Origin of the sequence: Achromobacter sp. ACM03 (assembly GCF_014851665.1) — a bacterium.
GTDB lineage: Bacteria > Pseudomonadota > Gammaproteobacteria > Burkholderiales > Burkholderiaceae_B > Achromobacter > Achromobacter aegrifaciens.
On the sequence record NZ_JACVAD010000008.1, the window covers coordinates 112,502 to 225,847 of the forward strand.

General features: G+C 64.9%; 104 protein-coding genes, 1 pseudogene and 1 riboswitch (2 of these 106 only partly in view). Of the genes and pseudogenes, 52 read left to right on the forward strand and 53 right to left on the reverse strand.

The genetic code is table 11. The annotated features are described in order from the left end of the window. Both IB257_RS27065 and IB257_RS27070 read left to right on the forward strand, forming a co-directional pair. Positions 1-53: the final stretch of a CsbD family protein gene (locus tag IB257_RS27065; RefSeq protein WP_013390838.1), read on the forward strand. It extends 133 nt beyond the left edge of the window; 53 of the gene's 186 nt are visible here — the last part of the coding sequence; the start codon falls outside the window, past its left edge; the stop codon is at positions 51-53. 56 nt (positions 54-109) lie between these two features. Next, positions 110-238, forward strand: a complete 129-nt coding sequence (locus IB257_RS27070) for an entericidin A/B family lipoprotein (RefSeq protein ID WP_013390837.1) — start codon at positions 110-112, stop codon at positions 236-238. A 76-nt stretch (positions 239-314) separates the two neighbouring features. Here the strand turns inward: IB257_RS27070 and IB257_RS27075 are convergent, their stop codons facing one another. Both IB257_RS27075 and IB257_RS27080 read right to left on the reverse strand, forming a co-directional pair. Beyond that, positions 315-1,694, reverse strand: coding sequence for a hypothetical protein (locus IB257_RS27075; RefSeq protein WP_192493098.1), 1,380 nt, complete (start codon positions 1,692-1,694; stop codon positions 315-317). 6 nt (positions 1,695-1,700) lie between these two features. Then, positions 1,701-2,840 carry a DSD1 family PLP-dependent enzyme gene (locus IB257_RS27080; protein WP_192493099.1) on the reverse strand — a complete coding sequence of 380 codons (1,140 nt, stop codon included), beginning with the start codon at positions 2,838-2,840 and terminating at the stop codon, positions 1,701-1,703. A 252-nt stretch (positions 2,841-3,092) separates the two neighbouring features. Between IB257_RS27080 and IB257_RS27085 the strand changes: the two genes are divergently transcribed. The 4 genes from IB257_RS27085 to gluQRS all read left to right on the forward strand — a co-directional run bounded on the left by IB257_RS27085 (position 3,093) and on the right by gluQRS (position 7,963). Further along, a complete protein-coding gene (locus tag IB257_RS27085; protein ID WP_054455699.1) occupies positions 3,093-4,055 on the forward strand; it encodes a TAXI family TRAP transporter solute-binding subunit in 963 nt (320 codons plus the stop codon). A 222-nt stretch (positions 4,056-4,277) separates the two neighbouring features. Further along, positions 4,278-6,302, forward strand: a complete 2,025-nt coding sequence (locus IB257_RS27090; protein WP_054455701.1) for a TRAP transporter permease — start codon at positions 4,278-4,280, stop codon at positions 6,300-6,302. Positions 6,303-6,541: 239 nt separating this feature from the next. Further along, complete coding sequence (locus IB257_RS27095) at positions 6,542-7,000, forward strand: DUF494 family protein (protein WP_042795808.1); 459 nt, start codon at positions 6,542-6,544, stop codon at positions 6,998-7,000. Positions 7,001-7,066: 66 nt separating this feature from the next. Then, complete coding sequence (gene gluQRS / locus IB257_RS27100; RefSeq protein ID WP_192493100.1) at positions 7,067-7,963, forward strand: tRNA glutamyl-Q(34) synthetase GluQRS; 897 nt, start codon at positions 7,067-7,069, stop codon at positions 7,961-7,963. On the opposite strand, the gene IB257_RS27105 is transcribed toward gluQRS, so the two are convergent. After that, complete coding sequence (locus tag IB257_RS27105; protein WP_192493101.1) at positions 7,950-10,580, reverse strand: GDYXXLXY domain-containing protein; 2,631 nt, start codon at positions 10,578-10,580, stop codon at positions 7,950-7,952. The two genes, gluQRS and IB257_RS27105, sit on opposite strands and share 14 nt — an antisense overlap. A 62-nt stretch (positions 10,581-10,642) precedes the next feature. Between IB257_RS27105 and IB257_RS27110 the strand changes: the two genes are divergently transcribed. The 5 genes from IB257_RS27110 (at position 10,643) to IB257_RS27130 (ending at position 17,001) form a co-directional block, all read left to right on the forward strand. Then, positions 10,643-13,267 carry a DNA topoisomerase III gene (locus IB257_RS27110; protein WP_054455707.1) on the forward strand — a complete coding sequence of 875 codons (2,625 nt, stop codon included), beginning with the start codon at positions 10,643-10,645 and terminating at the stop codon, positions 13,265-13,267. A 142-nt stretch (positions 13,268-13,409) separates the two neighbouring features. Further along, positions 13,410-14,468: an ABC transporter substrate-binding protein gene (locus IB257_RS27115; RefSeq protein ID WP_119449796.1), complete on the forward strand. Its 1,059-nt coding sequence runs from the start codon at positions 13,410-13,412 to the stop codon at positions 14,466-14,468. Beyond that, positions 14,468-15,238 (forward strand): ABC transporter ATP-binding protein, encoded by a 771-nt coding sequence (locus IB257_RS27120; protein ID WP_054455711.1) that lies wholly within the window; start codon positions 14,468-14,470, stop codon positions 15,236-15,238. Before IB257_RS27115 ends, IB257_RS27120 begins: the two co-directional genes overlap by 1 nt. A gap of 13 nt (positions 15,239-15,251) precedes the next feature. After that, positions 15,252-16,106, forward strand: coding sequence for an ABC transporter permease (locus tag IB257_RS27125; protein ID WP_175160137.1), 855 nt, complete (start codon positions 15,252-15,254; stop codon positions 16,104-16,106). A 115-nt stretch (positions 16,107-16,221) separates the two neighbouring features. Next, entirely contained in the window at positions 16,222-17,001 is a 780-nt protein-coding gene (locus tag IB257_RS27130) for an SDR family oxidoreductase (RefSeq protein ID WP_175181619.1), read from the forward strand. Positions 17,002-17,038: 37 nt separating this feature from the next. Here the strand turns inward: IB257_RS27130 and ilvB are convergent, their stop codons facing one another. Then, complete coding sequence (ilvB, locus tag IB257_RS27135) at positions 17,039-18,859, reverse strand: biosynthetic-type acetolactate synthase large subunit (RefSeq protein WP_119449794.1); 1,821 nt, start codon at positions 18,857-18,859, stop codon at positions 17,039-17,041. A gap of 93 nt (positions 18,860-18,952) precedes the next feature. Between ilvB and IB257_RS27140 the strand changes: the two genes are divergently transcribed. Then, entirely contained in the window at positions 18,953-19,423 is a 471-nt protein-coding gene (locus IB257_RS27140) for an Lrp/AsnC family transcriptional regulator (protein ID WP_013390823.1), read from the forward strand. A gap of 8 nt (positions 19,424-19,431) precedes the next feature. Here IB257_RS27140 and IB257_RS27145 read toward each other — a convergent pair whose 3' ends face one another. Further along, positions 19,432-20,352 (reverse strand): bestrophin family protein, encoded by a 921-nt coding sequence (locus tag IB257_RS27145; RefSeq protein WP_054455719.1) that lies wholly within the window; start codon positions 20,350-20,352, stop codon positions 19,432-19,434. A gap of 104 nt (positions 20,353-20,456) precedes the next feature. On the opposite strand from IB257_RS27145, the gene IB257_RS27150 reads away from it, so the two are divergent. Both IB257_RS27150 and ribB read left to right on the forward strand, forming a co-directional pair. Continuing rightward, the gene (locus IB257_RS27150; protein WP_054455721.1) at positions 20,457-20,978 is read left to right on the forward strand and encodes an SET domain-containing protein; all 522 of its coding nucleotides are present in this window, start codon (positions 20,457-20,459) and stop codon (positions 20,976-20,978) included. Positions 20,979-21,089: 111 nt separating this feature from the next. Next, positions 21,090-21,244, forward strand: a riboswitch (FMN riboswitch). 111 nt (positions 21,245-21,355) lie between these two features. Continuing rightward, entirely contained in the window at positions 21,356-22,075 is a 720-nt protein-coding gene (gene ribB, locus IB257_RS27155; protein WP_192493102.1) for a 3,4-dihydroxy-2-butanone-4-phosphate synthase, read from the forward strand. A gap of 38 nt (positions 22,076-22,113) precedes the next feature. On the opposite strand, the gene IB257_RS27160 is transcribed toward ribB, so the two are convergent. Further along, positions 22,114-23,313 (reverse strand): arabinose transporter, encoded by a 1,200-nt coding sequence (locus IB257_RS27160; RefSeq protein ID WP_175212923.1) that lies wholly within the window; start codon positions 23,311-23,313, stop codon positions 22,114-22,116. A 149-nt stretch (positions 23,314-23,462) separates the two neighbouring features. On the opposite strand from IB257_RS27160, the gene IB257_RS27165 reads away from it, so the two are divergent. Continuing rightward, on the forward strand, positions 23,463-24,140 hold the full coding sequence (locus tag IB257_RS27165; protein WP_125473684.1) for a TetR/AcrR family transcriptional regulator: 678 nt from the start codon (positions 23,463-23,465) through the stop codon (positions 24,138-24,140). 21 nt (positions 24,141-24,161) lie between these two features. On the opposite strand, the gene IB257_RS27170 is transcribed toward IB257_RS27165, so the two are convergent. The 7 genes from IB257_RS27170 to IB257_RS27200 all read right to left on the reverse strand — a co-directional run bounded on the left by IB257_RS27170 (position 24,162) and on the right by IB257_RS27200 (position 29,409). After that, positions 24,162-24,671, reverse strand: coding sequence for a nucleoside 2-deoxyribosyltransferase (locus tag IB257_RS27170; RefSeq protein WP_192493127.1), 510 nt, complete (start codon positions 24,669-24,671; stop codon positions 24,162-24,164). A 5-nt stretch (positions 24,672-24,676) separates the two neighbouring features. Next, positions 24,677-25,246: a flavin reductase family protein gene (locus tag IB257_RS27175; protein ID WP_054455727.1), complete on the reverse strand. Its 570-nt coding sequence runs from the start codon at positions 25,244-25,246 to the stop codon at positions 24,677-24,679. 10 nt (positions 25,247-25,256) lie between these two features. Then, positions 25,257-25,715, reverse strand: a complete 459-nt coding sequence (locus tag IB257_RS27180; RefSeq protein ID WP_082401097.1) for a nuclear transport factor 2 family protein — start codon at positions 25,713-25,715, stop codon at positions 25,257-25,259. 135 nt (positions 25,716-25,850) lie between these two features. After that, complete coding sequence (locus tag IB257_RS27185) at positions 25,851-26,462, reverse strand: NAD(P)-dependent oxidoreductase (RefSeq protein ID WP_054455731.1); 612 nt, start codon at positions 26,460-26,462, stop codon at positions 25,851-25,853. 262 nt (positions 26,463-26,724) lie between these two features. Next, positions 26,725-27,651 carry a 2-dehydropantoate 2-reductase gene (gene panE / locus IB257_RS27190; RefSeq protein ID WP_054455733.1) on the reverse strand — a complete coding sequence of 309 codons (927 nt, stop codon included), beginning with the start codon at positions 27,649-27,651 and terminating at the stop codon, positions 26,725-26,727. 51 nt (positions 27,652-27,702) lie between these two features. Then, on the reverse strand, positions 27,703-28,632 hold the full coding sequence (locus IB257_RS27195) for a DedA family protein/thiosulfate sulfurtransferase GlpE (RefSeq protein WP_054455735.1): 930 nt from the start codon (positions 28,630-28,632) through the stop codon (positions 27,703-27,705). Between the two features lie 135 nt (positions 28,633-28,767). Next, a complete protein-coding gene (locus tag IB257_RS27200) occupies positions 28,768-29,409 on the reverse strand; it encodes a hypothetical protein (RefSeq protein WP_119449791.1) in 642 nt (213 codons plus the stop codon). 725 nt (positions 29,410-30,134) lie between these two features. On the opposite strand from IB257_RS27200, the gene IB257_RS27205 reads away from it, so the two are divergent. From IB257_RS27205 to IB257_RS27225, 5 genes are read left to right on the forward strand one after another with little or no spacing between them, the layout of a single operon-like run. Further along, entirely contained in the window at positions 30,135-31,166 is a 1,032-nt protein-coding gene (locus tag IB257_RS27205) for a BMP family protein (protein ID WP_082401099.1), read from the forward strand. Next, complete coding sequence (locus tag IB257_RS27210; protein ID WP_054455736.1) at positions 31,163-32,692, forward strand: ABC transporter ATP-binding protein; 1,530 nt, start codon at positions 31,163-31,165, stop codon at positions 32,690-32,692. Before IB257_RS27205 ends, IB257_RS27210 begins: the two co-directional genes overlap by 4 nt. A gap of 49 nt (positions 32,693-32,741) precedes the next feature. Then, a complete protein-coding gene (locus tag IB257_RS27215; RefSeq protein ID WP_192493103.1) occupies positions 32,742-33,815 on the forward strand; it encodes an ABC transporter permease in 1,074 nt (357 codons plus the stop codon). Positions 33,816-33,825: 10 nt separating this feature from the next. Next, positions 33,826-34,776, forward strand: coding sequence for an ABC transporter permease (locus IB257_RS27220; RefSeq protein ID WP_054455740.1), 951 nt, complete (start codon positions 33,826-33,828; stop codon positions 34,774-34,776). A gap of 49 nt (positions 34,777-34,825) precedes the next feature. After that, positions 34,826-36,106 carry an amidohydrolase family protein gene (locus tag IB257_RS27225; protein ID WP_192493104.1) on the forward strand — a complete coding sequence of 427 codons (1,281 nt, stop codon included), beginning with the start codon at positions 34,826-34,828 and terminating at the stop codon, positions 36,104-36,106. Between the two features lie 18 nt (positions 36,107-36,124). Here the strand turns inward: IB257_RS27225 and IB257_RS27230 are convergent, their stop codons facing one another. The 4 genes from IB257_RS27230 to IB257_RS27245 form a co-directional block, all read right to left on the reverse strand. Beyond that, positions 36,125-36,973 (reverse strand): GyrI-like domain-containing protein, encoded by an 849-nt coding sequence (locus IB257_RS27230; protein WP_192493105.1) that lies wholly within the window; start codon positions 36,971-36,973, stop codon positions 36,125-36,127. Positions 36,974-37,052: 79 nt separating this feature from the next. Further along, entirely contained in the window at positions 37,053-38,126 is a 1,074-nt protein-coding gene (locus IB257_RS27235) for an extracellular solute-binding protein (protein ID WP_054455747.1), read from the reverse strand. A gap of 105 nt (positions 38,127-38,231) precedes the next feature. After that, positions 38,232-39,395, reverse strand: a complete 1,164-nt coding sequence (locus IB257_RS27240) for an alpha-hydroxy acid oxidase (RefSeq protein WP_054455749.1) — start codon at positions 39,393-39,395, stop codon at positions 38,232-38,234. Between the two features lie 205 nt (positions 39,396-39,600). Beyond that, on the reverse strand, positions 39,601-40,497 hold the full coding sequence (locus IB257_RS27245; protein ID WP_054455751.1) for a phytanoyl-CoA dioxygenase family protein: 897 nt from the start codon (positions 40,495-40,497) through the stop codon (positions 39,601-39,603). Positions 40,498-40,657: 160 nt separating this feature from the next. Here IB257_RS27245 and IB257_RS27250 point away from each other — a divergent pair, with 160 nt between their 5' ends. Then, complete coding sequence (locus IB257_RS27250) at positions 40,658-40,954, forward strand: acylphosphatase (protein ID WP_054455753.1); 297 nt, start codon at positions 40,658-40,660, stop codon at positions 40,952-40,954. Between the two features lie 83 nt (positions 40,955-41,037). Here IB257_RS27250 and IB257_RS27255 read toward each other — a convergent pair whose 3' ends face one another. From IB257_RS27255 to IB257_RS27280, 6 genes are all read right to left on the reverse strand, one after another. Then, complete coding sequence (locus IB257_RS27255; RefSeq protein ID WP_054455755.1) at positions 41,038-41,943, reverse strand: EamA family transporter; 906 nt, start codon at positions 41,941-41,943, stop codon at positions 41,038-41,040. A 42-nt stretch (positions 41,944-41,985) separates the two neighbouring features. Then, positions 41,986-43,041, reverse strand: coding sequence for a low specificity L-threonine aldolase (locus IB257_RS27260; RefSeq protein ID WP_192493106.1), 1,056 nt, complete (start codon positions 43,039-43,041; stop codon positions 41,986-41,988). 5 nt (positions 43,042-43,046) lie between these two features. Then, a complete protein-coding gene (locus IB257_RS27265) occupies positions 43,047-43,781 on the reverse strand; it encodes an amino acid ABC transporter ATP-binding protein (protein ID WP_041652034.1) in 735 nt (244 codons plus the stop codon). A 57-nt stretch (positions 43,782-43,838) separates the two neighbouring features. Further along, positions 43,839-44,528 carry an amino acid ABC transporter permease gene (locus tag IB257_RS27270; RefSeq protein ID WP_192493107.1) on the reverse strand — a complete coding sequence of 230 codons (690 nt, stop codon included), beginning with the start codon at positions 44,526-44,528 and terminating at the stop codon, positions 43,839-43,841. 9 nt (positions 44,529-44,537) lie between these two features. After that, on the reverse strand, positions 44,538-45,284 hold the full coding sequence (locus IB257_RS27275) for an amino acid ABC transporter permease (RefSeq protein WP_054455762.1): 747 nt from the start codon (positions 45,282-45,284) through the stop codon (positions 44,538-44,540). A 93-nt stretch (positions 45,285-45,377) separates the two neighbouring features. Next, positions 45,378-46,289 (reverse strand): amino acid ABC transporter substrate-binding protein, encoded by a 912-nt coding sequence (locus IB257_RS27280; RefSeq protein ID WP_054455764.1) that lies wholly within the window; start codon positions 46,287-46,289, stop codon positions 45,378-45,380. A gap of 171 nt (positions 46,290-46,460) precedes the next feature. Here IB257_RS27280 and IB257_RS27285 point away from each other — a divergent pair, with 171 nt between their 5' ends. Then, positions 46,461-47,393, forward strand: a complete 933-nt coding sequence (locus IB257_RS27285; RefSeq protein ID WP_082401101.1) for a LysR substrate-binding domain-containing protein — start codon at positions 46,461-46,463, stop codon at positions 47,391-47,393. 18 nt (positions 47,394-47,411) lie between these two features. Here the strand turns inward: IB257_RS27285 and IB257_RS27290 are convergent, their stop codons facing one another. Then, positions 47,412-48,086: a flavin reductase family protein gene (locus tag IB257_RS27290; RefSeq protein ID WP_192493108.1), complete on the reverse strand. Its 675-nt coding sequence runs from the start codon at positions 48,084-48,086 to the stop codon at positions 47,412-47,414. Positions 48,087-48,103: 17 nt separating this feature from the next. Beyond that, positions 48,104-48,586, reverse strand: a complete 483-nt coding sequence (locus tag IB257_RS27295; protein ID WP_054455770.1) for a VOC family protein — start codon at positions 48,584-48,586, stop codon at positions 48,104-48,106. A gap of 165 nt (positions 48,587-48,751) precedes the next feature. Here IB257_RS27295 and IB257_RS27300 point away from each other — a divergent pair, with 165 nt between their 5' ends. After that, positions 48,752-49,675: a LysR family transcriptional regulator gene (locus IB257_RS27300; RefSeq protein WP_192493109.1), complete on the forward strand. Its 924-nt coding sequence runs from the start codon at positions 48,752-48,754 to the stop codon at positions 49,673-49,675. Here the strand turns inward: IB257_RS27300 and IB257_RS27305 are convergent. The 6 genes from IB257_RS27305 to IB257_RS27330 form a co-directional block, all read right to left on the reverse strand. Beyond that, entirely contained in the window at positions 49,672-50,139 is a 468-nt protein-coding gene (locus tag IB257_RS27305; RefSeq protein ID WP_054455774.1) for a DoxX family protein, read from the reverse strand. The two genes, IB257_RS27300 and IB257_RS27305, sit on opposite strands and share 4 nt — an antisense overlap. An 11-nt stretch (positions 50,140-50,150) precedes the next feature. Further along, on the reverse strand, positions 50,151-52,037 hold the full coding sequence (locus tag IB257_RS27310) for an amidohydrolase (RefSeq protein WP_225589264.1): 1,887 nt from the start codon (positions 52,035-52,037) through the stop codon (positions 50,151-50,153). A gap of 127 nt (positions 52,038-52,164) precedes the next feature. Further along, entirely contained in the window at positions 52,165-52,428 is a 264-nt protein-coding gene (locus IB257_RS27315) for a XapX domain-containing protein (RefSeq protein WP_054455778.1), read from the reverse strand. 39 nt (positions 52,429-52,467) lie between these two features. Continuing rightward, positions 52,468-53,172 carry a pirin family protein gene (locus tag IB257_RS27320; RefSeq protein ID WP_192493111.1) on the reverse strand — a complete coding sequence of 235 codons (705 nt, stop codon included), beginning with the start codon at positions 53,170-53,172 and terminating at the stop codon, positions 52,468-52,470. Between the two features lie 81 nt (positions 53,173-53,253). Then, complete coding sequence (locus IB257_RS27325) at positions 53,254-54,846, reverse strand: MFS transporter (protein ID WP_054455782.1); 1,593 nt, start codon at positions 54,844-54,846, stop codon at positions 53,254-53,256. A gap of 130 nt (positions 54,847-54,976) precedes the next feature. Then, positions 54,977-55,663 carry a hydrolase gene (locus IB257_RS27330; RefSeq protein WP_088143563.1) on the reverse strand — a complete coding sequence of 229 codons (687 nt, stop codon included), beginning with the start codon at positions 55,661-55,663 and terminating at the stop codon, positions 54,977-54,979. A gap of 316 nt (positions 55,664-55,979) precedes the next feature. Between IB257_RS27330 and IB257_RS27335 the strand changes: the two genes are divergently transcribed. Next, complete coding sequence (locus IB257_RS27335; protein ID WP_119449782.1) at positions 55,980-56,903, forward strand: LysR family transcriptional regulator; 924 nt, start codon at positions 55,980-55,982, stop codon at positions 56,901-56,903. Positions 56,904-57,009: 106 nt separating this feature from the next. On the opposite strand, the gene gyrB is transcribed toward IB257_RS27335, so the two are convergent. The 3 genes from gyrB to dnaA form a co-directional block, all read right to left on the reverse strand. Further along, the gene (gyrB, locus tag IB257_RS27340; RefSeq protein WP_054455788.1) at positions 57,010-59,457 is read right to left on the reverse strand and encodes a DNA topoisomerase (ATP-hydrolyzing) subunit B; all 2,448 of its coding nucleotides are present in this window, start codon (positions 59,455-59,457) and stop codon (positions 57,010-57,012) included. A gap of 95 nt (positions 59,458-59,552) precedes the next feature. Further along, entirely contained in the window at positions 59,553-60,662 is a 1,110-nt protein-coding gene (gene dnaN / locus IB257_RS27345) for a DNA polymerase III subunit beta (RefSeq protein WP_054455945.1), read from the reverse strand. Positions 60,663-60,664: 2 nt separating this feature from the next. Beyond that, a complete protein-coding gene (gene dnaA / locus IB257_RS27350) occupies positions 60,665-62,131 on the reverse strand; it encodes a chromosomal replication initiator protein DnaA (protein ID WP_054455790.1) in 1,467 nt (488 codons plus the stop codon). 396 nt (positions 62,132-62,527) lie between these two features. On the opposite strand from dnaA, the gene rpmH reads away from it, so the two are divergent. The 5 genes from rpmH to IB257_RS27375 all read left to right on the forward strand — a co-directional run bounded on the left by rpmH (position 62,528) and on the right by IB257_RS27375 (position 66,785). After that, entirely contained in the window at positions 62,528-62,662 is a 135-nt protein-coding gene (gene rpmH / locus IB257_RS27355; protein WP_003816025.1) for a 50S ribosomal protein L34, read from the forward strand. A gap of 52 nt (positions 62,663-62,714) precedes the next feature. Further along, positions 62,715-63,086 (forward strand): ribonuclease P protein component, encoded by a 372-nt coding sequence (locus IB257_RS27360; RefSeq protein ID WP_013397083.1) that lies wholly within the window; start codon positions 62,715-62,717, stop codon positions 63,084-63,086. After that, complete coding sequence (gene yidD / locus IB257_RS27365; RefSeq protein ID WP_059376344.1) at positions 63,083-63,355, forward strand: membrane protein insertion efficiency factor YidD; 273 nt, start codon at positions 63,083-63,085, stop codon at positions 63,353-63,355. Before IB257_RS27360 ends, yidD begins: the two co-directional genes overlap by 4 nt. Before the next feature lie 48 nt (positions 63,356-63,403). Further along, positions 63,404-65,080 (forward strand): membrane protein insertase YidC, encoded by a 1,677-nt coding sequence (yidC, locus tag IB257_RS27370; RefSeq protein ID WP_119449781.1) that lies wholly within the window; start codon positions 63,404-63,406, stop codon positions 65,078-65,080. 256 nt (positions 65,081-65,336) lie between these two features. Next, positions 65,337-66,785: a catalase gene (locus IB257_RS27375; protein WP_054455792.1), complete on the forward strand. Its 1,449-nt coding sequence runs from the start codon at positions 65,337-65,339 to the stop codon at positions 66,783-66,785. A 78-nt stretch (positions 66,786-66,863) separates the two neighbouring features. On the opposite strand, the gene IB257_RS27380 is transcribed toward IB257_RS27375, so the two are convergent. From IB257_RS27380 to IB257_RS27425, 10 genes are all read right to left on the reverse strand, one after another. Further along, positions 66,864-67,742: an ABC transporter permease gene (locus tag IB257_RS27380; protein WP_192493112.1), complete on the reverse strand. Its 879-nt coding sequence runs from the start codon at positions 67,740-67,742 to the stop codon at positions 66,864-66,866. Positions 67,743-67,753: 11 nt separating this feature from the next. Then, positions 67,754-68,599 (reverse strand): ABC transporter ATP-binding protein, encoded by an 846-nt coding sequence (locus IB257_RS27385; RefSeq protein WP_175212933.1) that lies wholly within the window; start codon positions 68,597-68,599, stop codon positions 67,754-67,756. A gap of 1 nt (position 68,600) precedes the next feature. Then, a complete protein-coding gene (locus IB257_RS27390) occupies positions 68,601-69,644 on the reverse strand; it encodes an ABC transporter substrate-binding protein (RefSeq protein WP_192493113.1) in 1,044 nt (347 codons plus the stop codon). A gap of 51 nt (positions 69,645-69,695) precedes the next feature. Then, positions 69,696-70,601, reverse strand: a complete 906-nt coding sequence (locus IB257_RS27395) for a TauD/TfdA family dioxygenase (RefSeq protein WP_192493114.1) — start codon at positions 70,599-70,601, stop codon at positions 69,696-69,698. 325 nt (positions 70,602-70,926) lie between these two features. After that, positions 70,927-72,126 carry a M20 aminoacylase family protein gene (locus IB257_RS27400; protein ID WP_054455809.1) on the reverse strand — a complete coding sequence of 400 codons (1,200 nt, stop codon included), beginning with the start codon at positions 72,124-72,126 and terminating at the stop codon, positions 70,927-70,929. Between the two features lie 28 nt (positions 72,127-72,154). Beyond that, entirely contained in the window at positions 72,155-73,171 is a 1,017-nt protein-coding gene (locus tag IB257_RS27405) for an ABC transporter ATP-binding protein (RefSeq protein ID WP_175160106.1), read from the reverse strand. Then, positions 73,168-74,169, reverse strand: a complete 1,002-nt coding sequence (locus IB257_RS27410) for an ABC transporter ATP-binding protein (protein WP_119449775.1) — start codon at positions 74,167-74,169, stop codon at positions 73,168-73,170. Before IB257_RS27410 ends, IB257_RS27405 begins: the two co-directional genes overlap by 4 nt. An 11-nt stretch (positions 74,170-74,180) precedes the next feature. Continuing rightward, positions 74,181-75,101, reverse strand: a complete 921-nt coding sequence (locus IB257_RS27415) for an ABC transporter permease (RefSeq protein WP_054455815.1) — start codon at positions 75,099-75,101, stop codon at positions 74,181-74,183. After that, entirely contained in the window at positions 75,098-76,072 is a 975-nt protein-coding gene (locus IB257_RS27420) for an ABC transporter permease (protein WP_088143535.1), read from the reverse strand. The genes IB257_RS27415 and IB257_RS27420 overlap by 4 nt, the downstream gene beginning before the upstream one ends. A 7-nt stretch (positions 76,073-76,079) precedes the next feature. Beyond that, positions 76,080-77,666, reverse strand: coding sequence for an ABC transporter substrate-binding protein (locus tag IB257_RS27425; protein WP_175160097.1), 1,587 nt, complete (start codon positions 77,664-77,666; stop codon positions 76,080-76,082). 115 nt (positions 77,667-77,781) lie between these two features. On the opposite strand from IB257_RS27425, the gene mnmE reads away from it, so the two are divergent. After that, a complete protein-coding gene (gene mnmE / locus IB257_RS27430) occupies positions 77,782-79,134 on the forward strand; it encodes a tRNA uridine-5-carboxymethylaminomethyl(34) synthesis GTPase MnmE (protein ID WP_175181606.1) in 1,353 nt (450 codons plus the stop codon). 32 nt (positions 79,135-79,166) lie between these two features. Here mnmE and IB257_RS27435 read toward each other — a convergent pair whose 3' ends face one another. Then, the gene (locus IB257_RS27435; protein ID WP_054455821.1) at positions 79,167-79,523 is read right to left on the reverse strand and encodes a transcriptional regulator; all 357 of its coding nucleotides are present in this window, start codon (positions 79,521-79,523) and stop codon (positions 79,167-79,169) included. 42 nt (positions 79,524-79,565) lie between these two features. On the opposite strand from IB257_RS27435, the gene IB257_RS27440 reads away from it, so the two are divergent. After that, entirely contained in the window at positions 79,566-80,123 is a 558-nt protein-coding gene (locus IB257_RS27440; RefSeq protein WP_125470747.1) for a hypothetical protein, read from the forward strand. A 25-nt stretch (positions 80,124-80,148) separates the two neighbouring features. Here the strand turns inward: IB257_RS27440 and IB257_RS27445 are convergent, their stop codons facing one another. Continuing rightward, entirely contained in the window at positions 80,149-80,454 is a 306-nt protein-coding gene (locus IB257_RS27445) for a hypothetical protein (RefSeq protein ID WP_125470748.1), read from the reverse strand. Positions 80,455-80,676: 222 nt separating this feature from the next. Between IB257_RS27445 and IB257_RS27450 the strand changes: the two genes are divergently transcribed. Continuing rightward, positions 80,677-81,129, forward strand: coding sequence for a GNAT family N-acetyltransferase (locus IB257_RS27450; RefSeq protein WP_054455825.1), 453 nt, complete (start codon positions 80,677-80,679; stop codon positions 81,127-81,129). Between the two features lie 56 nt (positions 81,130-81,185). Here the strand turns inward: IB257_RS27450 and IB257_RS27455 are convergent, their stop codons facing one another. Beyond that, on the reverse strand, positions 81,186-82,553 hold the full coding sequence (locus IB257_RS27455) for a ClcB-like voltage-gated chloride channel protein (RefSeq protein WP_192493115.1): 1,368 nt from the start codon (positions 82,551-82,553) through the stop codon (positions 81,186-81,188). Positions 82,554-83,042: 489 nt separating this feature from the next. Here IB257_RS27455 and IB257_RS27460 point away from each other — a divergent pair, with 489 nt between their 5' ends. The 5 genes from IB257_RS27460 to IB257_RS27480 all read left to right on the forward strand — a co-directional run bounded on the left by IB257_RS27460 (position 83,043) and on the right by IB257_RS27480 (position 88,383). Beyond that, positions 83,043-83,720: a response regulator gene (locus tag IB257_RS27460; protein WP_054455828.1), complete on the forward strand. Its 678-nt coding sequence runs from the start codon at positions 83,043-83,045 to the stop codon at positions 83,718-83,720. Beyond that, positions 83,710-85,194 (forward strand): sensor histidine kinase, encoded by a 1,485-nt coding sequence (locus tag IB257_RS27465; RefSeq protein WP_119449770.1) that lies wholly within the window; start codon positions 83,710-83,712, stop codon positions 85,192-85,194. Before IB257_RS27460 ends, IB257_RS27465 begins: the two co-directional genes overlap by 11 nt. A 120-nt stretch (positions 85,195-85,314) precedes the next feature. Next, positions 85,315-86,313, forward strand: coding sequence for a tripartite tricarboxylate transporter substrate binding protein (locus IB257_RS27470; RefSeq protein ID WP_054455831.1), 999 nt, complete (start codon positions 85,315-85,317; stop codon positions 86,311-86,313). Between the two features lie 109 nt (positions 86,314-86,422). After that, positions 86,423-86,860 (forward strand): tripartite tricarboxylate transporter TctB family protein, encoded by a 438-nt coding sequence (locus IB257_RS27475; RefSeq protein WP_119449769.1) that lies wholly within the window; start codon positions 86,423-86,425, stop codon positions 86,858-86,860. Continuing rightward, positions 86,857-88,383, forward strand: a complete 1,527-nt coding sequence (locus tag IB257_RS27480; RefSeq protein WP_192493116.1) for a tripartite tricarboxylate transporter permease — start codon at positions 86,857-86,859, stop codon at positions 88,381-88,383. The genes IB257_RS27475 and IB257_RS27480 overlap by 4 nt, the downstream gene beginning before the upstream one ends. A 223-nt stretch (positions 88,384-88,606) precedes the next feature. Here the strand turns inward: IB257_RS27480 and IB257_RS27485 are convergent, their stop codons facing one another. After that, positions 88,607-89,773 (reverse strand): pyridoxal phosphate-dependent aminotransferase, encoded by a 1,167-nt coding sequence (locus IB257_RS27485; RefSeq protein WP_119449767.1) that lies wholly within the window; start codon positions 89,771-89,773, stop codon positions 88,607-88,609. Positions 89,774-89,849: 76 nt separating this feature from the next. Between IB257_RS27485 and IB257_RS27490 the strand changes: the two genes are divergently transcribed. The 8 genes from IB257_RS27490 (at position 89,850) to IB257_RS27525 (ending at position 100,099) form a co-directional block, all read left to right on the forward strand. Next, on the forward strand, positions 89,850-90,920 hold the full coding sequence (locus IB257_RS27490) for an AbrB family transcriptional regulator (protein WP_192493117.1): 1,071 nt from the start codon (positions 89,850-89,852) through the stop codon (positions 90,918-90,920). A gap of 232 nt (positions 90,921-91,152) precedes the next feature. Further along, positions 91,153-91,359, forward strand: coding sequence for a cold-shock protein (locus IB257_RS27495; RefSeq protein ID WP_006216596.1), 207 nt, complete (start codon positions 91,153-91,155; stop codon positions 91,357-91,359). Positions 91,360-93,895: 2,536 nt separating this feature from the next. Next, positions 93,896-95,815, forward strand: coding sequence for a tRNA uridine-5-carboxymethylaminomethyl(34) synthesis enzyme MnmG (gene mnmG / locus IB257_RS27500; protein ID WP_054455843.1), 1,920 nt, complete (start codon positions 93,896-93,898; stop codon positions 95,813-95,815). Next, positions 95,812-96,501, forward strand: coding sequence for a 16S rRNA (guanine(527)-N(7))-methyltransferase RsmG (gene rsmG, locus IB257_RS27505; protein ID WP_175181602.1), 690 nt, complete (start codon positions 95,812-95,814; stop codon positions 96,499-96,501). Before mnmG ends, rsmG begins: the two co-directional genes overlap by 4 nt. Then, complete coding sequence (locus tag IB257_RS27510; RefSeq protein ID WP_054455845.1) at positions 96,498-97,298, forward strand: ParA family protein; 801 nt, start codon at positions 96,498-96,500, stop codon at positions 97,296-97,298. The genes rsmG and IB257_RS27510 overlap by 4 nt, the downstream gene beginning before the upstream one ends. A 9-nt stretch (positions 97,299-97,307) precedes the next feature. Continuing rightward, the gene (locus IB257_RS27515; RefSeq protein WP_175160081.1) at positions 97,308-98,132 is read left to right on the forward strand and encodes an N-acetyltransferase; all 825 of its coding nucleotides are present in this window, start codon (positions 97,308-97,310) and stop codon (positions 98,130-98,132) included. Positions 98,133-98,175: 43 nt separating this feature from the next. Next, positions 98,176-99,102 carry a ParB/RepB/Spo0J family partition protein gene (locus tag IB257_RS27520; RefSeq protein ID WP_054455848.1) on the forward strand — a complete coding sequence of 309 codons (927 nt, stop codon included), beginning with the start codon at positions 98,176-98,178 and terminating at the stop codon, positions 99,100-99,102. Next, positions 99,095-100,099, forward strand: a complete 1,005-nt coding sequence (locus IB257_RS27525; RefSeq protein ID WP_192493118.1) for an asparaginase — start codon at positions 99,095-99,097, stop codon at positions 100,097-100,099. The genes IB257_RS27520 and IB257_RS27525 overlap by 8 nt, the downstream gene beginning before the upstream one ends. On the opposite strand, the gene IB257_RS27530 is transcribed toward IB257_RS27525, so the two are convergent. Further along, positions 100,053-100,985 (reverse strand): LysR substrate-binding domain-containing protein, encoded by a 933-nt coding sequence (locus IB257_RS27530; protein ID WP_054455850.1) that lies wholly within the window; start codon positions 100,983-100,985, stop codon positions 100,053-100,055. The genes IB257_RS27525 and IB257_RS27530 overlap by 47 nt on opposite strands. Before the next feature lie 116 nt (positions 100,986-101,101). Between IB257_RS27530 and IB257_RS27535 the strand changes: the two genes are divergently transcribed. From IB257_RS27535 to IB257_RS27550, 4 genes and pseudogenes are all read left to right on the forward strand, one after another. Next, a complete protein-coding gene (locus IB257_RS27535; RefSeq protein ID WP_054455852.1) occupies positions 101,102-101,689 on the forward strand; it encodes a cysteine dioxygenase family protein in 588 nt (195 codons plus the stop codon). Between the two features lie 2 nt (positions 101,690-101,691). Further along, a pseudogene (metC, locus tag IB257_RS27540) lies at positions 101,692-102,837 on the forward strand (cystathionine beta-lyase); the annotation flags it as partial. Positions 102,838-102,873: 36 nt separating this feature from the next. Beyond that, complete coding sequence (locus tag IB257_RS27545; RefSeq protein ID WP_370540132.1) at positions 102,874-104,472, forward strand: rhodanese-like domain-containing protein; 1,599 nt, start codon at positions 102,874-102,876, stop codon at positions 104,470-104,472. A 163-nt stretch (positions 104,473-104,635) separates the two neighbouring features. Continuing rightward, positions 104,636-105,637: a tripartite tricarboxylate transporter substrate binding protein gene (locus IB257_RS27550; RefSeq protein ID WP_192493119.1), complete on the forward strand. Its 1,002-nt coding sequence runs from the start codon at positions 104,636-104,638 to the stop codon at positions 105,635-105,637. A 19-nt stretch (positions 105,638-105,656) separates the two neighbouring features. Here the strand turns inward: IB257_RS27550 and IB257_RS27555 are convergent, their stop codons facing one another. Genes IB257_RS27555 through IB257_RS27570 form a run of 4 tightly spaced genes read right to left on the reverse strand, consistent with a single transcriptional unit; the run spans position 105,657 to position 110,214 of the window. Next, positions 105,657-106,418 carry a DeoR/GlpR family DNA-binding transcription regulator gene (locus IB257_RS27555; RefSeq protein WP_054455856.1) on the reverse strand — a complete coding sequence of 254 codons (762 nt, stop codon included), beginning with the start codon at positions 106,416-106,418 and terminating at the stop codon, positions 105,657-105,659. Between the two features lie 17 nt (positions 106,419-106,435). Then, entirely contained in the window at positions 106,436-108,118 is a 1,683-nt protein-coding gene (locus tag IB257_RS27560; RefSeq protein ID WP_119449759.1) for an ABC transporter permease subunit, read from the reverse strand. A 31-nt stretch (positions 108,119-108,149) separates the two neighbouring features. Next, positions 108,150-109,157, reverse strand: a complete 1,008-nt coding sequence (locus tag IB257_RS27565; RefSeq protein ID WP_119449758.1) for an ABC transporter ATP-binding protein — start codon at positions 109,155-109,157, stop codon at positions 108,150-108,152. A 49-nt stretch (positions 109,158-109,206) separates the two neighbouring features. Further along, positions 109,207-110,214: an ABC transporter substrate-binding protein gene (locus IB257_RS27570; RefSeq protein ID WP_119449757.1), complete on the reverse strand. Its 1,008-nt coding sequence runs from the start codon at positions 110,212-110,214 to the stop codon at positions 109,207-109,209. 194 nt (positions 110,215-110,408) lie between these two features. On the opposite strand from IB257_RS27570, the gene hisN reads away from it, so the two are divergent. The 3 genes in view from hisN to IB257_RS27585 are tightly spaced (at most 57 nt apart) and all read left to right on the forward strand, a layout consistent with a single transcriptional unit that may run on beyond the window. Further along, positions 110,409-111,215, forward strand: a complete 807-nt coding sequence (hisN, locus tag IB257_RS27575) for a histidinol-phosphatase (RefSeq protein WP_119449756.1) — start codon at positions 110,409-110,411, stop codon at positions 111,213-111,215. Between the two features lie 57 nt (positions 111,216-111,272). Next, positions 111,273-112,658, forward strand: a complete 1,386-nt coding sequence (locus IB257_RS27580) for a glutamine synthetase family protein (protein ID WP_054455860.1) — start codon at positions 111,273-111,275, stop codon at positions 112,656-112,658. Positions 112,659-112,689: 31 nt separating this feature from the next. Next, positions 112,690-113,346, forward strand: partial view of an aldehyde dehydrogenase family protein gene (locus IB257_RS27585; RefSeq protein WP_192493120.1) — the beginning only. It continues 732 nt past the right edge of the window; only the first 657 of its 1,389 coding nucleotides appear in the window; the start codon lies at positions 112,690-112,692; its stop codon lies beyond the right edge, outside the window.

Genomic DNA, 113,346 nt, shown 5'->3' on the forward strand with positions numbered 1-113,346 from the left:
GCAACGTGGGCGAAGCCAAGGATCAGGCACGAGACTTGCTGAACAAGAAATAGCGCGGCTGCCTGTCGGCATGACCCGCTACGCCCATGAACGCCGAAAGGAGAAAAAAATGACGCATCGAATCTGGCTTGCGCTGCTGCTGGCAATCACCGCCATCACGGCCGGTTGCAACACGATGGAAGGCGCCGGCAAGGACATCGAACGTGGCGGGGAGAAGATCCAGCAGAAAGCCCAGTAAGTCCTGAACCGGTAGCCTGCCTGGACGGCTGGCGCGCTGAAGGCGCGCCGGCCTTTTTGCGCTTACGCGTTGCGTCCTATGGCGCTTTTGCGTCCAGGCGGCCCAGCAGGGCGTCGAAACGGCCTAGCCGCGCGTAGCGCGTCTGACCGCCCGCCACGACCTCGCCGCCTGGCAGGCCGACCCACTGTTGTATCCCGCTATCCAGGTCCAGCGCACCATGGCGGATTCGAAGCAACTGGCCCGACGCCGGATGCCAGAGCTGGCCCAGGTCCATGCTTCGATGCGGCGCATGCCAGTGGCCCAGCAATAGCCAGCCGCCCTGCAGCGCTTGCAGCGTCATGCCGCCGGCAGGCAGATGCGCCACTTCGCGCTGATGAACAGCGCCGGCATCCAGGCCTGCATGGCAAAGCATGTCGTCCTCCAGCCACGCAATGGCACTGTCGCCCAAGGCCACGGGATGCGAGATGTCGCCCAACAATGGCACGGCATAAGACAGCGGCAAGGGATGCAGCCGCCCTTCGCGAAACTCCAGCAGTTGGCCGCGGCACAGCACGCAGGTACGGCCGTCGGGCGTAAGAATGACGGCGGACCTGTCACTGACGGGACGGCGTTGCGCGGGCGCCGTGTGCAGCAGCGTCGGCTCCGCGGCGCAGTCCCCTTCCTGGCGTCCGTAGGCGGGATAAAGAAAGACCATGCCACGGTCCACCAGCAGCAGATCATCGCCCGCAAACCCCAGGCTGAATTCCGGCGTCCGGCGTTGCACTTGCGCGGCGCGCGGCGGCAGGGGCATGCCGGGCCGGTTTGAAGAAGGCAGCTCGACCTGGCCGGAATGCAGCAGACGCGCATAAGGCGTGCTGGACAGTCCGTCCGGACCCTGTTCGATCCAGGCATGTACCCCGCTGAGGCTTACGCAGGAGGCGAGCAGCCCGCGCCGCGCCGGAAACTTGCCGTCAATCGCGCGCAATGCCGGCCATGCACGCAGGTCGGTGAGCATCGGGCCTTCCCAGTCCTCCATTGCGGCGCAGGCCCATCCCGGAGCCACCGCTACGGCATAGGGAATGTCCAGATAGTCCTCGGGGCCGCACAGCGGACCCGAAGCCGGCTTGGGCAGGGCCGCCTGGGCGCCAGCCGCGGCCCCTTCCTGGCGATGTGCAACGGCCTCCCAACCCCGCGCCTGTATGTGCGTCTTGAGATTGTCTGCCTCGGCCTGCGGCACGATCAGCAGACGAATCGCGTCATCCTCTTCGCGCTGCTCGATGAGCGCCAGCCCCAACGCCTCCAGTTCCTGGCCCAGCGCCGGCAGGAAGTCGTCGGCCCGGTCGTCGCTCATGACGGACCGAAGCAGGTCCAGGCGCGCGGATGCAAGCGCCGGGTGGCGGGTCGAATAGATTTGCCTGAGCGTGTCCAGCACGTCGGACAGGGGAATCTTCCAATCGAAGGAGACCGGCTGCTGCATCGCGATTCAGCGCGAGAAACCGCGCGCGGAGATTTCCCAGATGTCCTGCACCACGCCGTCCTTGAATACCACCAGGCCGTCGTGCAGGTTGAAGGTCGGGTCCACATGCGCGGGCACCAGGCGCAGCACGCTGCCCAGCGCGGGCGCCGTGGCGCCGGGTTCGACGCGCACCACGCTGTGCTCGTCGTTGATGGCGGTGCAGGTCAGGCCGGATTCGCCATAGACGGCGGGCGGGCCGCATTCGGCGGAGGCCGATTTGAGGCCCGCGTCCAGCACCACGCGGTCGGGCGTGGGCGTGCTCATCACGGTGGACAGCAGGAACAGGCTGTTCTGGAAATTGAGCGGTCCGCCCCATTCGTTAGCGCCGTAGTCGCCGTCCATGAAGGCATAGGAGCCGGCCTGCAGTTCTGTATAGACGCCGCTGGCGGCGTCGAACTCCGCGCTGCCGGTGCCGCCGCCGGTGATGGTGTCGCAGGCGATGCCGCTTTCGCGCAGCAGCTGCGCGTAGGACGCGGCGATGCGCGCGGCCTGGCGGGAGACGGTGGCGCGTTCTTCGCGGGTGCGGTAGTGCTGCACCGACCCGTGATAGGCCTGCAGGCCCGCGAAATTCAGGCCTGGCAGCGCGCGCGCCTGCTGCGCCAGCGCCAATACGGTGGCGTCGTCGGATACGCCGCAGCGGCCCTGACCCACGTCCACTTCCACCAGCACGTCGATCTGGGCGCCGGCCTGCACCATGGCGGCGGACAGCTGCGTCAGGTTCTGGGCGTTGTCGACGCAGACGCTGATCTTAGCCGCGCGCGCCAGCTGGCCCAGCAACGCCATCTTGGTCGCCCCGACGACTTCGTTGCTGATGTGGACGTCGCGGATGCCGGCGGCCACGAAGGGCAGGGCTTCGCTGACCTTCTGGCAGCAGATGCCGCGCGCGCCCAATGCCACCTGCCGCAGCGCGATCTGCGGGCACTTGTGGGCCTTGGCGTGCGGCCGCAGGGCGACTTCGTGGCGGTCGGCCCAGGCCTGCATGGCGCGCAGGTTGGCTTCGAAGGCGGTCAGGTCCAGCGCCAGGCTGGGGGTATCGACGCGGGCGAGGGGATCGCCCGGCTGGGCGGCGGGGGGCAGCGCAATGCCGCGTATGACTTCCTGGGACATCTTGGAAACTCCGTTATCAGCACTGCTGGGATGTAAGCGCACACCATAACCAAAGCGGGACCGCCCATAACCTTGGGCGATGCGACCCCCTGGAAAACCATAGCCCTGTAATCATTGGCTACAGGGGGCGGGCATGACAGAATTTCATCATAAAGAAAGCCCCCGAGGGGAGGCAGATTTTGCCGGGGGAATTCGCCCATCGGCAGAAATCACATTACTGATACCCGTCAGCAAGAATTCGGAGAAGCTCGCATGAAACTCAAGACCTGGATCACCGCCCTGACCATCGCGGCCGCCGCCGTCGGCGCCGCCGGCACCGCGCAAGCGCAACAATTCTTCCGCATCGGCACGGGCGGCACGGCCGGCACCTACTACCCCATCGGCGGCATCATCGCCAACGCGGTGTCCCAACCCGGCAAGCTGGTCGCCACGGCGGTCGCCTCCAACGGGTCGGTGGCCAACATCAACGGCATTCTGGGCGGTTCCTTCGAAGCGGGCTTCACGCAGTCCGACGTCGCTTTCTGGGCCTATAGCGGCACCGGCACCTTCGAAGGCAAGCCCAAGGCGCAAGACCTGCGCCTGATCGCCACGCTGTACCCGGAAAGCATCCACCTGGTGGCCCGCAAGGGCGCAGGCATCAAGAGCGTGGCCGACCTGAAGGGCAAGCGCGTGTCGATGGATGAGCCGGGTTCCGGCACCCTGGTGGACGTGCGTCTGATCCTGGGCGCCTACGGCATGACCGACAAGGACATCAAGGCCGAATACCTGAAGCCCAACCAAGCCGGCGACAAGCTTAAGGATGGCGGGCTGGATGCCTTCTTCTTCGTGGGCGGCGCCCCCGCAGGCGCCATCGCGGAACTGGCGTCCAGCGGCGCCGGCATCGAGATCGTGCCCTTGGTTGGCCCGGAGATCGACGCGTTGCGCGCCAAGCAGGAATTCTTCACGCCCGACACCATTGCCGCCAACACTTACCAGAACGTGGGTGAAGTGAAGACGATTTCGGTCAACGCGCAGATGGTCACCTCGGCCAAGCTGCCGGAGCAGGTGGTGTACGACGTCACCAAGGCGCTGTACAGCGACGCCACCCGCAAGACCCTGGACAACGGCCACGCCAAGGGCAAGCTCATCACCCGCGACAACGCGGTCAAGGGCGCCGGCATTCCGTTCCACCCGGGCGCTGAAAAGTTCTACAAGGAAATCGGGCTGCTGAAGTAGGCCCCCCCGAGCGCCTTCGGCGCTTCCCCCAGGGGCGCCGCAGTGGACCGGCGGAGCCGGATCCACGCGGCCCCGATCAGTGGCGACGAGGTCATGCGACTAGCGTGCCGCGCGGCCATGGGGCGCAGGGATGGCAGTGCATGTCCGCGGCGCGATGCGCCGCGCTTGAGTAGGGCCGCCACGAGCGGCCCTGCTTGCTGAATCACCCAGAGAATTACTGCGATGGAAATTGATCACGAAAAAACCCAGCAGCTGGCGGAGAAGTACGATTCGGAAATCCGCTTCCGGCCGCTGGACAAGACGGCGACCTGGATCGTCTCCGGCCTGCTGGTAACGCTCTCCATCTTCCACTACTACACGGCCGGCTTCGGCCTGCTGCGCGAAGCCACGCACCGCGGGGTGCATCTGGCTTTCGTGCTCAGCCTGATCTTCCTGGTGTTCGGCTTTTCCAAGTCGCACTACACGCGCGAGCCCAAGTCCACTTGGTACGCGCCCGGCGGCATTCCGCTGTACGACTGGATCATCGCGATCGCACTGGCCCTGTCGGTGCTGTACATCCCCTATATCTTCGAGGACCTGGCCTTCCGCGTGGGCAATCCGCTGCCCATAGACGTGTTCATGGGCTCGATCCTGCTGATCGGCCTGTTGGAAGCCACGCGGCGCGCCATGGGCTGGCCGCTGCCCATCATCGCGCTGGTGTTCATGGCCTACGCCATGTTCGGTCCGTATTTCCCCGGACTGCTGCAACACGCGGGCAACACCTGGCCCCAGATCGTCAACCACATGTACCTGACCAGCCAGGGCGTGTACGGCGTGGCGGTGGGCGTGGTGGCGACCTACGTGTTCCACTTCGTGCTGTTCGGCGTGCTGGCCACCCGTATCGGCCTGGGCCAGCTGTTCCTGGACGTCGCTTCCACCATTGCCGGCCGCTATGCCGGCGGGCCGGCCAAGGTGTCGGTGTTCGGCTCGGCCATGTTCGGCATGCTGTCGGGTTCCTCGGTCGCCAATGCGGTGACGGTGGGTTCGCTGACCATCCCGGCCATGATCCGCATCGGCTACCCGCGGCACTTCGCGGCCGGTGTGGAAGCCGCCAGCAGCACGGGCGGGCAGATCACGCCGCCCATCATGGGCGCGGCGGCCTTCCTGATGATCGAATTCCTGGGCATTCCGTACCAGCAGATCGCGATCGCGGGCATTTTCCCGGCCTTCCTGTATTTCTTCGGCATGTTCATGCAGGTGCACTTCGAGGCCAAGCGCGAAGGGCTGCGCGGGCTGACCGAAGCAGAAATGCCCAAGCTCAAGCAGTCGTTCAAGATGCGCTGGCCCACCCTGATCCCGCTGATCCTGCTGATCGGCGTGCTGGCCAGCGGCCGCACGCCTTACCTGGCGGCGTTCGCGGGCATTACCGGCTGCATCATTGTGGGCCTGCTGAATCCATTCCAGCGGCTACGCCTGCGCGACCTGTACGAAGCCTTCGAGACCGGCGCCAAGTACGCGCTGGCAGTGGGCGCCGCGGCGGGTACCGTGGGTATCGTGATCGGCGTGGTCACGCTGACAGGCGTGGGCTTCAAGATCTCGTACATCGTCATCTCGGCGGCCCAGGCGATCGCCGGCGGCGCGGCAACGGTCATCCCCGATGCCATCGCCAATACCCAGACGCTCACGCTGATCGCGGCGCTCATCATGACCGGCCTGGTTTGCATCCTGATGGGCTGCGGCATCCCCACCACGGCGAACTACCTGATCATGGTGGCGGTGGCCGCCCCCACGCTGGTGCAGCTGGGCGTGCAGCCCATCGCGGCGCACTTCTTCGTGTTCTATTTCGGCATCCTGGCGGACATTACACCGCCCGTGGCGCTGGCGGCCTATGCGGCGGCGGGCATGGCGGGCAGCGATCCATTCAAGACCGGCAACACCGCCTTCAGGCTGGGCATCACCAAGCTCATCGTGCCCTTCGTGTTCGTGTTCTCGCCGTCGCTGCTGATCTCGGTGCAGGGCTTCACCTGGTATGACTTCTTCGTGACGCTGTTCGGCTGCATGGTCGGCCTGGTACTGCTGTCGGCGGCGTTCTCGCGTTACATGCTGGTGGGCATGAAGAGCTGGGAGCGCTGGCTGTGCACCATCGGCGCCTTGCTGACCATCCTGCCGGGCCTGACCAGCGGCCTGATCGGGCTGGCAATCTGCATCCCGGTGTTCATGCGCCAGATCGCTCAGCTCAAGCTGGAAAACGCGCCCAAAGCGGCCTGATCAGCCACCCAAAAACAAAAAGGGGCGGACCTTATCGGTCTGCCCCTTTTTGCCTCGAATCATGAATATTGGCAGCATTTAGGGTAAAAATGTGCGCGTTTTGAGGCAAGGTGACTTCATACAACATTCCACCCTCCGGCCGGTTGCCCACCCCTATAAATCAGCGTAAAGTAAAATTCATGTTTGCTGGTCTGCCGATATGCGGGCCGACTGTGCAAACAGGCACAAAACTGCGCCATATGTTCGATATCCTGGTTTATCTGTACGAGAATTACTACACGCCGCAAGCCTGTCCTGCGGCGGACGTGCTCGCAAAGCGGCTTGCCGCCGCCGGTTTCGAGCACGAAGACATCGACGACGCCCTGGGCTGGCTGTACGGCCTGGCCGAAACCACCGAACGCTGCGTCGATCTCGCCCAGGCCCCCGCCACCGGCACCCGTATCTACACCGACAACGAATACCAGCAGCTCGGCACCGAATCCATCGGCTTCATCGCCTTCCTGGAATCGGCTGGCGTGCTGCCCGCGCCGCTGCGCGAAATCGTCATCGACCGGGGCCTGGCTTCGCCGGAAACGCCCGTGCCGCTGTCCAAGATCAAGATCATCGCCCTCATGGTTCTCTGGAGCCAGGAAGCCGAGATCGACAACCTGGTCCTGGAAGAGCTGCTGGACGAAGACGGCACGCGCTTGCTGCATTGAACGGCATCCGCGTCGCTTGATGCCGTTACTCCTTACCCGCGCGCATGGCCGCGCGGGCGTCCCATCGTGAATTACGTCGGCCGCTTCGCCCCCAGTCCCAGCGGCCCGCTGCATGCGGGCTCGCTGGTTGCCGCGCTGGCCAGCTGGCTGGACGCGCGTGCCCATGGCGGGCGCTGGCTGCTGCGCATCGAAGACGTGGACACGCCGCGCACGGTGCCCGGCGCTGCCGAGGTCATCATGGGCCAATTGAGCGCGCTGGGCCTGGATTGGGACGGCGACATCATGTGGCAGTCGCGCCGCGGCGACGCCTATCAAGCCGCCTTCGACTCGCTGGCCGCGCGCGGGCTGATCTACGGCTGCGGCTGCACGCGACGCGAAATCGCCGATTCGGCGCTGCGTGGCCAGACCGCGCCCGGGGCCGACGGCGAACGGCCGTATCCCGGCACCTGCCGCCACGGCTTGCCACCAGGCCGCGAGGCCCGCGCCTGGCGCGTGGTCATGCCGGAAGGCGTGGAACATTTCGTTGACCGTTGGCTGGGGCCGCAGGAACAGAACGTGGCGCAAGCCGTGGGCGACATCGCCCTGCGGCGGGCCGACGGCCTGTGGGCCTACCAATTGGCGGCGGTGGTGGACGACGCCGCGCAAGGCGTGACCGATGTGGTGCGTGGCGCGGACCTGCTCAGTTCCACCGCGCGCCAGCGCGTGCTGGGCCGGCTGCTTGGGCTGCCGCCCGTACGCTACCTGCACGTACCGCTGATCCTGGACGCTTCCAGCGGCCTGAAACTGTCCAAGCAGAACGGCGCCCCGCCCATCGACACCGGCGCGCCCCTGGCGGCGCTGATGGCCGCCTGGCACGCCTTGGGCTTCGACCCCGTCGATGCCGGGGACCGCGGCCATTTCCTGCGGGAAGCCACCGCGCAATGGGCGCGGCGTTTCCCGCTGCCCGCCGCTACAGCGGCTTGAGGTCCTGGTCCAGCATCCGGACGAGCAGGGCCTCGCCGTTTTCCGCCACGCGCAACTCGCCGTACTTGGCGACCTGATAGCGCTCGGCCTGGCCTTCCGGGAAGAAATAGGCGTTGGTCACGATGCGCACGCTGTTGTCGCGGATGCGGTAGCGCAGCGGCACTTCGGCATCGGTATGCGGGTGCGTGTCGGGCTGGATGCGTAGCGGCTGCCCGACGCCGCGCGCGTCGGTCTGCAACATTACATAGCCGTCCGGCTCGTAACCCATGACGGAGTCCTCGGCTTCGGGACGCTCGCCGCCCAGCCGCAGGCGCGTGACTTCCCGGCTGGCCGCGAAGTTCAGCGCCATGTAGTCGCCCTGCATGAGCGAACGGGGATCCACCGGCGCCAGTTCCAGAATGACCACCTTGCCCGACGCCAGCAGTTTTTCACGCTGCCAGATGCCGCCGTTGGTGACCGCCAGCACCAGCACCAGGCCGCCCAGGATGGCCAGCGTGCGCCAGCGCAAGGGCGCCGATACCGGCGGCAGAGCCCCGCGCTGCTTGGGCGCAATGGTGCGCATCAGGCGCGGCACCAGCCAGACCAGGGCGCGCAGCACGAACAGCAGCAGCGCGGCGCCGCCCAGCCACAAGGCTTTTTGCAGCAGCGGCACGTCCAATTGGTAGTAATAGACGCCCAGATACGCCAACAGGCTGATCACGCCGAACACCACCACGCGGGACTGGTTCAAGCCGAAGCCCAGCAGCAGCCAGGCCAGCGCGAAGCCCACGCCGGGGCTGGGCAGCCAGAACAGCGCCAGGATCAGCAGGCCGATGGGCACGCCCCAGGTGACGCCCGCCGTCAGCATGTGGCGGCGCGGCCAGAGCACCGCGAAGGCCGCCGCCACGGGCAGCAGCGCGCCGGCCGCGACCAGCACGGCCGTATGCGGATTCAGCTGCCACATGGCGGGCAACTGCTTGATGGAGATGCCGCTGGCCAGCCACACCATGCCTTGCACCGACAGCAGGAAGGCCCAGCCCAGCGGCTGCAGGGCATGGGCGCGCTTGCCGCCCAGGCGATGGCTGACGGTAAAGATGACGGCCGTGGCCCAGGCCCCGGTCACGGCAATGGGCAGCCACAGGAAAGTGGCGCGCAGGGCGTCGAACGCCATCCAGGCGTCCAGCAGGTCCTCTTGCCCCAGGTCGGGCGACAACACGCGCCAGATCAGGCCCGCGCCCGCCGCCGCGATCAGCAGGCCGCTGAGAAAACGCAGGATGACGTCGGGCCCCACCGCGTAGACCGTGGCCGCCATCAGCAGCACGAAGACGCAGGCGCTGGCGAACGAGGTCGAACTGGACAGCCCGAAGATGATCAGGATCTGCCCGGCGAAAGCCATGGCCGTGCCGCACTGGCGCCAGAACGGACCGGCGTCGCTGCGCAGCACCGCCACGCCGGCCGCGCACAGCACCAGCCCGGCCACCAGTGCGCCGCCTTCCGTGGTGATAAAGCCCGAGAAGGCAATGAACACCAGTAGCAGCAAGGTCGCCAACCAGGCGCTCAGGCCCAGCAGGCACTGCACGTACCAGGGCGGATCCGACTGAGGCGCCGGAGCGGCCGCCAGCTGCGCCACGGGCGCCCCGCTGTCCGCCGGGTCCACCGAGTTGCCGGCCGAGGCGGCGGCCGGCTCCGCGTCCGCGCTCGCCGCGACGGCCGCCTGCGGATCGCCCGCCAGGCGCCGCAGCCAGCGCGCGGCCCAGACGGCCTCGGCCATGAGCAGCGCCGCCAGCGGCAGCGCGGCCCAGACGCCGGGCTCCAGGCGCAGCAGCCATTCGCCCGCCACCCGCAGCGACACGCAAATGACACCGGCAGCCAACATGGCCAGGATGATCAGGTCGCGCCGGCCCTTCTGATAATAGAAGCCCAGGCCCAGGGTCACCGCGACCCAGGCGATGCCGTTATAGAGGCCCAGGCCGCGGCCCAGGAAGTCGCCAAGCATCTGGGTCAGCACCAGCACGCTGATCGCCAGGGCAGCCAGGACCCGCGGACCGACCAGGGTGCTGGCGCGCCAGCGGCGGGCAGCCAGCTCCCAGCCCAGCAGCAGCAGCAGGTTCAGGCCGGCCATCATCAGGCCGGGCACGCCCGGGCCGCCCAATATCAGCATCCAGGAAAACACCCGCTCGCCCAGCCACAAGGCCACGGCCACGTTCAGCACCAACGCCCACAGCAGCCAGACGGCCTGGCTGCCGGCGGCCAGCGCCCAGGGCAGCAGCAGCAGCGCCCACCAGGCGAACAGTTCCCAGGTATCGGCGCCAGTCTGGTAAGTTTGGCCTAGTAATGCGAGCAGCGCTCCCAGGAGGATGCCAGCCAGGGCGAGCAGGGCGCCCGGTATGGTGCGCCGCACCCCTGGACTGGCCCGCAGGCGCAATCCGGCCCAGGCAGCGGCCAGCGCGCAAACCGCCAGAAGGCCCTGAACGCCGGCGAAGCGCTGCACTTTTGTCATGTCCTGCCAATTGGCGGCGACCCAGCAAACCGCGGCGCTGCCCAGCAGCAAAACACCTAGCCAGAGGGTGCTGCGCGCCAGAAATTGACGCCAGGCGTGTAGTTCGGATCCCGCTTGTCTTTCAGTGCCGACTTGCATCTGGCGAATCTCCGATCTTATTATCCGCGCTACTACGGCGGGACTGCCGCCACTGGATACACATGAATAAAACGCTGATTATTGCCGAGAAGCCCTCGGTAGCCCTCGATATATCACGCGCCTTGGGAGGCTTTGCGCGCGAGGGCGACTATTTTGAAAGCGAACGTTACGTACTCGCGTCGAGCATCGGCCACTTGCTCAGCTTGGTCGCGCCCAACGATCCGGTCAAGGGAAAGTGGAGCTTTACGCACCTGCCCGTGATTCCGCCCGAATTCGAACTGGGCCCCACCGACAAGAAATCGGCCGAACGGCTCAAGCTGCTGGTCCGCCTGGCCAAGCGCAAGGACGTCGATGCCATCATCAACGCCTGTGACGCCGGGCGCGAAGGCGAACTGATCTTCCGCTACATCATTCAGTACGCGGGCGTGAAGAAGCCGATCCAGCGCCTCTGGCTGCAGTCGATGACCCAGGCCGCCATCCGCGAAGCCTTCGCCAACCTGCGCGACGACGTCCAGCTCAAGCCGCTGGAAGCGGCCGCGCGCTCGCGCGCCGAAGCCGACTGGCTGGTGGGCATCAACGGCACCCGCGCCATGACCGCCTTCAACAGCAAGGACGGCGGCTTCTTCAAGACCCCGGTCGGCCGGGTGCAGACGCCCACGCTGGCCATCGTGGCCGAACGCGAGGAGCGTATCCGCCGCTTCGTGCCGCGCGACTACTGGGAAGTGCGCGCCACCTTCGTGGCGGCCGCCGGCCTGTACGAAGGCCGCTGGATCGACCCGGAATTCAAGAAAGACGACCGCGACCCCGAAAAGCGCGAATCGCGCCTGTGGTCGCAGGCCGCCGCCCAGAGCGTGGTGGCCGCCTGCCGCGAACAGCCCGGCAACGTCACGGAAGAGTCCAAGCCGTCGACCCAGATGTCGCCGGCCCTGTATGACCTGACTTCGCTGCAGCGCGAGGCCAACGGCCGTTTCGGCTTTTCGGCCAAGACCACGCTGGCGCTGGCGCAGACCCTGTACGAACGCCACAAGGCGCTGACCTACCCGCGTACCGACTCGCGCTACCTGCCCGAGGACTACATCAACACCGTCAAGGAGACGATGCGTGCATTGGCGCAGGGCGGCTCCAACGCGGTGGGCGGCCTGGCCCGCCACGCCGGCACGGTGGTCAGCGAGAACTGGGTCAAGCCCAACCGCCGCATCTTCGACAACAAGAAGGTGTCGGATCACTTTGCCATCATCCCCACGCTGCAGATCCCGCACGACCTGAGCGAGGCCGAGGCCAAGCTGTACGACCTGGTGCTCAAGCGCTTCCTGGCGGTGTTCTTCCCCGCCGCGGAATACCGCGTCACCACCCGCATGACCGAAGTGCAGGGGCATCGCTTCCGCACCGACGGCAAGGTGCTGGTCAGCCCGGGATGGCTGGCCGTCTACGGCAAGGAAGCCCAAGGCGAAGACGCCAACCTGGTGCCCGTGGCGGACGGCGAGACCGTGCGCACCGAGGACGTGGAAGCCGTCGGCCTGACCACCAAACCGCCGGCGCGCTTTAACGAAGGCACGCTGCTGTCGGCCATGGAAGGCGCGGGCAAGCTGGTGGACGACGAGGAACTGCGCGAAGCGATGTCCGAGCGCGGCCTGGGCACGCCGGCCACGCGCGCCGCCATCATCGAAGGCCTGCTCAACGAAAGCTACCTGCGCCGCGAAGGCCGCGACCTGGTGCCCACCGCCAAGGCGCGCCAGCTGATGACGCTCTTGTCCGGCCTGGACGTGACCGAACTGACCTCGCCAGAACTCACCGGCGAATGGGAGCACAAGCTCAAGCAGATCGAGCAGGGCGGACTGGGCCGCGAGGCCTTCATGCGCGAGATCGCGCAGATGACGCAAGTCATCGTCAAGCGCGCCAAGGAATACGAGCGCGACACGGTGCCGGGCGACTACGCCACGCTGCAGACGCCGTGCCCCAAGTGCGGCGCCGTGGTGAAGGAAAACTATCGCCGCTTTGCCTGCACCGCCTGCGACTTTTCCATCGGCAAGCATCCGGGCGGCCGCACCTTCGAACTGCCCGAAGTGGAAGAGCTGCTGGCCAAGCGCGAAATCGGTCCGCTGCAAGGCTTCATCAGCAAGATGGGCCGACCGTTCGCCGCCATCCTGCGCATCAGCGACGAGTACAAGCTGGAATTCGACTTCGGCCAGAACGACGAGGACGACTCCGAGGCCGTGGACTTCTCCGGCCACACACCGGTGGGCTCCTGCCCCAAGTGCCAGTCGCGCGTGTTCGAGCACGGCATGAGCTACGTCTGCGAGAAATCCGTCGGCCCCGAAAAGAGCTGCGATTTCCGTTCGGGCAAGGTCATCCTGCAGCAGGAGATCTCGCGCGAGCAGATGGAAAAGCTGCTGACCAATGGCCGCACCGACCTGCTCGACGGCTTCGTCTCCAGCCGCACCAACCGCAAGTTCAAGGCCTTCCTCGTCCGCCAGCCGGACGGCAAGATCGGCTTCGAGTTCGAGCCGCGTCCTGAAAAGCCCGGCCGCGCACCGGCCAAGACGGCCGCCAAGACCGCGACCAAGACCGCCGCAAAGAAAGCGCCGGCCAAGAAGGCCGCGGTGAAGAAGACCGCCACCAAGACGGCCACGAAAACGGCCGCCAAGAAAGCGGTGAAGAAGGCTGCGCCGAAAAAGACCGCCGCGTAAAACGGGCGCGGCGCCTGGCGCCGCCGCCTCCCGACCATCGCGCACGACGCCCGGGCAACCGGGCGTTTTCCATTGTTGGACGCCAGTTGCTGGGGTATTGTCTACGCCAAACCGCTGCAACCAGACCTATTCCGAGGACGACATGAGCAACAGCCCCGACTTCACCACCCGCCGCCGCGTGCTGGCCGCCGCAGGCGCGTTGGCCAGCATCAGCCTGGTCAATGGCCGCGTCGCGTTCGCCCAGCCCAAGCTGGGCCGCGTCGTCTACGGCCAGGGCAGCATCGACCCGTTCTTTGCCGCGGGTTATGTGGCGCTGAAAAAGGGCTACTTCGGCGAAGGCGGGCTGGAAGTCGAATACCTGAATTCGCAAAGCGGCCCGCGCACCAACCAGCTGCTGGCCGCGGGCCAGATCGCGTTCGGCGCCACCGCCGCCACGGCCGCCCCCGCGCTCACCTTGGCCGGCAAGCCCGCCACGCTGGTGTTCGGCTTTGACCGCAAGCTCACCTACGCCAACGTCATCGTGCGCCGCGAGGACTTTGAAAGCGGCAAGATCAAATCGCTGAAGGACCTGGCCGGCAAGCGCGTGGGCGCGACCCAGCCGCAGTCCAGCACCTGGCTGATGGCGCTGTACCTGATGCAGAAGGCCGGCGTGGCCGACAAGGTTGACATCCGCCCGCTGGGCGACCTGGCCACCATGCTGGGCGCGCTCAAGACCGGCTCCGTGTCCGCCAGCATGGCCACCATGTCCATGATGGAACAGGCGCAACAGGAAGGCTGGGGCGTGCCCATCTTCGACGCCACGACCGAGAGTTCGTGGAACGAATTCATGGGCGGCGACGTGCCCGGCATCGCGGCCCTGACCCTGCAGGACACCATCCAGAAGCGCCCGGAAGTGGTGCAGGCCTTCGTGACCGCGCTGGTGCGCGCGCAGGACTTCATCAGCGCCAACAGCGCCGCCGCCGTCACCGACGCGATCTACGACGATTACCTGAACGCCTTCCCGCGCGCCGCCATCGAGAAGACGCTGGGCGTCTACAAGGAAACGGTGTTCCTGAAGGACAACATCATCACCCAGGACGCCTATGACCGCATGACGGCCATCATGGGCGACGGCCGCCAGTTCTCCAATGACGAGATCAAGACCGTGCCCTACGACCGTTGCGTGAACATGAGCTTCGTGCGCCGCGCCCGGGGCCTCTGATGATCACGCTGGACAAGGTGGGCAAGGCCTACCAGACGCGCCAGGCCACCACACACGCGGTGGGCGAGGTCAGCCTGACGATCCCGGAAGGCGAGTTCGTCTCCATCGTCGGGCCGTCCGGCTGCGGCAAGAGCACCTTGCTGAACATGATCGCGGGTTTCCTGCGCCCCACCACCGGCACGATCCACGTGGACGGGCGGATCGTGGACGGGCAGGTGCCGCCGGCCCTGGGCTACATCTTCCAGAAGGACACGCTGCTGCCCTGGTTCAGCGTGAGGAAGAACGTGGCGCTGGGCCTGAAGTTCCAGGGCGTGGCCGCCGACAAGATCGAGCGCCGCGTGGCGGAACTACTGGAAATGGGCCACCTGAGCCAGTTCGCCGACGCCTTTCCGCACCAGTTGTCGGGCGGCATGCGGCGGCGCGTGGCGCTCTTGATGAGCCTGGCGGTCGAACCGCGCATCCTGCTGCTGGACGAGCCCTTCGGCGCGCTGGACACGCACACCAAGACCCACCTGCATCGCGAATTGATCGAGATCTGGCGCAAGCTGGGCCAGACCATCGTCATGGTCACGCACGACCTGGACGAAGCCATCCTGCTGTCCGATCGCGTGGTGGTGCTGTCCGGCCCGCCCAGCCGCGTGCTGCTGGACGAGCGCATCGAGATCCCGCATCCGCGCGATGTCTTCACGCTGCGCGAAACGCCGCAGTTCGTGACCCATGTGCAAAGCCTCTGGAGTGTGCTGGGACAGCAGTTCCGCGCCGCCGCCTGAATCCCTACGCGTCATGACCACCTCTTACTCCGCCGATTCCCTGCAGGACCAGCTGCGGCTGGACCGCCGCGCCAGCATCGCGCGCCGGCTGCGCATCACCCTGTGGCAGGTGCTGATACTCGCCGTCATCCTGGGCTCCTGGGAGATACTCACGCGCATCCCCTGGTTCGCCCAGAACACACTGTTCGATCCCTTCTTCATCAGCCAGCCCTCGCGGGTGGCCGTGCGCCTGTGGGAATGGCTGCAGCCCGGCCCGCGTTCGGTCTGGCCGCACCTGTGGCTGACCTTGCAGGCCACCATGGTGGGACTGCTGGTGGGCGTGGGCAGCGGCTTCGTGGTGGGCATGACGCTCAGCCGCAGCCGCTTCCTGGCCGACGTGTTCAATCCCTTCATCGTGGCCTTCAACTCGATGCCGCGCATCGCCTTCGTGCCGCTCATCACCATGTTCTTCGGCCTGGGCCTTGCCTCCAAGGTGGTGACGTCATGGTTCGTGGTGTTCTTCCTGGTGTTCTTCAACACCTACAAGGGCGGACGCGCAGTAGAACGCGAACTGGTGGATTTCTGCCGCACGCTGGGCGGCTCGCCGCGCCAGATCCTGTGGCGCGTGCGCATCCCGACCGCGGCCGCGTGGACCTTCGCGGCCTTGCCGAATGCCATCAGCTTTGCGCTGATCGGCGTGGTGCTGGCGGAGTTCGTCGGCTCCACCACGGGCATGGGCTATCTGATGATCACCGCGCTGGCGACGCTGAACGCCACCGACATGTTCGCGGCGGTGACGCTGCTGTCCATCGTCGGCATCGCGCTGGTTTATTGTGTGACCTGGCTGGAACGCCGGCTGCTGCATTGGGCGCCGGAATTCCGAGAATAGATAAATCCCCCCCCCCCGCAGCGCTGCGCGCTTCCCCCCCAGGGGGTGCCGCTGCGGACCGGCGGAGCCGGATCCGCGCGGCCCTGATTGAGATAGAGCACTTTGGACGACTGACATGAACACGCTGCCGTATCTGCGCAATTTCGACCTGACGGGACAAGTCGCCCTGGTGACCGGCTCGGCCCGCGGGCTGGGCTTCTGTATCGCACGCGCATTGGCCGGCTGCGGCGCGCGCGTGCTGATCAACGGCCGCAACGCAGAAGCCGTCGCTGCCGCGGCGGCTGAATTGACCGCCGCCGGCCTGGATGCGCATGCGCTGCCTTTTGACATCAGCGACGACGCCGCCATGGAACGCGCTTTCCAGGACATAGACCGCGACCACCGCCGCCTGGACATCCTGGTGAACAACGTCGGCGCGCGCAACCGCAAGACGCTGCGCGACACCAGTCCCGCCGAGATCCGCGAGCTTATCGACACCGACATGGTCGCTGGCATGCTGCTGGCCAAGTTTGCCGCCGAGCGCATGGTGCGCCAGGGCAGCGGCCGCCTGATCGCCATCACCTCGGTGGTGGGCGAGCTGGCGCGCTCGGGCGATGCGGTCTATCCCGCGGCCAAGCAGGGGTTGACGGGCATGGTGCGCGCGCTGGCGGCAGAGTTCGGCGGCCACGGCATCACCAGCAACGCCATCGCGCCCGGCACCTTCGCCACCGAGACCAATGCCGCCATGGTGGCGGACCCCGATGTGGGCCCGCGCATCGCCACGCGCAATCCCATGGGACGCTGGGGCGAACCGGAGGAAATCGCGGGCGCCGCCGTATTCCTGGCGTCGCCCGCGGCGTCATATGTGAACGGGCACGTGCTGGTGGTGGACGGCGGTTTGTCGATCCAGTTCTGAAGCAGGGCGCTGGGCTGCGCATGCAGCCCAACGGCGATCAGGTCGTCTCGTCCTGATACCAGACGCCTTCGGCCAGCATCATCTTCTGATGCCCGTGCCCGGCAGGCATCATCGGGAAGCAGTTCTCCTGCGCCGCGACCGCCACGTCCAGGAAGTAGGGGCCGTCATGCGCCAGGCATTCGGCGAGCGCGGCATCCAGCTTTGCCGGATCGTCCACGCGGGCCGCGCCCCAGCCGAAGGCGCGGGCCAACGCCACGAAGTCGGGCAGCGAGGCGTTGTAGCTGTGGCTGTAGCGCCCGCCGTGGATCAGCTCCTGCCATTGCCGCACCATGCCCATGTAGCCGTTGTTGCACAACACGACCTTGACGGGCGTCTGGTGCTGCATGGCGGTGGACAGTTCCTGGATGTTCATCAGCACCGACGCGTCGCCGCTGACGCAGACCACGGTCTTGTCCGGGTGAGCAACCTGCGCGCCGATGGCGGCGGGCACGCCATAGCCCATGGTGCCGGCGCCGCCGGAGGTCAGCCAGCGGTTGGGCTTGTCGAAGCGCAGGTACTGCGCGGCCCACATCTGGTGCTGGCCCACGTCGGTGGAAACGATGGCATCGCGGTCGGACAGCGCGTCGTTCAGGCGCGCCATCAGATGCTGCGGCAGGATCGCGTCGGCCGCCGGGGTATAGCCCAGGCAGTCCTGGGCGCGCCAGGCGTCGATACGCTTGTACCAGGGCGCCAGCCGCGCCGCGTCCATGGGTTCCTCGCCGAGTTCGGCGCGCAGCGCGCGCACCAGCGGCAGGCAGTCGCCCACCAGCGCCACGTCCACGCGCACCACCTTGTTGATGGAAGCCGGGTCGATGTCGATGTGGATCTTGCGCGCATGCGGGCAGAACTCCGACAGCTTGCCTGTGATGCGGTCATCGAAGCGGGCGCCGATGCAGACCACCAGGTCGGCGTTGTGCATGGCCAGGTTGGCCTCGACCGTGCCGTGCATGCCCAGCATGCCGACGAACTGCGCGTCGGATGCGGGGAATGCGCCCAGGCCCATCAGGGTCAGGGTGCAGGGCGCGCCGGTGTGGCGCACCAGGTCGGTAAAGGCCTCGCAGGCCTCGGGGCCGGCGTTCACCAGCCCGCCGCCGCCGTAGAAGATGGGGCGCTTGGCCTGCGCGATCAAGGCGGCGGCGCGACGCACGGCCGACTGCGGCAGCTTGGGCGCCAGCTTGCCCGCCTGGCGGCGTGCGCGCAGCGCAGCCAGCTTCTGTTGCGAGGGCACGGCATCATCGTCCGCGTCGCGAGGCACGGCCAGTTGCACGTCCTTGGGGAAATCCAGCAGCACCGGGCCGGGGCGGCCCTGGCGGGTCAGCTCAAAAGCGCGGGCCGTCACCGCTGCCACGTCGTCCACCGAACGGACCTGCGTATTCCATTTGGTCACGGAGCGCGAGATGCCGATGGCGTCGCACTCCTGGAAGGCGTCCGTGCCGATGGCGGCCGTGGCAACCTGGCCGCTGATACAGAGCACCGGGATCGAATCGCACATGGCATCCAGCAGGCCGGACGTGGTGTTGGCCATGCCCGGACCGGAAGTGACGAAGACCACGCCGGTGCGGCCGGTGCTGCGAGCATAGCCTTCGGCAGCATGCACGGCGGCCTGTTCGTGGCGTACCAGCACGTGGCGCAGGCGCGGCTCGGCGTACAGGGCGTCGTACAGCGGCAGCACCGCGCCGCCGGGGTACCCGAAAATGGTATCCACGCCACACGCGATCAGCGTATCGAGCAGAATTTTCGCCCCGTTGTCAGCGGGGCGTTCAGTGGCGGCAAGCGCGGCGGCGGCGGTGGGGTGCAGGCGATCGTTCATGCTATCTATCTTATTCGTAGATCGGAAGAATATTTATCTTCTTTTCCACGGATAACCGATGAACGGAGTAAATTTATCTTTGATTTTAAGGAATCAAAGAAAATGAACCTGGACAAATTTGATCTCGCCATACTCAAGGTGCTGCAGGACAACGCGCGCGCCAGCCTGAACGACATCGGCGCGGCGGTGGGCCTGTCGTCCACGCCGTGCTGGAACCGCATCAAGCGCATGGAAAGCGCAGGCGTCATCCGCGGCTATACGGTGGACATCGATCCGGCCAGTCTGGGCTTCATGGACACAGTGATCGTCCACGTCACCCTGGAGAGCCACAGCGAGGAAACGCTGTACGAGTTCGGCCGGGCGCTGGCGCAGATACCCGAGGTCCTCGAAGCCTTCCTGGTCTCGGGCGACTACGACTATTACATCCGCATCGCCGTGCGCGACACCCGCGACTACGAACGGCTGCTGCGCGAACAGCTCTACCGCATCCCGGGCATCCGGCACAGCAAATCCTGCTTCGTGCTGCGCCGGTTGAAGGAAACCAAGCTGCCTTTGACGGGATTGGCGGAATAGGCTCCGCCCTAGCGCAGCACGAAATCCACCGGCACGGCGGGCTCGGGCAGAGGCCGCACGCCCAGGCCTTCCAGGAGGTCGATCTCGATCACCCGGGCCAGCGCCGACAGCGGCAGGTCGTTCTCGTCGGAGCCGAAGGGGTCTTCCAGTTCATCACCCACCGCGTCCAGGCCGAAGAAGGTGTAGGCCACGATGGTGACGGCGGCCGGCATCATGTATTCCAGCGTGCCCACCAGGCCGAAGGGCAGCAACAGGCAGAACAGCCAGGCCGTGCGATGCAGCAGCAGCGAATAGGCGAAGGGCGAGGGCGTGAACTTGATGCGCTCGCAAGCCGCCTGGATGGCGGCGCAGGCGGCCACGCGCTGGGTCAGGGCCTGGTACAGGATGTCGCTCAGCTCCCCGCGCCGCAGACAGGCCGCCAGGTCGCGGTTGATGGCCATGAGCAGGGCGTCAGGCACGTTGCGGCAGCCGTTGAGGGTCTCGGCCTCGTCCTGCTGCACCCAGGGGCGCGCGGCAGAAGCCATGTCTTCCTGACGCAGCCGCGCCGCCAGCGCGTAGCCGAAGCCGATGCAACGGCGCACGATGCGTTCCTGCACCGGGTTGGCGGTGCTGGCCGCCAGCAGCACCGCGCTTTCGCGCGCCAGGCTGCGCGCCTGCACGATCAGTTCGCCCCATTGCTTGCGCGCTTCCCACCAGCGGTCGTAGCAGACGTTGTTGCGAAAGCCCATGAACACGGACAGGGCCAGGCCGAACAGCGAGAACGGCACCGCCGACAGATGGGCGGGCGAGAACCATGCCTGGTGGTACATCCACACCACGAAGCAGGACAGCGCCGTGATGACGAGGATGCGGCTGAGGATCCGCGGGATGATGGACCCGCGCAAGACAAAGAACAAAGCCAGCGCGGAAGGACGCGGACGGACAATCATGGTGCTAACCGGAGGAACAAGGCGGCGCACACTATACGCCCATCAAGCTGTCAAAAACGCGCCGATATAATTCTGTTTCGTCTCACCGCCACTTCCATCGAGCAATGACCAACGAAGACACCCCGATCAAGCCCTGGTATGCCGTCCGCCGCTCCAAGCTGCACGGCAACGGCGTCTTCGCCGCGCGCAAGATTCCCGCGGGCACGCGCATCATCGAGTACGGCGGCGAACGCATCAGCGCCAAGGAAGCCGACCGCCGTCATCCGACCAATCCGGACGATCCCTTCCACACTTTCTTCTTCGCGCTGAGCTCCGGCCGCGTGATCGACGGCGGCGACCAGGGCAATGATGCGCGCTGGATCAACCATTCCTGCCAGCCCAACTGCGAAGCCCAGGAAGGCAAGCACGGCAAGCGCGTCTACATCGTCGCGCTGCAGGACATTCCGCGCGGCACCGAGCTGTCGTATGACTACGGCCTGGTGCTGGACGGCCGCATCACCAAGAAACTGAAGGAAGGCTACCGCTGCCTCTGCGGCACGCCGCCGTGCCGCGGCACCATGCTGGCGCTGCCGGCCAAGAAGAAAAAGAAAGCCGACGAGCCCGAGGCCGTCGAAGCCGGCGCCTGAGCATGGGCGGGGTCCGACCCCGCCCCGCCGAAGACCCCAGGCGCAGCAAGCGTATTCCGGCCCCAGCCCCGGACAGGCGTACAATCCGCAAGGTCGTTAACACGACATGCAGTACGTCTTCAGGGCGGGGTGTAATTCCCCACCGGCGGTATGCCATGCAATATGGCGAGCCCGCGAGCGCCCGGCGTCCTTCACGGACACCGGGGTCAGCAGATCTGGTGAGATGCCAGGGCCGACGGTCATAGTCCGGATGAGAGAAGATGTGCCGGCACAACGGTAGCACCGGGCGCACCCGCGCCCGGACTGCCGTATTGCGTTCGGCTGTCGAGTAGCCCTGAAACGTTTTTCGCCCCTTTCAACTTGCGAGAGCGTTTCAAATGTCCAACGTTACCCTTACCCCGCAGTCCCCCATCCCCAGCCTGGCTTTGCAGCCTTTTGCCGCCCGCTTGCAGCGCGCCCTGCATCATCTGCGCCTGGGCCGTCCCGTCATTCTCATGGACGATTTCGACCGCGAGAACGAAGCCGACCTGATCGTGGCCGCCGACAAGCTGACCGTGCCTGTGATGGCGCAGCTGATTCGCGACGGCAGCGGCATCGTCTGCCTGTGCCTGCCCGGCGAAACCCTGGACCGGCTTGAATTGCCCCCCATGGTCCAGCGCAACCAGAGCCGCTTTGCCACCGCCTTCACCGTTTCCATCGAAGCGCGCGAAGGAGTCAGCACCGGCGTGTCGGCCGTGGACCGCGTCACCACCATCCGCGCCGCCATTTCGCCGTCGGCGCAAAGCGATGACATCGTCAGCCCGGGCCATGTGTTCCCGCTGCGCGCCCAGCCGGGCGGCGTGCTGACCCGCCGCGGCCACACCGAAGGCTCGGTGGACCTGGCCGTGCTGGCCGGCCTGCGCCCGGCCGGCGTACTGTGCGAACTGATGAATGCCGACGGCACGATGATGCGCGGCGCCGCGCTTGAGCGCTATGCCGCGCAGCACGGATTGGTGGCGCTGACCATCGCGGAACTGGCCGACCATCTGCAACAGCTGAAGGACGGCCAGGCCGAGGCGATCGACGACGAAGTGCTGGAGATGGCCGCGACGGTCTGATCTTGAGCAGGCGGCGCCGGAACCGGCGGCCGCCTTTTTTACCTACGCGTCCTGAGCGCCATGGCGACGACCATCGCCGCCAGCGCGCACGCGCCGCCCATCGCATACACCGCGCCATAGCCTTGCTCGCCGGCCAGCCAGCCCGCCGCCGGGCTGCTCAGTCCCAAAGCCACGTCCAGGAAGGCCACATACGCCCCCATGGCAGCGCCCCGGCTGGCCGCCGGCACGCGGCGCACGGCTTCCACGCCAAAAGCGGGGAATGCCAGCGAATAGCCCGCGCCCGTCAGCAGCGCGCCGGCATAGGCCCATGCCGGCGTGGTTCCGGCCCAGATCAGCCACTGCCCCGCCGCTTCAATCAGCACGCACACCAGCGCCACGCGTGCGCCGCCCAGCTTGTCCGGCAGGCCGGCAAAGAACACCCGCGCCAGGATGAAGCCCACGCCGAACGCAGTGAACATCCACGCTGCGCCATCCCAACCACGCTGCGAAAACAGCAGGCTGACGAACGCAGTGATCACGCCAAAGCCGACGCTGGCCAGCGCCAGGCCCGCGCCGGGCAGCAGCACCAGACCCAGCACTTTGTAGAAAGGCGTACGCACGCCGCCTGCCGCACGCACCCCGCGCAAAGGCAGCACCAGCGCCAGGGCCGCCAGGGGAATCAGCGCCGTGGCCCAGGCGATACCCGCAAAGCCCGTGACGCCGTAGAGCCGCATGCCGGCGGGCGCGCCCAGCGCATAGGCGGCGTAGATCGCCACGCCGACCCAGGCCATCACGCGGCCCGCGTTCTGCGGCCCCACGCGGCCCACGCCCCAACTCAGGGCGCCGGTGACGATCAGGCTTTCGGCGCAGCCCATCAGCGCGCGTCCGGCCAAGAGCGCGGCCAGCGCCGCCTGCGGCCGCGCCGACAGGTCATCGGCCAGCAGATAGAACAGGCCCGCGATGGAGCCCAGCACAAAACCGCCCACCACCGCGCGCTTGGCGCCGCGGCGGTCGGCAAGCGAGCCCGCATAGGCGCGCGACAACAGGGCGGCGGCGAACTGCAGGCCGGCCACCACCCCGACCACCAGCGCGCCCAGCGCCAGCGTGCCGTCCACATACAGAGGCAGCACCGGCATGGGCAGGCCAATCATGAAGAACCCGACGAATACCGCCAGCGCGAGCGGCAGCACTTGCGCGAAGACAGAGCGCACGGGCCCCTGGGCCGCGGGCATGGCCCCGGCCGTCGATGAATGCGACATTGAATTTCCTTAAGTGAGAGATGCGCAAACCGGAACCAGTTTGAAAACCGCCGATGGCATAATCCCCGTGTGCGGGCGATGAACCGGATTGCCTGCTGGAAATTTTATGAGCCATTGCTCATATTCGATACTCGCCTTTCACAGTACCCATGACCGCCATCCCACAGCCCCGGAAATCGCCGCGCCAGCTCAGATCCCAGCACACCGTAGAGACGATTTTGCAAGCCACGGCTCGCGTTCTGGCCACCCACGGCTATGCGGGCACCAATACCAATCTGATCGCGGAAACGGCCGGTGTCAGCGTCGGCTCGCTGTATCAGTACTTCCCCAACAAGAACGCCCTGATCGCGGCGCTGCACAACCGCCACGACAACCAGATGCTGGACGTCATCGACTCGGTCCTGGACAGCAATCCCGCGGCCACGCTGCGCGAGCGCGTCGCGGCCATCGTCGAGGCGATGCTGCACGCCCACCTGCTGGAACCCGCGCTGCACCGCGTGCTGGAAAGGGAGTTTCCGCTGTTCGACCAGCCGCACGAACACAGCCGCGCGGACCAGGATATCCACAGGCGCATGCGCCACCTTCTGGAACTGCATCGCGCCGAAATCGCGCAGCAGGACCGGGATCTGGCGACCTATGTGGTGTTGCGCATCATGGAGTCACTGGTGCATGCCGCGGCGCTGGAACCGCCCGCGGGATTCTCGACGCAGCAGTTGGAACAGGCCGTGGTCAACGCGGTGATGGGATACCTGGGCGAACCCGCCGCGCGCCGCGCGCCGCCGAAGGCAGCGAAGGCAGCAAAGGCAGCGAAAACGGCGCGCAGCTAGCCGCGCCATGGTTCGGGACGGTCAGCGTCCCGGTTCGCGGGCCATCTGCGCCAGGCAGTCGGCGGCGCTGCCCGTGACGATGCGGGCGCTGCACGCCAGCATCAGATTCAGGTTCAGGCCGAAGTCTTCCACGGTGTAGCCCTTGGCATCGACCATGCGCGATGCGCCGTCGTCTGCCGCAGCCCCCACCGCCACCTGATCGATCAACGAGCCTGCCTGGCCGGTGTAAGCCCATACCGGCTTGCCGCAGGCGATGGCGTAGCCGACTTCAAATGCCGTGCCCGAATCGGGTTCGGCGCCGCGAAACGGATTGAGGTTCGCCATCACCATGTCCGCGCGCCGGATGAGCGCGACGTTCTCGCGATAGATCCATTGGGCCAGCGCCTGGCCGGACAAGCCCTGCGGCGCTTCATTGTCCAGCGGAAACAGGCCGTCGAAACCGTAGGTGGCGCACAGCGCCTTCAAGCGTTTGCCGTGCGCCGCCGCATCAGGCAGGAACACGTCGAAACCCGCCAGATATACGCTGCGCATCATGGTTACTCCGGATCGGAAACGTTGAAGGCTTCGCCGGTGGCGAAGAAGGAGCCGCCCGCCACGTAATGGACCGAACGGCGCTCGTCGTCGGGGAAATGCCAGCGATTGCCGGAAAACACTTCAGGCGCGGCCCACGCGGCCACGACTTCGCCGATGAAGAGGTCGTAGGCCTGCTGGTTGTGCGGTTCGGGCACGACGCGGCATTCCAGCCAGCCCAGGCAACCGCTGATGAGCGGCGCGCCGATCTTGCTGGCGGGGAAGGTCGTCAGGCCGCTGGCCTGGAATTTGTCTTCGTCGCGCCCGGAATCGGTACCCACCCGCAGCGTGGCGCGGGCCTGCGCGCGCGACGGGATGCACAGCGCGAATTCGCCCGACGCCTCGATCAGGCCGCGCGTGTAGGTGTTCTTGTCCACCACCACCAGCATCTTGGGCGGACTGAAGTCCAGGGGCATGGCCCAGGCGGCCGCCATGACGTTGCGCGCATCGCCATGGGCGCTGGTCACCAGCACCGTGGGGCCGTGGTTCAGCAGCAGATAGGCGCGGGACAGGTCTACGGGTTCGATGCTGGACATGCGGCGCTTCCTAGAACATGCCGTTCTTGTTGGCGGGGTTCTCGGGGATTTCCTGGCTCACGTCCCAGTGTTCCACGATCTTGCCGTCTTCCACGCGGAAGATGTCCATGACGGCCTGGCCCCGGTCTTCCGGTGAATCGCGCCACAGGTTGTGGATCAGCACCAGGTCGCCCTCGGCGATCACGCGCTTGATTTCAACGATGGACTGCGGATGCTGTTCGAAATAGGCGGGAAAGAAATCCACCAGCGGACCAACGCCATCCTGCATGTAGGGGTTGTGCTGGACGTAGTTCGGGCTGACGTACAGGCGCACTGCCTCGTCGACGTCGCGGTCCTGGAACATCATGCGAAAGAACGCCACCACGAGGTCCTTGTTGGACTGGGGTGCGGCCGCGCTAGCCGGCGCGGCTGCCAGACAGGTGGCGGCAACCAGCAGACATAGGGCCAACGATTTCAACTTCATACGCATACGGGGCAAACTCAGGTGTCGGAACGCCGGCTGGCGGTGCGCCAGTTTACAAACAAAAACATGGATTCCGGGCCTTTGCCCCCAATGGAAAAGGGCCTCTTGCCGAGGCCCTTCGTGATCCGCCGACGGCCGGGATCAGTAGCCGACGGTATAGCGGCGGCGCGAATGCTTGGGCGTTTCGAGTTCATCGACCAGCGCAATGGCATAGTCTTCCATCGAGATCCAGCTCTTGCCTTCGTCATCGGCAAGCAGGGTGTCATCGCCCAAACGGAACTGGCCGGTGCGCTCGCCCGGCTCGAACAGCGCCGAAGGCGACAGGAAGGTCCAGTTCAGCACTTTTTCATGGCGCAGCGTGTCCAGGAACACCACGCCGGCGCGCGCCTCGGGCTTGTAGGCATCGGGGAATTCGGGGGTGTCGATCAGCATCTTGCCGGGGGCAACCAGCAGGCTGCCCGCGCCGCCGACCACCAGCAGGCGCGGCACGCCCGCGTCCTTCACGGCGCTCAGGAGCGGCTTGGCGTCCGACGATACGAAGCGCGAAGCGCTGATCACGGCGTCGTGGCCCTTCAGCAACGAGGTCAGCGCTTCGGGATCGGTGGCGTCGCCCTGCTTGATGGTCAGGCCGAGCTGCGGATTCACGTCGGACAGGTTGCGGGCGATGCCCGTGACCTGGTGGCCGCGCTTGAGCAATTCGTCCGCCACGCGCGAACCCACGCGGCCGGTGATTCCGATCAATGCAACTTTCATGGTCTTGCTCCTTGGGTAGGGGAGCCAGAGCCGCCGCAACTTGCGGCGCTACGCTCCGGCTCAGGCAAAGCCATACTATTCGTACAAATCCGATCAAAAAACCAGTAAAACCGGATGAGTTTTTTGCAATTTATGCACCAATACCTGGCAAACCCGCCCGGAACGAACCGAAGACGCAGCCCTGCCGGCGTCTTCGCCGCCGTCAGGCCAGTGTGCTCCCGGCGGGCCCGCTTGAACAGGGGGCCGCCAGACAGGGCGGCGTTCAGGCCGCGGCGCGCTGCGCCTGATAGACCTGCAGATGCGCGTAAGCCGTGCGCAGGTAGGTCGCGTCCACGCCCAGGGTGCGGGCGCGCCGCACCATGTCGCCGACGATGTGGTCGGCCTCCACCGGCAGTCCCTGGCTCAGGTCGCGGAACATCGACGCGGTGACGGGCTGGGTACGGTCGGTAATCAGCTTGCGCGCCGAGGCGTCAGCCTCCGGCCGCACGGCGTGGCCCGACGCCGCGGCAACGGCCTGCGATTCCTGCAGCAGCCCGCTCATGATGTCGATGCCGTCGTCGGTAGAGGCAATCTGCCCGACCGAGCCGCGCATCAGGCAGGTGGCTGCGGCCAGCGTGGTCAGGAACACGTATTTTTCCCAGATGTCCTGGTAGATGTCGGTGCTCAGGCGGCTGACGTATTCGCCGCCGGCCAGGGCCTGTTCCAGCGCGACGCAGCGTTCGCTGCGGGCGGGGCCGGCGCGCTCGCCGAAGACGATGTTGGCGTACTTGCCCAGATGCACCACTTCGCCCTCGGGGCCCAGGGTGGCGTTGATCTGGCACAGTCCGCCCAGCACACGATGCGGCTCGAATTCGCGGTCCAGCACGTCGTACTGCAGCACGCCGTTCATGATGGGCAGCACGGCGGTATCGGGCCCGACCGCGGGACGGATGGCCTCGATGGCGCTGGCCAGGTCATAGGCCTTGCAGCTCAGCACCACCACGTCGTAGCTGCCTTGCAGGGTCTGTTGCGTGACCAGCTGCGGCTGCAGCGTGGCATCGCCCAGCGGGCTCTTGATGCGCAGGCCCTGTTCGCGGATCCGCGCGGCGCGCGGCTCGCGCACCAGGAAGGTCACGTCCGCGCCCGCCTGGGCCGCCCGTCCGCCAAAGTAGCCGCCGGTGCCGCCGGCGCCCAAGAACAAAATCCGCATGCCTGTCTCTCCTTGTAGGCCGCCCGCCGTCTGCGCGGGCTCATGGCGGAATTATGCGCCTTGCGGGGGGAGCGGGTGTTCGTGCTCCTGCCAGGCTTGGTAACCGCCGCGCAAGGCCCAGGTCTTGGGGTAGCCCGCGGCGCGCAGCCGCGACGCCAGCAGCGCTGCCGACACCTCGTTGGGGCAGGCGCAGTACACGACGATGTCGGATTCCAGCGCCTGGGCATCCAGCCGGGGTAAGGGCGCTTTCAGGTCCACGGCGATGGCGCCGGGGATGCGCTGCTCTTCGCGCACCGCCTCGGGGCGCACGTCGAACACCAGCGCATTGCGGCCGTCCTGGCGCCACTGCATCAGCTCGTCCACTGACAGGCGCGGAATCACGCGCAGGCTGCGCAGCAGGATCCGGCGCCGCAGGAAGCGCGCCAGGATGTACAGCGCCAGCACCGCCGCCAGCACGCCCAGCCCCATCGCACCGTAGGTGCCTAGGATTTCCAGCACATCGTTGACCACGTTGTGGAACAGGCCGCCCAGCAGCAGGGCCGAACCCGACCAGATCAGGGAGCCCACGATGTCGTAGCCCAGGAAACGGCGGTAGGGCGTACCCGTCAGGCCTGCCATCACGGTGGACAGCGCCCCCGCGCCAGGCAGGAACTTGCACACCAGCAGCGCGCGCACGCCGATGCGCAGGTACAGGCGCTGCGTCTGCCGGATGCAGGAGTCCTGCGACAGCGACATCTTGCAGATCACGCCCAACAGGCGCGAGCCGTAGCGCTGGCCGGCCACGTACCACAGGCTGTCGGCCAGCAGGCAGGCGACCGTAGCCGCCATCCAGGGCACGAGCCACCCACCCGCGCCGGCCAGAGCGCCGGCGGCAATCAGCATGGGATAGGCGGGCACCGGCAGGCCGGCCTGCTCGACCAGCACGTTGGCGAACACCAGCCACCCGCCGTACTGTTCCAGCAGCAGTTGTATATCTTGCATGGGGTCTTCCAGCTTGCCACGCCACGCGCGCGGCTCATGCCTGGGATTTTAGGCGCGCGGGCCCTGGATCGGGGTGTGGGCAGCCGCAACGGCCCGTTCCATGCATCGAATTTCGTTCAGTCTGGGCTGGACGGTTCAAATCGCCGCGCATTCAGCCCATCTCGCTGGCAAGGAGTCGTGATGGACGAGCCAGCGGTTGATGCCCGGATCGATCCAATCCAGGACCTCCTGGATATCGCCATGGATATCCTTCACCGAAGGCTCTACCCACAGCAGCGGTTCATGGTGCATGACCCGGTTGCGCAAATCCCGAATGCGGTTCAGGGACGAACTGATCGGGCCACGTCGGCGCTTGGCTTTCGGACAGGTGGGAAAGGCCAGGAGGAGGCGCCCCCATAACGTGCGCCCATGCTGGGCATTGAACAGCCGCGTCCACGATCCAAAAGTCAATTCGGCAACGATCTTGTCAGTAGTGACGCGTTCCCGGCGTCGCTGGATCTTGATCCCCGCGTCTCCCACCGCCACGTGCAGCCACTCGAACTCAGGGGAGGGCAGACCATTCCACCAGTCGGCGCTTCCCATCGACCTGCTCAGGCTTCGATGGACGGCGTTGCGAAGAACGATCTCCATTGTCTGCAAGGCGGGCATCAGCGCCTGCGCCAACCGGACATTGTGATCGTAGGCAACGGCCGCCCGCAACGCGTCTCCGCCATAGCTGTTCAGATAGCGCCCCATTCGCGGGGCGGAGAACACCGTTTCCCGCAGTTTCCATTCCATTAGTCCTATTCTCCCCTTCCAAGCAGGGCGCTCCTGCACACATCGCCGAAAGCTTGGTTGAAAGTCATGCTCAAAAACGGTACAGTCAACGCGCTGCCCTAGAAAAGCCACTCCCAGATGTGAATGCTGGTGATGCAACTAGGTCCGAACGATGGCCCCACTTCGGTGGGGCCTCCCTATTTGTGCGACCGATACGTCAAGTCGGCCCGCACCGCCGCCACTCTCTCAGACTGGCGTGTACCTGCCCGCTCTGTTTCCTTCGCCCGTGTGCAAACAGAGTTCAAGGCCCAATAATGAAGCGTCGCCAGGATTCTTGCCCCCTGCCCAGATGAAATTTCAGACTCCCTGAACTTTGACCTGGTTACGCACTCTGTCCACCCCTTGGCAGACACGCACCGCTCTGGTGCCACCAATCCCCGCCAGGGTGCCTATAATCCTGCCCGGCCATCAGGTTTCCCCGACTTGTCGCGGGAATGCCCCATGGCATACAACTTGCTTCGCCAGGGCTGGCTGCGAACCCGACCATTCGGATGGGGCGCGTCGCCTGGCGCTCCCCATCCGATGACCGATCCCACGCCCTCGTTTCCGTACGCTAGTCCCGGCACGCCTGCCGGCGGCGGCCATATGGAACGGGGCCGCGGCCGCGCGCGCGCCAGCCGCGCGCGGGCCAGCGCCCATCGCCTCCAATTCCCATCCCTTTCCCTCCCTTCGCAGGAGTCACCCGCATGAAAGCCTCTTCCACCCCGTCCGTCGCCGGCATCGCCCGCCGCGGCCTGCTCAAGCTGGCCGCAGCCGCCGCCGGCGCGCTGATGTTCTCGGGCGCCGCCCTGGCCCAGGCGCCCGCCAAGACCAAGGTCGCCGCCATCTACACGGTGCCGGTCGAACAGCAATGGGTGTCGCGCATCCACAAGGCGCTGGTCGCGGCCCGCGATCGCGGCGAGATCGAATACACGTTCTCGGAAAACGTCACCAACGCCGACTACGAGCGCGTGATGCGCCAGTACGCGGAACAAGGCAACAAGCTGGTGGTGGGCGAGGCCTTCGCCGTGGAAGCCGCCGCCCGCAAGGTGGCCAAGGACTATCCGCAGACCGCTTTCCTGATGGGCTCCTCGGGCAAGCCGCAGCAGCCCAACTTCTCGGTGTTCGACAACTACATCCAGGAACCCGCCTACCTGACCGGCATGATCGCCGGCGGCATGAGCAAGACGGGCAAGATCGGCCTGGTGGGCGGCTACCCCATTCCCGAAGTGAACCGCCTGATGCACGCCTTCATCGAAGGCGCCAAGGAAGTGAATCCACAGGCCGAGTTCACCGTGACCTTCATCGGTTCCTGGTTCGATCCCCCGAAGGCCAAGGAAGCCGCCTTCGCCATGATCGACAAGGGCGCGGACGTGCTCTACGCCGAGCGCTTCGGCGTGTCGGACGCCGCCAAGGAACGCGGCAAGCTGGCCATCGGCAACGTCATCGACACGCAACAGCAGTATCCGGAGACCGTCGTCGCCTCGGCGCTGTGGAGCATGGAACCCACCATCGAGGAAGCGCTCAAGCAGGTGCGCGCCGGCACGTTCAAGGCCGACGACTACGGCCAGTATTCTCTGATGAAGCACAAGGGTTCGTCGCTGGCGCCGCTGGGCACCTTCGAAAGCAAGATTCCCGCCGACCTGATGGCCAAGGTCCAGGCCAAGCAGAAGGCCATCCTGGACGGCAGCTTCAGCGTCAAGGTCAACGACAAAGAACCCAAGTCCTCGGCACGATGAACCACGCGCCTCTCGCCCTGCAACTGACGGGGATCACCAAACGCTTTGGCAGCCTCACGGCCAACGACGACATATCGCTCACGCTGCGCCAGGGCGAAGTGTTGGCCTTGCTGGGCGAGAACGGCGCCGGCAAATCGACCCTGGTGTCGATCCTGTTCGGCCATTACGTGGCCGACGCCGGCAACATCGAAGTCTTTGGCCAGGCCTTGCCGGCCGGCCGGCCCGACGCCGCGCTGGCGGCCGGGGTCGGCATGGTGCATCAGCACTTCACGCTGGCCGACAACCTGACCGTGCTGGACAACATCATGGTCGGCACGGAATCGCTGTGGAAGCTGGCGTCCGGCCGCGGCAAGGCGCGCCAGCGCCTGGTTGAACTCGGCCAACGCTTCGGCCTGGGTGTGGATCCGGACGCGCGCGTCGGCACGCTGTCAGTCGGCGAGAAGCAGCGAGTCGAGATCCTGAAGGCGCTGTACCGCGGCGCGCGCGTCCTGATCCTGGACGAGCCGACCGCGGTGCTCACGCCGCAGGAAGTGCAGGACCTCTTTGCCACCCTGCGCGGCTTCGTCGATGAAGGCCTGGCCGTGATCTTCATCTCGCACAAGCTCGACGAAGTCATGGCGGTGTCGGGCCGCGTGGCGGTGTTGCGCCAGGGCAAGCTGGTGGCCGAGCGCGAAACCGCCAGCACCAGCCCGGCCGAATTGGCCGAGCTGATGGTGGGCCGCAAGGTCGTCATGCCGCACGCCGAAGCCGTGGCCGCGGCCGAGCAGGCCGCGCCCGTAGTGACCTTGTCTCAAGTGACCGTGCGCGACGGTCGCGACGGGGCGACGCGCCTGGACAGCCTGGACCTGGTTGTCCACAAGCACGAAATCGTGGCGATCGCAGGCGTGGCCGGCAACGGCCAGCAGGCGCTGGTGTCGGTGCTGACCGGCCTGCGCCAGCCCACCGACGGCACCATCCGCCTGGGCCCCGAGCATGCGGCGGCGCCCACGACGCCGGCCGGCTGGACCGCGGCCCACGTCGGCCGCATCCCTGAAGACCGCCACGGCGAAGGCGTGATCGGCGACAGCCCCTTGTGGGAAAACGCCATTGTCGAAGACCTGAAGGACCCGCGCTTCGCGCGTTGGGGCCTGATCCGGGCGCGTGCCGGCAAAGCCTATGCCCAGGCCCTGGCCAAGCAGTTCGACGTGCGGGCCGCGTCGCTGGACGTGCGCACCCGCAGCCTGTCCGGGGGCAACATGCAGAAGCTGATCCTGGGCCGCACGCTGGCGCGCGAACCGCGCTTCATCGTGGCCGACCAGCCCACCTGGGGCCTGGACATCGGCGCCGTCGCCTACGTGCGCGAGCAGCTCCTGGCGGCGCGCACGCGCGGCGCGGGCGTCCTGCTGGTATCCGAGGACCTGGAAGAGATCTTCGCGCTGGCCGACCGCATCGCCGTGCTGTGCGGCGGCAAGCTGATCGCCGTGAAGCCGGTGTCCGAATGGACGCCCGCCACGGTGGGCCTGGCCATGACGGGCACGCAGGGATGAAAACCCGCTGCGTCCCGCGCGTCTCCACTACCTATCGAGCATTACTCGCATGAAACTGATCCTGGAACGCCGCCCGGAGCCCAGCCGCCTGGCGCTGGCCCTGGCGCCCTTCGCGGCCATCGCCTTCACGCTGGCGGTCTGCACCCTGCTGGTGGCCTGGGCTGGCGCCCCCGTGGGCCGCACCTATGCCTTGCTGTTCGAAGGCGCGTTCGGCTCGCGCTTTGCGCTGTCCGAAACGCTGACCCGCGCCACTCCGCTGATGCTGACCGGCCTGGCCTGTGCAGTGGCATTCCGCGCGCGCTTCTACAACATCGGCGCCGAGGGCCAGCTATATCTGGGCGCACTGGCCGCGGTGGCGGTGGGCGGCCTGCATGACGGCACCGGCTTCGGCCTGCCCGTGCCCGCGCTGTTTGCCGGCATGATGCTGGCGGCAGCCCTGGCCGGCGCCTTGCTGCTGCTGATCCCCGCCATTCTCAAGACCCGGCTGGGCGTGGATGAAGTGGTGACCACGCTGCTGGGCAACTTCATCGTGCTGCTGTTCGTGTCGATGATGCTGGACGGCCCCATGAAGGATCCCATGGCCATGGGCTGGCCGCAGTCCGTGGCGCTCAACGGCGACCTGGAGCTCGGCAAGCTGATCGAGCGCACCCGCGCCCATACCGGCCTCTTGTGGGCGGCCGGCCTGGCGCTGGGACTGTGGCTGCTGAATCGCTACACCGTGTTCGGCTTCCAGATGCGCGCGGTCGGCGCCAACGCACACGCCTCGCGCTTCCTGGGCTTGCCGGTGAACCGTGTGATGCTGGGCACCGCCATGCTGTCGGGCGCGCTGGCCGGCCTGGCCGGCGCGATCGAAGTAGCGGGCCGCACCGGCTACGTCACGCTCGATATGTCGCCGGGCTATGGCTACACCGGCGTGGTGGTCGCCATGCTGGCCGGCCTGCATCCGCTGGGCGTGATCCTGGCCAGCCTGTTCGTGGCCGGCATGCTGGTGGGCGCGGACAGCATGAGCCGCGCCATCGCGGTGCCGAACTACATCGCCGACGTCATCGTCGCCACTTCGTTGCTCGCCATGCTGGTCGCGACGCTATTTGCGCAGTACCGCCTGCGCCGCAACCGGGCCTGAGGAGCGCGCCATGGAATGGATGGATCTGATGAGCTCGTCGGCGTTCTGGGTGGCGGTGCTGCGCCTGGCGACGCCGCTGATACTGGGCACGCTGGGCGTGCTGCTGTGCGAGCGCGCGGGCGTGCTGAACCTGGGCATCGAAGGCATCATGGCCGCCGGCGCCTTCACCGGCTGGCTGGTGGTGTACCTGGGCGCGCCGCTCTACGTGGGCGTGCTTGCAGCCGCGTTTGCGGGCGCCGTGTTCGGCCTGCTGCACGCCGTGCTGACCGTGCCGCTGGGCCTGTCGCAGCACGTGTCCGGCCTGGGCGTGACGCTACTGGCCACCAGCCTGAGCTACTTCGCCTACCGCGTCACGTTTCCCAGCGTGAACACGCCGCCCACGATCACGCCGTTTGCGGAAATGAAGTTCCTGGACGGCATTCCGCTCATCGGGCCGGTGCTGGCGGGGCAGACGCCCATGACCTTGCTGGCCCTGGCCGCAGTGCCGATACTGGCCTGGGTGCTGAACCGCACGCCCGTCGGCCTGGCGATCCGCATGGTGGGCGAAAACCCGGCCGCGGCCGAAGGGCAGGGCCTGTCGGTGACGCGCCTGCGCATGGGCGCCATCGTGGCAGGCTCCGCACTGATGGGCGTGGCCGGCAGCTTCCTGACGCTGGCGGCGTTCAACGCCTTCTTCTTCAACATGGTCAACGGCCGCGGCTGGGTTTGCGTGGCGCTGGTGGTGTTCGCGTCGTGGCGGCCCGGCAAGGCACTGCTGGGCGCGCTGATCTTCGCCTTCTTCGACGCGCTGCAATTGCGCATGCAGCAAGGCGGCGCAGCGCTGCCCGGCCTGCCGGAGTTGCCGTACCAGGTCTACCTGATGCTGCCCTACGTCCTGTCCATCCTCGCCCTGGTGGTAATGGCGCGCCGCGCCGCCTACCCGCAAGCCCTGATGAAGCCCTACCGTAAAGGTGAGCGCTGAAGGCTGCGCGCAGTACCATGAACAACAGAAACCTTCCGCAAGGAATTCCATGCTCGATCTGATTCTTAGACATTGCACGCTGCCCGATGGCCGCCAGAACATCGACATCGGCATCGCCGGCGGCCGCATCGTGGCGCTGGAGCCGGCGCTGAAGGCCGAGGCCGCGCAGACCGTGGACGCGGCGGGCCAGCTGGTGGCGCCGCCTTTCGTCGACGCGCACTTCCATATGGACTCCACGCTGTCCTTCGGACTGCCGCGCGTGAATCAGTCCGGCACGCTGCTGGAAGGCATCGCGCTGTGGGGCGAGCTCAAGCCGCTGTTGACGCAGGAAGCGCTGGTCGAGCGCGCGCTGGCCTATTGCGACTGGGCCGTGGCGCGCGGCCTGCTGGCCATCCGCTCGCATGTGGACGTGTGCGATCCGCGCCTCCTGGCCACGGAAGCGTTGCTGCACGTGCGCGAGAAGGTCAAACCCTACCTGGACCTGCAACTGGTCGCCTTCCCGCAGGACGGCGTGTTGCGCGCCCCCGGCGCCCTGGACAACCTCAAGCGCGCGCTGGACATGGGCGTGGACGTGGTGGGCGGCATTCCGCACTTCGAACGCACCATGCAGGACGGCGCGGAATCGGTGCGCATCCTGTGCGAACTGGCGGCCGAACGCGGCCTGCGCGTGGACATGCACTGCGATGAAAGCGACGACCCGCTGTCGCGCCACATCGAGACGCTGGCGTACCACACGCAGCGCCTGGGCCTGCAAGGCCGCGTGACGGGTTCGCACCTGACGTCCATGCACTCCATGGACAACTACTACGTCTCCAAGCTGATTCCGCTGATGCGCGAAGCCGGCGTGTCCGCCATCGCCAACCCGCTGATCAACATCACGCTGCAAGGCCGCCACGACACCTATCCGAAGCGCCGCGGCATGACGCGCGTGCCCGAGCTGCTGGCCGCTGGCGTGCCCGTGGCTTTCGGCCATGACTGCGTGATGGACCCCTGGTACAGCCTGGGTTCGGGCGACATGCTGGAAGTGGCGCACATGGGCCTGCACGTGGCCCAGATGACGGGCCAGGACGCCATGCGCGCCTGTTTCGAAGCCGTCACCACCACGCCGGCCAGGATCCTGGGCCTGGACGAGACCGGCCTGGCCGTCGGCAAGCGCGCCGATCTGGTGCTGCTGCAGGCGCGCGACGCCGTCGAGGCGCTGCGCCTGCGCGCCACCCGCCTGATGGTGCTGCGCGCGGGGCAGGTAGTGGCGACCACGCCGCCCGCCACCGCCACCCTGAACCTGCCAGGCCGTCCGAGCCAGGTCAGCTTCCAGACGCCGGCCCGCTGAGCGCGTCGGGCGCGGCGCTCACACCGCCGCGCCTTGCTTCAGCGGCATGCAGATACGCGTCTGCAATTGCGCCGGCGGCGTGGTGCGCGGGTCGTTCAGGTACTGCTCGAACATGGGAAAGTCCGCCGGCACCTCGCCGCTGGCCGGCAGCCATTGCGAGAACATCCAGTTGTAGGCCTTGTCCATCTCGTTATAGGGCCCGGTGTACGTCAGGATGGCGCAACGGCCTTCCGGAATCTCGAAGCGCTCCAGCTCGCCGCCCAGGTCGGCGTCCGGCGCCACCGACATGCCGGCCATGGACCGCAGCTGACTCGCAGGTACCTGCTCGGGGTCGTCGAAATACACGCCGTAGCCGATGGACTCCGGCTGCGCGATGCCGCGGCTGACGGCCAGCATGAAGGCGCGCGTGAACAGCGGGCCGATTTCCTGATAGCTGCCGCGATGCGACAGGACCGCCAGCGTCGCGCCCGGAAAGGTTTCGATCTTGATGGGATACATGCCTAGCTCCTGTGGGTCGAAGGGACGGGAGCGGACAGCCCGGTAGCGCCCCGGCGATATGCCGAAGGTCGCGCCGAATGCCCGGTTGAACGCTGCGTCCGACTCATAGCCGGCGCGCTGCGCCACCTCGCGCAAGGAAGCCTCGGAATTCCCCAACGCCACCGCCGCGCGGTGCATGCGGATGCGCTGCACGGTGGCGTTCACCGTCTCTCCCATCATGGCGCGGTAGACGCGATGGAAGTGGTACGGCGACAGGCAGGCCAGCTCGGCCAGCCGGTACAGGTCCGGATCGGCGTCGGGGTGGCTCGCCAGCCAGCGCAGGACGGGTTCCAGGCGCTGGCCATAGTGGTTCAGGGTTGCAGGCTTCATGCGGTCTCCTTGGAGAGCAATGTAGCGGGCCGGCCTTTGCAGATTTTGCGCTTTTTGCCCGACCCCGGGCAGGAGGCCGTCAGCGTCCGATCTCCCGGTTCCAGCGCGCGTTGAACGCGGGCCGGGTCTCGTTGATCTGATCCCAGTTCGGTATCTTGGCGTTCGACATGTAACCCTGGAATCGCTGCAGCGCGTCCGCGTGGCCCGCTGGCGCCAGCACATTGCGATTGGACGGGAAATGCCCGCCCATCTCCAGCGCCTTCGCTTGCGCCTGCTCGGACAGCAGGTACAGCGCCAGCTTCTGCGACAGCTCCGGTTCGCTATTGCCGGCGACCACGCACTCGCCCACCATCAGGATCATCGAGCCCTCCCTGGGCTGCGCATATTCCACGTGCACGCCGCGCTTCTTCAGGCGGGTGATGGCCGTGGGTGTCCAGGGAAATAGCACCGCCTCGTCGGCCTGCACCATGTCGGCCAGGCGCGCCGAATCCGGCAGGTATGCACGCACGTTCGGGCCGACCACAGCCGGCCAGTGCGCGAAGCCCGGTCCATAGTTCCGATCGTCGCCGCCCAGGATGCGGTTGATCATCAGGAACGCGTGCAGACCGAAGGTGCTGCTCGAAGCCGACTGGACCACGACCTGGCCCCGGTACTTCGGATCGGCGAGGTCCATCCACGACGTCGGCGGCGCCCAGCCCCGCTCGGCGAACACCTTGGTGTTGTAGCCCAGGCCAGTCATGCCGATGTCGATGCCCGCGGCCATGCGGTCCTTCTTCAGGGCGGTGGGGTACAGCTCCTTCAGCACCGGATCTTCGTTGAGCTGCGTGCACAATCCCATGGAAATCGCGCGCGCCATGACGCCGTCGTCCAGGAACATGAGATGCAGCCGCGGCTTGCCCTTGTCGGCCTGGGCGCGCGCCAGCACCTCGGTCGACATGCCCGGCACCACCACGATCCTGACGTTGTGGGCGCGCTCGAAATCCGGAAATACGTACTGCGAGAACGCGCGCGCCATGTCGCCGCCGTTCATGCCCACGTACAGCGTGGTCTGCTGCGCCGCCGCCCCGGCCGACAACAGCACCGCCAGAGCCGCGCCCAGCAGCCTCCTGCCTGCGCCCAGGCGGCGCTGCCCATCTTGTTTGTTACGCGTCATAGAGTCTCCTGCATGGGCTCATGCGACCTCGTCAACCGGCGCGCCAACGAAAAAAGCCTGGCACGCTACCGTATCCAGGCTTTTTCTCATGGGCCGCCGAACCGTTCAGTTCGGGTAGGTTCCGGGCAGCAGGATGCTGCGGTCGCCGGGCTCGATCGAGCGACGGCCGCACAGCGCCATCGTCGTATCCATTTCCTTGTACAGGATCTCCAGCACGCGGGTCACGCCAGCCTGGCCATAGGCCCCCAGGCCGTAAAGGAAGGCGCGGCCGATCATGGCGCCGCGCGCGCCCAGCGCCACGGCCTTCAGGATGTCCTGGCCGGAACGCACGCCGCCGTCCATCCACACTTCGATCTTCGAACCCACGGCGTCGGCGATCGAAGGCAGGGCGGCGATGGACGACATGGCGCCGTCAAGCTGGCGCCCGCCGTGGTTGCTGACGATGAGCGCGTCGGCGCCGCTATTGGCGGCCAGCTGCGCGTCCTCGACATCCAGGATGCCCTTGATGATGAGCTTGCCGCCCCAACGCTGCTTGATCCATTCGACGTCGTCCCAGCTCAGGCGCGGGTCGAATTGTTCGGCCGTCCATGCCGACAGCGAGGACAGGTCGCTCACGCCCTTGGCGTGGCCGACGATGTTGCCGAAGGTGCGACGCTTGGTGCCCAGCATGCCCATGCACCAGCGCGGCTTGGTGGCCAGGTTGATGAGATTGCGCAGGGTGGGCTTGGGCGGAGTGGACAGGCCGTTCTTGATGTCCTTGTGGCGCTGGCCCAGGATCTGCAGGTCCAGCGTCAGCACCAGCGCCGAGCAGCCGGCGGCCTTGGCGCGGTCGATCAGGTTGGCGACGAACTCGCGGTCGCGCATCACATAGAGCTGGAACCAGAAGGGTTTCTTGGTGGCCGCGGCCACGTCTTCCAGCGAACAGATGCTCATGGTGGACAGCGTGAAGGGCACGCCGAAGTCCGCCGCCGCCTTGGCCGCCAGGATTTCGCCGTCCGCATGCTGCATGCCGGTCAGGCCCGTGGGCGAGATCGCCAGCGGCATGGTCACGTCGTGGCCCACCATGGTGGTGCGCAGCGACCGGCCTTCCATGTTCACCGCCACGCGCTGGCGCAGCTTGATCTTCTGGAAATCGCTTTCGTTGGCACGGTAGGTGCCTTCGGTCCAGGCGCCGGAATCCGCGTAGTCGTAGAACATGCGCGGCACGCGCTTCTGCGCAATGGCGCGCAGATCTTCGATGCAGGTGATCGTAGAAAGGTTAGCGGTCATGGAGTGGTCTATGGAGTGTTGGGGCGCCAGCTGCGGCTAGTTATTCTTGGACGCCGGGCCGCCAGCTGCGGGCAGCTCCAGCGATTGCGCGGGCCTCCCAGGCCTCGCAACGCCGCCCAGTATACGCGCCGAGGCCGGCAAGCGTTGCTTGCCGGCCTCGTTCGCCCCCCTTATCGCAGGGACTCTTGCGGCCCCTGCGCCCCCGTTATCGCGGCCAGACTTTGGACACGGCCCGGATCGTGGCCCAGGCCACCCAGCGTGGGCTGGTCAGCCGCGCGCCGGGCAGACGGCGCATCACGTCCACGGCCAGCCCGCCGCGCTTGTGCCACTGCTTCTTGCGGGTCTGGCTGTCGGTCCAGCGGCCCTCCAGCCACGGGAATTCGCGGCGGCCCGGCTTGTAGACCGGCGGCGTGTTGTAGATCAGGATGTAAGCCAGCCGCGGCGCCTGCGAGGTATTCGGCCCGGTGAAGTGCAGCGTGCGGGCGTCGTGCACCGTGATGCCGCCCGGGTCCAGGGGCTCCGGCACCGCCTGGTCGCGCGGAAAATCGCCGCAGCATTCCAGCGGATGCAGGGTCTTGTCGCCGCCCGGCGAACGGTGCTCCAGCACATCCCATTTGTTGGAACCCGGAATGAACTGCATGCAGCCGTTTTCCGTGGTGGCCGGCTGCAGCGCCAGCCAGATGCTGAGTTCGTTGTAGATGAAGTCCGGCGAGCGGAAAGCCTCGTCCTGGTGCCACGGCGTTTCCGGTCCGTGCGGCCCAGGCTTGAGCAGGGCGTGCTCGCCATACAGGGCGGCCTCGGGGCCCAGCAGCTGGCGCGCCAGCTCCAGGGTGCGCTCGTGGTACTCGGTCTTCAAGAGGCCCGGGGCATAATGGCGTGGATCGTGCAGGCTGGGAAACTTGGCGGGTTTGGACGGGTCGTCACGGCTCACAAAGTCATACTGCGCACCCTCGTTGTAGCCGGTCTTGTTCGCGAACAGGTCGAGCAGCGTCCTGCGGATGTAACCCACCTCGTCCTGCGGGCACATGTCCTTCAGGGCCAAGTAACCCTGTTCCCTGTAGCGCGCTGTCTCAGCTTCCGACAACAAACTGGTCTCTTCCATAATGGCTTCTCCAAGCTCTGGTAACGGGTGTTCCCGCTGGCACGTTTTGACATGAGCTCTAACGTATCGCCAGGCGTCCCCCCGGCCTATAGATCATCCGCCGTAGTCACTAACGTCTACGTACATCGCCGAGCGCGGCGCCTCATCCAAGAGAGAATCGATGCAAGACCCTAAAGCCGATACCCATATCGAGACCGTGCACGTCACGATCACCGGCACCGTGCAGGGCGTGGGCTACCGCCACGCCACGGTCCGGCGCGCCCACATGCTGGGCGCCAAGGGCTGGGTGCAGAACCTGCCGAACGGCACGGTCGAAGCCATGGTGCAAGGCACCGCCGACCAGGTCGACCACATGCTGGAATGGCTGCGGCGCGGCCCCCCGGGCGCCAGCGTGCAGGAAATCACCACCCGCCGGGAGTACACCGATAAGCGTTACATCCGTTTCGAGCAGCTGTGAGGCCGTCGCCTCTGCTCGCCGTTATGGGCTAGTCTGGTCGGCCGATACGGACGCGAAAGGGAAAAAAGCGCCTGCCGGAAGGCTCAGCGCGTGCGCAGCCAGCGCCCGCCCAGCTGGTTGAAGAGCAGGCCGGCCAGCACGCAGGCCACGCCTACCCATTGCAGCGTCTCCAGGCGTTCGCCGAAGGCCACGGAAGCGGCCCATAGCCCCACCACGGGCACCAGCAGCGAGAACGGTGCGATCTTGGCGGCGGCGTGGCGCGTGAGCAACTGCGTCCACAACGTGTAGGCCACCAAAGTGGCCAGCACCGCCAGGTACAACACCGACAGGATCTCTCCCCAGCCTATGTTCACGATCATGCCGACCACCGGCTGCCAGCCGTCGATCAGCACCGCCAGCAGCAGGAAAGGCAGCACCGGCGCGGCGCTGCTCCAGGCGATGAAGGCAAACGGGTCGTAGCCGGGCGACTTGCGGCTGGCCAGGCGCACGATGATGTTCGACACGGCCCACATGAACGCGCCGCCCAGCGTCAGCACGAAGCCCGCCATGGTCATCTGGCCCGGCCCTTCGCCGCGGCCGCCGGCGATGACCGCCAGCCCCAGCGCCGCCACGCCCAGCCCGATCCAGTGGTGGCGCTGCGCGCGCTCATGCAGGATGGGCGCGGCCAGCAGCAGCGTGAAGAAGGCCTGCGTCTGGATCACCAGCGAAGCCATGCCGGCCGGCATGCCGAACTTCAAGGCGGTGAACAGCAGTCCGAACTGGCCCAGGCCCTGGACCAATCCATACGCCGCGACCCAGCGCCACGGCAGCCTGGGCGCACGCACGAAGAGAATCAGGGGAAAGGCCGCCAGCGCGAATCTCAGGGCGCCCAGCAGCATGGGGGAGAGGCCCCGCATGCCGACTTTCATGGCGACGAAGTTGGTGCCCCAGATGACCACGACCGCCAGTGCGCAGAAATAGTCTTTTCGGGAAAGATGGGTCGTGGTCATGCGGCATTATCGCATCGCGACACCGCTGCTGAACGGAGCAGATCAGCCTGCGTTCAGCACCGTTTCGAAGGCCTGCACAGCCGCGTCGATGTCGGCGTCGCCGATGTGGCGGTGAGTCACGCAGCGCAGCCGCGTGCGGCCCCAGGGACGCACCAGCAAGCCCGCCGCCTGCAGGGCAGCCACCCACTCCGTGTTGCTCCTGCCCGTGTCGGCGGTTTCCACCTGCACGATGTTGGTCTGCGGTTCGGTGGCCGAAAGAGCCGGTCCCAGGCGGTTCACGCCCGCGCTCAGGCGGCGGGCGCGGACGTGGTCCTCCGCCAGCCGCCCGGTCATGGTCTGAACGCCTTCCAGGCCGGCCGCGGCCATGATGCCCGACTGGCGCTGCGTGCCGCCCAGCATGCGGCGCAGCACGCGCGCGCGGGCCATGAACGACTGGCTGCCGGCCAACACAGCGCCCACCGGCGCGCTCAGGCCCTTGGACAGGCACAGGGACACGGTATCGGCATGGCAGGCGATCTCGCCCGCCGCCACGCCCAGGGCCACCGCCGCGTTGTAAAGCCGCGCGCCATCCAGGTGCACCGGCACGCCTGCGGCACGCGCCAGGCCATGGACCGCCTGCATGTGATCAAGCGGCAGCACCGCGCCGGCCGCATTGTTGTGCGAGGTCTCCATCGTCACCAGCGCCGTCTTCAACCGGTGGCCGCCAGCCAGCAAAGCGTCCTCCAGGCGGTTCAGGTCCATGGCGCCATCAGAACCGGGCAGACCCAGGTAGAACGAGCCGGTGAACGTGGCCGCGCCGCGTTCGGACGTGTACATGTGGGCGGCCGACTCCAGCACCACCTGCTCATTGCGCTGCGTCTGCGCCAGCACCGCCAGCAGGTTGGCCATGGTGCAGCTGGGCACGAACAGCCCGCCTTCTTTGCCCAACTGCGCGGCCACATACGCCTCGAGCTCGCGCACGGTAGGGTCGCCATCCAGGCCGTCATCGCCGATGGGTGCGGTGCGCATGCGTTCATACATGGCCGCGGTGGGATGGGTGACCGTGTCGCTGCGCAGGTCGACGGGTGCGCGGGCGGCGGCGGAGGAGGTCTGGGTCATGGCTGTCAGTGCTGCAGGATTTTGGAAAGAAACTGGCGCGTGCGCGGCGCACGCTCCTCTACATCGCCGAAGAACTGCTCCTTGTCGCAGTCTTCCACGATCTTGCCGCCGTCCATGAAGATCACACGGTCGGCGACGCGGCGGGCGAATCCCATTTCGTGGGTCACCACCATCATCGTCATGCCTTCGGCGGCCAGGTCGGTCATCACGTCCAGCACTTCGTTGACCATCTCCGGATCCAGCGCCGAAGTCGGCTCGTCGAACAGCATCACCACCGGGTCCATCGACAGCGCGCGCGCGATCGCCACGCGCTGCTGCTGGCCGCCCGACAGCTCGCCGGGGTGCTTGTCCTTGTGCGCCGACAGGCCCACGCGCTCCAGCAGGGCCAGCGCGCGCTGGCGGGCTTCGTCCTTGCCGCGCTTGAGCACCTTGAGCTGGCCCAGGCACAGGTTCTCCGTCACCGACAGGTGCGGGAACAGCTCGAAATGCTGGAACACCATGCCGGCCACCGCGCGCAGCTTGGGCAGGTTGGTACGCGGATCGCCCACCGAAATGCCGTTGACCTGGATCTCGCCCTTCTGGAAGGGCTCCAGCGCGTTCACGGTCTTGATCAGCGTGGACTTGCCCGAACCCGACGGCCCGCACACCACCACGACTTCGCCGCGGCCCACGGTGGTCGAGCAATCGTCCAGCACCTGGAAGTCGCCATACCACTTGCTGACCTGCTTGATCGCTATCATCGGGGGCTTGGAAGAGAGTTGCATTGTTGAAACCTGTGGATAACTGGAAGCGCTGCGCTAGCGCAGCACCCGCGTGCGCTTTTCCAGCAACTTGACCAGGCGGGACGCCGTGAAGCAGATCACGAAATACACCACCGCCACGAATAGATAGAGCTCCACCAGACGACCGTCGCGCTGACCGATCTTGGCCGCCGCGCCGAGGAAGTCGGTGAGAGACAGCACATACACCAGCGAGGTGTCCTGGAACAGGATGATGATGCGGGTCAAAAGCGCGGGCAGCATGTTGCGGAACGCCTGCGGCAACACCACGTAGCGCATGCCCTGCCAGTGGTTCAGCCCCAGCGCCATGCTGGCCGACACCTGGCCGCGCGCGATGGACTGGATGCCCGCGCGCATGATTTCGCAGAAGTACGCGGCCTCGAACAAGGTGAAGGTGATCGCCGCTGAATTGAACGCTCCCACGCGCAGCGGCGTGGGCGACCCCACCACCCAGGCGGCGATGTAGGGCATCAGGAAGTAGAACCAGAAGATCACCAGCAGAAGCGGGATCGAGCGCATCACGTTCACGTAGATGCCCGCCGGCACCGACAGGATCTTGAAGCGCGACAGCCGCATCATGGCCAGCAGCGTGCCCAGCGCCAGGCCCATCACGCCCGCCAGCGCGGTCAGCGTCAGCGTGAAGGTCATGCCCGTCTTGAACAGATAGGGCAGCGCCGCCCAGATCACGTCGAAATCGAATTTGCCCATGGTGTCGTCCTAGGGCCTTTTCGCCGAACCGATCAGTCCGGGCACCGCAACATGGCGTTCGAGCAGGCGCATGCCCAGCACCACCACGCCGTTGATGATCAGGTAGATCACCGTGGCGGCGGAAAACGCCTCGAAGATGTGGAAGCTGAATTCCGCCATCGAGCGCGCCTGGCCGGTCAGCTCCAGGAGCCCTATCGTCAGCGCCACCGACGAATACTTGATGGTGCCCATGAACTCGGAGGTCAGGGGCGGCAGCACGATGCGGAACGCTTCCGGCAGGATGATGTAGCGGTACACCTGCGCCTCGGTCAGGCCCAGCGCCGTGCCCGCCTGGAACTGGCCGCGCGGCAGCGACTGTATGCCCGCGCGCAGCTGCTCGGCCACGCGCGCCGATCCATAGAACCCCAGGCACAGCACCGCGGGAACGAACTGGCCCCAGGGTTGCGGCATCTGCTTCATGGCCAGGCCCCAGGCATGCGGCAGCAATTCGGGCAACACGAAGTACCACAGGAACATCTGCACCAACAGCGGGATGTTGCGAAACACCTCCACATAGGTCGCGCCCAGCGCATTCATCAGGCGGGAGCTGGCGGTGCGCATCACGCCCAGTACTGATCCCAGCAATAGCGAGAACACCCACGCCGTCAGGGCCAGCGCCAGGGTCCAGCCCACGCCGATGAAGATCGTCTCCAGAAAGGTATGCACGCCGTCCGGCGACATATCCAGGAAGACGCTCCAGCTCCAGTTGTAATTCATGCCCCGTCCCTTGATGGCGATGCCCGCCGCGCCTGGCGGCCGGCGTCCTTGCTAGCAAGCCGCGGGACGCCAGGCGTCCCGCGCACAGCCTGCTTACTCGTACGCCTTGGGATCGCCGGAATCGGTCGGATTGGCCAGCGCGCGCTTGAGCGCATCGCTCATCGGGTACTTCAGGTTGATCTGCTTGGGCGGGATCGGCGCATTGAAGTACTTGTCGTAGATCGCGGCCACCTTGCCCGTCTTGATCAGGTCGCGCACGGCATCGTCCACCACCTTCTTGAAGGCCGGGTCGTCCTTGGGTTCCATGATGCCGTAGGGCGCCATTTCCAGGCCCTTGGTGCCGATCACGAAGGCGTCGGGATTCTTCGACGAAGCCACCGCGCCATAAGCGATGCCGTCGTCGTTGGCCGAGCCTGCGGCGCGGCCGGATTCCACCATCAGGATGGTTTCGGCGGTGTCCTTGGTCGGCGCCATGGTGATACCCAGGTTGCCCTTGGCGTTCAGCTGCGAGATCAGCCGGAAGGTCTGGCCGCCGGCCTGCGCAGCAATGGATTTGCCGCGGAAGGACTCAAGGTTGTTGGGATCCACGCCGCCGTCCTTGCGCGCCACCAGCACCACCTGCGCCACGAAGGTCGTAGGCGCGAACGACACCAGCTTGTGGCGTTCGAGGTTATTGGTGGTGTTGCCGCATTCCAGGTCGATGGTGCCGTTGGCCAGCAACGGAATGCGCGTGGCGGAAGTCGTCGGGTTGTAGCGCACTTCCAGCTTGGGCAGCTTCAGGGCGGCCTTCACGTACTGGGCGACTTCCTGGCAGATCTCCACTGTGTAACCGATCGGCTTCTGGTTGCCGTCCAGATAGGCGAATGGGACCGAGGTCTCCGGATGGCCCAGCGTGATCACGCCGGTTTCCTTGATCTTGTCCAGGCGGCTGGGGCCTTCGGCGTGGGCGGTTGCGGCGCTGCCCAGGAAGGCCGCGGCGACGGAGATCGCAGCAAGTGCTTTCATCTGATTCCCTTGGCGCCGTTCGAGCGGCGCATGTTTATGTTCACGATCGACGGCGCCAGCCAGGCTGACAGCCGCCTCGTCCCGCGATGAGCCCCGCGGCTGGCGAAAAGTATCAACTAGCGGTATGGTTTTATCCAGTTCCAATCGAGTATTCCTCTATACGGATTTGACATGGCCATTCCACGGATGGGCTTGAGACACATCGAGGCGTTCCGCGCCGTGATGATGACCGGCTCCATGACCGCCGCCGCACGGCGCGTGCACACCTCGCAGCCGCACGTTAGCCGCTTAATTGCGCAATTGGAAGCCATTACCCAGTTCGCCTTGTTCGACCGCAATGGCAGCCGCCTGACCCCGACGCAGGACGGGTCGCGCTTCTTCCAGGAAGTGGAAAAGACCTTCATCGGCCTGGCCGGCCTGGAATCGGCGGCGGCCAGCATCCGCTCGTTCAGCGCCAGCCGCCTGAGCGTGGCCGCCATGCCGCGGCTGGCAGGCGGGCTGCTGGCGCGCATCGTCGCGGCCTTCAAGACGGAATACCCGGACGTGATGGTGTCCATCCATTCCGGCAACGCCAGCACGGTGCACAACTGGATCAGTTCGGGGTTCTGCGACACGGGCCTGGCCATGCTGTCGGGAGATTCTCCCGGCATCCAGGTCGAACCGGTATTGACCATGAGCTGCGTCGCGGTGGTACCCAAGGGCCATCGCCTGACCAAGCTGAAAAAGCTCAAGCCCGCGGACTTCGCCGGCGAGCCTTTCGTGGCCTTCACCAGCGGCACGCCGCTGCGCGAGAAAATCGACGCCGTGTTCAGGACAGCCAAGGTCGAACGCCAGACCGTCGCCGAGGCGGGCCTGGGTTCGTCGATCTGCGCCCTGGTCGGCGCAGGATTGGGCGTGGCGCTCATCAACCCGCTGGCCGCGCGCGAGGAATACGCCGCCCACAACGTCGAAATCCGCCCCTTCAGCCCCGCCGTGCCGGTGACGGTGGCGCTGCTGTACCCGCCGTACCATACGCGCACACGGCTGGTCAGCGTGTTTTCACGTTATGCGCACCAGCTCATGCAGGAAGAGATGGGGGATCTGAAGGCGCGGCCGGGGCGGTGACGCCGCGCGCTGGTGCTATCAGCGCTCTGCGGCCCCTTGCTCCAGATAGCGTTGGGCCTCGCCCGACTGCTTCAGCGCCTCCCACTGCGCCAGCGTCAACTGCGGCATCTGGAAAGCCGCCTGCGGCCGGCAATACCAGCCGGGGTTATGCAGCCGCGCCAGCAGGTCCATCGCGGGGCCATCCAGATACAGATGCTCCCGGTCCGCCACCACGTCATCGCGCACGTGCATGGCCGCGACTTGCGCCACGATCAGGCTGCGGCGGTCGATGCGTATCAGTTCATGCACGCGGCACTCGAACGCCACGGGCGACTGCGCCACCCAGGGCACTTCGATGCGCCGCGACGGCGACAGCTCCAGGCCAGCCTCCCGGGACTCGTCCACGTCCGCCGGAAAATCCACCGCCGTCACGTTCATCCGGCCAGCCTGCGGGGCGGATACCAGACTCACGGTGAACTCGCCGCGTTCGGCGATGTTGCGCGCGGTGTCCTTGGGCGCGTCGCCGCGCACGCCGATGCCGACGCAGATCAGCGGCGGATCGCCCGACATCAGGTTAAAAAACGAGAACGGCGCCACGTTCGTCGTCCCTGCGGCGTCGCGCGACACGATCCAGGCGATGGGCCGCGGCACGATCGCCGCGGTCAGCAGCTTGTAGCGCGCCGGGCCCGCCAGGTCATTCAGATCGATGAACATGGCTTATCCCCAGCCCCTCAGTCCCGGCCCTGCGACGGCGCAGCGCCTTGCGCGGCCTTCGCGTCGGCAAAGGCGCGGTCGCTGCGCTTGCAACGGCAGCGGCCGATCTGGTGCAGCTCGATCAGGTTGCCCACCGGGTCGCGCAGGAACAGCTGCATGAGCTCGGGCGCGGCCACGTTGTCCAGCTTCCAATAGTCCACCGCAAGGCGCTGCAGTTCCGTCTCGGCCGCCGCGATATCGCGCACGGCCAGCGCCACGTGGTTTTCCACAGGATCACAGCCCGGACCTTGGGAATAGGGCGAGGGGCCGTCGCTGCCCAGCAGGTGGATCTGGCAGTCGTTGCCCATGTCCAGGAAGTACCCGGCGATGCCCGGAATCTCCCAGCGGCCACGGTCCGTGTCCAGTCCCAGCACGTCTCCGTAGAACGCGCCCATGGCCGCGACCTTGTCCAGCGACATGCGCACGGCGTGATGATGCAGTTCCAGAACTTCCAGCGCCATTTGTCTCTCCTCGTTTCTCATACGGCCTGCGCCCACGCGCGGCCACGGCTCGAATGTTGGTCCCGGACGAGATGCCGGGGAATGCCGTCTGGCGCAATCCAGAAGTGCAGCAGACGCAACCCTGAAACGCCCGCCCGGTTTGCCCGCCGCGCTATGCTTGGTCACATGAAACCGCTAGACCTGAATCTGCTATTGACCCTGGACGTTCTGATCCAGGAAGGCAGCGTCGTCGGCGCGGCGCGCCGGCTGAACCTGAGCACTCCCGCCATGAGCCGCAGCCTGGCGCGCATCCGCGAAGCCGTCGGCGACCCCGTGCTGGTACGCTCCGGCCGCGGCCTCGCGCCCACGCCTCGGGCGCTGGCCCTGCACGCGCAGGTGCGCCATGTGATCGAACAGGCGCAGGCCGTCTTCACGGCCTTCGGCGAGGACGTCAATCTGGCGACCCTGACGCGCGTCTTTACCTTGCGCGCCAACGATGTGTTCGTGGGCGGCTACGGCGGCCGGCTGCGCGAGCACCTGCGCCGCTACGCGCCCCGCGCCGTGCTGCGCTTCGTCTCCGAAGGCAATCACGACGCCGACGCGCTCAGCGGCGATGCCGACCTCTATATCGGTTCTTCCCAGAAGTTCGGCGCCGACATCAAGGTGCAGACCCTGTTCACCACCGCCTTCTGCGGACTGGCACGCAAGGAACACCCGATCTTCAAGGCGCCCATCACCCCGCGGCGCTTCTGCGCCTACGACCACGTCAGCGTCTCGCGCCGGGGACGTGCGCACGGACCAATAGACGACACCCTGGAAGAACTGGGACTGGCGCGCCACGTCACGCTGATCACGCCCACCTTCCACGCCGCGATCTTCGCGCTGGCCGATTCCGACCTGGTGCTTCCGTCCATGCCCCAGAACCTGATGCCCGGCGTCGAACGCCTGGGCCTGAAGCTGAGCGCCTTCGAGGTGCCGGTGCCCATGCGCCCGGTCACCGTGGTGCAGGCCTGGCCGCCGCGGCTGGACAGCGACCCCGCCCACCGCTGGCTAAGGCAGACGATCAAGCAGGTTTGCGGCACGCCGCCGGATGCGGCGGCCACCGCTTAGCAGCCGCTCAGGCTCCGGGCGCTGGCGGGCTTCGATTCCCGCAAATCCAGCCACGCCACCAGCAACAACCCGCCGGCCAACCCCAGGTGTTCAAAGAACGAGTTGGCCGCCATGAAGCGTTCCTGCCCCACCGGCATCTCCCAGAATCTCAGCGCGATCCCGGTCGCCACCAGCGTGAAGGCGGCCAGTGCCAACGCACCCAGCCATCGCAACCGGCCCGTCAGGATCATGAGCGAAGCGACCAGTTCCAACGCAATCACCAGCACCGCGAACAAGGGCTCAGGCGACAGCCCGAAATGCGCCATTTCGCGCAGCGCCCCCGGAAAATCGAAGAGCTTCACCAGCCCGCCCTGCAGGTAGGCGGCGCATAGCCCCAGATAGGCCAGGAACCGCAGCGCCGAGGCGCCGAACAGCGGGCGGGCCAAGCCGGCCAGCCGACGTTCCCATTGGAAAGCAGCGTTCATGGCCAACCTCCTCAGACAGCCCAGCAGGAGCAGCCCAGCGCGCCGAAGAAGCCCTGCAGATCGGAGCTGGGCGCATTGGATGCCCATGCGCGGGCATGGTCGTGTCCATGCAGGCCGCAAGAGCTGGCGCACGCGCAGGCCGCCATGTTGCGGTAGCCCAGCGAATTACGGCCGGCGCCGTCAGGATCGCCCCAGGCGCCATAGCCGCCGAACAGCCGGGTAGGCGACCAGTCGGGCATGGCGGGCGGCAGCGGGTTGTCGTCCAGCGGCGCGAACTCTCCCGCGCCGTAGACCACGCGCCCGCCCACCACGGTCAGGTCCGAGGTCAGGAAGGAGATCTCGTCCTCGGTGCAGCTAAAGTAGTCCTTGTCCGGCACGATGAAGTCGGCCAGCTGGCCGGGTTCGATGCGGCCGCGCTTGCCTTCCTCGTTGGAGAACCAGGCCACGTTCTCGGTCCACATGCGCAGCGCGGTCTCGCGGTCCAGGCAGTTGCGCGCAGGATAGAGGCGGGTGCCGCCCACGGTCTTGCCGGTGACCATCCAGGACAAGGACACCCAGGGGTTGTAGGACGCGACGCGGGTCGCATCGGTGCCGGCCGAGACCTTCACGCCGCGCTGCAGGATCTTGGCGACAGGCGGCGTGGCTTCGGCGGCCTTTGCGCCGTAGCGTTCGATGAAGTACTCGCCCTGGTAGGCCATGCGGTGCTGCACGGCAATGCCGCCGCCCAGCGCCGCGATGCGGTCGATCGATTTGTCGGAGATGGTCTCGGCGTGGTCGAAGAACCAGTTCAGCCCGGTCAGCGGCGTATCGCGATGCACTTTCTCGAACACGTCCAGCGCGCGCGAGATGGTCTCGTCGTAGGTGGCGTGCAAGCGCCATGGCCACTTGTTCTGCACCAGCACGCGCACGACCTCTTCCAGTTCGCCTTCCATCTCGGGCGGCATGTCCGGACGCTCGACGCGAAAGTCCTCGAAGTCGGCTGCCGAGAACACCAGCATTTCACCCGCGCCGTTGTGGCGGAAGTAGTCGCTGCCCTGCTTGTACTTCACGCTCGACGTCCAGTTAAGAAAGTCCTCCTTTTCCTGCTTGGGCTTTTGCGTGAAGAGGTTATAGGCCAAGCGCACCGTCATCTGGTTCTCGTCGGCCAGCTTCTGGATCACGGCGTAGTCGTCCGGATAGTTCTGGAAGCCGCCGCCCGCATCGATCACGCCGGTCACGCCCAGCCGGTTCAGCTCGCGCATGAAGTGGCGCGTGGAGTTGACCTGGTAGTCGAAGGGCAGCTTGGGCCCCTTGGCCAGCGTGGCGTACAGGATGGTCGCGTTGGGTTTGGCCAGCAGCAGCCCCGTGGGATTGCCCTGGCCATCGCGCATGATCTCGCCACCCGGCGGATTGGGCGTGGTCTTGGTATAGCCCACCGCGCGCAGCGCAGCGCCGTTGAGCAGCGCGCGGTCATAGAGGTGCAGGATGAACACCGGAGTGTCGGGCGCGATGGCGTTGATCTCTTCGATCGTGGGCAGGCGCTTCTCGGCGAACTGATGCTCGGTGAAGCCGCCCACCACGCGCACCCATTGCGGCGCGGGCGTGATCGCGACCTGGCGCTTCAACATGGCCATGGCGTCGGCCAGCGAGCGCACGCCGTCCCAGCGCAGCTCCATGTTGTAGTTCAGGCCGCCACGCACCACGTGGGTGTGATTGTCGAACAGGCCAGGCAAGGCCGCGCGGCGCTTCAGGTCGACGACCCGCGTGCCGGCGCCGGCCAGCGCCATGACTTCGGCATCGGAACCAACAGCCACGAAGCGGCCGTTCTTGATCGCGACGGCGCTGGCCTGTGGCTTGCTGCGGTTCAGCGTGGTGATGCGGCCATTGTGGAAAATGACGTCCGGCGTGGCGTTGGACATGTTGGGGTCTCCTTTGGAACTGGCGATGGCGGGGCGTCCCAACATACCGTTGAGCGCCAGGGCGGAAGCTACACCGATAAGGTCGCGGCGGGTAGGCATGCAATATCTCCTGGATGCGGGAACCGGCTCAGCCGTGTTCCTTGTCTTGGGCCTGATGGCGGCCGGGCAATTGCCCGAGCACGTGGCTGACGGCTTTTTCCTTGTCGCAGGCGGCGACAAAGGCGGTACCGTTCAGCAGTTGCCTGCCCACCGGAATGACCTGTTCACCGACCAAGATGCCCAGCAGGCCGATCAGCGCCACCAGCGGCGGGGCGGGCGAGCGGACCTGCAAAAGGCTGTAGACCACGCCGACCAGCAGTCCGGCGCCCAGGGAAAGCAGATAGATCTTCATGTGCGTCCTCGCGTTGTGTAGGGGTTATGAGCACGCCGCTCATGCGTGCGTATCGGCCAGGAGCACTTCGGCGTCGTCCAGGGCCATAAGGCGCACATCGGTTTCGTCCCGGATGGCAGCGCCGTCGCCTGAGCCGATCTCCACCCCGTTGACTTGCAATCTGCCCTTGAAGGCGACCAGATAGCCGCGGCGGCGGCCGCGCGCGAAGCGGTAGGTGGCGGCTTCGCCTGCTTTGAGCGCCACCGCAAGCACGCGCGCGTCGCTGCGGATGGGCAGCGCGTCTTCATCGCCGTCGATACCGCTGGCAAGCGTGATGAACTGGCCCTTGCACGCTTCGCGGGTAAAGGACTTCCGGCCCCAGCTGGGCGGCGCGCCGCGGCGGTCGGGTTCGATCCAGATCTGGAACACATGCGCGGGACCGCCTTCCATATTGAATTCGGCATGCGTCACGCCACTGCCTGCGCTCACGACCTGCACCTCGCCAGCGCTGGTGCGGCCGCGATTGCCCAGATCGTCTTCATGGGTGAGCGCGCCTTCCCGCACGCAGGTGATGATTTCCACGTCAGCATGCAGCGAAGGCGGAAAGCCCGCGCCCGGTGCGATGGTTTCGTCGTTCCAAGCGCGCAGCGCGCCCCAGTTCATGCGTGCGGGGTCCTGGTAGGCCGCGAAGGAAAAGTGGTGCTTGGCATCGAGCCAGCCGCGGCGTTCGTGGCCCAGGCTCGCAAGCGGACGGCGCTCAATCATGGTGCGCCTCCGTCGCCGGGTTATCGCCGATCATGGCGGCATGCTTCATGTGGTTCATGGACGTGTTCCCGATGCTGCCCGTCAGCGCTTCAAGGCCAGGAAGTGATGCACTTCGGGCTTGTCTGGCCCCATGTGAAAGCGCAGCGCTTCCGCTTGCAGATCGGCATCGGCATGCGACACCCGGTGATGCTGGCGCAGATGTTCGGCCCAGGATTCGACGAAGAACCATTCGACCACCCGCTGCGGGTCATTGGTGTGCTCGACCACGCCCCAGGCATAGGCGCCGTCGCGCAGTCGCTCTTGCGACAGGCGTTGCATCGCATCCAGAAAGGCAGGGCGGTCTTCCTGGCGGATGCGGTACTCCACCTGCACCAGCACCGGACCGCGATCGTGGGCCACAGGTTCAGCAAGCAGCGGCTCCGGCCAGTGATTCGACGCCTGCAGATCCGCCTCGCCGACCGGCAGGCTGGCGCGGTGAAACAACAGCGCAACCGCGACCAGCCCGGCAGCGCTGACTGCCAGTGCATAGGGCACGCCGATCTCGCGCGCCACCAGGCCCCAGCCCAGGCTGCCGGCGGCCATCGCGCCGTTGAAGACCATCAGGTACACCGCCAGCCCGCGGCCGCGCACCCAGTTGGGCAGCACGGCCTGGGCCACGCCATTGAACGTGGTGAGCGCGGTGATCCAGCCCATGCCCAGCACTACCAGCATCAGCACGGCCAGCCATTGCGGCGGCGCGAACACCAGCACGGCCATGACCGCCGCGCTGGCCACCGACGCCAGCAGCACCAGCCCGTCGGCATTCAGGCGGGCGCCCAGCCTGGGCAGCAACAGGGCGCCGATGATGGCTCCTGCGCCCACCGCGCCCAGCAACACGCCGTAAAAGCCCGAGGAGCCGCCCAGCATCTGCCGCGCCACCAGCGGCAGCAAGGCCCACACCGCGCTGGCGAACAGGAAGAAGACGGCGGCGCGCAGCAGCACGCGGTGCAGCTCCTTGCTGGCCCGCGTGTAGCGCAGGCCGGCGCGGAACGCGCCGAAGAAGTTCTCCGACAGCGCGCTATCGACGGCCGCGGGACGCTTCCACCACAGCAGTGCGGCAATGACGAACACGTAGCTCAGCACGTCCAGCCCGTAGGTGACCGCCGCGCCGAAGCTGGCGAGGATCAGGCCGCCCGCCGCCGGACCGATGGCGCGCGCGATATTGATGCCCAGCGAGTTCAGCGCCACCGCGCCCTTGAGCTCTTCGCGCGGCACGAGTTCCGGGACGATGGATTGCCAGGTCGGCCCCATCAAGGCCGCGCCGATGCCGCCGACGAAGGTCAGGGCAATCAGGTAATCGACCGTCAGCGCGCCGAAATGCGACAGGAGCAGCAGCGTGCCGCTGACAGAGGCCAGCAGCAGCTGCACGAAGATCAGGAAGCGGCGCCGGTCCAGGATGTCGGACAGCACGCCGGCGGGAATCGCCAGCAGGAAGATGGGCAGGGTCGCAGCAGTCTGGATCAGCGCCACCGCGGCCGGGCTGGCCGACAGATCGGTCACCAGCCAGGAACTGGCCACGTCCCGCATGAAGCTGCCCACGTTGCCCAGCACGGTCGCGGCCCACAGCACGGCGAATACGGACTGGCGCAAGGGCGCGAAAGTGCCGCGCGCGGCGGGATTCTTCTGGTCTGGCATGGGACTCTCCTGGATCGCGCCAGGCGGCATTCGGACCCGCAAGTCCCGCCGCCCGCCGTGTTCAAAACGCCGTGTTCAAAGACAAGGCGCCGGACCGGCCAGACGCTGTCTGGACGATCCGGCTTGCGGCTTACTTGGCGGGGTTGGGGCCGATGCGTTCGCCGTGCTGCACACGCTCTGCCAGCTTGTGCACGTGGGTGACGGCGTAGTCGATGCCCATGCCGTAGGCGCCGGAGTGTTCCTTGACGATGCCGGTGACGGCGTCATAGGTCTCCTTGCGGGCCCAGTCGCGCTGCCATTCCAGCATCACCTGCAACCAGGTCATCGGCACGGCGCCAGCCTGCACCATGCGGTCCATGGCGTACTTGTGCGCGTCCACCGAGGTGCCGCCCGAAGCATCGGCCACCATATAGATTTCGTACTCGCCTTCCAGCATGGCGCACAGCGCGAAGGTGGTGTTGCAGACTTCGGTCCACAGGCCGGCAACGATGACCTTCTTGCGGCCATTGGCGGCCAGCGCGTCACGCACGTTCTGGTCGTCCCAGGAATTCATGGAGGTGCGCTCCAGGATCTTGTGCTCCGGGAACACGGCCAGCAGTTCGGGGTAGGTATTGCCGGAGAAGCTGTCGGTTTCGACGGTGGTGATGGTGGTCGGAATGTTGAAGGCGCGTGCGGCCTTGGCCAGGCCCACCACGTTGTTCTTCAGGGTCTGGCGGTCGATGGATTGCACGCCGAAGGCCATCTGCGGCTGCTGGTCGATGAAGATGATCTGGCTGTTCTGCGGGGTCAGGACTTCGAGGTATTTGTTGGCGGACATGGCGGATCTCTCTTTAATGAAAACTATCAAATAGGGCGGCAGCAAAGAATTCGGTGTAGCTGGCAAACCATCCCGGTCTGCCCCGTTGCGACGATGACGGGGTGCCGCTGGAAGGGCCCGTGCATCTCGTCTGTCGGTGTATGCATAGTAGGGAGAGGCCGCCTTCCTGAGAACCCGCAGCATGGAATTCCATCCTTTCCATTTTTTGCATGATGACCATGGCGTGACAGTCTCTGCTGCACTGCGTTCAACACCATTCTTGTCCATGCCATAGGCAGGGGCTATCATCGGCGCGGGCATTTCCCGAGAACACAAGATGAGCAAGCTGCCGGATTTAGAGGGTTGGGCGATCTTCGCCAAGGTCGCCGATACAGGGTCGTTCGCCAAGGCGGCGGCCGAGTTCGGCTTGGCGCAGGCCACGGTTTCCAAGACCATCAGCCGTCTGGAAGCGCGCATGAAGACCACGCTGTTTCATCGCACCTCCCGCAGCATGACCTTGACCGAATCCGGCTACGCGGCGCTGGAACGCGCAGCGCGCATATTGGAGGAAGGCGAGGCCGTCGAATCCGAGGTGACGGAAAAGTCGAGCAGCCTGCGCGGCAAGATCAGGCTGTCCGCGCCCATGTCCTTTGGGGTCACGCATCTGGCGCCGATGCTGCCGCCATTCATGCAGGCCAATCCCGACGTGGCCCTGGAAATCGAATTCAGCGACAAGCAGGCCGACCTGGTCTCGGAACGCTTCGACCTGGCGTTGCGCATCTCCAACCTGGTGGATTCGACGCTGCTGGCGCGGCGGCTCTGCTCGGTGCGCATCCTGCTGGTGGGCGCGCCCAGCTACTTCAAGCGCGCGGGACGCCCCAAGCATCCAAAGGACCTGGCGCAGCACACGGCGCTGCAATACATGTATGCGCGCAACGGCGCGAGCTGGCGCTTCCGCCATGAAAAGCACGGCGAGTTTTCGCAGTCACTGCCGGTGCACCTGAACGTGAACAACGCCGAAGCCCTGACGCCGGCGCTGCAGGCGGGCATGGGTCTGGCCCTGCAGCCCGAGTTTCTAGCGTGGAAGGATTTGCAATCGGGCGCGCTGGAAACCGTGATGGACGACTGGCAGGTGGATCCCATCGCCCTGCACATCGTCACCCCGCCTGGCCGCCGCCGGCCGGCCCGGGTGCAGGCATTCATTGAATATCTGGCCGAGCGCTTGACGGCCGAGCCTTGGGCCAATGATGTGCAGGTGTAGAAGGATTGCGTTGTCCGGGCCGCGCCGGACTGGCGCATGAAAAAGGGGCTGCGCAAGGCAGCCCCTTTTCTATGGCGTCCAGGATCTCTGCCGAGATCCTGCGCGATCAGGCGTCGATATTCCCCGCCGACAACGCATGCGTCTCGATGAAGTTGCGGCGCGGTTCGACGTCGTCGCCCATCAGCGTGGTGAAGACCTCGTCGGCCGCGATAGCGTCCTCGATCTGCACGCGCAACAAACGGCGCACCTTCGGGTCCATGGTGGTTTCCCACAGCTGTTCCGGGTTCATTTCGCCCAGACCCTTGTAGCGTTGCTTGGAGATGCTGCGGTCGGCTTCGCTGCGCAGCCACTGCATGGCCTCGCGGAAATCGGACACGGTCTGTTCCTTGCGCTTGTCGCCTTCGCCGCGGGCGGCCAGCGAACGCGCGCCGACCTTGCCGGAGAAGCTCTTGGCGGCCTTGGACAGGACCGCGTAGTCCGAACCGTTGACGAAGTCCGCATCGATGATGCTCACGCGCACGTTGCCGTGGTGCATGCGCTGCACCGACAGACGATGGCGCTCGGTGGATTCGTCGAACTCCGGCACGACTTCCACGCCGTTGCCGCTGACCGGGTCGCGCATGGCGTCGGCCAGGCGGCGGGCGGAATCGGCGGTGGACTCGGCCGATTCCAGGTTGATCTCCACGCCTTCGGCCATGGCCGACAGCGCGCCCACGTCGAATACGCGCGACAGGCGCGCGATCACGGCGTCGGCCGCGACGTACTGGCGGGCCAGGTCGTTGAGTTCGTCGCCGCGGATGATGTTGCCGCCCGAGATGATCTCGGCATCCTTCAGCGCCAGTTGCAACATGAACTGCGCTTCTTCCTGGTCGTCTTTCAGATAGCGTTCTTCGCGGCCGACCTTGACCTTGTACAGCGGCGGCTGGGCGATATACACGTAGCCGCGCTGCACCAGTTCAGGCATCTGGCGGTACAGCAGCGTCAGCAGCAAGGTGCGGATGTGCGCGCCGTCCACGTCCGCGTCGGTCATGATGATGAGGCGGTGGTAGCGCAGCTTGTCGACGTTGAAGTCAGGACCGATGCTGGTGCCCAGCGCGGTGATCAGCGTAGCGATCTGCTCGCTGGCGATCAGGCGGTCGAAACGCGCCTTCTCGACGTTCAGCACCTTGCCGCGCAACGGCAGGATGGCCTGGAACTTGCGATCGCGGCCTTGCTTGGCCGAGCCGCCTGCGGAGTCACCCTCGACGATGTACAGCTCGCACAGCGCGGGGTCCTTTTCCTGGCAGTCGGCCAGCTTGCCGGGCAGGCCTGCGCCTTCCAGCACGCTCTTGCGGCGCGTCATTTCGCGCGCCTTGCGCGCGGCTTCGCGGGCGCGGGCGGCTTCGACGATCTTGGCGCACAGCGCCTTGGCGTCGTTCGGGTGTTCCAGCAGCCAGGTTTCCAGCGTGCGCGCCACGGCTTCCTCAACCGCCGGCCGCACTTCGCTGGAGACCAGCTTGTCCTTGGTCTGGCTGCTGAACTTGGGCTCGGGCACCTTCACCGACAGCACGCAGGCCAGGCCTTCGCGCATGTCGTCGCCGGACGTCTCGACCTTGGCCTTCTTGGCCAGTTCGTTGTCGGTGATGTACTTGTTGATGATGCGGGTCATCGCCGCGCGCAGGCCGGTCAGGTGCGAGCCGCCGTCGCGCTGCGGAATGTTGTTGGTGAAGCACAGCACGCTTTCGCTGTAGCTGTCGTTCCACTGCATCGCCACTTCGACGCCGACCGGCACGCCGCCCGCCGAGGACTCGGTGGTGACCGAGAACACGTTCGGGTGCAGCACGGTCTTGCTGCGATTGATGTATTCGACGAAGCCCTTCACGCCGCCGGAGAAGGCGAAGTTCTCTTCCTTGCCCTGGCGCTGGTCGATCAGGCGGATCTTCACGCCATTGTTCAAGAACGACAGTTCGCGCAGGCGCTTCGAGAGGATCTCGTAGTGGTACTCGATGTTGTTGAAGATGATCGGGTCGGCCAAAAAGCGCACTTCGGTGCCGCGCTTGTCGGTCGTACCGGTCACGGCCAGGGGCGCGACGCGCTCGCCCTGGCGGAACTCCATCTGGTGCACTTCGCCGTTGCGGCGGATGGTCAGCCGCAGCCATTCGGACAGCGCGTTCACGCAAGACACGCCCACGCCGTGCAGGCCGCCGGACACCTTGTAGGAGTTCTGGTCGAACTTGCCGCCAGCGTGCAGTTCGGTCATGACGATTTCGGCCGCGCTGCGGTGGAATTCGTCATCCTTGTGGATGTCGGTGGGGATGCCGCGGCCGTTGTCGGTGACCGAGATCGAGTTGTCGGTGTGGATCGTGACGACGATGTCGTCGCAGTAGCCGGCCAGGGCTTCGTCGATGGCGTTGTCGACGACTTCGAACACCATGTGGTGCAAGCCGGTGCCGTCGGATGTGTCGCCGATGTACATGCCGGGGCGCTTGCGCACGGCCTCCAGCCCCTTGAGCATCTTGATCGAGTCAGCGCCGTAGCCGCTGTTCTCGGGAGTGGTGTTCTGCTGATCTGACATGTCTGTATCGATAACGCTTTAAAGAACGGCCTGGCGGCCGGACCGCCCACGGGCCCTCGGGCCCGCAAGCGGCACAAACCCACGATGGGTGCGGATCAAATCCGCATGGGCATGACGACGTACTTGAACTGGTCGTCTTCGGGCAGGGTGATGAGCGCCGACGCGTTGGCATCGGGCATGACCGACCACTGGATGTTGTCCACCTTGACGTTGGACAGCACGTCGAGCAGGTAGCCGACGTTGAAGCCCACATCGAGGGCTTCATGGCCGTAGTCGATGTCGATTTCTTCCTGCGCCTCTTCCTGCTCGGCGTTGGAGGACGAGATCTTCATCTGGTTCTGCGCCAGTTGCAGGCGCACGCCCTTGAACTTGTCGGTGGTCAGGATTGCGGCGCGCTGCAGGCTGCCCTGGAGGGCTTCGCGGCCGACCAGGAAATGGCGCGTGTAGTTCGTCGGGATCACGCGCGTGAAGTCCGGGAACTTGCCTTCCACCAGCTTGGAGACAAGCTCCACGTCGCCGAAGCGGAAGCGGATCTGGCCCGGCGCCACGTCGATCGAAACCGGCTCGTCGGAGTCTTCCAGCAGGCGCTGCATTTCCAGCACGGTCTTGCGCGGCACGATCACTTCGTGGCGTTCGCTGATGCCGTCGGCTTCCGTCGAGCAGTGCGCCAGGCGGTGGCCATCGGTGGCGACCGCACGCACGCGGCCCGGTTCAAACACCAGCAGCATGCCGTTCAGGTAGTAGCGGATGTCCTGTTGCGCCATGGCGAAGTGCACCATGTTGAACAGGTGGCGCAGCGTGCGCTGCGGCATGGTCAGCGACACGTCCCACTGCTCGGGCTGAGCCACGGTGGGGAATTCGCTGGCGGCCAGCGTCTGCAGGGCGAAGCGGCTCTTGGCCGACTGCACCGACAGCTTGTTGCTGGCCAGCGCCAGGCGCACGTCGCCGGTGTCCGGCAGGGCCTTCAGGATATCCAGCAGCTTGCGCGCCGCGACCGTGGTGGATTCGTTGTCTTGACCCACGCCGAAGTCGGCATGGGTGGTGATCTGTACTTCCAGGTCGGTCGCAATGAAGGCAACCTTGTTGCCTTCCTTGCGCATCAGGATGTTCGCCAGGATGGGCAGGGTATGGCGTCTTTCGACGATGCCCGCCACAGTCGACAGCGGTTTCAGCAATGCATCGCGTGTGGTTTGTACGAGTTGCATGTTCATCCTTTTAGAGTTTGTTCCAACACGTGCAGGGTATGGTTGAGCTCCGCTTGCTTGGCGCGGGCGTCGGAAATCTTGCGTACGGCATGCAGCACGGTGGTGTGATCACGGCCACCGAACAGATCGCCGATTTCCGGCAGGCTTTTCTGGGTCAGCTCCTTCGCCAGGTACATCGCGACCTGGCGCGGCAAAGCGATATTGGCGGGCCGGCGTTTCGAGTACATGTCGGCCACTTTGATCTTGTAGAAATCCGCCACCGTCTTCTGGATGTTCTCCACGGTGATCTGGCCGTTGGACACGGACAGCAGGTCCTTCAGGGCTTCCTTGCAGACATCCACCGTCAGCACGTCGCGGCCGTGGAAGCGCGCATAGGCCAGCACCTTGCGCAGCGCGCCTTCCAGTTCGCGCACGTTGCTGCGCAGATGCTTGGCGATGAAGAACGCCACTTCCTCGGGCATGGGCACGCCTTCGGACTCCGCCTTGCGCAACAGGATCGCCACGCGCATTTCCAGTTCCGGCGGCTCGATGGCCACCGTCAGGCCGGAGTCGAAGCGCGAGATCAGGCGGCTGTCGATGCCCGACAGTTCCTTAGGATAGGTATCGCTGGTGATGATGATCTGCTTGCGCTGAGCCACCATCGCTTCGAACGCGTAGAAGAATTCTTCCTGCGTGCGGTTCTTGCCGGAGAAGAACTGGATATCGTCGATCAGCAGCAGGTCGAGCGAATGGTAATAACGCTTGAAGTCGTCGAACGCCTTGCGCTGGTAGGCCTTCACCACGTCCGACACGTATTGGTCGGCATGCACATAGCGCACGCGCACACCGGTCCCCGCCGCCACCATCGCATTGCCGATGGCGTGGATCAGGTGGGTTTTGCCCAGGCCCACGCCGCCGTACAGGAACAGCGGGTTGTAGGACGTGCCAGGGTTCTCGGCGACCTGCAACGCAGCGGCGCGCGCCAACTGGTTCGCCTTACCCGTCACGAAGTTCTCGAACGTCAGATCGGTGTTCAGGCGCGAACGCTCGTACACGATGCTTGCCGCGTCCGCGTTCACCGCTTGCGCGGCCTGCGCGGCCGCCGTGGTCGCCGGGGCTGCGGGTGCAGGCGTTACCGGGGCCATCGGTGGCGGCGCGCCGCCTGAAGGGGAAGCAGCGGACGGATACGCGGGCGCCGCGGGTGCGGCGCGTACGGGCGCGACCGGCATGCGCGGCGTGGCGCCTTGCGTCGGCAACTCGAACAGCACCTGCACCGGACGCTCGAACCACTCCGCGGCCAACGCTTCGATCTGGTGGGAAAAGTTCTTCCGTACCCAATCCAGTTTGAACCGGTTGGGAGCGGCAACGCGCAGCACCGCCTGCGTTTCGTCGTACGCAAGCGGGACCAGCGGTCGTATCCACGCGCTGATTTGTTGGGGGGGGAGTTCCTGCTCAAGACGACTGACGCAGGTCTGCCAGAATTCTTTCATGTCGCTCTTATTCAAACCTCGATTCTACCTTGCCTGGGCTGGGGTTATCCACAGGGTAGGGCATAAGCGTCCGTGCGGCGCAGTCTTAACTGTTTGACAAGACAGGGAAAACTTGCTGAAATGGTGGGCTTTTCCGAATTCTGTCTGTCAGAAGGTTCCACAGAGAGCTTAGCCGCGCTTTGTTGGCAGTGGTGTCTAACGATGCCTACCGCCCACGCAACTGCCTGGTTTTGCTTCTAATAGGTCGCCCGGGGTTTCCCGGTCAGAGCCCCGTCTACGAGCTGTTTTTTTGCACCTGTTGCAAAAATGCTCATTAGATACCCGCTTCCTGAATGCGCGACCAGGAACCCTTCCGGGCAGGTCCCTTCTGACTTTTGTTCTTTTTGTGGATCGTCCATGAAACGTACCTACCAACCTTCCGTTACCCGTCGCAAGCGCACCCATGGTTTCCGCGTGCGCATGAAAACCCGCGCTGGCCGCGCCATCCTGAATGCCCGCCGCGCCAAGGGCCGCAAGCGTCTGGCCGTCTAAGTCCTGTTTTTCCGGCTTGTCCGGAAAAACCTGACGCCTGATTTTGCAGTCCATGCCGCGCTCCACGCTTCCGCCGGAGGCGCGGCTGCATCGCCCCTCCGAGTTCGCCGCCGCCCTCAAAGGCCGGCGTCTTGCCCGAGGGGCGTTCTTCATTGTGAGCGCGGCTCCCAATGATCTGCCTCCCGGCCAGGACGCCTGTGCGCGTCTGGGCCTGGTGATCGCCAAGCGGTTCGCCGCCCACGCCAGTACGCGCAACGCCATCAAGCGGGTCATCCGCGAGGCGTTCCGCCATCGGCGCCTGGGACTGCCGGCCAAAGATTACGTCGTGCGCCTGCATAGCAAGGTTGCGCCCGCCACGCTTACCGCGCTGAAACGCGCGGCAAGAGCCGAAGTGGACGCTCACTTTGAGCGGATAGCGCGATGATCAAGGCTTTACTCATTGCCCCGATCCGGTTCTACAGGTTTTTCCTGAGCCCCTGGATCGGCAGGCAGTGCCGCTTTACCCCGACCTGCTCGGCGTATGCGATCGAAGCGATCGAGCGCCACGGCGCCTGGCGCGGCTTCTGGCTGGCAGTCCGGCGCATCGGCCGCTGCCACCCTTGGTCGCCGGGCGGATTGGACCCGGTTCCGCCCTCCAAGGGAACCAATGGCCCCTCGTGCTGTTCCCACAGCCACCGCACCGAGCATGATTGACGCTAAACTGGCGGGCTTTGCTGGCCCGTATTCACCTCAGTAGGCACCATGGATATCCGACGAACCGTCCTCTGGATGATTTTTTCCTTCTCGCTGTTGCTCCTATGGAACAACTGGCAGATCCATAACGGCAAGCCGTCGCTGTTCGGCCCCACGCCTGCCGCCACCACGAGCGAGCCGCAGGCCTCTGCCAACAACGCAACACCTTCGGTGCCCAGCACGCCCGCCCCCGCGGCTGCCGCTGCGTCCGCCGTGCCCGGCGCCGCCGCGCCTGCTGCCGCGCGCTCGGAAGAAGTCGTCATCACGACCGACGTGCTGCGCCTGACGTTCGACACCATGGGCGCCCAGCTGGTGCGCGCCGAACTGCTGAAGTACCCGGCCACCGGCCAGCCCGACAAGCCCACGGTGCTGCTGGACCGCGCCGCTGGCCTGAACTACGTGGTGCAGACCGGCGTGGTCGGCGCCCCCAACGGCCAAAGCTTCCCCACGCACCAGACGCCTTTCCGCGTCGTGTCCTCGGAACGCCAGCTGACCGGCGACAACCTGGTGGTCGCCTTCGAGGGCGAATCCGGCGGCGTGAAGGTCACCAAGACGTTCACCCTGCACCGCGGCCGCTATGACATCGACGTGCGCCACGACCTGGCCAACGTCAGCGCCGGCCCCGTGTCGCCCGCCCTGTACCTGCAGCTCGAACGCGACGGCAACGACCCCGCCGACACGTCCAGCTTCTATCACACCTTCACCGGTTTCGCCGTCTACTCGGAACAGGACAAGTTCCAGAAGATCACCTTCAGCGACATCGAAAAGAAGAAGGCCAGCTACATCAAGCAATCGGACAACGGCTGGATCGCCGTGGTCCAGCACTACTTCGCCACCGCCTGGGTGCCCCCGCAGGGCAAGCCGCGCACCAACGAACTGCTGGAAGTGCAGAAGAACCTGTACGCCGCCCGCAGCATCGAGGCAGTGGGCGAGATCGCCCCTGGCGCCGCCACGCGCGTCGATTCGCACCTGTGGGTCGGTCCGCAAGACCAGAAGGCCATGGCCGCCCTGGCCCCCGGCCTGGAACTGGTGGTCGACTATGGCTGGCTGACCATCATCGCCAAGCCGCTGTTCAAGCTGATGACCTGGCTGCATTCCATCCTGGGCAACTGGGGCTGGACGATCGTGGCGCTGACCGTGCTGATCAAGGCCGTGTTCTACCCCCTGGCCGCCGCCAGCTACCGCTCCATGGCCCGCATGAAGCAGGTGGCTCCGCGCCTGCAGGCCCTGAAGGAAAAGTACGGCGACGACAAGCAGAAACTCAATGCGGCCATGATGGAGATGTACCGCACCGAAAAGATCAACCCGCTGGGCGGCTGCTTGCCCATGCTGGTGCAGATCCCGGTGTTCATCTCGCTGTACTGGGTGCTGCTGGCCAGCGTGGAAATGCGCGGCGCGCCGTGGATCCTGTGGGTGCACGACCTGTCGATCCGCGACCCGTACTTCATTCTGCCCGCCATCATGATGGCCACCATGTTCCTGCAGATCAAACTGAACCCGACGCCCCCGGACCCCGTCCAAGCCAAGGTCATGATGATCATGCCGCTGGTGTTCGGCGGGATGATGTTCTTCTTCCCGGCCGGCCTGGTGCTCTACTGGTGCGTCAACAACACCCTGTCGATCGCCCAGCAGTGGTCCATCACCCGCGCCATGCAGCGCAAGACGGAAGCCGCAGCCAACCGCTGATATCTGCTCCCGCGCAAGAAACCGGTCCCATGCGGACCGGTTTTTTTTCGCCTGACGGCCGCCACCGATGCCGATTCCTGATTTTCTTGATAGTTATTCTTTATCAAGTTTTATAGATCAATCAACTTCACACGGTAAGGCAAGACCCCTATGATGTGTCGGAGATAGCCCCAGGCCGGCAATGCCGGGCTATCCCAGACACGGCGCGGGCCCCTCTGCGGCCCCCGCATTCCAGGCATTTCATAGGGAGTGTGCTATGACCGACAAGAAGACGCATCTGACCACCGCCGCTGGCGCGCCGGTGGCCGACAACAACAACACGCTGACTGCCGGCCCGCGCGGCCCGGCGCTGTTGGAAGACTTCTGGCTGATTGAAAAGCTCGCCCACTTCGACCGCGAACGCATCCCCGAACGCGTGGTGCACGCCAAGGGTTCGGGCGCCTATGGCACCCTCACTGTCACCCACGACATCTCGCGCTACACCCGCGCCAACCTCTTTTCCCAGGTCGGCAAGCAGACCCCGCTGTTCCTGCGTTTCTCGACCGTGGCCGGCGAGCGCGGCGCGGCTGACGCCGAACGCGACGTGCGCGGTTTCGCCATCAAGTTCTACACCGAGGAAGGCAACTGGGACCTGGTCGGCAACAACACGCCGGTCTTCTTCATCCGTGATCCGCTGAAATTCCCGGACTTCATCCACACCCAGAAGCGCGACCCCAAGACCAACCTGCGCAGCGCCACCGCCGCCTGGGACTTCTGGTCGCTCAATCCCGAATCGCTACACCAGGTCACCACCCTGATGAGCGATCGCGGCATTCCCGCCAACCTGCGCCAGCAGCACGGCTTCGGTTCGCACACGTTCAGTTTCATCAACAAGGACGGCGAGCGCTTCTATGTGAAATTCCACTTCAAGTCGCAGCAAGGCATCGCCTGTCTGAGCGACGAGGAAGCGGCGCAAGTGGTCGCCCATGACCGCGAAAGCTCGCAGCGCGACCTGTTCGAGAATATCGAAAAGGGCAACTTCCCGAAGTGGACGCTGAAGGTGCAGATCATGCCCGAGGCCGAAGCCGCGACTTACCATATCAACCCCTTCGACCTGACCAAGGTCTGGCCGCATGGCGACTATCCGCTGATCGAAGTCGGCGTGCTGGAGCTGAACAAGAACCCCGAGAACTACTTTGCCGAGGTCGAGCAGGCCGCCTTCACCCCGGCCAACGTGGTCCCCGGTATCGGATTCTCGCCGGACAAGATGCTGCAAGGCCGGCTGTTCTCCTACGGCGACACGCACCGCTATCGCCTGGGCATCAACCACCACCAGATCCCGGTGAACGCGCCGCGCTGCCCGTTTCACAGCTTCCACCGCGACGGCGCCGGCCGTGTCGACGGCAACGTCGGGGCGACGCTGAACTACGAGCCCAACAGCGCGGGCGAGTGGAAGGAAACCCCGTCGGCAGGCGAGCCGCCGCTGGCGCTGGACGGCCAGGCGGCAGCGCGCTGGAATCACCGCGTGGACGATGACTACTACTCGCAGCCGGGCGCCTTGTTCCGCCTGATGACGCCTGCACAGCAGGAGCTGCTGTTCGGCAACATCGGCCGCCACATGGCCGGCGTCCCGGAAGAAATCCAGCGCCGCCAGCTGGAACACTTCCGCAAAGCCGATCCCGCCTACGCCGCAGGCGTGGCCAAGGCGCTGGGACTGAAGCTGTAATCCGCGACGCGCCCATGCGCAAGGCGGCCCCGAGGGGCCGCCTTTTTTTGGCTGCTACGCGGCTCTGCGCCGAGACAATCAGCGCTGCGTGCCCCAGCGCCTGACCGTGAAACGCTCCACGGTGTCGAACACCAGGTTTTCCACAAGCAGGCCGATGATCACCACCGCCGCCAACCCCGCGAACACGCGGTCTGTGTATAACTCGTTGCGGTTCTGAAAGATGTACCAGCCCAGACCGCCCTTGCCGCTGGACGCGCCGAACACCAGTTCCGCGGCGATCAATGTGCGCCACGCAAAGGCCCAGCCTATCCTCAGCCCGGCCAGGATGGCGGGCAGGGCGGCAGGCACCAGAATCTGCAACACGTAGCGCAGACCGCTCAATCCATAGTTGCGGCCCGCCATGCGCAAGGTATCCGATACCCCCAGAAAACCCGCGTACATGTTCAGCGCCAGCGCCCACAACACCGAATGGATCAGAACGAACACCAGGCTGCCTTCGCCCAGGCCGAACCACAGCAGCGCCAGCGGCAGCAGCGCAATCGCCGGCAGGGGATTGAACATGGCCGTCAAGGTGGACAGCAGATCGCGACCGAAACGCGTCGACACCGCCAGCGTGGTCAGCACAAAGGCCAGCAGCACGCCCGCCGCATATCCTTGCGCCAGCACGCGCAACGATTGCCCGGCGCGTGCCAGCAGTTCGCCGCCTGCGATGCCCTGCACGAAGGCGACCGCCGTCTGCGATGCGCTGGGCAGCAGCAGATCATTGTCGGTGTAGCGCGCCGCCAGCTCCCAGATGCCCGCCAATAGCGCCAGGATCGCCAGCTTGCGCAGGCTGGCGTGCTGCCACAGGCGTTCATGCCAGGGCAGGGGCGCTTCGCCCGCTTGCGCGGGCAAGGGCGGCAGCTCGTACTCCACTTCGGGACGGATGGGCACGGCGCCTGCGTATGCGTTGTTCATGCGGAAGTCCTTCAGGCCGCGGCCCGCTCAGCGGCAAGTTCAGCGGACTGTTCCGCAGGCGCCACATCGAACAGCAGATCATGGACGCGCCTGGCTGCAGACTGGAACGCAGCCGAGCCCTGGCTATGCAGCCCGTAGGCATGGGCGTTCAGTTCCGCGCGCACGCGGCCGGGATGCGGTGACAGCAACAGCACGCGGCTGCCCAGTACCAATGCCTCTTCGATGGAATGGGTGACGAACAGCAGGGTGAAACGCACGTCTTCCCACAGCGCCAGCAATTCTTCCTGCATGCGCCGCCGCGTCAACGCGTCCAGCGCCGCGAAGGGCTCGTCCATCAAAAGCACACGCGGCTGCATCGCCAGGGCGCGCGCAATGGCCACGCGCTGCTTCATGCCGCCGGACAACGTATGCGGATAGGCATCGGCGAACGCGGACAACCCCACCTTGTCCAGGTAGTGCATGGCGCGCTCGTCGGCCTCGCGACGGTTGAGTTTGCGTGAAGCCACCAGCGGAAACGCCACGTTCTGCCGCAACGTCTTCCATGGCGGCAGCTGGTCGAATTCCTGGAACACCACGATGCGGTCTGGCCCCGGGCCGCGCACGGCATTGCCATCGATGGCAATGCGCCCTTCGGTCGGTTCGATGAAGCCCGCAATTGCCTTAAGCAGCGTGGATTTGCCGCAACCGGACGCGCCCAGCAGGATGAAACGCTCTGCTTCGTGCACGTCGAAACTGACCTGATGCGTGGCGCGCACGCGCCTTTCGCGCGTCTTGTATTCGATCGACACCTTATCCACAGCCAGCAAAGGCGTGGCCTTTTCGGTGTTATCCACAGGGGAGGCAGCGCTCAATCCCATCTCAACTGCCTTGGGCCGTGACGGGGTCGTCAAAGAAATAATCGCGCCAACTGGCCGGCGCATTCTTGATCGCGTCCACCTTGTGCATGAACTCGGCCAGCGCATAGGTATTCTGCGGTTCCAGCTTGAACTGCACGTCGGGGTTCTTGATCACTTTGATCAGGAAATCGCGGTCCAGCTTTGCGCCGGTAACGCGCAGATAAGTATCCGCGGCCTTTTCCGGGTTGGCGCTGGCGAACTGCGCCGCTTCCTTCAGCGCGGCCTGGAATGCCTTGTAGGTCTTGGGATTTTCCTTGCGGAATTTCTCGGTCGCAAACAACACCGTGGACGAACTGGGCCCGCCCAGCACGTCATAGGAATTGAGCACGATGCGCGCCTTGGGATTCTCGGCCAGCTCCTGCTCCTGGAAGGGCGGGTTGCCGAAATGCCCCGTGATTTCCGTGCCGCCCGCGATGATTGCGGCGGCCGCGTCCGGATGCGGCAGGGCGACGGAAATCTTGTCCAGCTTGTTGAACTGCGCGTCGCCCCACAGTTTGGCCGACGCCAGCTGCAACACGCGAGACTGCACCGACACGCCCACCGCCGGCACCGCGATGCGGTCCTTGTCGGTGAAGTCCGCAATCGTCTTCACGTTGGGATTGTTGCTGACCAGGTAATAGGGAAAATTGCCCAGCGAAGCCACGCCCTTCACGTTCTGCTTGCCGCGCGTGCGGTCCCAGATCGTCAACAGCGGCCCCACGCCTGCCCCCGCGATATCCACAGCCCCGGACAACAGCGCATCGTTCACGGCCGAACCGCCCGACAGCTTGGCCCACTCGACCGAGATATCCACACCATCGGCCTTGCCGTGCTTTTCGATCAGTTGCTGATCGCGCGCCACGTTCAACAGCAGATACACGATGCCGTACTGCTCGGCGATGCGGATGCGGCCCTCCGCCATGGCCGGCGTCGGCGAAGCCAGCGCCAGCACGGCAAGTATCAACGCCAGGCCCGCGCCGGTGGCGGCCTGGACCAAACGATCACGTACAGCGGAGGAAAAACCCATGGCGGACCCTGTGGATAAATGGTTTTGCGCGAAATTAAGGGGAGCGCGACGTCAGAACGGCTGGTCGCCTTCGATCGTCGTGCGGTACAGCTTGCGGCGCAGGTGATCCGGCGTACCGCCGGCCAGATGGATCAACGAGCGGTTGTCCCAGAACACCAGATCATGCGGCTGCCATTGGTGGCGGTAGATGTGTTCGGGCCGGATGCTGTGGGCAAACAGTTCGTCCAGGATCTGGCGGCTCTCGTCTTCGGGCAGACCCTCGATGCGGGTGGTGAAGCCTTCGCTCACGAACAACGCGCGGCGGCCCGTCTCCGGATGCGTGCGCACGACCGGATGCACCACTTCCTGCACCTGCGCCACTTGTTGCGCGCTGAGATTGGGACGCCACGAGCCTTCCTTCTGCAGCTGGCCGTACTTGGCCAGGTAGGAATGCACGGCGCGCTTGCCTTCGATGGCGTCTCGCAATGCGGCGGGCAGAGTGTCGTACGCCACGTGCATGTCGGCGAATAGCGTGTCGCCGCCTTGCGCGGGCAGCTCCTGCGCGTGCAGCAGCGACCCCAGGCTGGGCAATTCCTTGTACGAGATATCCGAATGCCAATACTTGCCGGCATCGCCCAGCCCTATCGGCTTGCCGTCTTCAACGATGTTGGAAACGATGAGGATCTCGGGATGCCCGGCCAGATGGAACTGATGCAGCACGTGGATCATCAGACGGCCAAAGCGGCGGCTGAAATCGATATGCTGCTGCGGCGTGATGCGCTGATCGCGGAACACCAGCAGGTGATGGTCCAGATGGGCGCGATGCACCTGCGCGAAATCGGCCGGGGTCAGCTCGCGCGACAGGTCGATACCGATGATTTCCGCGCCGGTCACGGCTGCCAGCGGGCGGATCGAAAAGGCTTGCGCAGCGGGTTCGGCATACACCTCGGACCGGCGCAGCGCGTTGCTCTGGGACATGGATCGCTCCTTGCGCGAATGCCGGCCAGGCCGGCTCAGGAACGGTCCATTATGAAAACGTGCAACCCCTACGCAAACGAATTATTCGGCCTTTGTTCACGCCTGCGCGTCATATAAGGGACGGCTAAGGTCGCATTCAGCCCTGTGGATAAGTCTTGGGATAAGCCTGGTGGCAAGCCAGGGAAAAGCGGTGGATTGTCGGGGGATATCCCGGTGGATAGGCGGTGAATAGCAGGTGGACAGCCTGTGTACAACCTTGCCCGGCCATGAAAAAAGGCGCGGTCCGTACGGAGCCCGCGCCTTTTAAATCAAAGACTTGCGTGGATCAGGACTTCGGCAGAAAAGCCTGAACCAGTTTTACCCAATATGTTGCGCCTACCGGCAGCAAGGCGTCGTTGAAGTCGTAATTCGGGTTGTGCAACTGGCACGGACCCATGCCGTGATAGGTCTCCATGCGATGGTCGCCGTCGCCGTTGCCGAGGAACAGGTAGGTCCCAGGCACCGCTTCCAGGAAGAAGGAAAAGTCCTCCGCCCCCATGAAGGGCGGCATCTCGCGCTGCACGTTTTCAGCGCCGAACGCGTCTTCGGCGACTTGGGCGGCAAAGGCGGTTTCCTTTTCCCAATTCACCAGCGGGGGATATGCGCGCACGAAATCCAGTTCGCCCGTCCCGCCGTAGACCTGCGGCAAGGTGGTCGCGATGCGGCGCATGTCCGCCTCGATCTTGTCCAGGGTCTCCACCGAATAGGTGCGCACGGTGCCGCGCAGCACGGCTTCGCCGGGAATCACGTTGTAGGCGTCGCCCGCGTGGATCTGCGTGATCGAAAGCACGGCCTGCTCCAGCGGATTCTTGCTGCGCGAGATCACCGTCTGCAGGGCATGCACCATGTCGGCCGCGACAATGATGGGGTCCACCGATGCATGCGGCTGCGCCGCGTGGCCGCCCACGCCCTTGATGACGATGTCCCAGCGGTTGCTGGAGGCCATGGTCGGGCCCGCCCGAAAACCGAACTGGTTGACCGGCATGCCGGGCATGTTGTGAATGCCGAACACCGCGTCGCAAGGGAATTTGTCGAACAGGCCATCCTGCATCATGGCGCGCGCGCCGGCGTTGCCGCCTTCCTCGGCCGGCTGGAAGATGAACACCACCGTGCCATCGAAATCGCGGTGTGTGGACAAGTATTGCGCCGCCCCCAGCAGCATGGTCGTGTGTCCGTCGTGGCCGCAGCCGTGCATGCGTCCGCTGATGGTGGACTTGTGCGCAAAGCGGTTGTGCTCGGGCATGGGCAGCGCGTCCATGTCGGCGCGCAAACCTATGGTTTTCTTGCCGTTGCCGCCACGCAAAATACCCACCACGCCGGTTTTCCCCAGCCCCGTGTGGACTTCCAGGCCCCAGCCGCGCAAACGCTCCGCGACCAGCGCGGACGTGCGCGTTTCCTGGAAAGCAAGTTCCGGATGGGCGTGGATATCCCGCCGCAGCGCGGTGAGGTCGCCGTGGGCGCGTTCGATTTCGTCTATGGTTTTCATGGCTGTGGATAAGGCGTAAGAGTTGAATTCACGTATCGTTCAGATGGCAGGCGCTGAACTGACCCGGGGCGACTTCACGCAGCAACGGCCGTTCTGCCTTGCAGCGCGGCATCGCATGCGGGCAACGCGGGTGGAAGGCGCAGCCCGTCGGCGGGTCCAGCGGCGACGGCAATTCGCCCTTGATGGGCTGGTAGGTGCGCCGCCCCGGCTGCAGCGTCGGCAGTTCCTTCAGCAAGGCCTGCGTGTACGGATGGTTGGCCCGCTGAAAGACCGTGTCGGTAGGCGCCAGCTCCACCACGCGGCCCAGATACATGATGGCCACGCGGTCCGAGATGTGGCTGACCACGCTGAGGTTGTGGCTGATGAAAAGATAGGTCAGGTCCAGGTCCGCACGCAACCGTTCGAAGAGATTAAGCACCTGGGCCTGGATCGACACGTCCAGCGCGGCGACCGCCTCGTCGCAAACTATGACCGAAGGCTTGAGCGCGAGCGCCCGCGCAATTCCTACGCGCTGCCTCTGGCCGCCAGAGAATTGATGGGGATAACGCTGTGCAAAAGCCGGATCCAGCCCCACCTGGCGCATCAGCCCGGCGACGTACTCGGCCTTGTCGCGCGCGCGGACCAGGCCGTGCGCCACGGGCGCCTCGCCGATGATCTCGCGCACGCGCATACGCGGGTTCAGCGAGGCATAGGGATCCTGGAAGATCATCTGCACGCCTAGCTCATAGGCACGCCGTTGCGGGCCCGCCATGGCCTTCACGGCGCGGCCCTTGTAGCTGACTTCGCCCGCCGTCGGCGGCAGGATGCCTGACACGATACGGCCCAGCGTGGATTTTCCACAGCCGGATTCGCCCACGATGCCTATCACTTCGCCCGGCCGCACATCCAGGTCCACACCCGCCACTGCATGCACGACCTGCGTCTTCAAACCGGCGCCCAGCAGGTTGGCGATTCGGCCGGCCAGGTCCACGGGCTGCACGAAGCGCAGCTCGACCTCGCGCAACGACAGGATAGGGACCGCGGGATCTCGTTCTGCGGCGTTCATTTGGTATCTGGCCCTCCGGCATGCCAGCAACGCACCCATTGCGCCGGGCGCACCTCCACGGGCTGCGGTTCGACCAGACAGGCGTCAGTGGCGCGCGGGCAGCGCCCACGGAACGCACAGCCTTGCGGCAGGTTGAGCAGCGACGGCGTCATGCCGGGAATCGGAACCAGCGGCCTGCCACGGGATTCGGGCGTGGGTATGGAAGCGATCAGGCCATGCGTGTAGGGATGCATGGGATGGCTGATGACCGCCTGCGTGGTGCCGGTTTCGACCACGCGCCCCGCATACATGACCGACACACGGTCCGCCAGGCCCGCGACCACGGCAAGGTCGTGCGTGATCCAGATCAGCGCGGTGCCGGTTTCGCGGCACAGCTTCTGCACTTCGAACAGGATCTGTCCTTGTATGGTCACATCCAGCGCCGTGGTGGGCTCGTCTGCGATGATCAGGCGCGGCGAATTCAAGAGCGCAATCGCGATCGCCACGCGCTGCCGCATGCCGCCTGATAATTGGTGCGGATAGGTGCGCAGGCGCTCCTCGGGCGAAGGGATGCCCACCATGGCGAGTGTCTGCAAGGCGCGCTGGCGGGCTTGCTCGCGCGATACCTTGCTGTGCGCCTGCACCGCCTCGATCATCTGCGTATCGACGCGCAGTACCGGGTTCAGGGTCATCATGGGATCCTGGAAGATCATGGCGATCTCCTGGCCCCTGAGCTCGCGCCAGCGCGCGGGTGTCGCGTTGCGCAAGTCCTCGCCGTTCAAGCGCAAGGTGCCGTCGACGATGCGGCCCGGCTCATCCAGCAGTCCCATCAGCGAAAAGCCGGTGATGCTCTTGCCCGACCCCGATTCGCCCACCAGTCCCAGGATCTCGCCTTCGGCCAGCGTCAGGTCCACACCATCCACCGCCTTCACCACGCCATTGCGCGTGTAGAAGTGCGTCTTCAGGCCATGCACCTCGAGTATGGGCGTCGCCGGGGACTTTTCCACAGGTGTCTGCATGGCGCCCGCCCTCAATTCGCGTGGCGCGGGTTGAGCACATCGCGCAGGTGGTCGCCCACCAGATTGATGGCGATGATGGCCAGCGCCAGCGCAATGCCGGGGAAGAACGAAATCCAGTACTGACCGGACAGCAGATATTCGAAGCCGTTGTAGATCAGCATGCCCAGCGACGGCTCCGTCACCGGCACGCCCACGCCCAGAAACGACAGCGTGGCCTCCAGCGCAATCGCATGCGCCAGGTCGATGGTGGCGATCACGATCAGCGGCGGCATACAGTTGGGCAGCACGTGACGAAACAGCACGCGCCCCCACGACAGCGACATGCAGCGCGCCGCTTCCACGTATTCCTTGCCGCGCTCGACCAGCGCCGCGCCGCGCGCGGCGCGCGCGAAATACGCCCACTGCACCACGATCAGCGCGATGATCACCTTATCCACACCCTTGCCCAGAATCGCCAGCAACATCAGCGCAACCAGGATGGCGGGGAACGACAACTGGATATCCACAACCCGCATCAGCAAGGCGTCGATGCGGCCGCCGAAATAGGCTGCGATCAGGCCCACCGTGGCGCCGATGCCGAAGGCCGCCAGTACCGAAACGCTGGCCACCAACAGGCTGGTGCGCATGCCGTAAAGGATGGCCGAGAACAGGTCGCGCGCCAGGCCGTCTGTGCCCAACCAGTAACGCATGCTGCCGTCGCCGCTTTCGCTGCCCGGCTTGAGCTTGGAATCCATGATGTCCAGCGTCGCCAGATCATAGGGATTCTGCGGCGCGATCCAGGGCGCAAGCAGCGCGGCGCCCACGATCACGACCAGCATGATCAAACCCAGCGTGGCCAGCTTGCTGGCGAAGAAGTCCGACAGGAATCGGCGCCAGGGCGTCTGCTCCTTGGCCTGAACCGGGGGCGCGGCGGCGGTGGCGGGTGTGTTCATCGGCGGCTATCCAAGCGTACGCGGGGGTCCAGCACCGTGTAGATGATGTCCACCACCAGATTCAGCATGACCAGGAAGAACACGATCAAGAGCAGATACGCCACCACCACCGGACGGTCCAGGTTGATGATGGAATCGATCAGCAGCTTGCCCATGCCCGGCCAGGAAAACACGGTTTCCGTCACGACGGCGAAGGCCATCACCTGGCCGAACTCCAGGCCCGCCACCGTCACCACGGGAATCAGGATGTTCTTGAGCAGATGCACGCCCAGTACGCGCTTTTCAGACAGGCCCTTGGCGCGCGCGAACTTGATGTAGTCCATGGGCAGGGCTTCGCGCGTGGCGGCACGCGTCACGCGGATGATCATTGCGCACTTGGCGAAGGCGATCGTGGCCGCAGGCAGCGCCAGGCTCAGCCAGCCGTCGAAAGTCAGCACGCTCAACTGCAGCGATCCGATGCTGACGGTCTGGCCGCGCCCACCCGCCGGCACCCAGCCGAGTATCACGGCGAACACCATGATGAGCATCAGGCCAACCCAGAAGTTAGGCAGCGAGAAACCCAGCACCGAGCCCGTCATGATGGCGCGCGAACCCACTGCCTTGGGCTTGAGGCCGGCCAGGATGCCCAGCGGCACGCCGATCAGCACCGACAGCAGCATGGCCACACAGGCCAGTTCCACCGTGGCCGGCATGCGCTCCAGGATCAGCCTCATGGCCGGTTCGCCCGTCAGGAAGCTGTTGCCGAAATCACCGCGCACCGCCTGGCCCATGAAGATCAGGTACTGCCGCCACAGTGGCAGATCCAGGCCCAGCGATGCGCGCACCGCCGCGCGTTGCGCTTCGGTCGCTTCCGGGCTGGCCAGCATCGAGACCGGGTCGCCCACCATGTAGATGCCGGCAAAGACCAGCGCCGACATGACGAGCATGACGACGACGGTCTGCAGCAGCCTTCTTACGATTGTTGCAAGCACTAGCGCCTTACTTCTTCAGCGTTGCAAACTGCGCGAGCGTGACCTGGTCCGGGCGGCCCTGATAGCGGATGTCGCTCTTCATCGCCCATACCGACAACTCGAAGTGCACAGGCAGCATGGCGTAGTCATCCATGGCGATGTTGCTGGCCTTGGACAACAGATCCGCTCGCTTGGCGTCGTCCATGGTCGACGAAGCTTCCTTCACCAGCGCATCCATCTTGAGGTTGGAGTAGCGGCTGCGGTTGGTGGTGCCCAAACCTGCTTCGGGATTGCGCGTCACCAGCAGCGAGGTCAGCGCGTTGGACATTTCGCCGCTGGTCACGGACCAGCCCGCCAGATAGGCCGAGAACGCATAGCTGTCGCGGTTCTTGAAGAACACCGGGGGCGCCATCGCATCCACGCTGGTCTTCACGCCGATGCGAGTCCACATCGACGCGATCGCCTGCGCCACCTTCGAATCGTTGACATAGCGGCCCGACGGCGAGCCCAGCGTGATGGAAAAGCCGTTGGGATAACCAGCTTCCTTCAACAAGGCCTTGGCCTTTTCCACGTCGGCCTTGGGAGCCTTCGAATGCTCCTTGCTGGAACCGAACATGGGGTAGGGCAACAGATTTCCCGCGGGCAACGCCACCCCACCCATCACGCGCTCGACCAGCGCATCGCGGTTGATGGCGAGCGACAGCGCTTCGCGCACGCGCTTGTCCTTCATGGGGTTCTTTTCGGTGCCTTGCACGCCCGGCGAGGGCTCGGCGAACTGGTCCAGCGCCACGTAGACGACACGCACCGACGGCGTTTCCTCTACATAGAGTTTCTTGTCGCCCTTGAGCTTGGGCAGGTCATCGGTTGGGGGATCCTCGATCATGTCGACGTCGCCGGCAAGCAGCGCGGCCACGCGCGCGGCCGCGTTGCTGATGGGACGGTAGACCACGCGATCCCATTCGGGCTTCTTGCCCCAATAGTTGTCGTTGCGCGCCAGCACGAATTCGGCGCCGCGCTTCCAGGACACGAACTTGTAGGGACCGGTGCCTATCAGGCCGTCGCCGCTATTGAGTTCCGTCGTCGTCTTGCCCTCGGCCGCGGGGCCCGACGCCGCTTTCTTGGACATGATGGGCAACTGCGCCAGGTTAACCAGCAGGTTCGGCGCCACGTCCTTGGTGGTGATGCGCACGGTGCTGGGATCGACCGCTTCGGTCTTCTCGACCGAACCCAGATACAGCGTGAACGGCGACGGACTGTTGGGCACCTTAGGGACGCGCGCATACGTAAAGACCACGTCTTCCGCGGTGAACGGCGTGCCGTCGGAGAACTTCACGTTAGGGCGCAGCTTGAAAGTCCACACCTTGCCGTCCACGGTCCAGGACTCGGCCAGCGCGGGCTGCGGCTTGAGCTGCGCGTCGGTGGCAACCAGGGTATCGAATATGGTCTGGGAGATCTGCGTATTGGGCGTGAGCGCGTGATACTGCGGATCCATCGACGAAGGTTCGGTCTTCAAGGCGATCACCAGATCGCGGGCCATAGCCGAACTGAAGGTGCCGAAGGCCAATATCACCGCGGCTGAGCCGCAGGCCAAGACACGCGAAAACCGAGATGCCATTGTGATCTCCCTGGATTGTTTCGGGTTTTGAACCTCCGGGCCACATTAACCAGCAAACAAGGGACGGCGCAACAGTTATATTCCCTTATTGTTCTCGCCTTGCCTTGCCCGAAATATGTCCGCCTACGCCCCCATCGCCGCCATCGCAACCGCCCCCGGAAGAGGCGGTATCGGCGTCGTCCGCATCTCCGGCACGGACCTGTCCGAACTCGTGCGGCGCCTGTTCCAGCGCGAACTCACGCCGCGACATGCGCACTACCTGCCGTTCAAATCCGGCACGGGCGAATTGCTGGACGAAGGCATCGCCATCTATTTCCGCGCGCCGCATTCCTATACCGGCGAAGACGTGCTGGAACTGCAAGGGCATGGCGGCCCCGCCGTGCTGCGCCGCGTGCTGGAAAGCTGTCTGGCCGCCGGCCGCGATCTTGGCATCCGGCTGGCCGAGCCGGGCGAATTCACGCGCCGCGCCTTCCTCAACGACCGCATGGACCTGGCTCAGGCCGAAGCCGTAGCCGATTTGATCGAGGCCTCGTCGGTAGCGGCCGCGCGCGGCGCCATGGCGTCGCTCTCGGGCGATTTTTCCGCGCGCGTGAACGACCTGTCGGACCGCATCATCCATTTGCGCATGCTGGTGGAAGCGACGCTGGATTTCCCCGAAGAGGAAATCGACTTCCTCGAGAAGTATCAAGCCCGCCCGACCCTGGAAGCGCTGACCGCGGACCTCGCCAAACTGATCGCGCAAGCGCGCCAGGGCGTGATTCTGCGCGAAGGCCTGCACGTGGTGCTGGCCGGCCAGCCCAACGTCGGCAAGTCCAGCCTGCTCAATGCGCTGGCCGGCGACGACATCGCCATCGTCACCCCGATCGCGGGCACCACCCGCGACAAGGTAGTGCAGGAGATCCACATCGACGGCGTGCCGCTGCATATCGTCGACACCGCCGGCCTCAGGGAAACCGAGGACACGGTGGAAAGCATAGGCATTGCGCGCACCTGGCAGGAAATCGAGCGCGCCGACGTCATCCTGCATCTGCAGGATGCCACCCAGCCCGGCGACGAGCTGGACGCCCAGATCACCGCGCGCCTGCCGCCGCGCACGCCTGTGCTGAAGGTCTTCAACAAGGTGGATCTGTTGTCCACGCCTTTTGCCGCCGGTCCTCAGGAACTTGGAATCTCGGCCAAGCGCGGTGCGGGCCTGGACGAACTGCGTGCAGAGTTGCTGCGCATCGCAGGCTGGAATCCCGGCGGCGAATCCCCGTGGCTCGCGCGCGAGCGACACCTGCACGCCTTGCAAGATGCGGCGGAACATCTGGAGTTGGCCGGCGCGCATGCGGAACAGGACGACCGCGTGCTGGACTTGTTTGCGGAAGAACTGCGGCTGGCACATGACAGCCTGTCCAGCATCACGGGCAAGTTCACCAGCGACGATCTGCTGGGCGAGATCTTCTCGAGCTTCTGTATCGGGAAATAAGCCTGCGCGGCGGCATGTTGCAGCGCTGCAGCTCAGGGCTTGCGCGCCGCTTCCACCAGGCATTCCGACAAGCGGTCGAAATGCGACAACGCCGCCTGGCTGAGTTCGACCTGCTTGCGGCGCGCGTCCTCGGTATCGACTAGCAGCACCCAGCCTTTCTCGCGCATCGATTTCAAGCGCGCGTGCAAGGTTGCGGGTGACCCTATGCTATCCACCGCCATCACATCGCGCACGGACAAGCGGCGTTGTTCCTGCGACGCGCGCGCGATCAGCGTGAGTATGCGTTCTTCCAGGGGATCCAGCGACGGCAGCGCGGGCAGGCCGCGCAGCGCATCGGTCAGGCGCAGAAAACGCATGTAGATGTCAGCGGGTCTCTTTTTTTCTTTCATGGATAATGGACGCAGCGACTGACAAGCGGCGGAATTCGAGGTATGGGGAACATTCTAGATCAGGGTAAGTGGGCTCTGGTGACGATGGCGCTGTTCCTGGGCAGTCTGGCGGTCAATGAATGGGTGTTCACCAATCTTGAGTTTGTGCGGGGCATCAATTGGATCTATCTGCCGGCGGGCGTGCGCCTGATATGCACCTTGCTGTTTGGCCTGCCTGCGGCGCTCGGGCTGCTGGCCGGATCGTGGATCGCCTGCTTCTGCTACTACTTTCCTGACGACATGCTCCGCTCCGTGGCGGGGGGCATCATGGCCGCTGCCGCTCCCTACCTGGCCTATCGCTGGGCCCGTTCGGCACTGCGATTGCAGCCCGACCTGGCCAACCTTACGGCCTGGCGTCTGCTGATCTGCGCCGTAGTCTATGCGGTAGTGAATACGACCATTCACCATCTCTGGTTCTTTCTCCAGGGAGAGAGAGCCGCGCTCGCCGACGGCTTCATCGCGATGCTGACCGGGGACATTACGGGATCCTTGTTCGTGTTGTACACGCTCAAGGTAGTCAGCGCCTTGGGACGCGCAGTCCTGCGCCGGCGCGCTGCCTGACTGCCTGAAGGAACCTGCCTCGGGCTTAGCCCGTCACTGCGGCCGGGTCATCTTCGGACTCGCTGTCTTCCTGTATCGGCGCAAGCGCCGAGGCTGCTTCGGCCTTGCCCAATGCCCGTTCGGCACGCTCAGCCAGCAGGCGCATTTCCCGCGCTCTTTTTCCATGCAGCACCCGGCCGAATGTATTGAGGTTGAGCGCCATGGTTCTCAACTCCGACAACTCACTCTCCGACAAGGCGATGCCGCTATCCCTGTGCTGCTCGACCCGGTCCAGCACGCCTGAACAAGCCTCGAAGAACTTTGCATAGTCGTTCCACAGGTTGTCGGACACACTGTTCCCCGGGAAAGACGTATTAGGTGCCATCGACACTCCTTTGCGGAATCACTCTGCGACTTTCTGCGGTGATCGCACTTCATCTTCGGGGTATACAAGCGAACTATTAGTTATAAATTTTATAACTAATTATAAAAATAATCCTGCGACGGTCCGGACGTCCTATATTTCTTTCCGGGAAATCCGCCCACGCCGGGCAGCGCTTCATCCGGACCTCGCATGCACCCTGACATACGCCTCGCCAGCCTCGACGATCTGCCTGACATCGAACGAATCGTCGCGCAAGCCTATGGCCACTATGTTGCGCGCATCGGCGCGACGCCCGGACCGATGCTTGATGATTACCGTGCCCGCGTCACGCAGGGCGTGGTCCATGTGCTGCGTGTGCGCGATACCGTGCAAGCTGTGCTGGTCCTGATTCCGGAAGCCGATTGCCTGCTGCTGGACAACATCGCGGTGGATCCGCAAGCGCAAGGAAAAGGCTATGGCCGCGACCTGATGCAGTTCGCGGAAACCGCGGCGCGCCAGGCCGGCTATGCCAGCATCCGGTTGTACACGCAGGAGAAAATGACCGAGAACATCGCGATCTACACGCGATACGGTTATGTGGAAACCCATCGCGCCGAGGAAATCGGTCTCAAGCGAGTTTTCATGAAAAAGCCCCTTATTTAAGGGTTATTTTCCCTATTTCGCTAATGCGAGTATTCACTCGTATTAGTGAAATACCATCATTCCTCACGTTCCTTGACAACGACGCGCTGCGCGCGCCGATTGCTGGCCAACGATTTCGCATAGACCGAATCCGGCCTTATCCGATGCGCAATCACGTAGCCTGTGATGCAGGCCAGCATGAGCGGCAGCATGACTTCGTAGCTGAGTGTCATCTCGAAAATCATCAGGATGGACATCAATGGCGCATAGGTGGTGGCGGCCAGCAACGCCCCCATGCCCACCACCGCATAGCTCGATACCGCCGACAGATCCCCAGCGGGGAACAGAGCCTGCAGGCCGGTCCCGTACAAGGCGCCCAGCGCCGCCCCCACGAATAACGTCGGCGTGAAAACGCCGCCTACCGCGCCCGATCCCACGCTGGCGGCGGTGGCCAGCGTTTTCAACAGCAGAATGGCGGCCACCGCCTGCCAGGCCCACTGCGTATGCAACATGCTGTTGACCACGCTGTAGCCATTGCCCCAGACCTCGGGATTCACGACTGACAAGGCGCCGACAATCAGGCCGCCCAAGGCCATGCGTACCCACAACGGCGCGGGTACGCGGCCGAACGCGGCGCGTGCAGTGTCCAGGAAGCGCAGGAATTGCGGCGCCGCCAGGCCGGCGATCACCCCCAATCCCAGATAGTTGATGACTTCCCACCCGGACACGAAAGTGAAGGGCGGCATATGAAAAACCGCGTCGTAATGCAGGATCTGGCGCGTCACAATGTTCGCAACGACCGACGATACGACCAGCGGCACCAGCGTGGCTGAAGCTATCGCGCCATAAACGATCTCGGAAATGAACAGGGCTCCGGCGATGGGCGCGTTGTAGGCGGAAGTAATCCCCGCCGTGGCGCCACAGGCGACCAGCAGACGCAGATGCCTGGGAGGCAGCACCAGATAGCGGCCGGTCAGGGATGACAACATCGCTGCCAACTGCACCATGGGACCTTCCCGGCCAATCGAGGCGCCGGAGCCGATGGAAAAAATCGATGACAGGCTGCGCGCGACGGTCTGGCGAAAGCCGATAACCCCGCGGCCGATGGAAATCGCCTCCATGTAGTCCGCCGCGCCGCGCTTGGGCAACCACCTGGCCGCCATTTGCAGGACCGCGCCCGCGATGGCGCCGCCTATGGCCGGCATCAGGAAGCGTTGCCAGGGACTCAGCCCGCGCGCCAAAGACACCATGCCGTGGGGAGTGTCCTCGCCGCCCAGCAGGATTTGTGTCCAGGCCAGCATTTCGCGAAAGACCACGGTGGCCAATGCCCCCAAGAGGCCCATCAGCGCCGCCGCGCAAAGCGTGGCCGGCAAATTGTCCACCAACAAACGGCTTCTCAGCCAGATTGCCCAACCTGATTTCTTGATTCTGATTTCTGTCGCCATGGCGGAATTCTACGGCGGAACCTGCTCACTTTTTGTTCAGTTCCCAGTCAAGAATGGCTGCGCGCCTCCCCTCGAATGCCCCTTTCCGCGAACGTCCTGGAGGGCCTCTAAAGGCCCCTGGAAGGGCAAAAAAGCAGGGTGGCAACCGGACGTTTTTCGGGGTAAAAGTGCCGTTTTTGGAACCCGTCCGGCAGAAATGCCCTGTGGATAACTCCTAAGTAGACGCCTTGTGCACATTTTGTGGAGGCAAGTTGAACAAGCAGGGGTTTCGGACAGGGTCCAAAATCTTGTCCAACTTCAGCTTTTTTCCCACACAGAGTTCTTGCACAGCCAAAAACGGTCGCAAGCTGATGAAAAAAAAGAGGTTTTCAAGGTTAAGGTAGTTATCCACAGGCCTTATTAATCATTAGTCTTTATATAAAGAGAAATAAAGGAAAAGCCAAACATGCTCTCCCATTCCGCCCAGCCATCCCCCCCCGGACTCCGTCCATGCGCATCCTTCTGATAGAAGACGAAGCCGAACTTGCACGCTGGCTTTCAAGAAGCCTGGCCAGGCACGCTGGTTTCGTCGTTGAATGGGCTGATGACGGGCTGGTAGCCGAAAGAAGGCTGGCGATGGAAGAATTCGATGCCGTCATCCTCGATCTGGGACTGCCGGGCATGGATGGCCATGCTTTGCTCGCGAAGATTCGCGCGCGGGACGACCGTACGCCGGTGCTGGTCTTGACCGCGCGCGATTCGCTGGCCGAAAAAATCGGGACGCTCCACCAGGGAGCGGACGATTTCCTGCCGAAACCGTTTGTTGTGGAAGAGTTGGAAGCGCGGCTGATCGCGCTCATCCGTCGCAGCCGCGGGAGAGAGCACCCGCGGCTCACGCTGGGAAACCTGGCCTTCGAAACTTCCGCTCAAAAATTCACGGTCAACGGGCAGCCCTTGCAGTTATCCCCACGTGAACACTCGGTTCTGCGGGTACTGATCCAAAAAAGCGGCGAACCCATCAACAAGCAGCAGATCCTGGATCGCATCCTGACGGACGATGCAGACATCAACCTGGAGGCCATCGAGGTCCTGGTGCACCGTTTGCGCAAAAAATTGGCGGATACCGGTGTGCAGATCGTGACCATGCGAGGCATGGGCTACTGCCTGGAGAACCTTGTTGACAACTAGAAGCGCGGAAAAAAAGGGGTTTTTCGCGGCAAAAAAACGTAATCGCACCCTGAAAAGCCAGCTCCTCTGGTGGCTGATCCCCACCCTGGTCTTCGTGATGATGGGCGCCTTGTGGTTGTCGAATCACCAGCTGCGCAACCAGGTCGACATTGCTTACGACCGTTCGCTCTCTGGAGCGCTGCGCGCGATCGACCACAACATATCCACAGCCAGCGGTGGATTAGCCATGGAGCAGCCATACCTGATGCTGGAATTTTTCGAGCTGACGGCCAATGGCAGCGTGTTCTACCGGGTTGCCACGGAGGACGGACTGGCCGAAATCGGCAGCCCGGGCCTGCCGATGCCTGCCGAGCCGCTGGTTTCGGGGGAACCGCGGTTTTTCTATGCCGACTACCAGGGCACGCCCGTGCGCGTTGCGGCGCTGGCGCGCCCCATGGATCCTCCGCTATACGCCAACAAAGGGGGACGGGTTATCGTGCAGGTGGCCGAAGGCCTGGATACCCGGCAGGCCTTCCTGCACCAAGTGCTGGTACGCTCGGTGGAACGGGACCTGGCCGTGATCCTGATCAGCGTCCTGGTGATCGTCCTGGGCGTTTTCATGGCCCTGCGTCCCCTGGCCAGGCTGCGTCAGGAGGTGGAAGGGCGTTCTGCGGACGATTTAAGCCCCGTGAGCGCGTCGGACATGCCAGGGGAGGTCCTACCCCTAGTCGCGGCCGTAAACCTCCACATGGCCCGTTTTGCGGCTCAGGCGAGGGTCCAGAGCCAGTTCCTGGATGACGCCTCGCACCAGTTGCGCACCCCTTTGTCGGTTTTGCGGACCCAGACGGCCTATGCCTTGCGTGAAACAGACCCCCAGGAGGTCCGTACAGCCCTTCTGGCGATGCAAGAGGGGTTGGACAGGGCGGTACGCACCACCAACCAAATGCTCGCGCTGGCGCGCGCTAAAGACGCCTCGCTGGCCGAGGGCGGTTTCAGCCCCGAGCCAGTGGATCTGGTGGAGCTGGCTGATGGGGTCATCCGCAGCCTGCTGCCGACCGCCCGGGCCCGCCAGCTCGACATAGGCCTGGAAGCCGAGATCCGCCCGGTGGTGGTCCAGGGGGCGGACTGGCTGCTGAGGGAGGCCGTCAGCAACCTGGTGGACAACGCCATCCGTTACACCTCGTCTGCGGGAGAAGTCACGGTAAGGGTCCAGATCGACACTGGCCAGGCCAGGCTGGTCGTCGAGGACAGCGGCCCGGGTATGTCGGCGGAGGACATTGCCCGCGCCTGCATCCGCTTTCGCCGGGGCGCCGCCGGCAAGAACAAGCCCGGGGCCGGGTTGGGGCTGGCCATTGTCGGGACGATTGCCGAAATCCTGGGGGCGCGGCTGGTCCTGGAGAACCGGGTGCCCTTGCCGGGCCTGAGAGCGGCATTGGTGTTTACCCTGGAACGCCCGGAAGATGCTGCGCCGCACCAGAAAAACGGCGGAATTTGAAAGCTTTTGGAAAGCTTCATTTTTGTACGGTTGCGTCCACTGGGGCCGTTATTGCGGAAAGAACCGTCTGAGCAGAGCTTCCAGCCATACCTAGACCTATAAATCTCGGAGACGCAAAAAATGCAGACTAGTCTGAAACTGCGCCTGGCCGCCGTCGCGGCGCTGGGCACGATTACTTTGTCCCTTGGCGCCGCCCACGCGGCCGACGAGCCGCGCCGCCCGGAATGCATCGCGCCCGCCCAGCCTGGCGGCGGTTTCGACCTGACCTGCCGCCTGGCCACCGAAGGCTTGAAGCAAAGCGGCGCGCTCAAAAGCGCCATGCGCATCGTCTACATGCCTGGCGGCATCGGCGCAGTGGCCTACAACAACATCGTGGCCCAGCACCCGAACGAACCGGGCACCATCGTGGCGTTCTCGGGCGGTTCGCTCTTGAACCTGGCCCAGGGCAAGTTCGGCAAGTACAACGTCAACGACGTGCGCTGGCTGGCTGCCATCGGCACCGACTACGGCGTGGCCGTGGTCCGCAACGATTCCCCGTACACCGACCTGAAGAGCCTGATGGACGCCTTCAAGCAGGATCCGACCAAGATCGTGCTGGGCGCCGGCGGCACCGTGGGTAGCCAGGACTGGATGAAGGCCGCGCTGACCGCCAAGGCGGCTGGCGTGGATTTCAAGAAGATGCGTTTCGTGGCATTTGAAGGTGGCGGCGAAGCCGTCACGGCCCTGCGCGGCGGCCACATCCAGGCCTACATGGGCGATGCGGCAGAAGCCTTCACCATGCTCGAAGGCGGCGCACCCATCCGTGTGCTGGCCGTATTCAACGATCAGCGCCTGCCGGGCAAGCTGGGCACCGTGCCTACCGCCAAGGAGCAGGGCTATGACATCGTCTGGCCGATCATCCGCGGCTTCTACGTCGGCCCGAAGGTGTCGGACAGCGACTACCAGTTTTGGGTCGACGCCTTCAACAAGACCGCGGCCTCGCCCGAGTTCGACAAGCTGCGCCAGCAGCAGGGCCTGTTCCCCTTCAACAAGACGGGTCCCGAGCTGGACGCCTACGTGAAGAACCAGGTCAAGGTCTACGGCGAACTGGCCGATTCGTTCGGCCTCGTTAAGAAGTAAGCCGCAAGGCTCCCCCTTATCGCGTTTTTCAGGATTCCCCGCCGCCGGCATTGCCGCGGCGGCAGGGGAGCGCTGCGCCGCGCGATGCGACTACAACGGAAAAGTGATCATGAACGATCGAATATTGGGCGTGGCGGCGCTAGCGCTGGCCGCCTTCATGACCGCGGCGGGTTGGGGAATCGAAGCCCCGTTCGCCTATGAGCCTGTGGGCCCGCGCGCCTTTCCCTTGCTGCTGGCCTTGATCATTGGCCTGTGCGGCCTGTGGCTGGTCTACAAGGGCGGTCATCAGGTGGAGGCCAATCCGCCCGGCGCCAATGCGCGCATCGCGCTGATGATGGCGTTTGTGGTGGCCTATGCCTTCCTGTTCCAGTGGCTGGGTTTCGTGATTGCGACAACCCTGATGACGATATTCGTCGGCCGCCTGTTCGGGGGCGGTTGGGTCAAGTGCGCCATCGGCGGCGCCATCATGAGCATTCTGTTTTTCTTGCTGTTCGACAAGGTGCTGGACGTGGTCCTGCCCACCGGTTTGTTGGAGACCCTGATATGAGCGGCATTCTTGATCACTTGGCGATAGGCTTTGGCGTCGCCTTTTCGCTGACCAACCTGCTGGTGGCCATGATCGGTTCGTTCATCGGCACCATGGTAGGCGTGCTGCCCGGCCTGGGACCGGTCAACGGCGTGGCGATGCTGATTCCGATCGCGTTCGCGATGAACCTGCCGCCCGAGACCGCGCTGATCCTGCTGGCTGCCGTGTACGTGGGCGCCGAATACGGCGGCCGCATCACCGCCATTCTGCTGAACGTGCCGGGCGAGGCCAGCGCCATCATGACGACGCTGGACGGTTATCCGCTGGCGCGGCAGGGCATGGCCAGCGTGGCGCTGTCGCTGTCGGCGTGGTCCGCGTTCTTCGGCGCCATCGTGTCGGTGGTGGGCATCATCCTGCTCGCGCCGTTGCTGGCCAAGTGGGCGTTGGCCTTCGGTCCCGCCGAGTATTTCGTGCTGATGATTTTCGCGTTCTGCTGCCTGACCAGCTTGCTGGGCAAGCAGCCCGTCAAAGGCGTGCTGGCAGCGATGATCGGCCTGTCGATTTCGGTGGTGGGCGTGGACGCGAATTCCGGCGTGTATCGCTACACCTTCGAGTCGGTGCATCTGGCCGACGGCATCGAATTCGTGGTGGTGGTGATTGCGCTGTTCGCGGTCAGCGAGATGCTGGAGATGCTGGAGAAAGTGGTGGCAGGGCATAGCGTCGAGGTCAAGCCCAGCGGCCGCAAACTTTTCAACTTGAAGGAAATGGCGCTTACCTGGTGGAGCGTGGTGCGCAGCTCGCTGGTTGGATTTGGCGTGGGCGTGTTGCCTGGCGCCGGCGCCAGCGTGGCCGCGGCCGTGGCGTACTCGCAGGAAAAGCGCATCATCGAAGCCAAGGATCCGGACGCGAAGTTCGGCAAGGGCGACATGCGCGGCCTGGTCGCGCCGGAAGCCGCCGCCACGGCGTCGGCCATCGGCTCGTTCGTGCCCATGCTGACGCTGGGCGTGCCCGGTTCGGGTACCACTGCCGTGATGATGGGCGCGCTGACGCTCTACAACATCACACCGGGTCCGGTGCTGTTCGACTCCAAGCCCGAACTGGTGTGGGGCTTGATCGCCTCACTGTTCGTGGCCAACGTGTTGCTGTTCGTCATGAACGTGCCGCTGGTGCGCTTCTTCGCCAAGGTGCTGTCGGTGCCGGGATGGCTGATGGTGCCGGGCATCCTGTGCATCAGCTACATCGGCGTCTACGCCATCAACGCGGGCACTTTCGATCTGCTGCTGGTGGCGGGCATAGGCGCGCTGGGCTACTTCCTGCGCAAGTTCGGCGTGCCGATGGCGCCGCTGGTGCTGGGCGTGGTGTTGGGCAACATGATGGAGCAGAACCTGCGCCGCGCGTTGTCGATCACTGATGGTGACGTCGGCGTGCTGTTCGCCAGCCCGGTGTCGATCTCGATGTGGGTGGGGGCGGCTGCGGTCGTAATCGTGCCGCAGATCATGCGCCGCATGCGCAAAGCGAAAAAGCTTGCCGCTGGTCCGGCCTGATTCCATGGCGGCGCGACTGTTGTAAAGGGCAGCAATCGCGCTGCGGGATCTGGTCCGGAAATTGCAAAGGGCGCCTGATGGGCGCCCTTTTTTTGTTAGTGAATTCGTTTTGGATCGTCTCTATTTTTAATACGAGTTTTTATTCATATTCTTCAACAAAAGCGCTTGTATAGAGCGTCATCGAGAAAAATTGAAGTCACTATGGAGAAATCAGTGGGGGGCGTCAAACCTGCGCCAGACGTTCCAAGGCCGCATCTAGCGTCGCGTCTTTTTTCGCGAAGCAGAAGCGCACGATGCGATGGTTGGATTCCGCCGCGTCGGGCTGGCGATAGAACGCCGATACCGGTATCACCGTGACGCCATGATTCACCGTCAGGTCACGTGCGAAGTCGGCCTCGTTCTGCTTGGAAATCTGGCTATAGTCCGCCAGCAGGAAAAATGTGCCCGGGCTGGGCAGGGGGCGGAAACGGGTCTTGGCCAGTCCCTGCGCGAGGCGGTCGCGCTTGGCCTGATAGAACGCCGGCAGATCGAGGTAAGGCTTGGGATCGCGCATGAATTCGGCCAACGCGAACTGCATGGGCGAGGGCACGGTGAACACCATGAACTGATGCACCTTGCGCAGTTCAGCGCTGAGCTGGCGCGGTGCGCAGCAGTAGCCGATCTTCCAGCCGGTGGTGTGATAAGTCTTGCCGAAGGACGAGATCACGAAGGCATGCTGTGCCAGCAACGGGCGACGCGCCACGCTGGCATGTGGCTTGCCATCGAACACGATATGTTCATAGACCTCGTCGGACACCAGCAGCACGCCAGTGTCGCGCACGATCGCCTCCAGCGCGTCCAGGTCGCTGTCATCCAACACGGCGCCGGTGGGGTTGTGCGGAAAGTTCAGCATCAAGAGACGGGTCTTGGACGTGATGGCATCGCGCACACGCTGCCAGTCAATGCGGTAGTAGGGATCGGCTTCTGTGGGCGCGCGCAGCGGCACCGGCACGGCGGTGCCGCCTGCCAGGCGGATCGCCGGCAGGTAGGAGTCGTAGCAAGGTTCGATGACGACGACTTCGTCGCCGCTGCCAACGGCGGCCAGCACGGTTGCCATCAGCGCTTCGGTTGCGCCGCTGGTGACGGTGATCTCGGTTTCCGGATCGTAGGCATGGCCATAGAGTTCGCGTGTCTTGGCGGCGATGGCTTCGCGCAAGGGGGCCACGCCCGGCATGTAGGGATACTGGTTGTGGCCGTCGGCCATGGCCTTGGATACGAGGGCGCACAAGGCGGGATCGGGATCGAAGTCGGGAAAGCCCTGGCCCAGGTTGATGGCTTTGTGTTCGATGGCCAAGCGGCTCATCACGGTAAAGATGGTGGTGCCAACGTCGGGAAGTTTGGATCGGATCATGGTGGACGCGAGAGTGAACGTTGCTAGCAGAGAGAGTTTTCGTAAGTATCCCACTAACTCATAATTCGGTTTTCACATGAGCTTAAGGCGCGGCGGTATCGTGGGTCAGAACATGTTGTGGAGGGTGTTGGGCGGTTTGGCGCTTGCATTGGCGGGCGCGTTGTTGGCGGTGTGGGCGCACATCCCGTTGCCGTGGATGCTGGGCGCGTTGCTGGTGACCGCGGCGACGCGCATTGCGGGCTTGGGCACCGCGTGCCCCAGGCCGGCGCGCAATGCTGGCCAGTGGGTGATCGGTACTTCGTTGGGGCTTTACTTCACGCCGCAGGTGATCGGTCACATTGGCAGTAATGCGGGACCCATCATCATCGGCATGTTGTTCGCATTGGGCCTGGCCTTCATGGGCACGGCGATCCTGCGCCGCTACACCGATGTGGATTTCAAGACGGCCTGGTTTTCTTCCGCCATCGGCGGAGCCAGCGAAATGGCGAACCTGGCAGAGCGTCATGGGGCGCGCATAGACCGGGTGGCCACGGCGCATAGCGTGCGTGTGCTGATGGTGGTGGTTGCCGTGCCCTTCATCTTTCAGTGGTGGGGCGTGGCGGGACTGGATCCCACGGTTCCTGGACCCAAGGTGGTCCATGCTTGGGGGCTGGCGGCGCTGGTCGCGCTGACCTGCGTCGGCGGCGCCGCCTTCATGAAGCTGCGGTTGCCGAATCCCTGGGTGCTGGGTCCGATGTCGGTCGCCATGATCCTTACGGCCAACGGCATCGAGCTGTCGGCCCTGCCGGACTACGTTCCGAAGATAGGCCAATTGCTGATCGGCTGGTCGCTGGGCGACCGCTATCGGCCGGATTTCTTTCGAGCCGCGCCGCGTTTTATTGCCGCCGTGGCGAGCTTCACGGTGGCTGCATTGGCGCTGGCGTTCGGTCTGGGCGCCTTGCTGTCGCTATGGTCCGCCGCGCCCATACCCACCTTGATTCTTGGCACTACGCCGGGTGGCATTGCAGAGATGGCAATCACCGCCAAAGTGCTGCAGCTAGGGGTCCCCGTGGTCACCGCCTTCCATGTCACACGCATGGTTTTTGTGGTGATCGTGACTGGCCCGATCTACGCATTTATGGCGCGTCGGCAGGGCCTCAAGCCCTAGCGGAACGAGACCCAGTATTAAAAATACGACATTGGGGTAAACAACTATATGAGTCTGTAATGTGTGCTGAGTATGCTGATTACGCAGTTGATTCAAGCAGCGCGCGGACTCGTTCTGCAGCTAGGCGGCAAGCGGGAACGCAGCAGCAACGCAGGTACTTCTACCGGTCGTTCAGTTCTCACGGCGTCCTTGATTCATTGCATTTCGAGTTAATTACAGGACGCTAGAAAAAATGGCTCAGAAGGGCAAAGTTAAGTGGTTCAACGCTGACAAGGGTTACGGTTTCATCACGCCGGACGTTGGTGGTACCGATGTTTTCGCACACTTTTCCGCCATCCAGGGCCGCGGCTATCGCAGCCTGAACGAAGGCCAGGAAGTCGAATTCGAAGTCAAGGATGGTCCGAAAGGACCTCAAGCGGCCGAAATTCGCCCGCTCTAAATCGGGAAATCCCAATTTCCCGTCCGCCAGGCTCGGCCTGGCTACAACGCCCCAAGACCGGAAGGTCTGGGGCGTTGTTTCATTTGGGCGGCCGACGCCTGATCAGCTAGTTCTGCGTGAATAGTTAGTATTCACTAACATATTCTCCGGCCGTGGATAAGTTTGTGGATAATTATTTTTGGGCATGAGCATTTTGATGCTCAGCAATGAAGCAATTGCTTATCCGTAGCCAGGTTTTGCACAGTTATCCCGTCCTTCTTGGAACGGCATCGGGGGCCAGCTAGGCTGCTTGGGTTTATTCGGCTTTGCTGTGATGTTCGCGTTTCTATATGGCCTTTCCCTAGGGAATACAGGCATTTAACGCAATATTGAGCAGATCTCAGCCGGAATAAGGGCGACGCGGCCGTAATGTCCTGAGGCCGATCTGGCCCGTTTTTGCTTGCACGGCGGCCGGTTGTTCACAAAGATATCCCCATCCCGGTTATGCACAGAATTACACCCTTTGGCGCCCTGAGATGGCTCAAACGCCTGTGGATAGAAATGGGGATAGGGTCCGGAAGTAGGGGGCCTGAGTGAAGATATCCGAAGTGGTGCACGCGACTTTGGACCACGTGGACGGAACCGGATCGTGGACGCCGCGGTCAATCATAGGTGAGCCCGAATCGCGCTCGGCGAGTTTTCCACAGGGTTTCACATGAAAGGCTGGATCTCACCCATAAGGATGATGGCGCGGGTTGCGGCAGACGGGCAAGATAATTGTCTGGTCAATGAATCCGTGCGACCTGACCAACGGTGTCCGCGTAGTGGCGGACCGCAGGATTCAATGTGTGGATAGGTCTGTGAATAATCCGTCTCCACGATTTTTGCGGCGTTAAGACCAGGATGCGACGGCAGAGTTCCTCGCTATATTCAGAGGCGAGGATTGTTATGGTGGGTTTTCGAGAATTCATTGTGGCAGTGACGACGATCTTATCCACATAGTTTTCCACGGTTTTTTGCGTCGTTATCAAGTTGGTTTGAAAGCCGAGTTTCCTCAGTTTGGTAAGCATCCAAAATAGAAATAATCGATTGCTGCCATAGGGAAGACAGTTGGGCATTTGTGCTTTTTCACGCTTCTTGGCACTTTGCGAAGTCGGTCACACTGCGCCGTTTTATGGCACGCCAGGCATTGGCCTTCAATGACTTATCCCCAGAGTTGTTCCACGTGAAACCGCGAATGTCGGTAGCTATCGGATCTGCTAGTTGTTGATAACACTGTGCAGGACTTAATAGCTCTGCTGCGAGAGTTCTTTGTCCGTCTGATTTCCCGCTTCTGAGTTATTCCAAATTTCTGCGGCATAGACTCGCCTTGAGCGGCAGGTATCGCCTCGGCGTGAGGTGCGGGCTTGGACAAGAGGAACTTTCCAAATTGGCGGGTTTCAGGTCCTAGCCAGTTTTGGCGCAGGGCGGATAAGAAGAAATCTCATGTTGGTTGCGCTGCGTTTGGGCTGACGAAATAGTTCGAGTTCCGTACGTGGGAATTGGACTCTCCACGACTACGGCGGTTTCGCCCCACTTCTCAACACTCAAGTTTCACGTGAAACGCAAAAAAATGCTCTGTTTCGGGTAAGGGGTAGGGTAGGGGTTGGAAAATCGCCTTTTTTTTTGGATGAACCTTCATGGGATTGAAATCAGAGGGTTTCATGAGACGAGATGACTCGGTACGGATCTTGAGCGACGAGGCTCAAGCGGATGCCGGTATTCCTATCTCTGCCGGCCTTTGGAGTGCTGCGTTCGTGTTTCACGTGGAACATTCTTGGGTGTGAAACAGGCCTCTTCTTCTTTTGCTCGCCCTATGCATGATCAACGTTTCACGTGAAACGTTGATCACCTGCTGCGTATAGGCAACGATGTTTCACGTGAAACATCGATAGTGCGGATGGTCAAAATTGACATCCTGGCGTCCTCAAATGGCGCAAAGGCTCATGACGATATGACATGCGACGCTTGGTCGTGGTTGGACTGTAGTTGGAGTATGCAATCGTGATTGGTATTGAGCGCGGCCACTTTACCAGCCGAACGAGCTCTCCATGCCGCGGTAGGGGGGGATGTTTCACGTGGAACATCCGGGGATTCAGCATATGGGCGAGAGGACGAATCACTCTAGGCAGGAAATAGGGTGTTCATATACGCGGGCGACACCACGGAGATCCGACATGTTTCACGTGGAACATACCTCACTCACCCGTACTCGCATATGGCGAATTGAGGGCAACGGGCGGGTAAGCGCAAGGCAAAGGGGTACTTTGAGGAACGGTAATGCAGCAGTAAGGACGTGACTGGGCCAGATAAGTACGACGTTTCACGTGAAACATGGCGCGGCAAAGCAGTGGCACTTGCCGACATATTCATGCCTTAGAAGTCTGTGAAGCTGTTTTTTGCCGACGGCGCTTTCGGCTTTATCAGGTTCTTGCTGCACCGAAGCATGTTTCACGTGAAACATGCAATCCCTGCCTCTATAATGAGCACCGAACGCTCTCTCTTACCTCCCCCCATCATGGACTATCCCCGCGAATTCGATGTCATCGTCGTCGGTGGCGGCCACGCCGGCACCGAAGCTGCGCTAGCTGCTGCCCGCACCGGCGCCCAGACGCTGCTGCTGACGCATAACATCGAAACCCTAGGTCAAATGTCTTGCAATCCCTCCATTGGCGGGATCGGCAAGGGCCACCTTGTCAAAGAAGTCGACGCCCTGGGCGGCGCGATGGCCTTGGCGACGGATGAGTCCGGGATTCAATTCCGCATCCTTAATGGATCGAAGGGACCAGCAGTCCGCGCTACGCGCGCCCAGGCTGACCGCGTCCTCTATCGCAAGGCCATCCGTGGCCGCTTGGAAAACCAGCCAAACCTCTGGCTCTTCCAACAAGCGGTCGAGGATCTGATGGTGGAGGGCGACCGTGTGGTCGGCGCCGTTACCCAGATCGGTTTGAAGTTTCGCGCCAAGTCCGTGGTGTTGACCGCAGGCACGTTCCTGAACGGCCTGATTCACGTGGGCCTGCAGAACTATTCGGGCGGCCGTGCCGGCGACCCTCCTGCGATCTCCCTGGGGCAACGCCTGAAGGAACTGGCCTTGCCGCAAGGACGTTTGAAGACCGGCACGCCGCCGCGCATCGACGGCCGCTCGATCAACTACAGCATCCTGGAAGAGCAGCCTGGCGATCTGGATCCGATTCCCGTGTTTTCCTACATGGGCAATGTCGCCATGCACCCGCGCCAGCTGCCTTGCTGGATCACGCATACCAACGCCCGTACCCATGACATCATCCGCGGCGGCCTGGACCGCTCGCCGATGTACAGCGGCGTGATCGAGGGGGTGGGGCCGCGTTACTGCCCGTCCATCGAAGACAAGATCCATCGCTTTGCCGACAAAGAGTCGCACCAGGTCTTCCTGGAACCGGAAGGGCTGGATACCCACGAGGTTTATCCGAACGGCGTGTCGACGAGTTTGCCGTTCGATGTGCAGCTGGCGTTGATCCATTCCCTGCCCGGCCTGGAAAACGCGCACATCTTGCGCCCCGGCTACGCTATCGAGTACGACTACTTCGATCCACGTGGATTGAAGAGCACCCTGGAAACCAAGGCGATCACGGGCCTGTACTTTGCCGGACAGATCAACGGCACCACCGGCTACGAAGAAGCGGCCGCCCAAGGGCTACTGGCTGGCGTCAACGCCGCGCTGTTCTCGCTGGAGCGCGAGCAATGGACTCCGCGCCGCGACGAGGCTTATCTGGGCGTGTTGGTGGACGACCTGGTCACGCGTGGCGTGACTGAGCCGTACCGCATGTTTACGTCCCGGGCCGAATACCGGCTTAGCCTGCGCGAAGACAATGCCGACCTGCGTCTGACCGAAATCGGCCGCCGCCTGGGAATCGTGGATGACGCCCGCTGGGATGCCTTCAATCGCAAGCGCGACGCGGTGTCCGCGGAAGTCGAACGTTTGAAATCCTCCTGGGTGAATCCGCGTATACTGCCCGCCGAAGTTGCGGAACCGCTGCTGGGCAAGGCAATTGAACGTGAGTACTCACTTTCAGATCTGCTGAAACGACCCAATGTTTCCTATGAAGCCTTGATGGCTGCCCGCAATGCCGACGGCTCGCTCCTGGCCGGCCCCGGGGTGATGGAAGACGAAGTGCTGGCCGAGCAGGTCGAGATCCAGGTGAAGTACGCCGGCTACATCGACCGCCAGCAGGTTGAAGTCCAGAAGCAGATCGCGCATGAACAACAGGCCATACCTGCCGATGTCGACTACGACGCGGTGACCAGCCTGTCGTTTGAAGTGCGCCAGAAGCTCAAGGCGCATCGCCCGGAAACCATCGGCCAGGCCGCGCGCATTTCCGGCGTCACTCCCGCTGCAATCTCATTGCTGCTGATCCATCTGAAGCGCCTGCATTACGGCTCGCGCAAGCAAGCGGCATGAGCGCGCACGCCGATACGGCCGGCGCGGACATGGCCGGCCGCCTGTCTCGCGCCTGCGAGCAACTGGGGCTGGAGGCCGATGCCGCCACGATGGCCAAGCTGCTGAACTATCTGTCGCAGATGCAGCGCTGGAACCGGACCTATAACCTCACCGCCATCCGCGATCCGCAGCAGATGCTGATCCAGCACCTGTTCGACAGCCTGGCCGCCGTGGGGCCGTTCAGCGAGGCGCTGGGCGCTTCTGGTACGCCGGCCAAGGTCTACGACGTCGGATCGGGCGGCGGCCTGCCAGGCGTCGTTCTGGCGATCATGCGGCCCCACTGGTCGGTGACCTGCGTGGACGCAGTTGAAAAGAAGACGGCCTTCGTGCGGCAGATGAGTGGCGTGCTGGCCTTGCCCAATCTGCAGGCCAGCCACGCGCGCATTGAAACGCTGACTCCGGCCGAGTGCAACATCGTGACGTCGCGCGCCTTCGCTTCCTTGGACGATTTTGCGCAACTCGCAGGTCGCCATGTACGCAACGATGGTACCCTCGTCGCCATGAAGGGCAAGGTCCCCGAGGACGAAATACAGGCGCTGCATGCGCGCGGAGAATGGCAAGTCGATCACATCCAGCCGTTGCGCGTGCCTGAATTGCAGGCCGAACGCTGCCTGATCTGGATGCGCCGTAGTCAAGGAACCCTATGAAGAACATACCCCCCAGCACCTCCGCCCGCGTTTTCTGCATTGCCAACCAGAAGGGCGGTGTGGGCAAGACGACGACCGCCATCAATCTGGCGGCGGGCCTTGCCACGCACAACCAACGTGTGCTGCTGGTGGACCTGGACCCGCAAGGCAATGCCACGATGGGCAGCGGCATCGACAAGAACTCGCTCGAGTCGAACCTGTACCAGGTGCTGATCGGTGAATCCAACATCGAGCAGGCCCGCGTGAAGTCCGAGTCTGGCGGCTACGACGTGCTGCCCGCCAACCGCGAACTGTCCGGCGCCGAGATCGACCTGGTGCAGATGGAACAACGCGAGCGCCAATTGAAGGCCGCGATCGACACGGTCGCCACGCAGTACGACTTCGTGCTGATCGATTGCCCGCCCACGCTGTCGCTGCTTACCTTGAACGGCCTGGCCGCCGCCCATGGCGTCATCATTCCGATGCAGTGCGAGTACTTCGCGCTGGAAGGCCTGTCCGACCTGGTCAATACCATCAAGCGCGTGCACCGGAACATCAACGACGATCTGCGCGTCATTGGATTGTTGCGCGTCATGTTCGATCCGCGCATGACCCTGCAACAGCAAGTCTCCGCGCAACTAGAGGCGCATTTCGGCGACAAGGTTTTCAAGACCGTGGTGCCGCGCAACGTGCGTCTGGCCGAAGCCCCCAGCTACGGCATGCCTGGCGTGGTGTACGACCGCGGCTCGCGCGGTGCGCAGGCCTACATCTCGTTTGGCGCTGAAATGATCGAGCGCGTGAAGAAGGATCTGAAGTAGGCCACAACCATGTCCGCCGTCCCGCTCTTTTCCCAGACCGAAATGCCAGTCCCCGGTACGCCGCGCATCGATGCGCGCGACAGCCTGCGCACGCGTCTGGAAGAGGCAGCGTTGAACGCGACCGCGGTCGGCGCGCAGGTGCTTTTCGATGGCTGGCTGGTGCGGTTCGCGCCCTCGTCGGCCAAGCGCGCGCGCAGTATCAATGTGCTGGGGTTATCCACACGTCCGTTGGACGAGCGGCTGGCGTATTGTTCATCGTTGTATGCGCGCCATGGCTTGCCCATGGTGCTGCGCATTACCTCCATCGGTCCCGATTTTTCCCTCGACGCCGAACTGGAGTCCCGCGGTTATACCTTTACCGACGAGACCCGAGTCATGTGCATGCCGCTCGCTCCCAGGCCCAGCGTCCGGGGCGATCTGCTTTTCAATATTGTCGATACCGGGCGCTTCGCGGCGGCGGTCGGGGCAATGCGCAACTCGGAATCCGCACACATCGCCGAACATCGGACGCGCTTGCAAGGACTGGCTGTGGATATCTCGCCGGTGCTGGCAACGGACGCGGCGGGGCAGTGCGTTGCCGCGGGCCTGGCTGTCCGCGACGGTGACTTGCTGGGCCTGTTCGATATCGTCACGGACCCGGGGCAGCGGCGCAAAGGCTACGCAGCCGCCCTGATTGAACACTTGTTGGCAACAGGCGCCACCGGCGGCGCCACGACAGCCTATTTGCAGGTTGAGCCGGAGAATACCGCCGCGCGCGCCTTGTATGGCCGCTACGGTTTCAAAGACTGTTACGCGTATTGGTACCGCCTGCCCGCCGAGCAGACGGACGCCTGAGCCAGGCTCGGGATACAAAAACAGAAGGAAAGAGGATTTAATTATGGCCACCAAGAAACCCAAGGGATTGGGCCGCGGACTGGACGCCTTGCTCGGCGCCGACGCGCCAGCCATCGAGAACATCGGCAAGGCTGCTGCCGCCGCCAAGCCCGAGGGTCCGCCGTCCACCTTGCCCGTCTCGAAGATGCGCGCCGGCAAGTATCAGCCGCGCACGCGCATGGACGAGGGCGCTTTGGGCGAACTGGCCGAATCGATCCGCACACAAGGCATCATGCAACCCATTCTTGTGCGCGCACTGGGCGAAGCCGCGCCCGGCCACTATGAGATCATCGCCGGCGAACGGCGCTTCCGCGCTGCGCAGATTGCGGGCCTGAAGGAAGTGCCGGTGCTGGTGCGTGAAGTGGCCGACGAGAACGCGGCCGTCATGGCGTTGATTGAAAACATCCAGCGCGAAGACCTGAATCCGCTGGAAGAAGCGCAGGGCGTGCGCCGGCTGCTGGATGAATTCGGCTTGACGCATGAGCAGGCCGCGCAAGCAATCGGCCGTTCGCGTTCGGCCACCAGCAACCTGTTGCGCCTCTTGAACCTGGCGGCGGCCGTGCAGACCATGCTGCTGGCGGGCGACGTGGACATGGGCCATGCCCGCGCGCTGCTCGCCGTTGATGCGGCCACGCAGATCCAGCTGGCCAATCAAATCATCGCGCGCCGCCTGTCGGTGCGTGAAGCCGAAAAGCTGGTCGCCAAGACCGCCAAGGAAACCGAGTCGTCCGCCGCGCCCAAGAAGAAGGCCAACGGCGTGTCGCGCGACCTGACCCGCCTGGAAGAGGCGCTGTCCGACCATCTGGGTACGCGCGTCGCGCTGAAAGTGGGCGCCAAGGAAAAGGGCCAGATCGTCATCGACTTCCATGGCTGGGAACACCTGAATTCCCTGCTCGAGCGCCAGGGCCTGTCCGGGGTAGTGGATGCCTGAGCGCGCGCTGCCTGTCATCGCGGTACTGGCGACGGGCGGCACGATCGCCGGCGCCCAGGCTGACGCGACCTCCGCCGGCTACAAGGCAGGCTCGTTTTCCGTCGGTGACTTGCTGGCCGCCGTGCCGCAACTGGCGAACATCGCCGAGATCCGCGCCGAGCAGGTCGCCAACGTTGGCAGCCAGAACATGACGCACGCCGTGTGGCGCGCGCTGGCGGAGCGCGTGGATGCGCTGAGCCGCGACGCCTCGGTGGCGGGCATCGTCATCACGCATGGCACGGATACGCTGGAAGAAACGGCGTACTTCCTGAGCCTGGTGATACGCCACGACAAGCCCGTAGTGATGGTGGGCGCCATGCGTCCGGCCACCGCGCTGGGCGCCGAAGGCCCGGCCAATCTGTACAACGCGGTGGCGCTGGCGCGCCATCCCGAGGCGCGTGGCCGCGGGCCGCTTGTCGTCATGAACGAAGATGTGCACTACGCCCGCGAGATCCAGAAGATCGCCAGCGCCGGCCTCTGCGCGTTCGCGTCGCCCAATCGCGGCCGCGCCGGAGTCATGCACGGCGGTGTTCCATGCTTCTATTCGCGCAACACCACGACGCATACCACTGAAAGCAAGTTTTCACTCGCATTGCTGGAAAAGGCCCGCTGGCCCCGCGTGGATGTTGTCTATGCCCATGCCAACCTGCAGGGCGATCTGATCGATTTCCTGGCCGATGCCGCCGATGGCATCGTGCTGGCCGGCGTCGGCGACGGCAACGCTACGGATCTGGCCATTGAAAGCCTGAGCCGCGCCGCGGCCAACGGCGTGGCGGTCGTGCGGTCCAGCCGCACGGGCAGCGGGTTCGTGGCGCGCGACGTCGAACTGGATGACGCCCGTCTGGGGTTTGTTGCCGCGCGCGACCTGAACCCCCAGAAAGCCCGCATCCTGCTGATGCTGGGCCTATCCGTCACGCGCGATCCGGCAGCCCTGCAGGATCTGTTCGACCGCTATTGATGCGCGGCGGCTGGGCCGCCGCATCGCCTTGCTGAGCCAGCCCCAGGCTGGTCTTGAGCATGTCGTAGACCTGTCGTGTCAGCGGATTTATCAGGTCAGGCCTTATCCACAGGAAGTACGTCACGTCGGGCAAGGGCGGCAATCCTTCCTTTTCACCCAACACGCGCATTTCCGGCCCCAGCAGCTCCACGCTGCGCGCAGTGACGCCCAAGCCGGCGCGCAGCGCGGCCTTTATCCCCACCAGCGTCGGCGCCACATAGTTGGTGTGCCAGCGCACACGCGCCTGTTCCAGGGCCGTGAGCGCCAGCCGGCGGAAGATGCTGGGCTCGTCGGCAAGCACCAGCGGCACTGGCGCATGCATGTCGTGCACGTAGTCGGCCGAAGCCAGCCACACTGTGGGCGAAGTGCGCAGCGCCACGCCCTCGAAGTCCTGGTCGAAGCGCGTGGATATCGTCAGGTCGAGCTCCCCGGCGCGCAGAGCGTCCATCAGGAAGGGACTGCGATCCGTGCGGATTTCCAGTTTCACGCGCGGCGCCGAGCGCGCGATGTGCGTCAGCAGCGTGGGCAGGATCGAGTCCGCCACGTCCAGCGGCGCGCCCAGCTTCAGGTCGCCTTCCAACGGCCCGTCCTGCAGGGCGCGCAGCGCCTCATCGTTGATGGCCAGCATGTGGCGGGCGTATTCCACCAGACGCCGCCCATGTGACGAAAGCACCTTGTTGCGGCCCTGCTTTTCGAACAAGGGCTGGCCGATAAGGGATTCCAGCCGCTGCATCTGCTGCGTCACGGCGGACTGTGTCTTGTGCAGGCGGTTGGCGGCTTCCGAAAAGGTGTCGTGCCGGGCGATGGCCGTCAGCGTGCGGAGCAGGTCCAGATCCAGGTTGCGCATGGGTGTGTAGAAAGTATTAGCGACGCTAATGGAATCTTAAGGCAATTTAAATTGTTCCACGCCAGCAGGGGGGATACATTCAATGGCATAACTCATGAAAATAGGGAAAACGTAAAGTGAGCAACGCACATCCTCACCAAGCCGGCATCGCTAACGCCATCGGAAATATTAAAAAAACTGTAGGAAATAAGGGGCTGAACCGAGACAGTCTCCAGACCGTACTGGACGAGTTGATCGGCTTGGCCGGCCACACCGACTGGTGGGCAGCCGACCGCTATCCCGCGCCGGAAGACGGCGAACGCCAGGCCCGCTACCTGATCGCCGAGGACGCCGACAAAAGCTACGCGCTTTATCTGAACGTCATGCGTCCCGGCAAGCAGATCGTTCCACACAACCACACGACCTGGGCCTGTATCGCGGCCGTGGAAGGCGTGGAATACAACTACGTCTATGACCGCAGCGACGACGGCTCCGTGCCCGGCGTGGGCCGGCTCGAAAAGACCGGCACCGTGGTGGTTGGCCCCGGCACCGGCATCGCGCTGATGCCGGACGATATCCACGCCGTGGAAATCCAGGGCGACAGCGTCATCCGCCACCTGCACATGTACGGCCGCGCACTGGAAACGCTGACCGAACGCCTGGCGTTCGATCTGCAAGCCGGCACCTGCAAAGTCATGCCGATCGGCGTGCAGACGCGCCGCTGATCATGGACAAGCCCTATCGGTCCGCCACGCGCCTCCTGCGCGCCGGCCGCCCTCATCGCGGCTGGGTCAATACGCCCGTCACGCGCGCCAGCACCTACGTCTTCGACAGTGTGCAGGCCTGGCGCGACACGCGCAGCCGCCGCGACCAGGAACGCCTGCCGTCCTACGGCGCGCGCGGCACCGATAGCACGCACGCGCTCGAAGACGCGTTGGTCGAGCTGGAAGAAGGCTATCGCGCCAAGCTGTATCCCACCGGCCAGGCCGCCATCGCCACCGTGCTGCTGGCTTACTTGCGCGCCGGGGACCATGTACTGATCACGGATGCGGTGTACGAGCCCGTGCGCCGCTTCTGCGCGGAACATCTGGCGCGGCTGGGCATCGCGTATACGTACTACCAACCCGACGGCACGGGCATCGAAGCGCTCATCCGTCCTCAAACCCGCATGATCTACGCGGAGTCGCCGGGCTCCCTGACTTATGAGATGCCAGATCTGCCGGCGTTGGCCGCTTTGGCCCGCGCGCATGATTGCTGGCTGGCTGTGGATAACACCTGGGCCTCCGGATTGCTGCATCAACCCCTGACATTGGGCGCCGACATTTCGATCCTGGCGGCCACCAAGTATCTGGGCGGACATGCCGATGTGATGATGGGCGCGGTGATCTCCAATGCACGGGCCTGGAATGCGCTGGAGCGCGCCACCGTGGATCTGGGGCAGACCGTTGGCGCCGATGACGCCTATCTGGTGCTGCGCGGCATGCGCACGCTGCCTTTGCGCATGGCGCAGCACGCCCGCAGCGCCTTGCGTGTGGCGGACTTTCTGTTGAGCCGTCCGGAAGTGGCGCGTGTCCTGTGTCCGGCCTTGCCCGGCGATCCTTCCCACGCGTTGTGGCAGCGCGATTGCACCGGCGCGAATGGCCTCCTGACGGTGGAGTTCGCCGGCGCGGTCGGCGTCGACGCCGTCGAGCGACTTATCAACAGCCTGCAGCTATTCGGCATCGGCGCATCGTGGGGCGGTTTCGAAAGCCTGGTGATACCCGTGAATCTTGCCGCGGCGCGGTCTTTGCCGGATCCCGAGCCGCGCGGCGCCATGCTGCGCCTGCATGTGGGCCTGGAGGACCCCGACGACCTCATTGCCGACCTGAAACAAGCGCTATCCCGACTTTCTCCGTCTTCGCTGAACACCATGATGCTCCCCACTCAAGACCCGTCCGCCATCGACATCGATCCGCACACGCTCAAGCAATGGCTGCATGATGGCGCTGAAATCGCGCTGCTGGATGTGCGCGAGCATGGCCAGTATGGCGAGGGCCATCTGTTCTACGCCGCGCCCGTGCCCTACAGCCGGCTGGAGGTGGATATCGTGCGCCTGGCGCCGCGGCGCGATGTGCGCATCGCGCTCTACGACAACGGCGGCGCCGATGACACGGCGGCGCGCGCCGCGCAGGCCTTGACAGCGCTTGGGTACTGCAATGTCCATCGCCTGAGCGGCGGCATCGCGCAATGGCAGCGCGACGGCTATGCCGTCTTCGCGGGCGTGAACGTGCCCAGCAAAACCTTCGGCGAACTGGCCGAAGAAGTTTTCCACACCCCGCGTATCGGCGCGCGCGACCTGGCCGAACGCCAGCGCCGCGGCGACGACCTGATCGTGCTGGACGGCAGGCCTTATGCGGAATACCAGAAGATGAGCATCCCGGGCGGCATCTGCTGCCCCAACGGGGAACTGGCGCTGCGCGCCCACGCGCTGGCGAGCAATCCGCAGACCACCATTGTGGTGAACTGCGCCGGCCGCACACGCAGCATCATCGGGGCGCAGACGCTGATCAACCTGGGCGTGCCCAATCCTGTCTACGCGCTGGAGAACGGCACGCAAGGCTGGTACCTCGAGGATCTGCAGCTTGAACACGGCGCGCGCCGCCGCTACGACGATGGCGTTGCACCACAAGACCTGCCCGCGCTGGCACAGCGTTCCGCGCGACTGGCCGAAAGCCATGGCGTGCCTACGGTGAGTGCGCAAGCGGTGCAAGCATGGTTGCGCGACAAGAACCGCAGCACCTTCCTGTGCGATGTGCGCAGCGCCGAAGAGCACGCGCAAGGTTCGCTGCCCGGTGCGCAGCACACGCCTGGCGGCCAGTTGATCCAGGCCACCGACCAGTACCTGGCCGTGCGCGGCGCGCGCATCGTCGTGTTCGATGCCGAAGGCGTGCGCGCGCCGGTGGTCGCCAGCTGGCTGCGGCAGATGGGCTGGGACGCCAGCGTGCTGCGAGAAGGCGTGCAGGCGCATTTGGACAACCCTGTGGAAAAGGCGCTGGCGCCGCACTTGCCCTTGCTGGATGATGCGCAGCTTGCAGCCGCGCGCGCGCAGGGCGCGCAACTGATCGATCTTCGTCCCAGCATGCGCTATCGCGCCGGCCATATTGCAGGCGCGCGCTGGTCCATTCGCCCGCGTCTCGCCAGCCTGCCCCTGGACGCCACGCGTCCGGTAGTGTTGCTGGCCGAGGATGCGGCCCTGGCCGCCTGGGCCGCGCAGGACTTGCGGGCGCTGGGAGTGAACGACATCCGTGCCAACACCGGAGATCCCTCCGGCTGGGCCGCGCAGGGCATCGCACTGGCGTCCACGCCGGCCGAGCCCGCCGACGCCGACTGCATCGACTATCTGTTTTTTGTGCATGACCGCCACGACGGCAACAAGGCCGCCGCGCGCCAGTACCTGGCCTGGGAGACCAATCTGGTCAAGCAGATCGACGAACGCGAACTGGCGGGCTACCGCTTTCCGGCCCGCTGACACCGGAGCCGCCGCGCTCGCCTGATCCGGCCTCGCGGCACAGCAGACGCATCAATCCGAAAAGTACGCCCCGGCCTGCACGGCCGGGGTGCGGACGGTTCATGCCGAACCGGAATGCAAAGGACGGCCGAGTATCCGGCCGCCAATCACAAGGGGAACTCAGATGAAGCACCATGCATCGCACATACGCAAGGCCGCTGCCGCGGCGCTGGCCGGTTTGTTGTGGGGGACGGTCGTCCACGCCGAGGCGCCCGCGCCTCTACCCGACTATCCCAGGCAGGCCATCACGGTCGTGTCGCCGTTTCCTCCGGGGGGCGGTAATGACGGCGTCGCACGCCTGATCGCGCAGGAACTGGGCGCCATCACGGGCCAGAGTGTGGTGGTGGAAAACCGCTCGGGCGCGGGCGGCAACGTCGGCACGGCGCAGGTGGCGCGCGCCAAGCCCGATGGCTATACCCTGGTGATGTCGCAGACCAGCGTCATGGCCGTCAATCCGCGCCTGTACAAGAACGTGGGCTTTGATCCCGTCAAGGACTTCACGCCCATCTCGCAGATCACTTCCGCGCCGCTGGTGCTGGTGGCGCGCAGCGAGGGCCCGTACCGCACGCTGAACGACTATCTGGACGCCGCGCGCAAGCAGCCCGGCGTGGTCACCTATGCGACGCCCGGCAACGGCACCATGAGCCATCTGATGGGCGCGCTGCTGTCGCAGAAGGCCGATGTGAAACTGGTGCATGTGCCGTATCGCGGTGCAGCGCCCGCCATCACCGATCTCATGGGAGGCACGGTGGACATGTTGATAACTTCACCGGCCTCGGCCGAACCCATGGTCGCCGCCGGCAAGCTGCGCATCCTGGCGCTCAGCCACGAGAACAGCATCGGCATCTTCAAGGGGGCGCCCACACTCAAGCAGGCAGGCATGGAGGGCATTACCGCCGATGACTGGTACGGACTGTTCGCGCCCGCCGGCACCCCGCCCGAGCGCATCGCCTACCTGGCGCAAGCAGTGGGGCAGGCGATGAAATCGCCCGCCGTGATCGCCAAGATCAACAGCGGCGGCAGCTGGGCGGTGGGCAGCCAGCCCGCCGCATTCAAGACGCGGCTGCAGGAAGACACCGTGTACTGGGCCGACATGGTGAAAACTGCGGGCGTGTCGCTGGACTGACGCGTGGCCGACGCTTGCGCTACACCGCCAGGATTTTGCCGACGGCGGATTTCAAGGCGGCGTAGGCGGGCGACTTCTGCGCGCTGGTGTTGGTGACCAGGTGGTCGATGCGGTCCGCGCTGCAGTACGACACGCGGCTGCACAAGCCGATCTTGCTGAAGTCGGCCAGCAGCACCAGTTGCTTGGCGCTGGCCGCCATGGCGCGCGCCACCTCGGCCTCGCGCAGGTCGTAGTTGGTGGCGCCGAATTCGGCGTCCACGCCCACCGGCGACAGCAGCGCCAGATCCGCGCGATAGCGGTGGATCTCGGCGATCGTGATGTCGCCAGCCGTGGCGCAGACGGGGCCGCCCACGGAGCCGCCCAGCATGATGAGCTGGTTCGCGCCATTGCCGGCCGCGCCTACCTTCAAGGCCACGTCGAACGAGTTGGTGATGACGGTCAGGCCCGACAGCTTGGCCAGTTCGTCGGCCAGCACGCTGGTGGTGCTGCCGGCGTCCAGGAACAGGGTCTGTCCGCTGGATACCAGCCCCGCGGCCGCGCGCGCGATGGCGCGCTTGTATTTGACGCGCGTATGCACGCGTTCCGCGATGGGCGGCTCGCTGTGCACCGGCACGGCGCCGCCGTGCACCCGGCGTAATTCGCCCATGGCCTCCAGTTCCAGCAGGTCACGCCTGACTGTTTCCCTCGACACCCCTAGTTCGCCGACGATACGGTCGGTCGATACCTGCTGCAATGAAGACAGCAGGGCGCGGATTCTCTGATACCGCTCTTCTTGCCACATGTCCGATGTTTCCTAATCTATGTCCGGCGCCGCGCGGCTGCGGCGATCAGCGCGCGCAATGCCAGCAGGGAGCCCCCCACGACCAGCATGATAAGGGTTGAATAGGCGGCAGCCTGCGAGACGAACCCCGCTTCGTCCAGGCGCAGGACGGAAACGGGCGCCACGCTCACGGATGGCGTGACCAGGAAGATCACCGCTGACAACGTCACCATGGACCGCATGAACAGGAAGAAGAACACGCCGAGCACGGTCGGGCCGATCAGCGGCAGCACCGCGTCGCGCAGTACCCGCAGCGTGCCGCCGCCCAGGCAGCTGACCGCCTCCTCCAGCGCCTGCGGCACGGCGCGCATGCCGGTCATCATCGTCAGGAAACCCTGCGTGTGGTAGTGGTAGAAGTTGCACAAGGCGATCAGCGCGGCGCTGCCATACAGCGCATACAGCGGCGTGCCGGGGGCGTTGAAGGCGAAGATGTACGACAAGCCCAGCACCAGGCCAGGAACTCCCACCGGCAGCACCGAGACCAGGTACACCAGCTTGGCCCACGCGCGTGGAATGCGGCACACCCCGAAGCTCAGGAAGAACAGCAGCAGTACGCCGCCGCCTGCCGCCGCCAGGGAAAGGTACAAGGACGTCCAGAGCGGCGTGTAGCCGCCGCTGACCGTGATGTCGTAATGCTTCAGCGTCCATTCCATGCGATAGGGCCATAGCCGCATGAAGCTGGCGAAGATCACCGTGGCCACGGTCAGGATGATGGTGCCGCTGGCCAGCAGCACGCCGGCGGTGAACGCCGCATCGCGTCCGCGAGCCGGCTGCGGCGTGACCCGCAATCCGCTGGGCGAGGCCGAGCCGAACTGGCGCTGCGAGGCGACGCGTTCGATCTGCACCGAAATCAGCGAGGGCAGCAACAGCAGGATGCCGACCACCGAGCCCATGCCGAAGTTCATCTGCCCGGACACCTGGCTGTAGATCTCCGTGGCCAGCACCCGGTAATTGCCGCCGATCACGGCCGCGTTGCCGAAGTCGGTAATCGTGATGACGAACACCACGAAAGCTGCGCTCAGGAGGCCGAACTTGCAGTTGGGCAGGGTGATGTCGAAGAACTGGCGCGAGCCGGACGCGCCCATGACTTCGGCCGCGTCGTAGTAGCGCGCGTCCATGTTGCGCAGGGCCGCCTGCAGGATCAGCACGGCCTGGGGCAGGGCGTAGAACACGTTGGAGATCAACAGGCCCCAGAAGCCGTAGATATCGATCTCCCAGCCCGTCCAGCGGTGTACCAGCCCGTTGCGGCCCAGCAGGAAAATGAGTCCCAGGCCCTGAACCAGCGAAGGCGCCAGCAGCGGCAGCACCAGCGCCAGCCGCACGGCGGCCTTGCCGCGCATGCAGCTGCGATCCAGGCCATAGGCGATGGCAAAGCCCAGCCCGACGCTCACCACCGTGGTGGCGGTGCTCATGACCAGGCTGTTGAGCGTGGCGGTGAGCACGCCGCGCGTGGCGAAGACCTCGGCATAGTTGCCCAGGCCGACCGAGCCGTCTTTCTCGACCAGGCTGCGCCACGCCACGGTCGCCAGCGGATAGAGGAAGAACAGCGCCAGGCCGGCAAGTGGAATGCCGACGCAGCTCCACAGCAGCACGCGGTCGGCGGACCAGGGGGCGCGGCCGGTTGGCGCCGCGATGGCCGGGCTGGCGTGGGCGGCGCTCAAGCGGCGGCTCCGGTTTGCGTGGCGCGATCCGTCATACGCTGACCCAGGCGCACTGGCCCGGCTCCATGTCCAGCCGTACGGGGGCGCCGCGCGACAGGCCGGCGGCGCCATGTTGCTCCACCAGCAGTTCGCGTCCCTGCCAGGCGATGCGCAGGCGGGTGAGGTTGCCCATGAACGTCATGTCCTGCACACGGCCAGGCCCGCGATCGTCCGCGGCGATGCGCAGGTTCTCGGGCCGCAGGCAGGCCTCGTAGCGCTCGCTGGCGCCCTCGGGCCGCGTCGCCATCAGCTGGGGCATGGCCTCGCGTACCCAGTCGGTGGGCAGCAGATTGCTCAGGCCCACGAAGTTCGCCACGAAACGGGTGCGCGGGCGCAGGTACAGATCTGACGGCGAGCCTACCTGTTCGATGCGGCCGTCGTTCATGCACACGATCTTGTCGGCCAGCGTCAGCGCTTCCTCCTGATCGTGCGTCACCATTACCGTGGGGATCTTCAGGCGCCGCTGCACGTCGTGGATTTCGGCGCGCATGTCGGTGCGTACGCGCGCGTCCAGCGCGGACAGCGGTTCGTCCAGCAGGATCAGCGCCGGATCCACCGCCAGCGCGCGCGCCAGCGCAACGCGCTGCTGCTGGCCGCCGGACAGCTGATGCGGATAGCGTTCGGCATGCTCGGGCAGCTTGATCAGCGCCAGCAGTTCCTTCACGCGCGCGCCGATGCGTTCGCGCGATTCGCCGCGGATGCGCAGGCCGTAACCCACGTTCTGCGCCACCGTCATGTTGGGGAACAGAGAATACGACTGGAACACGATGCCGAAGCCGCGCTTGCGCGCCGGCAGCGCGCTCAGGTCGCGCCCGCCCAGCGTGATGGTGCCGCGGTCAAAGGGCAGCAGGCCCGCCACGATGCGCAGCAAGGTGGTCTTGCCGCAGCCGCTGGGGCCGAGCAGGCAGACGAATTCATGTTCGCCCACGGACAGGTCGATGTCTTGCAGCGCTACCGACGCATCGAACGTCTTGCGGATTCCGCGCAATTCCAGATACATGGCGTCTCCAGGACAGGCGGCAGCCGGCTGTGCGCCGGCCGCGGCACCGTCAACGCTTGATGGTTTCCTGCCAGGTCTTGATGGTGGCGTCCCGTTCCGCGGCGGACTTGGGGAAGTCCACGGGGTACAGCACGGCGGTCAGGTCCTTGGGCAGGCCGGCGGCTTCGGCGGCCTTGTTGGGCGTGGCGCCGGGGATGGTCACCAGTTCCTTGTACTTGCTGTACAGGCCGCCCGCTTGCGCCGATAGCGTCCAATCGAGGAAACGTTTGGCGTCGGTGGGATTCTTGGCCGTTTTCATCAGGCCCGAAGCTTCCAGCTCGTAACCCACCCATTTGGACGGAATCACCATCTTGATGGGAAATCCTTCCTCGATGGATTGCATGGCGGGAAAGGCGAAGGACACGCCGATGGCGTACTCGCCGGCGCGCGCCATCTTGCAGGGGCGCGAGCCCGACGGCGTGTACTGCGCCACGTTCTTGTCCAGGTCCTTGAGCAGCGCCCAGCCTTTCTCCTTGCCCATGCCCTGCAGCAGCGCGACGATCTGCAGATAGCCGGTGCCCGAGGCCGCGGGGCTGGGGATAACTATTTCGCCCTTGTAGACGGGCTTGGTCAGGTCTTCCCAGGAGGTCGGCATGGGCAGGTTCTTGGACTTGAGCCTGTCCGTGTTCACACAGAATGCGGCCACGTAGCCAGTGGCTGCGAACCACTTCTGGTCGGCGCCCTTGTACTGCGCGGGCAGGGCGTCCATGCCTTTGGCCGCGTACGGCTCCAGCAGGTTCTGCAGGCGCGGATCCAGCATGTTGCTGACGGCGAACCCCCAGATCACGTCCTGCTGCGGGTTGGAAGCCTCGGCGATCAGGCGCGCGCCCAGATCGCCGGTGGACAGCCGCAGCACGTTGACCTTCACGTCCGGCATGGCGGCGTTGGCGGCTTTCAGGTAGGCCGCGATTTCGTCTTCTTCGAGGGCGGTGTAGACGGTGATGGCGCCGGCGTGAGCCTGCGTCCAACCTAGGGAAATTACTGCAACCACAAGGCTAAGCTTCTTCATACATTGCATGATGGGACTCCGGTTGGAATACACGGCAACGGTGGCGAGCTACGTAGTTGGACAGCCTTCTGCAACAAATCCGGCAAGTTGCAGTTTTATGTATGTTTGCAAATTTGTGGCAACGTGTCTAGACTGGAAAAACCAGTATTCAAGGGTTTTTTTGGCGTAGGCGCATCCTCCCGCGCCACGCCTGGAGCTCATCGATGCAAACTTCACCGCCGTTATCCGCGCAGCAGCTGGCCGCGTACTCCTCGTTCGCCCAAACGCTGGCGGACCGCGTGCGTCCCTTGTCGCGCAAGTGGTTCCGGCATCCGCTGGACGTGGACACCAAGGCGGACGAAAGCCCGGTCACGCAGGCTGACCGCGAAGTCGAGGCTGCCCTGCGCGAGGCCATCGCCCAGCACTATCCCGAGCACGGCATTTTTGGTGAGGAGTTCGGCGCTTCGCATGCCGAAGCCGAATTCGTGTGGTCGCTGGATCCCATCGACGGCACGCGCGCCTTCATTTCCGGCAACCCGCTGTGGGGCACGCTGCTGGCGCTGCTGCATCGGGGCAAGCCCGTGCTCGGGGTGATCGACATACCCATGCTGGATGAGCGCTGGGTCGGTGCGGCAGGCGCGGCCGCGCAGTTGAATGGCGCCGCCTGTCGCGCCAGCGCTTGCGCCGAACTGCGCCAGGCCATTCTGTACGCCACCTCGCCCGACATCTTTGCCGGCGCGGAACTGGCCGCCTTCGAGGCGCTGACGCAGGCCGCGCGCATGCGCCGCTACGGCGGCGATTGCTACAGCTACGGCCTCCTGGCCAGCGGACACGTCGACCTGGTGGTCGAGTCCGGCCTGCAGCCGTATGACTATCTGGCGCTGATGCCCGTGATCGAAGGGGCGGGCGGCGTCATTACCGATTGGTCGGGGCAGCCGCTCAGTCTCGAATCGCAGGGCCGCGTCGTCGCGGCCGCCACGCCGCAGCTGCATCGCCAGGCGATGCGGGTGCTGGGGGCGGCCATGACCTGAACGCCGCGCCGCCCGCCCGCAGTCCAACGCAACGCTTCAGTCACAAGGTGAAAGAGCATGCATGCACTAGGGGTAGCAACGGTGGAAGACGCGGAGCGGCTGGTGCAAGCCAGCCAGCTCTCGCACATCAAGGTAGGCTTGTCCGACGTCGACGGCGTCATGCTGGGCAAATACCTGCGGCGCGACAAGTTCCTGGGCGCGCTGCGCTCGGGGCTGGCGTTTTGCGACGTGGTGTTCGGCTGGGATCTGGACGACCAGCTGTACGACAACACCAAGTACACGGGTTGGCACACGGCCTATCCCGATGCCAAGCTCAGGATCATCCCCCAAAGCGGCCGCAGGCTGCCGCTGGAGCAGGGACCGGGCGGCGAAGACATGCTGCTGTTCCTGGCGGAATTCGAAGGCGACGCGGGCGCCATCTGTCCGCGGCGCCTGTTGCACCGGACGCTGGACCGGGCCGCCGGCATGGGCTATGACGTCTATGCGGCGCTGGAGTACGAGTTCTTCATGTTCCGCGAAACGCCGCATTCCGTGCGCGCCAAGAACTACCGCAACATGGAGAACTGGACGCCGGGAAATTTCGGCTACTCGGTGCTGCGCAGCACGGTCGAGGGCGACTTCTACCGCAAGCTGCTGGACATGTGCGAACGCATGGACATGCCCATCGAAGGCCTGCACACCGAAACGGGGCCCGGCGTGCTGGAAGCGGCGCTGGCGGTGGACCTGGCCGCGGCCGCGGGCGACAAGGCCTTTCTCTTCAAGACCTTCACCAAGGCGCTGGCGCAGCAGAACGGGCTGATGGCGACCTTCATGGCGAAATGGTCGCATGATCATCCCGGCCAGAGCGGCCACATCCATCTGTCGCTGCGCGATCACAAGACCAACCGCTCCGCCTTCTACGACGAATCCCGGCCGCATGGCATGAGCGCGACGCAAGCCTCCTTCATGGCCGGCGTACAGCGCTACCTGCCGGAATTCATGGCCCTGTATGCGCAGACCATCAACAGCTATTCGCGCCTGGTGCCCGGGTACTGGGCGCCGCTGGATGCCACCTGGGGCATGGAAAACCGTACCACCGCGCTGCGGCTGATTCCAGGCAGCGACAAATCGCAGCGCGTCGAGGTGCGCATCGGATCAGCCGACGCCAATCCTTACCTGGCCTTGTCCGCCGCCCTGGCTTCGGGCCTGTATGGCATCGAACAGGGCCTGGAACCCGAGCCGATGGTGCAGGGCAATGCCTACACGCAGCAGTTTCCAGCGCATCTGCGCCTGCCCACCACGCTGTGGGAATCCGCGCAGCGGCTGCGCGAATCCGAGGCCGCGCGGCATCTGTTCGGCGATGCCTTCGTCGAACACTACGCCGCCACGCGCGAATGGGAAGAACGGCAGTTCCGCCGCCACGTGACCGATTGGGAACTGGCGCGCTACTTCGAAATCATCTGAATCCAAACCACATCGCTTGCGCAGGGCAGACATGACCCAGGAACTCATCACCATCAGTCCCATCGACGGGCGCGAGGTCGTGCGCCGACCCTATGCCAGCGAGGCGCAGATCGCGCAGGCACTCGCTGACGCCCAAGCCGCGCAGGGCGCGTGGCAGGCGCTGGGCGTGCAGGAGCGGGGGCGCATCGTGTCCGCGGCCGTCGACCGCTTCGTTGCCGCCAAGGAAGAGATCGCGCGCGCCATCACCATCCAGATGGGACGGCCATTGCGCTACACGCCGGGCGAAGTGGCAGGCTTCGAGGCGCGCGCCCGTCACATGATCGCCATCGCGGGCGAGGCGCTGGCGCCCATCCAGGTACCGGAGCAAACCGGTTTCACACGCTTCATCAGCCGCGAGCCGATAGGTGTCGCGTTGACCATCGCGCCGTGGAACTACCCCTTATTGACGGCCGTGAACAGCATCGTGCCCGCTCTGATGGCGGGCAATACGGTCATCCTCAAGCATTCCGACCAGACGCCCTTGTGCGCGGAATTTATCGAACGCGCGTTCCGCGAGGTCGGGGCGCCCAAAGGCGTATTCCAGTATCTGCATGCCAACCACGACATCGTGCACCGGCTGCTCCGCGCGCCGGAGATCGGCTACGTGTCGTTCACCGGGTCCGTGCGCGGAGGGCATGCGGTCGAGGAA

Excerpts from the sequence above, each read along its gene's own strand:
- IB257_RS27460 (WP_054455828.1), top strand. The coding sequence starts at position 83,043 with ATGCGCATCCTTCTGATAGAAGACGAAGCCGAACTTGCACGCTGGCTT.
- IB257_RS27395 (WP_192493114.1), bottom strand. The coding sequence starts at position 70,601 with ATGTCCCAGAGCAACGCGCTGCGCCGGTCCGAGGTGTATGCCGAACCC.
- IB257_RS27240 (WP_054455749.1), bottom strand. The coding sequence starts at position 39,395 with ATGACCGCTAACCTTTCTACGATCACCTGCATCGAAGATCTGCGCGCC.
- IB257_RS27410 (WP_119449775.1), bottom strand. The coding sequence starts at position 74,169 with ATGCAGACACCTGTGGAAAAGTCCCCGGCGACGCCCATACTCGAGGTG.
- IB257_RS27090 (WP_054455701.1), top strand. The coding sequence starts at position 4,278 with ATGGAAATTGATCACGAAAAAACCCAGCAGCTGGCGGAGAAGTACGAT.
- IB257_RS27550 (WP_192493119.1), top strand. The coding sequence starts at position 104,636 with ATGAAGCACCATGCATCGCACATACGCAAGGCCGCTGCCGCGGCGCTG.
- IB257_RS27075 (WP_192493098.1), bottom strand. The coding sequence starts at position 1,694 with ATGCAGCAGCCGGTCTCCTTCGATTGGAAGATTCCCCTGTCCGACGTG.
- IB257_RS27385 (WP_175212933.1), bottom strand. The coding sequence starts at position 68,599 with ATGGGATTGAGCGCTGCCTCCCCTGTGGATAACACCGAAAAGGCCACG.
- IB257_RS27530 (WP_054455850.1), bottom strand. The coding sequence starts at position 100,985 with ATGCGCAACCTGGATCTGGACCTGCTCCGCACGCTGACGGCCATCGCC.
- IB257_RS27170 (WP_192493127.1), bottom strand. The coding sequence starts at position 24,671 with ATGCGCAGCGTATATCTGGCGGGTTTCGACGTGTTCCTGCCTGATGCG.
- IB257_RS27275 (WP_054455762.1), bottom strand. The coding sequence starts at position 45,284 with ATGAATTACAACTGGAGCTGGAGCGTCTTCCTGGATATGTCGCCGGAC.
- IB257_RS27160 (WP_175212923.1), bottom strand. The coding sequence starts at position 23,313 with ATGTCGCATTCATCGACGGCCGGGGCCATGCCCGCGGCCCAGGGGCCC.
- IB257_RS27110 (WP_054455707.1), top strand. The coding sequence starts at position 10,643 with ATGAATAAAACGCTGATTATTGCCGAGAAGCCCTCGGTAGCCCTCGAT.
- hisN (WP_119449756.1), top strand. The coding sequence starts at position 110,409 with ATGCAAACTTCACCGCCGTTATCCGCGCAGCAGCTGGCCGCGTACTCC.
- gyrB (WP_054455788.1), bottom strand. The coding sequence starts at position 59,457 with ATGTCAGATCAGCAGAACACCACTCCCGAGAACAGCGGCTACGGCGCT.
- IB257_RS27255 (WP_054455755.1), bottom strand. The coding sequence starts at position 41,943 with ATGACCACGACCCATCTTTCCCGAAAAGACTATTTCTGCGCACTGGCG.
- IB257_RS27270 (WP_192493107.1), bottom strand. The coding sequence starts at position 44,528 with ATGGGCAAATTCGATTTCGACGTGATCTGGGCGGCGCTGCCCTATCTG.
- IB257_RS27570 (WP_119449757.1), bottom strand. The coding sequence starts at position 110,214 with ATGCAATGTATGAAGAAGCTTAGCCTTGTGGTTGCAGTAATTTCCCTA.
- IB257_RS27335 (WP_119449782.1), top strand. The coding sequence starts at position 55,980 with ATGAGCAAGCTGCCGGATTTAGAGGGTTGGGCGATCTTCGCCAAGGTC.
- IB257_RS27225 (WP_192493104.1), top strand. The coding sequence starts at position 34,826 with ATGCTCGATCTGATTCTTAGACATTGCACGCTGCCCGATGGCCGCCAG.
- IB257_RS27260 (WP_192493106.1), bottom strand. The coding sequence starts at position 43,041 with ATGACCCAGACCTCCTCCGCCGCCGCCCGCGCACCCGTCGACCTGCGC.
- IB257_RS27080 (WP_192493099.1), bottom strand. The coding sequence starts at position 2,840 with ATGTCCCAGGAAGTCATACGCGGCATTGCGCTGCCCCCCGCCGCCCAG.
- IB257_RS27125 (WP_175160137.1), top strand. The coding sequence starts at position 15,252 with ATGACCACCTCTTACTCCGCCGATTCCCTGCAGGACCAGCTGCGGCTG.
- IB257_RS27485 (WP_119449767.1), bottom strand. The coding sequence starts at position 89,773 with ATGATCCGATCCAAACTTCCCGACGTTGGCACCACCATCTTTACCGTG.
- IB257_RS27115 (WP_119449796.1), top strand. The coding sequence starts at position 13,410 with ATGAGCAACAGCCCCGACTTCACCACCCGCCGCCGCGTGCTGGCCGCC.
- IB257_RS27425 (WP_175160097.1), bottom strand. The coding sequence starts at position 77,666 with ATGGCATCTCGGTTTTCGCGTGTCTTGGCCTGCGGCTCAGCCGCGGTG.
- IB257_RS27200 (WP_119449791.1), bottom strand. The coding sequence starts at position 29,409 with ATGGAATGGAAACTGCGGGAAACGGTGTTCTCCGCCCCGCGAATGGGG.
- IB257_RS27380 (WP_192493112.1), bottom strand. The coding sequence starts at position 67,742 with ATGAACAACGCATACGCAGGCGCCGTGCCCATCCGTCCCGAAGTGGAG.
- IB257_RS27130 (WP_175181619.1), top strand. The coding sequence starts at position 16,222 with ATGAACACGCTGCCGTATCTGCGCAATTTCGACCTGACGGGACAAGTC.
- IB257_RS27440 (WP_125470747.1), top strand. The coding sequence starts at position 79,566 with ATGGGGAACATTCTAGATCAGGGTAAGTGGGCTCTGGTGACGATGGCG.
- IB257_RS27220 (WP_054455740.1), top strand. The coding sequence starts at position 33,826 with ATGGAATGGATGGATCTGATGAGCTCGTCGGCGTTCTGGGTGGCGGTG.
- IB257_RS27400 (WP_054455809.1), bottom strand. The coding sequence starts at position 72,126 with ATGAAAACCATAGACGAAATCGAACGCGCCCACGGCGACCTCACCGCG.
- IB257_RS27140 (WP_013390823.1), top strand. The coding sequence starts at position 18,953 with ATGAACCTGGACAAATTTGATCTCGCCATACTCAAGGTGCTGCAGGAC.
- IB257_RS27295 (WP_054455770.1), bottom strand. The coding sequence starts at position 48,586 with ATGGCGCTGGAAGTTCTGGAACTGCATCATCACGCCGTGCGCATGTCG.
- IB257_RS27520 (WP_054455848.1), top strand. The coding sequence starts at position 98,176 with ATGGCCACCAAGAAACCCAAGGGATTGGGCCGCGGACTGGACGCCTTG.
- IB257_RS27120 (WP_054455711.1), top strand. The coding sequence starts at position 14,468 with ATGATCACGCTGGACAAGGTGGGCAAGGCCTACCAGACGCGCCAGGCC.
- yidC (WP_119449781.1), top strand. The coding sequence starts at position 63,404 with ATGGATATCCGACGAACCGTCCTCTGGATGATTTTTTCCTTCTCGCTG.
- rsmG (WP_175181602.1), top strand. The coding sequence starts at position 95,812 with ATGAGCGCGCACGCCGATACGGCCGGCGCGGACATGGCCGGCCGCCTG.
- IB257_RS27450 (WP_054455825.1), top strand. The coding sequence starts at position 80,677 with ATGCACCCTGACATACGCCTCGCCAGCCTCGACGATCTGCCTGACATC.
- IB257_RS27265 (WP_041652034.1), bottom strand. The coding sequence starts at position 43,781 with ATGATAGCGATCAAGCAGGTCAGCAAGTGGTATGGCGACTTCCAGGTG.
- IB257_RS27205 (WP_082401099.1), top strand. The coding sequence starts at position 30,135 with ATGAAAGCCTCTTCCACCCCGTCCGTCGCCGGCATCGCCCGCCGCGGC.
- IB257_RS27415 (WP_054455815.1), bottom strand. The coding sequence starts at position 75,101 with ATGAACACACCCGCCACCGCCGCCGCGCCCCCGGTTCAGGCCAAGGAG.
- IB257_RS27150 (WP_054455721.1), top strand. The coding sequence starts at position 20,457 with ATGACCAACGAAGACACCCCGATCAAGCCCTGGTATGCCGTCCGCCGC.
- IB257_RS27095 (WP_042795808.1), top strand. The coding sequence starts at position 6,542 with ATGTTCGATATCCTGGTTTATCTGTACGAGAATTACTACACGCCGCAA.
- IB257_RS27360 (WP_013397083.1), top strand. The coding sequence starts at position 62,715 with ATGCCGCGCTCCACGCTTCCGCCGGAGGCGCGGCTGCATCGCCCCTCC.
- IB257_RS27475 (WP_119449769.1), top strand. The coding sequence starts at position 86,423 with ATGAACGATCGAATATTGGGCGTGGCGGCGCTAGCGCTGGCCGCCTTC.
- IB257_RS27320 (WP_192493111.1), bottom strand. The coding sequence starts at position 53,172 with ATGATTGAGCGCCGTCCGCTTGCGAGCCTGGGCCACGAACGCCGCGGC.
- IB257_RS27165 (WP_125473684.1), top strand. The coding sequence starts at position 23,463 with ATGACCGCCATCCCACAGCCCCGGAAATCGCCGCGCCAGCTCAGATCC.
- dnaA (WP_054455790.1), bottom strand. The coding sequence starts at position 62,131 with ATGAAAGAATTCTGGCAGACCTGCGTCAGTCGTCTTGAGCAGGAACTC.
- IB257_RS27480 (WP_192493116.1), top strand. The coding sequence starts at position 86,857 with ATGAGCGGCATTCTTGATCACTTGGCGATAGGCTTTGGCGTCGCCTTT.
- IB257_RS27555 (WP_054455856.1), bottom strand. The coding sequence starts at position 106,418 with ATGTGGCAAGAAGAGCGGTATCAGAGAATCCGCGCCCTGCTGTCTTCA.
- IB257_RS27210 (WP_054455736.1), top strand. The coding sequence starts at position 31,163 with ATGAACCACGCGCCTCTCGCCCTGCAACTGACGGGGATCACCAAACGC.
- IB257_RS27525 (WP_192493118.1), top strand. The coding sequence starts at position 99,095 with ATGCCTGAGCGCGCGCTGCCTGTCATCGCGGTACTGGCGACGGGCGGC.
- IB257_RS27405 (WP_175160106.1), bottom strand. The coding sequence starts at position 73,171 with ATGAACGCCGCAGAACGAGATCCCGCGGTCCCTATCCTGTCGTTGCGC.
- mnmE (WP_175181606.1), top strand. The coding sequence starts at position 77,782 with ATGTCCGCCTACGCCCCCATCGCCGCCATCGCAACCGCCCCCGGAAGA.
- IB257_RS27580 (WP_054455860.1), top strand. The coding sequence starts at position 111,273 with ATGCATGCACTAGGGGTAGCAACGGTGGAAGACGCGGAGCGGCTGGTG.
- IB257_RS27545 (WP_370540132.1), top strand. The coding sequence starts at position 102,874 with ATGATGCTCCCCACTCAAGACCCGTCCGCCATCGACATCGATCCGCAC.
- rpmH (WP_003816025.1), top strand. The coding sequence starts at position 62,528 with ATGAAACGTACCTACCAACCTTCCGTTACCCGTCGCAAGCGCACCCAT.
- IB257_RS27245 (WP_054455751.1), bottom strand. The coding sequence starts at position 40,497 with ATGGAAGAGACCAGTTTGTTGTCGGAAGCTGAGACAGCGCGCTACAGG.
- IB257_RS27490 (WP_192493117.1), top strand. The coding sequence starts at position 89,850 with ATGAGCTTAAGGCGCGGCGGTATCGTGGGTCAGAACATGTTGTGGAGG.
- IB257_RS27180 (WP_082401097.1), bottom strand. The coding sequence starts at position 25,715 with ATGCGTATGAAGTTGAAATCGTTGGCCCTATGTCTGCTGGTTGCCGCC.
- IB257_RS27285 (WP_082401101.1), top strand. The coding sequence starts at position 46,461 with ATGGCCATTCCACGGATGGGCTTGAGACACATCGAGGCGTTCCGCGCC.
- IB257_RS27495 (WP_006216596.1), top strand. The coding sequence starts at position 91,153 with ATGGCTCAGAAGGGCAAAGTTAAGTGGTTCAACGCTGACAAGGGTTAC.
- IB257_RS27085 (WP_054455699.1), top strand. The coding sequence starts at position 3,093 with ATGAAACTCAAGACCTGGATCACCGCCCTGACCATCGCGGCCGCCGCC.
- IB257_RS27145 (WP_054455719.1), bottom strand. The coding sequence starts at position 20,352 with ATGATTGTCCGTCCGCGTCCTTCCGCGCTGGCTTTGTTCTTTGTCTTG.
- IB257_RS27565 (WP_119449758.1), bottom strand. The coding sequence starts at position 109,157 with ATGTATCTGGAATTGCGCGGAATCCGCAAGACGTTCGATGCGTCGGTA.
- IB257_RS27195 (WP_054455735.1), bottom strand. The coding sequence starts at position 28,632 with ATGCAAGATATACAACTGCTGCTGGAACAGTACGGCGGGTGGCTGGTG.
- IB257_RS27325 (WP_054455782.1), bottom strand. The coding sequence starts at position 54,846 with ATGCCAGACCAGAAGAATCCCGCCGCGCGCGGCACTTTCGCGCCCTTG.
- IB257_RS27235 (WP_054455747.1), bottom strand. The coding sequence starts at position 38,126 with ATGACGCGTAACAAACAAGATGGGCAGCGCCGCCTGGGCGCAGGCAGG.
- IB257_RS27175 (WP_054455727.1), bottom strand. The coding sequence starts at position 25,246 with ATGTCCAGCATCGAACCCGTAGACCTGTCCCGCGCCTATCTGCTGCTG.
- IB257_RS27105 (WP_192493101.1), bottom strand. The coding sequence starts at position 10,580 with ATGCAAGTCGGCACTGAAAGACAAGCGGGATCCGAACTACACGCCTGG.
- IB257_RS27315 (WP_054455778.1), bottom strand. The coding sequence starts at position 52,428 with ATGAAGATCTATCTGCTTTCCCTGGGCGCCGGACTGCTGGTCGGCGTG.
- IB257_RS27300 (WP_192493109.1), top strand. The coding sequence starts at position 48,752 with ATGAAACCGCTAGACCTGAATCTGCTATTGACCCTGGACGTTCTGATC.
- IB257_RS27390 (WP_192493113.1), bottom strand. The coding sequence starts at position 69,644 with ATGGGTTTTTCCTCCGCTGTACGTGATCGTTTGGTCCAGGCCGCCACC.
- IB257_RS27290 (WP_192493108.1), bottom strand. The coding sequence starts at position 48,086 with ATGTTCATCGATCTGAATGACCTGGCGGGCCCGGCGCGCTACAAGCTG.
- IB257_RS27330 (WP_088143563.1), bottom strand. The coding sequence starts at position 55,663 with ATGTCCGCCAACAAATACCTCGAAGTCCTGACCCCGCAGAACAGCCAG.
- IB257_RS27280 (WP_054455764.1), bottom strand. The coding sequence starts at position 46,289 with ATGAAAGCACTTGCTGCGATCTCCGTCGCCGCGGCCTTCCTGGGCAGC.
- mnmG (WP_054455843.1), top strand. The coding sequence starts at position 93,896 with ATGGACTATCCCCGCGAATTCGATGTCATCGTCGTCGGTGGCGGCCAC.
- IB257_RS27375 (WP_054455792.1), top strand. The coding sequence starts at position 65,337 with ATGACCGACAAGAAGACGCATCTGACCACCGCCGCTGGCGCGCCGGTG.
- IB257_RS27455 (WP_192493115.1), bottom strand. The coding sequence starts at position 82,553 with ATGGCGACAGAAATCAGAATCAAGAAATCAGGTTGGGCAATCTGGCTG.
- IB257_RS27215 (WP_192493103.1), top strand. The coding sequence starts at position 32,742 with ATGAAACTGATCCTGGAACGCCGCCCGGAGCCCAGCCGCCTGGCGCTG.
- ribB (WP_192493102.1), top strand. The coding sequence starts at position 21,356 with ATGTCCAACGTTACCCTTACCCCGCAGTCCCCCATCCCCAGCCTGGCT.
- yidD (WP_059376344.1), top strand. The coding sequence starts at position 63,083 with ATGATCAAGGCTTTACTCATTGCCCCGATCCGGTTCTACAGGTTTTTC.
- IB257_RS27305 (WP_054455774.1), bottom strand. The coding sequence starts at position 50,139 with ATGAACGCTGCTTTCCAATGGGAACGTCGGCTGGCCGGCTTGGCCCGC.
- IB257_RS27515 (WP_175160081.1), top strand. The coding sequence starts at position 97,308 with ATGTCCGCCGTCCCGCTCTTTTCCCAGACCGAAATGCCAGTCCCCGGT.
- IB257_RS27185 (WP_054455731.1), bottom strand. The coding sequence starts at position 26,462 with ATGAAAGTTGCATTGATCGGAATCACCGGCCGCGTGGGTTCGCGCGTG.
- IB257_RS27070 (WP_013390837.1), top strand. The coding sequence starts at position 110 with ATGACGCATCGAATCTGGCTTGCGCTGCTGCTGGCAATCACCGCCATC.
- IB257_RS27250 (WP_054455753.1), top strand. The coding sequence starts at position 40,658 with ATGCAAGACCCTAAAGCCGATACCCATATCGAGACCGTGCACGTCACG.
- IB257_RS27470 (WP_054455831.1), top strand. The coding sequence starts at position 85,315 with ATGCAGACTAGTCTGAAACTGCGCCTGGCCGCCGTCGCGGCGCTGGGC.
- IB257_RS27230 (WP_192493105.1), bottom strand. The coding sequence starts at position 36,973 with ATGAAGCCTGCAACCCTGAACCACTATGGCCAGCGCCTGGAACCCGTC.
- panE (WP_054455733.1), bottom strand. The coding sequence starts at position 27,651 with ATGCGGATTTTGTTCTTGGGCGCCGGCGGCACCGGCGGCTACTTTGGC.
- IB257_RS27435 (WP_054455821.1), bottom strand. The coding sequence starts at position 79,523 with ATGAAAGAAAAAAAGAGACCCGCTGACATCTACATGCGTTTTCTGCGC.
- dnaN (WP_054455945.1), bottom strand. The coding sequence starts at position 60,662 with ATGCAACTCGTACAAACCACACGCGATGCATTGCTGAAACCGCTGTCG.
- IB257_RS27510 (WP_054455845.1), top strand. The coding sequence starts at position 96,498 with ATGAAGAACATACCCCCCAGCACCTCCGCCCGCGTTTTCTGCATTGCC.
- IB257_RS27310 (WP_225589264.1), bottom strand. The coding sequence starts at position 52,037 with ATGTCCAACGCCACGCCGGACGTCATTTTCCACAATGGCCGCATCACC.